This is a genomic window from Saccharopolyspora sp. NPDC045941 (assembly GCF_056431445.1).
In genome coordinates this window covers 1-115,343 of the sequence record NZ_JBWKKU010000006.1, presented here as the reverse complement: position 1 = coordinate 115,343, position 115,343 = coordinate 1, and the positions used below count along the sequence as shown (strand labels likewise).

The window sequence follows — 115,343 nt, the reverse complement described above, 5'->3', positions numbered from 1 at the left end:
GCGCCGGGAGCGGCCGCCCAGGCAGCGCCCGGCCTGCAGTTCGGCGCGTGCCCGCAGGACATCAGCAAGCCCCACCCGCAGCTGCAGTGCGCCAACCTCGACGTGCCGCTGGATTACGCCGCGCCGAACGGCGAGAAGCTGCAGCTGCTGATCGCGAAGTCGCCGGCGCGCAAGCCCGAAGCCCGGCGCGGCTCACTGCTGATCAACCCCGGCGGCCCGGGCGGGCCGGGGGTGGCCTTCGCCGGCACGCTGGCCGGCCGGCTGCCCGCCGAGGTGCTCGACGCCTACGACCTGATCGGGTTCGACACCCGCAACTCCGCGCACAGCACCCCGATCAGCTGCGTCGACCCGGCCACCTACTGGCGGCAGCCGCTGCCCGACCCGGACTCGCCGCAGACCCGCGAGCAGAACTGGCAGCGCGCCCAGGAGTACGCCGACGGGTGCGCGCAGCGGGCCGGCAAGTACCTGCCGCACCTGAACACGCCGACCAACGCCCGGGACATGGACCGCATCCGGGACGCGCTCGGCGAGCAGAAGATCAGCTACCTCGGCTACTCCTACGGCACCTACCTCGGCGCGGTGTACGGACAATTGTTCCCGGAGCGCGTGGAACGGATGGTCCTGGACAGCACGGTCAACCCGGACACCTCCGAGGTCTGGTACCGCAACAACCTCAACCAGGACATCGCCGCGCAGCGGCGGCTGGGCATCTACTTCGACTGGATCGCCCAGCACGACCAGGTGTTCCACCTCGGCACCGACCGCGGCCAGGTGCAGGCCGCCTGGGACGGCATCCGGGCCGAGCTCCGCAAGGGGGCGCGGGGCGCGCTCGGCCCGTCGGAGCTCACCGACATCACCTTCAGCGCCCTCTACAGCGAGAGCAACTGGCAAGACCTCGCCGAGGCGGTCGCCGACTTCCGCCTCCGCAGCGACGACCGCAAGCTCGTCGCGCAGGTGTCGGCGAAGGACGCGGCGGCGGAGAACAGCAACGCCATCTACAACGCCGTGGAGTGCGCGGACGCCCCGTGGCCGACCCGCCGCAGCGAGTGGGAGCGCGACTCCGAAGAGCTGGCCGCCGAGTACCCGCTGGCCGCCTGGTACAACAGCTGGACCGTCGCGCCCTGCCGGGTGTGGCAGGCTCCCCGGCAGCAGCCGCTCAAGATCACCGGTGCGGGGCTGCCGCCGATGCTGGTGATCAACTCGGAGCACGACGTCGCGACCCCGTACGCGGGCGCGGTGGAGATGCACCGGTCGCTGCCGTCGTCGGTGCTGGTCACCGAGAAGGACGCGGGCAAGCACGGCGTGTGGGCGATGGCCGGCAACGCCGAGGTGGACCGGATCGGCACCGACTACCTCGTCCGGGGCGTGCTGCCGAGCGGGAACGTCACGGTCGCGGGCCACGCGAACCCGGACCCGGCGGCCCCGGAGAAAGCCCGCACCTTCGACCTGCGCTGAGAAGAGGCCGGCCCCGGGATCACCGGGGCCGGCCTCTTCTCGTTCACATCAGTTCACGCCGTGCATGTAGCGCTTGATGCTCTTGGAGCCGAGCAGGAGGAGCACCGCGCAGCCGATCGTGGCCGCTCCGACGATGCCGAAGTAGACCGGCTGGTTGTCCACCGAGTACAGCTTCACCACCTGGGCGCCGAGGCCCTGCCCCATCGCCGGGGCCAGGAAGTACAGGCCCATGGTCTGGGAGGCGAAGACCTTCGGCGCCAGCTTGGTGCTCGCCGACAGGCCGACCGGCGAGAGCATCAGCTCACCGAAGGTCATGATCACGAACACCAGCGCGAGCATGATCGGCAGGTGCTTGCCGTCGCCGGCGACGAACTTCGACACCACGACCCACAGGAACGAGACACCGACGAAGAACAGGCCGCCGACGAACTTCTGCGGGGTCGACGGCTGCCGCTCCCCCAGCTTCGTCCACAGCAACGCCATCAGCGGCGCCAGCACGATGATCGCCAGCGAGTTGATGGACTGGAACCACGACGCCGGGATCACGAACCCGAAGATGTTCAGGTCGGTGTCCGCCTCGGCGATGTTGGCCAGCGTGTTCGGCTGCTGCTCGAAGAGCAGGAAGAACAGCGCGGTCGCCAGGAACAGCGGGATGTAGGCGATCAACCGGTCGCGCTCGATCTTGGTGATCTGCTTGCTGGAGAGCATCACCGCGAAGTAGATGACCGGCAGCACCGCGGAGATCAGGCTGATCACGTTGACCAGGCCGTCGAGGCCCATCACGCCGCTCACCGACAGGCCGACCAGGACCGCGATGAACACCAGGCCGAAGCCGATCGCGCGCCCCAGCACGCGGACCTTGTGCCCGGCGGGCAGCGGGTTGACCGGAACCAGCCCGGCCGAGCCCAGGTTCTTGCGCCCGAACTGGTACTGGATCAGACCGATCGCCATGCCGACGGCCGCCGCGCCGAACCCGACGTGCCAGCTGACCTTCTCGCCGAGGGTGCCGACGACGAACGGCGCCAGGAACCCGCCGAGGTTGATGCCCATGTAGTAGATCGAGAACCCGGCGTCACGGCGCGTGTCGTGTTCGCCGTAGAGCCCGCCGACGAGGCCGGAGATGTTCGGCTTCAGCAGCCCGGTGCCGATCACCAGCAGCACGAGCCCGAGCACCACCGTGGCGATGCCGCCGGGCAGGGCCAGGCTGATGTGGCCGAGCATGATCACGCAGCCGCCGTAGAACACCGCACGTTGCGCGCCGACGACCCGGTCGGCGAGCCAGCCGCCGAGAATGCCGGTCATGTAGACGGAGGCGCCGTAGACGCCGACCACCGACAGCGCTGTCGACTCGGGGATCCCCAGGCCGCCCTCGGCGACCGCGAAGTACAGGTAGTACCCGAGGATCGCTCGCATGCCGTAGTAGGAGAACCGCTCCCACATTTCGGTGAAGAACAGCGTCGACAAGCCGCGGGGGTGGCCGAAGAAGCCCCTCTGCGGTGCGTCCGCAACCGTGGGTGTGCTCACGATCACGTCCTCTCGTGTGTGACCTGGCGGCGGTAGCCGCTCGACGAAACCTGCGGCAGGTTACGTCTCGCCCCAGTGGCCCAGACCACCGGGGCGTAAACCCGCCTCGCCGCGAATGCCACGAGCGCCCCCGACCAGCCACACTGGACGCGTGGCCAGGGATTCCGCCGCCGCCTCCGGGTGACCCGTGACCGATTTCACAACGCTCATCGGGAGAAATCATGCAGCTGCTGGACGCCCACCGCAGGGCCATGGCCGAGTTCGACACCAGGGTGGGGCACATCGGCGACGACCAGTGGGACGCGCCGACGCCGTGCACGCGGTGGAGCGTCCGGGACCTGCTCGGCCACCTGGTGTCCGAGCAGCTGTGGGTGCCGTGGCTGCTCGACGGCGCCACCTTGGACGAGGTCGGCGACCGCTTCGACGGTGACGTCCTGGGCGCCGACCCGGTCGGCGCGTGGCGGGAGGCCGCCGCAGCGGCCCGGCGGGCGTGGGACGAGCCGGGCGCGACCGATGGCGAGGTCAACGTGACCGGCGGCGTGATCCCGGCGCAGGACTACGGCTGGCAGATGACGCTGGACCTGGCGGTGCACGCCTGGGACCTGGCCCGCGGCATCGGCGCCGACGACCGGCTGGACCCGGCGCTGGTGACCGCGGTACACACCGTGTTCGCGCCGCAGATCCCGGCCTGGGCGGACATGGGCATCTTCGCCCCGCCGCGCCCGGTGGCCGCCGACGCCGATGAGCAGGCCAAGCTCCTGGCCCTGCTCGGACGATCGTGATGATGTTGGCGCGGCCGGACCGGTCCGGACCCCGTATACTGGCGTCGTATTTTTCCGAATTTCTGTCTAGGAGTGACGTCTTCAGTGCCTGCGGCACAATCCCCTGAGGGCAGTACCGAGCCGGGACATAGTCCCGGCTTTCCGAATCTGATGGCCGGTTTCCCCGCCCGGGGTGATCGGTGATGGAGATCCTGCTGGCCGTTCTCGGCCTCGTTTTCGTCGGCATCCTCACGCTGGGCACCGGATTGGCGGTCGCCGCGGAGTTCTCGCTGACCTCCCTGGAACGCAGCACGGTGGACGCGCACGTCCGCCAGGTCGGCGACCGGCGCGCGCGGGCCGTGCAGAAGGCGCACCGGACGCTGTCGTTCCAGCTCTCCGGCGCTCAGGTCGCGATCACGCTGACGACCCTGATCACCGGTTACGTCGCCGAGCCCTTGATCGGTGACCTGATCCGGCCGGCGCTGACCGCGCTGGGGCTGCCCGGCGAGGCCGCCGGGGCGGTGTCGCTGACGCTGGCGATCCTGCTGGCCACCACGCTGTCGATGGTCTTCGGCGAGATGGTGCCCAAGAACCTCGCGATCGCCCGGCCGTTGCCGACCGCGCGCGCGGTTTCCGGCTACCACGCGGGGTTCTCGCAGGTCTTCCGCTGGCTGATCGACGCCATGAACAACAGCGCCAACTGGGTCGTGCGCCGCTTCGGCATCGAGCCCCAGGAGGAACTCCGGTCGGCGCGTTCGCCCGACGAGCTCGGCTCGATCGTGCGCTCCAGCGCCGAGCACGGAACGCTGGACTCCGCGACCGCCCAGCTGATGGACCGGTCGCTGCGCTTCGGCGATCGGACCGCCGAGGAGCTGATGACCCCGCGCGTGCGCGTCGAGTCGCTGACGGCCGGCGAAAGCGTGCTGGACCTGCTCGACATCGCCCGCCGCACCGGGTTCTCCCGCTTCCCGGTGCACGGCGCCGATCTGGACGAGGTGCACGGAGTCGTGCACGTCAAGCAGGCGTTCGGCGTGCCCGCGTCCCGCCGTGCGACGACTCCGGTGGGGTCGCTGGCCCGGCCGGTGCCGACGGTGCCGGAGACGCTGGACGGCGACGCGCTGCTGAACCGGCTGCGCGGGTCCGGGCTCCAGCTGGCCGTGGTGGTCGACGAGTACGGCGGCACCGCGGGCATCGTGACGCTGGAAGACGTCGTCGAGGAGATCATCGGCGACGTCCGCGACGAGCACGACCGCCGCGAGATCGCCGCCGTGCGCCGCGTCGGCGATGGCACCTGGATCATCTCCGGGCGGCTGCGCCCGGACGAGCTCGCCGAGGCCACCGAGTTCGCCGTGCCCGACGGGGACTACGAGACCGTCGCCGGTTTCGTGCTGGCCCGGCTGGGCCGCATCCCCGAGGTCGGCGATCGCCTCGACCCCGAGGGATGGGAGCTGACCGTCACGCGGATGGACCGCCACCGCATCGCCGAGCTGCGGCTCATCCAGCAGCCGGCGTCCGTCGAGGTCGTGGAGGAAGTCCGATGAGCGACGGTTTCGCGATCGTCCTCGGTGTCGTTCTGCTGCTGCTCAACGCGTTCTTCGTGGGCGCGGAGTTCTCGCTGCTGTCGTCCCGCCGGGACCGGCTGGAGGCGCTGCTGGCCCAGGGCAAGAGCCGGGCCAGGATCGTGATCAAGGCGAGCCAGGAGGGCTCGCTGATGCTCACCAGCGCCCAGCTGGGCATCACGCTGTGCTCGCTGGGCCTGGGCCGACTGGGCGAACCCGCCGTCGCCCACCAGCTGGAGGTGCCCTTCGCCGCCCTCGGCGTCCCCGAACCGGTCATGCACGCCGTGGCGTTCGCGATCGCGCTGGCGATCGTGGTCGTCCTGCACGTGCTCGTCGGCGAGATGGTGCCGAAGAACCTGGCGATCGCCGAGCCCGAGCGCCTCGCGCTGTGGCTGGTGCCGCCGCTGGTCGGGTTCGTCACCCTGGCCCGGCCGCTGATCGCCGTGTTCAACATGCTGGCCAACGCCGTGCTGCGGCTGCTGCGGGTGGAGCCCAAGGAGGAACTCGACACCGCCTACACCTCGGCGGAACTCGCCGAGCTCCTGGTGGAATCCCGCCGCGAAGGCCTGCTGGAGCAGTCCGAGCACCGCAGGCTGGCGCAGACGCTGTCGTCGGTGGAGCACACCGTCTCCGACGTCCTCGTGCCGCTGCCGGACCTGACGACGCTGCCGCAGCGCCCGACGCTGGGCGATGTGGAGCGGGTGGTGACCGAGACCGGGTTCTCCCGGTTCCCGGTGCGGGGTGATGACGGTGCGCTGCGCGGCTACCTGCACGTCAAGGACGTGCTCGACCAAGCCGGGCACGACCCCTCCACCCCCATCGCGCCCGGCCGCATCCGGCGGCTGCCGACGGTGCCGGTGGGCGCCCTGCTCGACGAGGCGCTGACGTCGCTGCGCCGGGCCGGGAGCCACCTCGCCATGGCCGTCGACACCACGGGCGAACCCGTCGGCGTCGTCGCCATGGAGGACCTCGTCGAGGAGTACGTGGGCACCGTCCGCGACGCCACCCACGTGCACTGACGGCCGCGCGTCTTCCGGGCCGCCGCCGCGGCCCGGAAGACGCGGTGCGGCAACCGTGACCATTGGCCGATTTGTCACCCATTAGGGTCACGGTGTGCGAGATGATCGGGTCGTGGCTCACCATCAACAGGTCAGCACCGCCCCCCGTGTCATCGGCGGCCGGTACCGGCTGGAGGGCACCATCGGCCGCGGCGCGATGGGTTACGTCTGGTCCGGCACCGACGAGCTGCTGCAGCGGCCGGTGGCGGTCAAAGAGCTCCGGTTGTCCCCCGGCATCCCCGAAGAGGAGGCCGCCGAGCTGCGCGAACGAGCCCTGCGCGAGGCGCGCTCGATGGCGGTGCTCAGCCATCCCAACGCCGTCATGCTCTACGACGTCGCACGCGACGGCGAGCAGCCGTTCGTCGTGATGGAACTGGTGCGGGCGCAGAGCCTGTCGAGCGTGCTCAACAAGCACGGGGCGCTGAACCCGCACCAACTCGCCGTGCTGGTCGACAGCGTCGCCGCGGCCCTGCAGGCGGCGCACCAGGTGGGCATCGTGCACCGCGACGTCAAGCCCGGCAACGTGCTGCTGGGGCGGCACGGCCAGGTCAAGCTCGCCGACTTCGGCATCTCCCGCAACGCCGCGGAATCGACCCTCACCCGCACCGGCGTCCTGGTCGGCACGCCCGCCTACCTGGCGCCGGAGATCGCGATGGGCCGCTCCCTGGGGCCGTCCGCCGACCTGTGGAGCCTCGGCGCGACGCTGTTCGCGGCGGCCGAAGGCCGGCTGCCGTACGACGCCTCCGGCGACCCGCTGATCACCGTCAGCTCCATCGTGCACGGGCCGGTGCCGCAGCACCGCCAGAGCGGCCCGATCGGCGAGGTCATCAGCGGCCTGATGATCAAGGATCCCGAGCGGCGGATGCCACTGCTCGAGGTGCGCCGCCGCCTCCAGGACCTGGCGCGCGACGCCGGGGAGGCCCCGTTCGACGCCCTGCTCGACGCCACCGAGCCCGCGCCGTTCCCACGCACCCACCCGAGCAGCTCGTCGCAAACCCTGCCCACCGCGCCGGTGAGCGCGCCGAAAAGCGGGAACGGGCGCCGGGCGGCGGTCGCGGCGGGCGGGCTCGCGGTGCTGCTCGCGGGCGCCGCCGGGGTTGCCGGCTTCTACGCCGGAGTCGCCGAACGCCCGAGCGGAACCCCGGGCGTGGCGCCGCTGGAACCGACGCCCGGACAGGGTCCCGGCACGTCCGCTTACCGCATGATCGAGGCTGAGTCCTTCGGGACGGAGTCCGGTGGCGTCGCGACCGACAAGGAGGGGCAGGTCGGGTTCATCGGGCCGATCGACAACGGCGACGGGGTGCTGTTCCGGGGCATCGACTTCGGCCCCGAGCCTGCGACCCAGGTTTCCGCGCGGCTGCGGACGTGGGTCGACGACGGGGTGAAGGCGAAGATCGAGGTCCGGCTGGGCGGCCCGAAGGGCAAGGTCGTCGGCAAGATCAACGTATCGTCCACCACCGCGGACGGCCAGAAGTGGAAGGAAGTGCCGGTCGACCTGCAGGAGCCCGTGACCGGCAAGCGGGACGTGTACCTGTCCTTCGCCTCGGACGGAGGCGGGGACTTCCTGGACCTCGACTGGTTCAGGTACTTCCGCCGCTGACCGCCCCGACACCCGCCTCGACTACCCTGACCGGCGATGATTGTGCTGTCTGAGCAGGACTGGCGCGCCCGGCAGGCCGCCCACCGGGAGCGGGTCGCGCGCTGGACGCAGCCGCACCGCCGGCGCCAGCACGAGCACCGGAAGCACCCGGTGCTCGACTTCCTCTTCACCTACTACTCGTTCCGCCCGGCCCGGCTGGAGCGCTGGCAGCCCGGCGTCGGCGTCGCGCTGGCGGGCGGCGAGGAGTTCCTGGCCCGCCGGGGCTTCGCCGAGACGCCGGAGGGCGTCGCGCTCGATCCCGCCGCGCTGACCGAGAAACGCCGCGCCAGCACCGAATTCGTGCTCGGGCTGCTGACCGCCACGGCCTCCCGGAAGGCCCGGCTCGGCTGCTTCGGCCTGCACGAGTGGGCCATGGTCTACCGGACACGACCGGAAGAGATCCGGCACACCGGGTGGCCGCTGCGCCTCGGGCACGACGGCACCGACGAGGTCGTCGAATCGATGCCGATCAGCTGCACGCACCACGACGCTTTCCGGTTCTTCACCCCGCAGGCCCGCCCGCTCAACGTGCTGCAGCCCGAGCGCGCCGACCAGGTCCGCCTGGAACAGCCGGGCTGCCTCCACGCGAACATGGACATGTTCAAGTGGAGCTACAAGCTCGAACCGTTCGTGCCCGCCGAACTGGTCGCCGACTGCTTCGAACTGGCGGTGCGGGTGCGCGAGCTGGACATGCGCGCCAGCCCGTACGACCTGCGCGAACTCGGCTACGAGCCGGTTGCGATCGAAACCCCCGACGGCCGCGCCGACTACGTCCGGCGGCAGCGCGACTTCGCCGCCGAGGCCGCGGTCCTGCGGCAACGGCTGATCGACACCTGCCGCGAGGTCCTCGACTGGGCGGCGCAGCCGGTGTGATCACCCCTGGTCGGCGGCGGCCCGGGCGGCGAGGATGCGGTTGACGTTGCGCTCGGACCAGTCGGCGATCGCCTCCACCGGCCCGCGCAGCGAATGCCCGAGTTCGGTCAGCTCGTAGGTCACCCTCGGCGGCACCTCCGGATACACGGTCCGGATCACCAGCCCGTCGCGCTCCATCGCGCGCAACGTCTGCGTCAGCACCTTCGCGGCGACACCGCCGATGCCGGTGCGCAGCCGCGTGAAGCGCATCGGGCCGTCGGACAGCAGCGTCACCACCAGCACCGTCCACTTGTCCCCGATGCGGTCCAGCACCAGCCGGGTCGGGCAGTTCGGATCGGTCAGATCCCCGCGCTTGAGGATGCTGTCCTCACTGGTGACCACCAGGTACCTATAGCACGCCCGAGCAGTCGGTTACAACTGGTTACCTACGTGCCGGAACGCGCGGCTCCGCAGGCAGCTCCCGCAGGAAGCGCAGCGGCGAGCAGAAGACGACGAGCCAGCTCACCGCGAAGACGCCCGCCGAGACCCACAGCACCGCGCGGACGCCCACGAGTTCGCCGAGCACCCCGGCCAGCACGGATGCGACGGCCAGCGCGCCGGTCAGCAGGAACCGGAACGTGGCGTTCATCCGGCCCATGAGGCGATCCGGCGTGGCGGCCTGCCGCACGCTCACCGCGAGCACGTTCCCGATGCCGGCCTTCGCGGTGATCAGCGCCCACGCCACGGCCGCCGGCCACAACCACGAGCCGCTGCCGAGCAGCGGCACGAAGCACCCGGCGCAGCTGGCGACCGCCCCGGTGATCCACAACACCCGGCCGTGCCCGAACCGCTCGCCGAGCGCACGCGCGCCGATCGCCCCGGCCAGCGCACCGCAGCCGCCGATGGCGAGGAACAAGCCCAGGCCCCACTCGCTGATCCCGAGTTCACGGACGAACAGGACCGGCAGGATCGTGAGGGTCAGCGTCGTGGCGAAGTTCGTCAATGCGCCTTCGATCGCCATGGGCCGCAACAGCCGGTTGCCGAGCACATGGCGCACCCCCGCCACGACGTCCGGCCACACCCGAGACGCTCGCGGCACCGGTGCGGCCACTCGCGCGCCCCGGATCCGCCCGATGGCGACGGCCGCGCACGCGTAGCTGATCGCGTCGAACGCGATCGTCACCGGCGCAGTGAGCACCGAGACCAGCAATCCGCCGACGCTCCGGCCGACGATCTGGTTCACCCCGCGCATCCCCATCAACCGGGCGTTGGCCCGCACCAGCTGCGCCCGCCCCACGACTTCGGGCAGGAAGCTCTGGGCGGCCACCTCGGAGAACACGGTCGCGATCCCGCCGAGCAACGCGACCGCGTACAGCTGCGGCATCGTCAGCGCGCCCAGCAGCCATGCGGCGGGGATCGAGGCGTACACCACGGCGCGCACCACATCCGTGGTGATCATCACCGCGCGGTGGGGCAACCGGTCCACCCAGGCCCCGGCGGGCAGCCCGACCAGCAGGAACGCGATGGTGCTGAGGGCGCCGACCGCCCCGACCTGCGCCGGGCCCGCGCCGAGCGCGAGGACGGCGGTCAGCGGCAGCGCGACGAAGCTGATCTGGGTGCCGAGGTCGCTGCCGCCGACGGCGGCGAACAGCAGCCGGAACTCCCCGGGCAACCGGTCGGGACCGGTGGTTCGTTCGTTGATCACCCGGCAACCATGGTTCTCCCCCTGCCGGGCGACCACGAATTTAGACTGGGCCGAATCCACCACTGGGAGGCATCGGGTGCTCAGGATGACGATGTCCGCCGCTGACCTCGCCCGCGTCCGGTTCGCCTTCTCCCCGTTGTGGGAGGTCGCGGCCAGCGTGCGAGTCCTGAAGGAGCCCGGCCGGCACCCGCTGCACCGCTCGTGGCGGGCCGAGGCCGAGCGGCGGCTGCAGCGCAGCACCGCCGACCTGTCGCTGCTGTTCGACCTGGTGCCGACCCCGACCAAGTACCTGCCCGGATTCCTCGCGCCGACCCCGACCTCCTCGCGGCCGACCCTTGCCGAGGAGCTCGAAGCGCTGCGGGCGGTGCCACCACATTCGGTCCGGACGATGATCGAGAACGCCGGTCGCCCCGCGTCGGCTCCGGTCCGCTGGCTGCACGCCGACCCGGCCCGCGAACTGCACCGGCTGGCCGGGGTGATCGAGAGCTACTGGGACCGGGCGATCCGGCCGTGGTGGCCGGAGATGCTCGACCTGCTGGACCAGGACGTCCGGCACCGCGGGGCCCTGCTGGTGGAGGGCGGCACCACGCGGCTGCTCAACGAGCTCAGCCCCCGGGTCCGCTGGCACGACGACGGCCTGCAGGTGACGCACCGGTACTTCGTCGGCACGCACGCCCTGGACGGCCGCGGCCTCGTGCTGGTGCCGTCGACGTTCGTCTGGCCCACGGTCTTCTCGAAGCTGGAGCCGCTGTGGCCGGCGGCGCTGCGCTACCCGTCGCGCGGCATCGCCGAGCTCTGGACCCCGAAGCCGCGCACCGCGCCCGACGCGCTGGCCGCGGTCATCGGCAGGTCCAGGGCCCTGCTGCTGGCCGAGTTGTCCGCCCCGAGGTCGACCACGGAGCTCTCCCGCCGGACCCGGATGTCCGCCGGGAACGCCTCCCAGCACCTGACCGCACTCCGCGACGCCGGGCTCGTCTCGGTGCGGCGGGAGGGGCGCTACGTGCTCTACAGCCGGACGGACCTGGCCGAGGCCCTGCTCGCCCGGTCCAGCTGATCAGCGCTGGGTGGTCCGCTCCTCCGCACGGTCGCCCGACAGCGCCTCGGCGCGGGCGCGGCGGGTCAGCACGAGGTAGACCACGACCGCGGACAGCGACAGGGCCCCCATCACCACGCCCATCGGCAGTGCCGTGCCGGTGCCCGCCGACCCCACCAGCGGCGCCGCGAGGCCACCGGCCAGGAACTGCATGACGCCCAGCAGCGCCGATGCGCTCCCGGCCGTCTCGGGGTGCCCGGACAGCGCCAGGGTCGTGGCGTTGGGGAACACCACGCCCATGCTCGACGCCACCAGGAAGAGCGCAGGCAGCAGCCCCGGCAAGCCCAGACCGAACACGGCGGACAACGCCACCGCGACGCCGCCGACCGCGTTGACGCCGAGCCCGATGGCCAGCAGCCGGCTCGGGTCGACCCGGGCCACCAGTCGGCCGTTGAGCTGCCCGAACAGCACGATGCCCAGCGAGTTCACGCCGAACACCAGGCTGAACAGCTGGGGCGACATGCCGTAGACGTCCTGCAGCACGAACGACGAACCGGCGATGTAGGCGAACATCGCCGCGAACGCCAGCGCCGCGGACAGCGAATACCCGACGAACGCCCGGTCGCCGAGCAGGCTTCCGAAGGTCCGCAGCGTGCTGCCCAGGCTGCCGGGCCGCCGCGACTCGCCGGGCAGCGTCTCCCGCACCCCGAACGCGGTCGCCACCAGCAGCACCACGCCGATCGCGCCGAGCACCAGGAACACGCCGCGCCACGACGTCACCCGCAGCATCTGCCCGCCGATCAACGGCGCGAGGATCGGTGCCAGCCCGTTGACCAGCATGAGCAGCGAGAAGAACCGCGCCATCGCCACGCCCGAGTACAGGTCCCGCACCACGGCGCGGGCGATGACGATGCCGGCGGCACCGCCGAGGCCCTGCACCAACCGCAGCCCGGCCAGCGCGTACGCGGACGGCGCGACCGCGCACAGCAGCGACGCCAAGGTGAACACCACCAGCCCGATCAGCAGCGGCCGGCGGCGACCGAAGGTGTCCGACAGCGGCCCGGCGACGAGCTGCCCCAGGGCCAGGCCGACCGTGCACGCCGTCAGCGACAGCTGCACCTGCGACGGCCCGGCTTGCAGATCGCCGGCGATAGCCGGAAAGGCGGGCAGGTACATGTCGATCGACAGCGGGCCGAACGCGGACAGCGCGCCCAGGATCAGCACGTACTTCACCCTGCGCGGTCGGTCCCCCATGCGTTCGCTCCCGTGGTGCTCTATACCGACCGGTACCGTAACTCCGCGGCGCACCACGGGCAGCGGGCGGGCCCACCGATGAGAATCGGCCGCCGGAGCGGTCTACCCCACCAGAACGGACTGCGAAGGAGCCGCGAAATGACCGACCTGCCCGACCTCCGGCCGGCCGCCGAGCACCTGGCGACCCTGCTGGGGAACGTTTCCGACGACCAGCTCGGCGCGCCCACGCCGTGCACCGAGTACGCCCTCGGCGACTTGATCGACCACGTCAGCGGCCTGTCGCTGGCGTTCGCCGCGGCGGCCGCGAAGGACTTCTCGCAGACCGGCGGAGGGCCGTCCGGGGACGCCGCCCGGCTTCCCGGCGACTGGCGCGCCCGCATCCCCGCCCAGCTGACCGCGATGGCCGAAGCGTGGCGCGACCCGGCGGCATGGGACGGCATGACGCAGGCCGGTGGCATCCAGTTGCCCGGTACGGTGGCGGGCGCCGTCGCGATGAACGAGCTGGTGGTGCACGGCTGGGACATCGCGAAGGCCACCGGGCAGCAGTTCCGGTGCGACGCCACGTCGCTGGCGTCGGCCCTGGAGTTCGTATCCGCGTGGGCGACGGAGGAGCCCAGCCCCGACAGCCCGTTCGGCCCGGCCGTCGAGGTCCCGGCCGACGCGACGCCGCTGGACAAGCTCGTCGGCCTCACCGGCCGCAACCCGGCCTGGCAGCCATGAGAACCCGTGTGCACGGGTCCTGGAGGCTCAGCGGCCCCAGACCGGGGGGCCCCACTCGGTCTGCTCGCGGAGTTGGCGTTTGAGCAGCTTCCCTCCCGGATTGCGGGGCAGCGGTTCCGCGCGCACCACGAAGTACTGCGGCACCTTGAAGTCGGCGAGGCGATCCGCCAGGTAGGCCAGCGCGGCCCGCGGGTCGAACTCGCCGCCCGGCGGCGGCACCACCACCGCGCCGACCTTCTCCCCCATCACGTCGTCCGGCACGCCGACGACCGCCACGTCGGCGACGCCGGGCGCCCCGGCCAGCGCGTTCTCCACCTCCACCGAGTACACGTTCTCGCCGCCCCGGTTGATCATGTCCTTGGCGCGGTCGACGACGCGGACCAGGCCGTGCTCGTCGATGCTCGCCAGGTCGCCGGTGTGCAGCCAGCCGTCGGCGAAGGCGTTCGCGGTCGCCTCCGGCTTGTTCCAGTACCCGGCCACGATGTTCGGGCCGCGGATGAGCAGCTCGCCGACGCCGCTTTCCGGGTCCGGCGCGTCCAGCGCCAGATCCACCACGGGCGCGGCGAACCCGACCGAGTCGGCGTGCTCGGCGGCCCACTCGTGCGGCAGGAACGTCGCGATCGACGACGTCTCGGTCAGGCCGAACCCGTTGCCCACCCGGGCCCGCGGGAAGCCCGCCTTGATCCGCTCGACCAGCGCCGGGGCGATCGGGGCGCCGCCGTAGTAGACCTGGGTGACCGCGCTGACGTCGAGGTCTGCGAACTCGGGCTGCGCCAGCGCCAGCGCGTAGATCGCGGGGACCGTGATGAGGGTGTTGATCCGCTCCTCGACGAGGGTGCGCAGGAACCGCTTCGCCTGGAAGTCCGGCAGCACGACGGTGGTGCCGCCGAGGGCGAGCTGCACGAGCAGCTGGGTGTTGCAGCCGGTCACGTGGAACAGCGGCACCGACACCAGATTGCGCTGCGCCGGGCCCTCGGCGCGGTCCGTGCCCATCACCCGCAGCGCGGTCTCCACATTGGACAGGAAGTTCTCGTGGGTCGTCATCGCACCCTTCGGGAAGCCCGTGGTGCCGCTGGTGTAGAAGATCGCCGCGAGGTCGTCCGGCGCCAGGTCGTCGACCGCGCGGGCCGGACCGTCGGGCAGCGGATCGCCTGGTCGCAGCACGTGCTTCGCGCCGGAGTCCGTCAGCACGTAATCGATCTCGGGTGCGGCGAACCGGATGTTCACCGGCACCGCGACCGCCCCCGCCAGCTGCGTGCCCAGGAATCCCAGCACCCAACCCACCCCGGCGGGCAGCAGGCTCGCCACCCGGTCGCCCCGGCCGATCCCGGCCGCGCGCAACCCGCCTGCGACGCGTGCCGCCCGGTCCCACAACTGGCGGTAGGTGAGCCGCTCGCCGTCGACCTCGACGAGCGCCTCGTTGTCCGGGAAGCGTTCCGCGGTGGACCGGAACATGGTCACCAACGACGCGGGAAGGCCGGTGTAGTGCGCGATTCCGCGGCTGTCGCGCCGGATCCCGGAGGTGTCGAACGGGGCGGCACCGCGCGGGTGCGGTTCGACCGGCATCCCGCTCACCCCTCCCCGCACACCGGGCTCCTGCCCAGGTCGCCGCGATCTACCGGTCCGCGAACGGTTTCCACCGAAGCCATCGGTGCCTCCTCGCCACGCTGCGACAGACCCGCTTACCCTCACCTCGCGAACAGGTGGGGTCAAGACGTCCGAAGGCGGGGATGGGCTCAGGGAACCCGGAATCCGTAGGGAAGTTCGAGGCGGTGCGCGGCCAGCAGCTCCGCGTCGGACAGCAGTTCCGCGGTGGGGCCGTCGGCGACCACCGCTCCGTCGTCGATCAGCACGCTGCGCGGGCACAGCTGCAGCGCGTACGGCAGGTCGTGGGTGACCATGAGCATCGTGCCGCCCCAGTCCAGCAGCACCTCGGCGAGTTCGCGCCGGGCCACCGGTTCGAGGTTCGACGACGGTTCATCCAGCACCAGCAGCTCGGGACGGCAGGCGAGCACCGCGGCCAGCGCGACCCGCTTGCGCTGGCCGCCGGAGAGATGCAGCGGCGAGCGGTCTGCGTGCTCGGCCATGCCCACCGCGTCGAGCGCCAACCGCACGCGCTCGGCCAGCTCCTCGCCGCGCACGCCGAAGTTCGCCGGGCCGAACGCGACGTCCTCGCGCACCGTCGGCATGAACAGCTGGTCGTCGGGATCCTGGAACACCAGCCCGACGCGACGGCGGATCTCCTTGAGGTTCCGCGAATCCACGGGCAGCCCGCCGACGTGGATGCTCCCCGACTCGGCCGTGTGCACCCCGTTGAGGTGCAGCGTCATGGTGGTCTTGCCCGCCCCGTTGGGGCCGAGCACCGCGACCCGCTCCCCGCGCTCGACGCGCAGGTCGACGCCGCTGAGCGCGCGGTGCCCGTCCGGGTAGCGGAACGCCAGCCCGGCCACCTCCAGCGCCGGCACGGCCGCCGGCTCGGTGGTGCGCTCCGGCAGGGGTTCGGTCAGGCGGTCCACAAGGCCACTCCCAGCACGACGGCGGCGACGGCCGGTGGCGCCATGCCCAGCCACCACGTCGCCGGTGATGTCCGGCGCGATTCCCCCAGCTCGGGCATCGCGCCGCTCCAGCCCCGCGACACCATCGCCAGGTGCACGCGTTCGCCCCGCTCGTAGGAGCGGATGAACAGGCTCCCGATCCCGCGCGCGGTCGCGCCGAGCTGCCACAGGAACCGCGGATCGTGCCCGCGGCAGATGCGCGCGACCCGCATCCGCTTGGCCTCGGCGACGATCACCTCGGCGTAGCGCAGCATCAGCGTGATGATGGTGATCAGCAGCCGGGGCGCCCGCAGCCGCTGCAACCCGACCACCAGCTCGCGCGGCGCGGTCGTGGCGGCCAGCAGCACCGACGTGGCCAGCCCGAGCGTGCCCTTGACCAGGATGTTCCAGCCCGCCAGCAGGCCACCGGTGGACAGCGCCAGGCCCGCCACCTCGGTGGTCGCGCCGCCCGCGGTGAACGGCAGCACCAGCGCGAGCACCACGAACGGCACCTCGATCAGCAGGCGGCCGGCCAGCCAGCGCAGCGGAACCCGAGCCACCAGCACGAGCCCGAACAGCAGCAGCGCGTACCCGCCGAACGCCCAGAACACCTCGCGCGGCGTCGCCACCACGCACAGCACCACCAGGAAGGCCGCCACGATCTTGACCTCGGGCGCCGACCGGTGCAGGACCGAGTCGCCGGGCAGGTGCAGCGCGCCGGCGTGACCGGCTCCCACCGCTATTCGCCCCCGGTCCGGCGCCGCAGGCCCCAGAACAACCCGCCGGCGGCGCCGAGCGTGACCACCGCGCCGATCACCCCGGCCACCCCGGTCCAGCGGTCATCCCCGCCGACGGTGTAGTCCGCCAGCGGGCCGCCGGAGAACGCGTGGTCCTGGGCGTGCTGGGCGATGCACTGCCCTTCCAGCTGCTCGCCCTGCTCGGTCTCGACCACGGTGCAGCCGCGCTGCGTGACCGCGTCCAGCCCGTCGGGGTCGGAGTCCGCGAAGTAGGCCACGCCACCCGCGATGACGAGGATGAACAGGCCGAAGACCAGCAGGAAACGCCGACGTGGGGCGCTCATCGCACGTTCTCCTCCGTCTGCTTCGCGGTCCGCAGCAGGTGGACCAGGTCCGGTCGGGCAGCCGCGACGGCACCCACCGTGGCCGCCGTGATCACGCCCTCGCCGATGCCGATCAGGCAGTGCACCCCGACCATCGCGACCGCGGCCGTGCCGAGGCCGAAACCGGCCGCGCCGCCGACCGCGTATTCGAGGATGAAGCCGCCGGAGGCGGCGACGGTGTTCACCCAGGCCGCGACGAAGGCGGTCATCAGCAGACCGGCCCGGCTCCGCCGCGCGAAGCGGCGCAATGCGAGGGCGACGAGGTAGCCGGCGGCGGTGCCGATCAGCGCCATGTTGGTGATGTTGGCGCCCAGCATGGTCAGCCCGCCATCGGCGAACAGCAGCGCCTGCACCACCAGCACGATCGCCACGCACAGCGCGCCGACCCACGGCCCGGCCAGGATCGCCGCCAGCGCCCCGCCGAGCAGGTGCCCGCTGACGCCGGGCAGCACCGGGAAGTTGATCATCTGCGCGGCGAAGACGAACGCGGCGACCAACCCCGCCATCGGCGCCGTCCGGTCGTCCAGGTCGGCCCGCGCCTTGGTCAGCGCGACCGCCAGCCCGGCTATCGCCACGGCCGCGAACAGCACCGCCGTCTGCGCGTTGAGCAACCCGTCGCTCATGTGCATGGCGAGCGTGGTGGTCGGCACGACGCGCTCCCTCCTGACCGGAACAGCTGCGCATCGAGAGTAGTTGCCGCAATACCGCAATCACCAGTAGCTGGCAGGAGTCCTAGATCGCAGTCCGGCGAGAAAAGCCGTCGTCCCGGGCATAACGCCCAGGACGACGGTTCGAGTCCGTTCGGTCAGTCTCGGACTGCCAGCGCCAGTTCGCCGTTGGAGTCCCGCTCGGCGTCCAGCACCTTGTCGCCGAGCAGCGCGGCGACCTGCGGTTCGAGGAACACCCGCACACCGGATACCTCGACCACCTCGTCGCCCGACTGCGGTTCGGCGGCGATCGACGCCTGCAGTCCTTCGCCCGCCGGCGCAATGCGCAGGCCGGAACCTTCCGGAGAGTCGCCGCCGACGAGGACGAGCTTGATGACCTCTGCAGCGCTCTCGCTGATGGTGAGCATTGTGCTCAACCCCTTCTCCGAGCCGGTCGGTTTGAAGGGGCCACCGTGTCATCAGCCGCCGCCCCGACGCAAACCGAACCGCCCCCGGCGTGTCACCGGCCCCGGACACCACGACGCCCCCGGCCGCAACAGCGGTCCGGGGGCGTCGCTGCACCTCTTTCGCAAAAGGCGTATCGACAGCTGTTACGCCTGGTAGGCATCCAGGGGCGGGCAGGAGCAGACGAGGTTGCGGTCGCCTCGCGCGCCGTCGATGCGGCGCACCGGGGGCCAGACCTTCGTCACGTCGGTGCCCAGCGGGTAGGCCGCCTCCTCGCGGGAGTAGGCGTGGTTCCAGTCCTTGGCCAGCGACGCCGCCGTGTGCGGGGCACCCACCAACGGGTTGTCGTCGGCCGGCCACTGCCCGGCGACGACCTTGTCGATCTCCGCCCGGATCGCGATCATCGCCTCGCAGAACCGGTCCAGCTCCGCCAGGTTCTCGCTCTCCGTCGGCTCGACCATCAGCGTCCCGGCCACCGGGAACGACATGGTCGGCGCGTGGATGCCGTAGTCCGCCAGCCGCTTGGCGACGTCGTCGACGGTGATGCCGCTGGTCTTGCTGATCTGCCGCAGGTCGAGGATGCACTCGTGCGCGACGAAGCCGCCCTTGCCGGTGTAGAGCACCGGGAAGTAGTTGTTGAGGCGGCGGGCGACGTAGTTGGCGGCTGCGACCGCGGTCAGCGTCGCCCGGCGCAGGCCGTCGGCGCCCATCATCCGCACGTACGCCCAGGAGATCGGCAGGATCGAGGCGCTGCCCCACGGGGCGGCGCTGATCGGGCCGACGCCGGTCGCCGGTCCGGCGGCGGGCTGCAGCGGGTGGTTGGGCAGGAACGGCGCGAGGTGCTCACGCACGCCGATCGGGCCGACGCCCGGACCGCCACCGCCGTGCGGGATGCAGAACGTCTTGTGCAGGTTCAGGTGCGAGACGTCGGAGCCGAACTTGCCCATCCGCGCGAGGCCGATCAGGGCGTTGAGGTTCGCGCCGTCGACGTAGACCTGGCCGCCCGCGTCGTGCACCAGCCCGCACACCTCGCGCACGGTGTCCTCGTACACGCCGTGCGTGGACGGGTAGGTGATCATGATCGCGGCGAGGTCGTCGGCGTGCTCGGTGACCAGCTCGCGCAGGTGGTCGAGCTCGATGTTGCCGGCGTCGTCGCAGCGGACCACGATCACCCGCATCCCGGCCATCACGGCGCTGGCGGCGTTGGTGCCGTGCGCGCTCGCCGGGATCAGGCACAGGTCCCGGTCCTCGTCACCACGGCTGCGGTGGTAGGCGCGGATCGCCAGCAGGCCGGCGAACTCGCCCTGGCTGCCGGCGTTGGGCTGCAGGCTCACCGCGTCGTAGCCGGTGACCTCGGCCAGCCAGGTCTCCAGGTCCTTGACGATCGACAGCAGCCCCTCGGCGTCCTGCGCGGGCGCGAACGGGTGCAGCGAACCGAACTCGGGCCAGGTGATCGGCTCCATCTCGGCCGTCGCGTTGAGCTTCATCGTGCACGAGCCCAGCGGGATCATGCTGCGGTCCAGCGCGATGTCCTTGTCCGACAGCCGCCGCAGGTAGCGCAGCAGCGAGGTCTCGGAGCGGTGGGTGTGGAACACCGGGTGGGTCAGGTACTCCGAGGTGCGCTCCAGCGCCGCGGGCAGCGCGTCCGGCGTCTCGATGTCGAGCTCGTCGACGTCACCGCCGGTGACGCCGAAGGCCTGCCACACCGTCGCCAGGTGCGCCCGCGTGGTGGTCTCGTCGCAGCTGATGCCGACGTGGTCGGCGTCCACGCGGCGGAGGTTGATGCCGCCCCGGCGGGCCCTGGCGACGACGTCGTCGGCCTTGCCCGGCACCTTCACGAAGATCGTGTCGAAGAACTCCTGGTGCAGCACCTCGACGCCGCCGCGGCGCAGCTGCTCGGCGAGCACCGCCGCCATCCGGTGCGCGCGGGTCGCGATCGACCGCAGCCCGGCCGGGCCGTGGTAGACCGCGTACATCGAGGCCACGACGGCCAGCAGCACCTGCGCGGTGCAGATGTTGCTGGTGGCCTTCTCGCGGCGGATGTGCTGTTCGCGGGTCTGCAGCGCCAGCCGGTAGGCCTGGTTGCCGTCGGCGTCGACGCTCACGCCGACCAACCGCCCCGGCAGCTGCCGTTCGAAGCCCTTGGCCACGGCCATGAACCCGGCGTGCGGGCCGCCGAAGCCCATCGGCACGCCGAACCGCTGGGTGCTGCCGACCACCACGTCCGCGCCGATCTCGCCGGGCGAGCGCAGCAGCGTCAGCGCCAGCAGATCGGCCGCGACGACGACCTTCGCGCCGCGCCGGTGGACCTCCGCGATGATCTCCTCGTGGTCCCGCACCGCGCCGGAAGCGCCCGGGTAGGACAGCAGCACGCCGAAGAACTCGCCGTCCGGCAACGCCTGCGCGCCCGCGGCGAGGTCGGCGACGACGACCTCGATGCCCAGCGGCTCCGCGCGGGTCCCGATCACCGCGATGGTCTGCGGCAGCGTGTCGGCGTCCACCACGAACCGCGGCGACTTCGACCGGCCCGCGCGGCGCACCAGCGTCATGCCCTCGGCCGCGGCGGTGGACTCGTCGAGCATCGACGCGTTGGCCACCGGCACCCCGGCCAGGTCAGCCACCATCGTCTGGAAGTTCAGCAGCGCTTCGAGCCGGCCCTGCGAGATCTCCGGCTGGTACGGCGTGTAGGCCGTGTACCAAGCGGGGCTCTCCAGCACGTTGCGCAGGATCACCGGCGGCGTGACCGTGCCGTAGTAGCCGAGCCCGATCATCTCGGTGTGCGGGCGACAGCGGCGCGCCAGCTCGCGCAGCTCGGCCAGCGCCTCGGACTCGGTGGCCGGCTCCGGCAGCGCCAGCTGCAGGTCGCCTTCCCGGATCGTGTCCGGCACGGCGTTCTGCCCCAGCTCCTCCAGCGAGCCGACGCCGATCACGTCGAGCATGCGCGCGAGTTCGGCCGGCATCGGGCCGACGTGCCGGTCGGCGAACGGCGTGCCGTGCTCCAGGGCGGCCAGGGGAATGCGGTCGTGGGTCACGTCGGTCATCGCCAAACCTCAATCGTCGCGGCGGCAAAGGGCGGCAGGCAGCCGGAACTGCCCTGCTCTCCCCCTCTGTCACTGTCCGCGAAGCGAACGCCTGAGAGCTTCACCCGGGAACCGGGCTTGCACCGTCGGCGGGGTGCACCACGGCCGTGGTGCACCCTCTTTCCAGAGGTATCTCGCCCGTGCGGTCCAGGTGGCCTGAGAGGTTGGCGGGGAGGGTTGCTCCTTCGGCGCCGACCGCGGCCTAGGCCGGGCCGGACTCTCCCGCACGGGGTCGGCGATGTGCCGCAGCTTACCCGATCAGGGGGTCCGAGCGGACCAGCGATGTCACCGGCCGCACACCACCCGGTCGGGGGCCGGTCGGCTCAGCCGGTCTCGGCCTGCCGGTCGCGCCGCCGACGGGACAGCTCGTCGTCCATCGGGACCAGCTCCGCGCCGTCGGCCCGTTCCGCCGGGAAGTCGTGGATCGTGCCGCTGATCTCGCGCATCGCACCGCTGACGGCGATGCCGAACACTCCTTGGCCACCCTGCAACAGGTCGACCACCTCCTCGGCAGAGGTGCACTCGTAGACCGTCGTCCCGTCGCTGAACAGCGTCAGCCTGGCCAGGTCCTGCACGCCCCGGTTGCGCAGGTGTTCCACCGCGACCCGGATGTTGTGCAGCGACACCCCGGTGTCCAGCAGTCGCTTGACCACCTTGAGCACCAGGATGTCCTTGAACGAGTACAGCCGCTGCGAGCCGGAGCCGGCTGCGCCGCGGATGGACGGGCCGACCAGCTTGGTGCGCGCCCAGTAGTCCAACTGGCGGTAGGTGATGCCGGCGATCTGGCAGGCGGCCGGACCCCGGTAGCCGACCAGTTCGTCCGGCAGCGAGGCGTCGGGGAACAGCTCGCCCTGCTCCACGGCAGCATCCCGGTTGGACGCTTCCTCGACCACGCCTGCCTCCCCTCGTCCGGCACGAAGCCGACGACGACGATCACCAGCTCCCGGACCATCGCGGTCCGAGGCCGCGAACACCGCCCAGCGGCCGAATCACACCGGGGCAATTCGCGTAAGTTCGACGGTATGCCTGCCCCGCGAGGAGGTCAACGCGACGCGCGGGGCACCCGGACGACCCGGCCCCCGCCTGCTCGCGCAGACAGGGGCCGGGCTGTGTCGTCGGTCGATCGGCGGGCTCAGGTGTCGGCGCCGCGGAAGTCCTCCGGGGAGACGGAGTCCAGGAACTCGCGGAACTTCTCCACCTCGTCCTCCTGCTCGTCCGGGATGATCAGCCCCGCCTCGTCCAGCACCGATTCGTCGGCGTGGATGGGCACCCCGATGCGCAGCGCCAGCGCCACCGAGTCGCTCGGCCGCGCGGAGACCCGCACATCCCCGTCGAACACCAGCTCGGCGAAGAAGGTGCCGTCCTGCAGGTCGGTGATCCGCACCTGTTCCAGGTCGCGCCCGAGGGCGCCGATGACGTCCTTCAACAGGTCGTGGGTAAGGGGTCTCTGCGGCCGCACACCCTGCTGCTCCAGCGCGATGGCGGTCGCCTCGACCGAGCCGATCCAGATCGGCAGGTAACGCTCGCCGTGCGCCTCGCGCAACAGCAGAATCGGCTGGTTTGCTGGTAGTTCAACTCGCACGCCGACGACGCGCATCTCGCTGCTCATCGTCACATCGCCTCCTCCAGCGCGCCGAAGCGTGACATCCCCGTCGAGGATCGCGCACCGACGCCTCCGACGCTACCCGCGTTGCGGCGGACACGCCCATCCCTTTAGCGGTCTGGTCGACCACCGAATCCGCGGCCTTCCTGCCGGTGCATCTGGTCCGAACCGCTGGCTGAGCTCTTCATCGAGCATTACCAGCACGATACACCGCCGACCCGTCCGCCGGACCGGTCGAAAGGCGGCCGCTACAACGTGGAAACCGGTTGCGACGGCGGGAAATTCCCCGCGCGGGAAGTCAGTCGATCTCGGCTGCGCACTACCTTCACGCGCCAGCGGGGCGACGCCGCTTCGGCGCCGCCCCGCTGGCGGATGGACTAGTCGGTCCAAGGGCCCCTCAGCGGGCGCCCGGGCCCCCATCGATCGGGCCGGTCAGGAACACCAGCCGGAACTTCCCGATCTGCACCTCATCGCCGTTGGCCAGCACCGAGGTGTCGACCGGCTCCCGGTTGACGTAGGTGCCGTTGAGGCTGCCGACGTCGACGACCACGAAGTCGTTGCCCTCGCGCCGGAACTCGGCGTGCCGGCGGGAAACCGTGACGTCATCGAGGAAGATGTCGCTGTCCGGGTGCCGTCCCGCGCTGGTGGTCTCCCGGTCCAGCAGGAATCGCGATCCCGCGTTGGGGCCGCGCTTGACCACCAGCAGGGCGGACCCTGCGGGCAGCGCATCGACCCCGGATGCGGCGGCGGGCTCCGGGGACGCACTCTCGGTGCTCTCCGGCTCCGAGAGGAAGGGCCTGAAGACCGAGGTGGTCTCCGGTGACTGCTCCGGCGGAACGTCGCCGTGGCCGGGGAATTGGCTCACCTGAGCTCTCCTCTACGCGGATAGATCGTGCCAAGTATGTGCCCAACGTACCGTGCAGGTACAGACACGGGACGCGGGACTCCCGACATCTTCCTCTCGGCCCCTGACAGACCGACGATCTTGCCTGGTCGGATCAGGATTCGGTCAGCTTCTGGTACGCCGCGGCGTCGAGCAGACCGTCCAGCTGCGCCGGGTCGGCGAGCTTGAGCTCGACCATCCAGCCGTCGTCCAGCGGAGCCGAATTGACCAACTCCGGCTCGTCCTCCAGCTGCTCGTTGCGGGCCACCACCTCGCCGGTGACCGGCGCGTAGATCTCCGAGACGCTCTTGGTCGACTCCACCTCGCCCATCGAATCGCCGGCGGTGACCTGCTGGCCGAGGTCCGGCAGCTGCACGAACACCACGTCGCCGAGCTGCTGCTGGGCGTAGTCGGTGATACCGATGCGCACCTTGTCGTCAGCCGTGCGCTGAATCCACTCGTGCTCTTCGGTGTACTTGATCTCGTCCGGGGCCGCCACGTGGTCCCGCCTCCCTGCTCCGCTGGTGCTGTGGATCACCGGTCACGGAGGTTCGCGTGATCGGCTCGGCGAGCGTATTCACCACGCGGCGCAGGCCGCAAGGCGACCCTCCAGCGCGCGACGCGAAAAGGCGCCGCCCGCCGATTCGGCTCGGCGAGCGGCGCCCTTCGCGCGGGACGTCCGGACGGCGCTCAGGCCGGTCTGGCGCGGGCCTGGCGGACCGCCGCCATCACCTGGCCGAGGTAGAGGATGCCGGCCCACAGGTAGAGCGCGCCGCCCCAGCAGGTGAAGGCGTAGGCGATCGGTCGGACCACTTCGGACAGCGGGAAGTCCTCCTGCACCAGCAGCAACAGCGGGAACGCGTACATCAGGCAGAACGTCGCGGCCTTGCCGAGGTAGTGCACCTCCGGCGGTTCGTAGCCGTGCCAGCGCAGCACCGGCAGGCAGAGCGTCAGCACCACGTCGCGGATGACCAGCGCGGCGGCGACCCACCAGGGCACCACGTCGCGCAGCACGAAGGCCACCAGGGTCGCGACTATGTAGAGGCGGTCGGCGGCCGGGTCGAGGAGCTCGCCGATGCGGCTGTACTGGTTGAGCCAGCGGGCGAGCTTGCCGTCGAGCCAGTCCGTGATGCCGCTGATCACCAGCACCAGCAGGGCGAGCAGGTCGGCCTTCGGGCCCAGCAGCAGCCAGAGGAACACCGCAACGCCGGCCAGCCGGATCACGCTGAGCAGGTTCGGAAGTGTCCACCATGGATCGGCCCACACGCCGGCGGCGGCCTCCCGTATCCGGGCCATGCCCGGATCGGGGCGCTCCGCCGCGGGGCCCTGCCCCGCCGGATCGGGATTCATCCCGCGATCCCCGCTCGTGGTGTCTTCCGTGGTGCGCTCAGCATCCTGCACCACGAGCCTCCCCTGAATGGTTGTGCGTCCTGCCCTCGCTTCGGACGCAACTTGTGCATCCCGACCAGATCAGGGTCTCACATTCCTCGCACAACACACTTGGCGGCCGGGCTCCCGCGAAGCCGGTCGATCGGGCTGCTCCACGGCGGGAGCCGTCGGCCACCGGGCGCGGTTACGCCCTGGTGCGGCTCCAGCCGCGGCGGCGGAGGTCCGCATCGGTGAGAAACCGGGCCCTGCCGCGGTCGTCGACGCCCGCCCAGCGGGCCCCGGTGGAGCCTTCGAGGACGTAGGAGTGGCCACCGCTCCACACCACGCTGCACGGCGCGGTGGGCAGTTCGGTGGCCGCGGGGCCGCAGCCGGGTTCGACCCGGGTGGCAGCGGCGGTCTGGGCGGCGGATGCCTGTGCGGACAAGGCCGGTTCCGTGCTCATCGTTGTAGCACCTCCGATTCGGTTGTCGGCGCGATGCGCCGTGGTGTTAGCCCGATCATCGACTTCGGCTTGATTGTGTTCGGACGAGCACGCTCTGTCGCGCCGATCTACCCGCCCAGCGCCAAACGGACACGTTGTGTCGCCGAGTTGCACCCGGGATTCCCGGCGGCGCTCAGCGCGGCCGAAGTCCGCGCGGCCGTTCGTCCGATCGGCCGTGTTTCGGCTGTGACAAAAGCGTTTCGCGCATCGCTACCGGCGACCCTGGCGTTACGCCGAGTTGTGCGGTAGGACGACAGGCGACATCGGGGCGGATGCAGGAGGAACGTGGTCATGGGTGCCTATGCCGAGGCCTACCGGCGGAGTTCGGCCGATCCGGAGGGCTTCTGGCTCGACGCGGCGGCGGCGATCGAGTGGGAGCGGGCACCGTCGCGGGCCCTGGACGCCACCGCGGACCCGTTCTTCCGGTGGTTCCCCGACGGCGAGCTCAACACCTGCTTCAACGCGCTGGACCGGCACGTCCGCGACGGGCGCGGCGACCAGCCGGCGCTGATCTGGGATTCGGCGATGACCGGCGAGGTGCGCCGCTGGACGTACCGGGAGCTGCTGGACCGGGTGGCGCTGTTCGCCGGGGCGTTGCGGGCGCAGGGCGCCGAGCCGGGCGACCGGGTCGTGATCTACATGCCGATGATCTCCGAGGCCGTCGTCGCGATGCTGGCCTGTGCGCGCATCGGCGCGGTGCATTCGGTGGTCTTCGGCGGCTTCGCGCCGAAGGAGCTGGCGGCGCGCATCGACGACGCCCGGCCGACGGTGATCGTCGCCGCGTCGTGCGGCCTGGAGCCGAACCGGATCGTCGAGTACAAGCCGATCGTCGACGAGGCGCTGCGGGCGACCGAGCACCAGCCGAAGCGGGTGATCGTGTTCCAGCGCGAGCAGGCCCGCGCGGAGCTCGGGCCGCGCGACGTGGACTGGCACGATGCGCTGGCGCAGGCCGAACCGGCCGACTGCGTGCCGGTGAAGGCCACCGATCCGCTGTACGTCCTCTACACCTCGGGCACCACCGGGCGGCCGAAGGGCGTGGTGCGCGACAACGGCGGGCACGCGGTCGCGCTGCGCTGGTCGATGGCCAACATCTACGACATCGGGCCGGGCGACGTCTTCTGGACCGCCTCGGACGTCGGCTGGGTGGTCGGCCACTCCTACATCGTCTACGCGCCGCTGCTGACCGGGGCGACCACCGTGGTCTACGAGGGCAAGCCGGTGGGCACGCCGGATGCGGGCGCGTTCTGGCGAGTCATCGCCGAGCACCGGGCCAAGGCGCTGTTCACCGCGCCGACCGCGTTCCGGGCGATCAAGCGGGTGGACCCGAACGCCGAGCTGCTGGCCGGCCACGACATCTCGAGCCTGCGGGCGCTGTTCCTGGCCGGCGAGCGGCTGGACCCGGAGACCTACCACTGGGCGTCGGAGAAGCTCGGGGTGCCGGTGATCGACCACTGGTGGCAGACCGAGACGGGCTGGCCGATCTGCGCGAACCTGCGCGGGCTGGAGCCGATGCCGGTCAAGCCGGGTTCGCCGACCGTGCCGGTGCCCGGCTACGACGTGGCGGTGCTGGACCAGGCCGGGAACCCGCTGCCGCCGGAGACCGACGGCGCGATCTGCCTGAAGCTGCCGCTGCCGCCGGGCACGCTGCCGACGCTGTGGGGCGACGACGAGCGGTTCCGCGAGTCGTACCTGTCGCGCTACCCCGGCTACTACCTCACCGGCGACAACGGCTACGTCGACGCCGACGGCTACGTGTTCGTGATGGGGCGCACCGACGATGTGATCAACGTCGCCGGGCACCGGCTGTCGACCGGCTCGATGGAGGCGGTGCTCGCGGCGCACCCGGCGGTCGCCGAGTGCGCGGTGATCGGCGTGCGCGATTCGCTGAAGGGCCAGGTGCCGCGCGGGTTCGTGGTGCTGAAGTCCGGTGTGGACATCTCCGAGGAGGCGCTGCGGGACGAGCTGGTCGCGGCGGTGCGGGCGCAGATCGGGCCGGTGGCGGCGTTCCGCGACGTGGCGGTGGTGGACGGCCTGCCCAAGACGCGTTCGGGGAAGATCCTGCGGAAGTCGATGCGCGAGATCGCCGACACCGGCGACACCAGGGTGCCCTCCACCATCGAGGACCCGGCGGTGCTGGACAAGCTGCGGCCCGCGCTGCGCGGCGAGGGGTAGGCGCGACGCCTCACCCGCTCTGCCGGTTCCGCGCGACCTCCTCCAGTGCTTGGAGGACGGCGGCGATCGCGGGTTGCGCGCGGCTGCCCCGGCGCACGCAGGTGAGGACGCTGCGCGACGGCACCGGCTTGTCCCGCAACGGGATTCGCACCACGTGGTGGTCCGGCGAGACGGTGGCGAGCCTGGGCAGCAGGCAGATGCCGAGCCCGTGCGACACCAGGGTCAGCACCGAGTTCCACTCCGCCGCCTCGTGCGCCACCCGCGGGGCGAAGCCGGCCGCCCCGCACGCGACCTCGATCAGCTGGAACTGGTCGTGGTGCGGCGCGATCCAGGTCTCGTGCGCGGTCTCGGCCAACCGCACGGAGTCTCGCTCGGCGAACCCGTGCGCCGCGGGCACGACCAGGTCCTGCGGGTCGTCGAGCAGCAGCCGCTGGTCGAACCGCGGATCGTCCAGCGGCGGGGTGCCCGGGACGGGCAGGATCGCGATGTCGGCCTGCTCGGCCAGCAGCAGCCGCAGGCTGTCGTCGATGTCGGTCTCCCGCAGCCGCACCTCCAGTCGCGGGTGGGAGTCGCGGAGCCGGGCGGCGGCGGGCGCCAGCAGCGAGCCGAAGCTGGTCGCGAAGCCGCCCACCCGGACCTGTCCGACCGCGCCGCCGGAATGCGCGGCCAGGTCGGCGCGGGCCTGCTCCCATTCGGCCGCGATCGCGTCGGCGTGCTCCAGGACGATGTGCGCGGCGGGCGTGAGCCGGACCCGTCTGCCTTCGGGCTGCAGCAGCTCGGCACCGATCTCGTGGGACAGCAGCCGGAGTTGTTGCGAGACGGCCGAGGGCGTCAGGTAGAGCGCCCGCGCGGTCGCGGTCACCGTGCCCTCCTCCCGGAGCACCCGGAGGACTTGGAGCCGGCGCAGGTCGATCATGTAGGTGATTCTTCACAATGCACGGTAGAAATGCGAGATGGACCTGAACGGGCGGTGAGCCCCAGGCTTCAGCCGTGAAGACTTCGACCCCGCCGCAGCGCTCCGCTACCGGCGCATCTCCGTTCCTGTTCGTGCTGGGGGCTGTGGTCAGCGTTCAGTTCGGGCAGGCCTTCGGGAAGCAGCTGTTCTCCGCCGCAGGGCCGCTCGGCGTCGCGGCGTTGCGGCTGTCGCTGGCGGCCGTGGTGCTGCTGGTCCTGTGGCGCCCGCGGATCCCGCCGGGTTGGCGTTCGCGGGGGCTGATCATCGCGTTCGGCGCGGCGATCGCGGCGATGAACGTCGTCTACCTCGCGCTGGCACATCTCCCGGTGGGAGTTGCCAGCACGCTTCAGCTGCTCGGTCCGCTCTCGGTAGCGCTCCTGGGCTCCCGGCGGCCGCGCGACGTGCTGTGGGCCGCGCTGGCGGCGGTGGGTGTTTTCCTGTTCTGCGGCCCGATCGGCGCTCCGCTACCGGCCATCGGCGTCGCTCTCGCCCTGGTGTCGGCGGCCGGCATGGGTTGCTACCTCCTGCTGAGCCATCGCGCCGGCGGGCTCAGCAGCGACGGCTCGCCGCTGGCGCTGGCCGTCGCGTGGGCCGCCGTCATCGCGCTGCCGTTCGGCATCGCCGAGTCCGGGACGGCCTTGCTCTCCCCTGCCGTTCTGCTGGCCGGGCTGGGGATCGCCGTGCTGTCGGCGGTCGTGCCCTATTCGCTGGAAATGGCCGCGCTGCGCCGGATTCCGCCCAGGGTCGTCGGCGTGCTGCAGAGCCTGGAGCCAGCGGCCGGCGCCGCGGCGGGCCTGCTGCTGCTGGCCGAGCTGCTGACTCCGTCCCAGGTAGTCGCGCTCGGTTGCGTCACCGCGGCGTCCATCGGTGCGGTGCTCACCCGGGCTCGTTGAGGCGGGCGACCGTTCGACATGCCCGATACGCCCAGTTGGAGGCTGCCGCTTCCAAATATGGTCTATACCTTTATGGGGCCGTCCCCGATCATGGAGCGAGGCACATGACCAGACCGCCCCTACCGACGGTGCGCAACGCAGCGCTCGCCGTCGTGGCGGGTGCGCTGCTCACCGGTGGGCTCGTAGCGCCCGCCGGCGGCGCACCGGCCGAGGAGAACACCGCGATGGAGAACATCATCCCCGCACCCGAGTCGGTGCGGCCCGCCCCCGGCACCACCTACGAACTCACCGAGCAGACCTCGATCGAGGCCGCCGGCGACGCCACCGAGGTCGGCGAGTACCTGGCCGGGATCCTGCGCCCCGCCACCGGATTCCCGGTCCCGGTCAACGAGGGCTCCGGCGGGATCTCGCTGGCGCTGGACGGATCCCCCGAGCTCGGCCCGGCCGGGTACCGCCTGCAGGTGGCCGACGACGGCATCGGCCTCCACGCGAGCAGCCCCGAAGGCCTGTTCAACGGCGTGCAGACGCTCCGGCAGCTGCTGCCCGCCGCGATCGAGAGCCCGACCGAGCAGTCCGGGCCGTGGACCGTGCCCGGCGGCGAGATCGTCGACAAGCCGAGGTTCGACCACCGGGCCACGATGCTCGACGTCGCCCGGCACTTCTTCACCGTGGAGCAGGTCAAGCTCTACATCGACCAGGTCGCCCGCTACAAGATCAACTGGCTGCACCTGCACCTGACCGACGACCAGGGCTGGCGGATCCAGATCAACAGCTGGCCGCGGCTGACCGAGCACGGCGGCAGCACCGAGGTCGGCGGCGGCCCGGGCGGCTACTACACGCAGGAGGACTACGCGGAGATCGTCGAGTACGCGGCGTCCCGGCACATCACCGTCGTGCCCGAGATCGACATGCCCGGGCACACCAATGCCGCGCTGGCCTCCTACGCCGAGCTCAACTGCGACGGCGTCGCGCCGCCGCTGTACACCGGCATCGAGGTGGGCTTCAGCTCGCTCTGCGTGGACAAGGACATCACCTACCGGTTCGTCGAGGACGTCATCCGCGAGCTCGCGGCGATCACCCCCGGCCCGTACCTGCACATCGGCGGCGACGAGGCGCACTCGACCACCGACGAGGACTACAAGCAGTTCTTCGAGCGGGTGATCCCGCTGCCCGCCAAGTACGGCAAGACCGCGCTGGGCTGGCACGAGTACGGCAAGGGCGCGCCCGAGGGCGACGCGGTGCTGCAGTACTGGGGCACCACCGACACCGATCCCCTGCTCGACGAGGCGGTCGCCCGCGGCAACAAGATCCTGGCGTCGCCGGCGAACCTGTCCTACCTGGACCACAAGTACGACGAGAACACCGAGCTGGGCCTGCACTGGGCCGGCTACATCGAGGTCGCAGACGCCTACGGCTGGGATCCGGGCAGCTACCTCAAGGGCGTGCCCGAGGAGTCCATCCTCGGCGTGGAGGCCCCGCTGTGGTCGGAGACCCTGGAGAACTCCGATCACATCGAGTTCATGGCCTTCCCACGACTGCCGGCCATCGCCGAACTCGGCTGGTCGCCCGCGTCCACCCATGACTGGGAGTCCTTCCGCCAGCGCCTGGCCACCCACGGCCCGCGCATGACGGCGTCCGGCATCGACTACTACCGCTCCCCCCAGGTCCCCTGGCAGGACTGAAAGGCGGCGACGTCCACCCGGGGATGGGCGCGATTTCGCACCCGTCCCCGGGATGCGTCACTCGCCTGCCGGGAGCTTGGGTTCCAGGACCGCCCACCACTCCGCCAGGGTCGGTCGTTCGGCGAGGTCGGCGAAGGTGATCTGGACGCCGAGGCGGCGCCAGTTCTCCACCAGCGTCATGATCCGCACCGAGTCCAGGCCCCAGTCGATGAGGTTCTCCTCGTCGGTGAGCTCCGCCGGGTCCTCGTACAGCAGCTCGGCGACCTGCGCCCGCACGTCTGCCAGCGTCAACTTCTGCGACATTCCCACGTTCTCCCCGAAAACTCGTCAGGCCACTTCGGACTCGTGCAGCACCAGCGATCGCGCCAGCTCTCGCGAAGTGTCCACCACCGCGCAGCGCTTGGCGGCGTAGTCCAGCGCCATCCGGTGCTCCGCCAGCGAGAAGTCCGCGACCGCGTCGGCGGCCAGGAACGCCTGGACGTCCTGCTGGAAGGCCTCGGCCGCCGTCATCAGGCAGCCGATGTGCGCGTAGATGCCGGTGATGATCAGCTGGTCGCGGTTCCAGTCCCGCAGCAGCTCGCGGAGCTCGGTGCGCTGGAACGCGCTGTAGCGCCACTTGGTCAGCTGCACGTCGCCGGCGCCGGGCGCCAGCTCGTCGATGATCGCCTCCTGCGTCGGATCGGCGACACCCGGGCCCCACCACTCCAGCTGCAGCCCGCGCTGTTCCGGCGTCTGGCCGCCGGGCTGCGCGCAGTACACCACCGGCACGCCGGCCGCGCGGGCTCGCTCGCGCAGCATGCGGATGTTCGGCACCACCTGGTTCAGCGGTTCGCTGTTTCGCGGATAGGCGTTGACGAAGTGCCGTTCCATGTCGTGGATCAGCAGCACCGCGCGATCCGGTTCGGGACGCCAGGCCACCCGGTTCTCGGGCAGCTCGTCCTGCTGCGGCACGCGGTACGGTGCGATGGCCGGAAGTGCCACCGGTCCTCCCTGTCTGTCGTGGTTTGCGGGCGCTCGGCTCACGTCCGGTTCCGCAGCTCCGGGACCAGCTCGCGGGAGATCGTCTCCCGCAGGTCGCGCTTGCTGACCTTGCCGACCCCGGTCTGCGGGAACTGCTCGACGAACTCGACCCGGTCCGGCACCTTGTACGCGGCCAGGCCGCGTTCGCGCACGAACTTGATCAGCTCCCGCGCCTTCGGCGGGGTGCCGCGCGGCACGACGAACGCGCAGCTGCGCTCGCCGAGGTAGTCGTCGGGCATCGACACCACCGCGGCGTCGTGCACCGCCGGGTGCGCCAGCAGGTGGTTCTCCACCTCCTCGGCGGCGATCTTCTCGCCGCCGCGGTTGATCTGGTCCTTCGCGCGGCCTTCGACGACGACGTTGCCCGCCGGCGTGAGCCGGACGACGTCGCCGGTGCGGTAGAAGCCGTCCGCGGTGAACGCCCGGGCGTTGTGCTCCTCGGCCCGGTAGTAGCCGCGGATGGTGTAAGGCCCCCGGGTGAGCAGGTGCCCGGTTTCGCCCGGTGCCACCGGGTTGTCCTCGTCGTCGACGACGAGCACCTCGTCGTCCGGCGAGATCGGGCGGCCCTGCGTGCCGAGGACGACGTCTTCGGGGTCGTCGAGGCGGGTGTAGTTGACCAGGCCCTCGGCCATGCCGAACACCTGCTGCAGGGTGGCGCCGAGCACCGGCCGCACCCGCCGCGCGACTTCTTCGCTGCACTTGGCGCCGCCCACCTGCAGCACTTCCAGGCTGGACAGGTCGTGCTCGGTGTTCGCGGCGGCGTCCAGCCACACCAGCGCCAGCGGCGGCACGGCCGCGAGGAGCGTGACGCGCTCGCGCTCGATCAGCGGGAACACCTCGTCCGGGCTTGGCCGCCGGGCCAGCACGACGGTGCCGCCGGCGTGCAGCACCCCGAAGGTGCCGGGCGAGCTCATCGGGAAGTTGTGCGCGATCGGCAGCGCCCCGAGGTAGACCGTGCCGGCGGTGACGCCGCAGATCTCGTTGCTGGCGCGGAAGGAGTAGATGTAGTCGTCGTGGGTGCGCGGGATCAGCTTCGGCACGCCGGTGCTGCCGCCGGAGAGCTGCAGGAAGGCGATGTCGCCGGGTTCCGGGCCCGCGAGCTCCGCGGGTTCGTCGTCCACATCGGACAGCGCGCGAAAGCCGTTGCGGGGACACTCCGCACCCCGAGCTCCGGGCTCACCCGCGATCAGCACCTGCAGGCCGGGGACCTTCGCGACGACCTCGGCCGCCAGCTCCCGGTGGTCGAACCCGGCCTCGACGTCGACGGTGATGTAGGCGGTGGCCTCGCTGAACTCGCAGAAGTAGGAGATCTCGGTCAGCCGGTGCGAGGGCAGCGCGAACACCGGGATCGCGCCGAGCCGGAACAGCGCGAAGCACACGTCGAAGAACTCGGCGATGTTCGGCAGCTGCACCACGACCCGGTCACCCGCGCCGACGCCGAGCTCGCGGAGCCCGGCCGCGAGCCGGTCGGCGCGGACGTCGAGGTCCCGGTAGGAGACGCGGCGGTCGCCGTCGACGACGGCGGTGCGGTCGGGGTGTTCGGCGGCGCGTTCGCGCAGCAGCTGCCCGAAGGTGTAGCCGCGCCAGTAGCCCGCGGCCCGGTAGCGCTGCGCGAACTCCGCCGGCCAGGTGGGGCAGCCGGGTAGCGATGCGGTCATGTTCTCCCCCTCAGACGGCCTGGTCCAGGCCCATCGCGGACAGTGCGGTGCGGAACTTCGCGGACGTCTCGGCGAGTTCGTCGGCCGGGTCGGAACCCGCGACGATGCCCGCGCCCGCGTACAACCGCATCGAATCGTCCTCGATGTCGGCGCAGCGGATGGCGACCACCCATTCGCCGTCGCCGGCTGCGTCGCACCAGCCGACCATGCCCGCGTAGTAGCCGCGCTCGAACGGTTCGGTCTCGGCGATGACGTCGCGGGCGCGCTGCAACGGGGTGCCGCAGACCGCGGGCGTGGGGTGCAGCGCGTCGGCCAGTTCCAGCGAGGAGGTGGCCGGGTCGCGGAGCTCGCCGGTGATCTCGGTGGCCAGGTGCCACATGGCGGCGGTGCTGATCACCGACGGCGCGGAGACCTGCAGGTCGCGGCAGAACGGGCGCAGCGCTTGCACGACCGCGTCGACGACGGCGGCATGCTCGCGGTGATCCTTGTCCGAAGTGGACAGTTCGGCGGCACGGCGCCGGTCCTCGACCGGGTCAGTGCTGCGCGGCCGCGAACCGGCCATCGGGTTCGACCGGACCCGCATGCCGCGGCGGGAGACAAGCAGTTCCGGGCTGGCGCCGAGGAAGGTGCGCCGCAGCGGCGGCGGCGCGCCGAAGCTGTCGCGGGTGCCGTCCTCGCCCTGCCGCGGCAGATCCACCGCGAAGGTGTAGCTGGCCGGGTCCGCGAGCGCGAGGTTGCGCAGCACGCCGCGGACGTCGATCGGCTCGGCGGCGGCCAGCTCCAGGGAGCGCGCGAGGACGACCTTGCTCAGCTCGCCGTCTTCCAGCCGCCGCAGCACCCGGCTGACGCCGCGCTCGTACTCGGCGGGCGCGGGCACCGGGCGGACGGAGCAGTCCGGCGCGCCGTTGCGCGACGGCTGCGGCACCACGACGTTCAACGGCGCGGCCCGGACCACGTCGTCGGGCAGCACCAGGTGCGCGGGCAGGCTCTCGCCGAACGGCACCGCACCCACCACCATCGGGTTGCGGCGGCCGAATTCCGTTGCGCTGTTGAGGAAGTCGGTCACCCGCCGGGGCAGTTCCTCGCGCGCGCACTGGGTCTTGGGGACGATCGCGGACACGCCGCGGGCTAAGAGCACGCCGTGCGGCGCGGAGAAGAGGAACGACGAGCCTGCCTCGTACGCCGCCAGCAATCGGGTCGCCTCGTCGTCCGCGACGAGGCCGATGCTGTCGGTTTCGCTGTCCATCGTGGTCATGGCAACCTTTCCGGGTGTGCGGCAGGCGTGGTCAGGCGCGCAGTGTCGCGCCGCCGTCGACGTACAGGTCGTGCATCGTGATGTGCCCGGCCTGGTCGGAGGCCAGGAAGACGACTGCGTCGGCGATGTCTTGCGGGGTGGCGAGCTTGCGCAGCGGGATGCCCGCCTTGAACGTCTCCGGGGAGCCGGCGATGACGCGCTCGGCGCCGCGCTCGTCGGCCCACATCCCGCGCTGCATCTCGGTGTCGGTGGAGCCGGGCGCGACGACGTTGCACCGGATGCCGTGCTCGGCGAGTTCCAGCCCGAGCGACTTGGTGAACAGCGTCGCCGCGGCCTTGGAGGCGGCGTAGGCGGACATCCCGTGCCGGGGCACGCCTGCGGCGTTCGAGCTGACCGTGACGATGGCGCCGCGCCGCCGGCCGACCATGTGCCTGGACACCGCGCGGGACAGGTTGAACACCCCAGTGGTGTTGACCGCGAAGGTGCGGTGCCAGTCCTCGTCGGTGAGCTCTTGCACGGTGCCGACCTGCAGGACGCCCGCGACGTTGGCGAGGACGTCGACGGGGCCGTGCGTGCGTTCGACCCGGTCCACGACATCGTTGACGGCGGCGGCGTCCGCGACGTCGGCGCGGTAGGCGTGGACCGCGTGGCCTCGTCCGGTCAGCTCGGCGGCCACGGCTTCGGCCTGCTCGCCGTTTCGGTCCACCGCCGCGACCGTGGCGCCGAGCTCGGCGAGCGCGGTGGTCACCGCCGCCCCGATGCCCTGGCCCGCGCCTGTCACGATGGCGACCTTGCCGCCGATCCCCGTCCGGTTCATCGCGCCCTTCTGCAAACTCAGGCAAGCCTAACCTTTGTCAGGCGAGCCTGAGTTTAGAACACGGACGTGTCCGGATCTTCCCTCCATCGAGGTGGCATTGATCACCGAGCGCGATCCGCCGCGCCACGATTGCCGCGCCCCCCTAACCCGGCCGAACTAGCGGCCGAGACCCGCAGTGAGCTCGCGCATGCAGCGGACGGCGAGCTCCGCCGCCGACCCCGCGCCGTCCGCCGGGGCATCACTCACCGCCCACGCCTCGACGGCCACCCGGATCGCGGCCGTGGCCGCCGCGGCCAGCAGGCGGATCTGCAGATCATCGGAGGCGCGCTCGGCGAGCAGCGGCACGAGCTGCTGCTCCGACTCCTGGTTGACCCTCGCCCACACCGCCAGCAGCGCGGGATCGCCGGCGGCCGCGCGCAGCAGACCCCGCGTCCACCCGAAGGACTCGACGTCCTCCTCGTCGCGGACGGCCAAGGCGCGTTCGGCGGCCTGTTCCAGCGCATCCGGCAGCGGAATGTCGCGCGGCGTGGCCGCCAGCAGGTCCTGCCAGCGCCGGGCGCCGAACGCCAGCAACGGCGCGACGGAGTCCTGCTTGGTGCGGAAGTAGCGGTAGAAGGTGCGAAGGCTCACCCCGGCGCGCTCCGCGATGACCTCAGCTGTCGTGCCGTCGGAGCCGCGCTCCGCGAACAGCGCGGCGGCGATGCGGGCGATTTCCAGCTGGGTGGCGGCCTTGCGGCGTTCGGTGAGGTTCACTCCCCCAGTTTAGGAATAAGGCGGCAATGTGGCATGTTGTGCCACATAGACACGATGTGTCGAGTCCGTGCAAGAGAGAGGGAACTCCCATGGAGCGCTTCGAAGGACGTCGCATCCTGATCACCGGGGCCGGTTCGGGCATCGGGCAGGCCACGGTGCACCGGATCCTCGCCGAGGGCGGCCGGGTCGTCGGGTTCGACCGCAGCGAGCAGGGACTGGCGGCCACCACCGCCACCGCCGCCGAGAAGGGCACCGCCGAGCGGCTGACCACCGCCGTGGTGGACGTCGCCGACGAGAGCTCCGTGCGCGCGGGCGTGGCCGACGCCGTGGCAACGCTGGGCGGGCTCGACGTGCTGGTGAACGCGGCGGGCATCCTGCGGTCGGCGCACACGCACGAGACCACGCTGGAGTTCTGGAACACGATCCTGGCGGTCAACCTGACCGGCACGTTCCTGATGACCCGCGAGGCGCTGCCCGCGCTGCTGGAATCCGGACGCGGTGTCGTGGTCAACTTCAGCTCGACCTCGGCGAGCTTCACGCACCCCTACATGGCGGCCTACGCGGCCTCCAAGGGCGGCATCCAGTCGTTCACCCACGCGCTGGCCGGCGAGTACGCCAAGCAGGGCCTGCGCGCGGTCGCCGTGGCACCCGGCTCGATCAGCAGCGGCATGACCACCGGCCGTGGCCCGGGCCTGCCGGAGGACGCCGACATGAGCCTGTTCGCGAAGCTGATGCCCGCCATCGGGCAGGGCATGGCGGGGCCGGAGACGGTCGCGGGCGTGGTGGCGATGCTGGCCTCCGACGACGGCGCGTTCGTCACCGGCACCGAGCTGCGCATCGACGGCGGCACCCACATGTAGGGGCTGTTTCGCGCGGCGGTGCGGGTAGCGGCCCCTGCGGGAAGTACGGCCGCCGCCTGCACCGTGGAAGCCCTGTAGCCACCGGAGTCGAGCTGATGTCCACCGCGAGTTCGCGGTGGACATCAGCGGGCGATGCCCTGGACGAAGCCCAGGTCCAGCAGGTCCTGGGGGCGCAGCCGCAGGTGGTCGGCCAGGTCCGGCGCCTCCGCCGGATCGCGCTTGAGGATGGCCGCGCTGGATTCGGGCGCGATGACCGCGAAGTAGGCGTCCGAAGTGATCCAGGTCCGCTCCGGCGCGGCCAGCGCCAGCGCGCCGCCCGAACCGCCCTCCCCGATGACCAGCGTGGTCACCGGCACCCGGGCGTCGGCGACCGCGGCGAACACCTCCGCGATGGCCGGCCCGATGCCGCCGTGCTCGGCCGCCGCGTCGTTTGCCGCGCCCGGGGTGTCCACCAAGGTCAGCACCGGGACGCCGAGCTGGTCGGCGAGCCGGATCAGCCGGGCCGCGGTGCGGAACCCGGCCGGGGTGTTCGCGGTGCCCGTCTGGGCGGCGAACGCGACCGTGCGCCCGTCGTGGTCGCCGAAGCCGCAGATCATCCCGCCGTCCCGGCCGCCGGCGCGGTCGCCGCTGATCTCGAAGCGCCGGGTGAAGTAGGCGTCCAGGTACGCCCCGGCGCGCGGCCGGTCCGCCGAGCGCGCCCGCTGCACGGCTTCCCAGCCCGTGACGGGAGGCTCGCCGCCGGCCAGCGACGCCGGGACCGGGGCCGGTTCCGGCGGCCGCACCAGGCGCTGCGGATGCAGCAGCGACACCAGGTCCGCCAGCGCAGCAGGCAGTTCCGCGTCGTCGACGACCTGGTCCACCTGTCCATCGGCCAGCTTGCCCTCGGCGTGGAACGCCTCGCCGGTTTCGGACGCGTCGCGCACCCGGCTGCCGCCGAAGGCGACCGCCGCGCCGGGCGAGGCCAGCACGACGTCGGCCGCGGCCGCCAGCGCCACCCACATGCCGCCGGTGGTCGGATCGCGCAGCACCGCGATGTGCGGGATCCGGTCCTGGCGGGTCAGCAGGCAGGCCCGCGCGATCTCCTGCAGCTGGCGCAGGGCGCAGATCCCCTCCTGCATCCGGCTGCCGCCGGAGGCCACCAGCGAGATCACCGGCAGCCGCAGCTCCCGGGCCTGCTCGAACGCCGCGACGATGCGCGCCCCGGCCGCCTCCCCGACCGAGCCGCCGAGGAAGGCGAAGTCGAAGGCGATGAGCACCGCCTGCCGCTGCCCTACCCAGCCGCGACCGCACAGGACCGACTCCTCCGAGCCGGTCCGCGCGGTCGCGCGGGCGCGCTGCTCGTCGTAGCCGGGCCAGCCCAGCGGGCCGTCCCCGGCCGGTGGCCCGGCCGGGGGCTCGAACTCCTCGAACCCCCGGCTGACCGACTCGACGATCGCGCGAGCAGCGGTGTGCTCAGCCATGCTGCAGCGCCTTCTTCTGCACCTTGCCCATCTCGTTGCGCGGCAACGCGTCCAGGAACCGCACCTCGCGCGGCCGCTTGTGCGGGGTGAGCAGGCGGGCCACGTGGTCGACCAGCTCCTGCTCGGCGGGCTCCTGACCGGGCGCGCGCACGATCCAGGCGATGATCCGCTCGCCCAGGTCGGCGTCGGGCTCGCCGGTGACCGCGACCTCGGCGACCGCCGGGTGCTCCAGCAGGCAGTTCTCGATCTCGCCCGCGCCGATCTTGTAGCCGCCGCTCTTGATGATGTCGGTGGCCTTGCGGCCGACGATCCGGACGTAGCCGTCCGGCGCGCGGGTGGCCACGTCGCCGGTGCGGAACCAGCCGTCGGCGAACGCCGCCTCGGTGGCGTCCGGCCGGTTCAGGTAGCCGCTGAACAGGTTCGAGCCGCGCACCAGGATCTCGCCGACGGTCTCGTCGTCGCTGGCGGTGATCTCGCCGCCCTGCTCGTCGACGAGCTTCAGCTCGACCCCGGCGAACGGGCGCCCCACGTAGCCGGGCCGCCGGTCGCCGTCCGCCCGCACGCCGCAGTTCATGATCGTCTCGCTCATGCCGTAGCGCTCCACGACCCGCTGGCCGGTCAGCCGCTCGATGCGCTCGTGCTCCACCGCCGGCAGCGCCGCGGAACCGGAGACCAGCAGCCGGGCCTTGCCGACCGACTTCCCGATCTGCGGGTCGAGCTCGGCGTCCTCGGCCAGCCGGTGGTACATGGTCGGCACGCCGAACATCATCGTCGCGGGCCCGGCGAGCTCCTCCGCCACGGCGGCGGATGAGAACTTGCCCAGGTGGTGGACGGTGCCGCCCAGCCGGACCGGGCCGAGCGTGCCGAGGATCAGGCCGTGCACGTGGAACAGCGGCAGGGCGTGCACCAGCACGTCGCGCTCGGTCCACTCCCACGCCTCCGCCAGCGCGTCGAGGTTGGCGCGGATCGCGCGGCGCGGCAGCACGACGCCCTTCGGCGGCCCGGTGGTGCCCGAGGTGTAGACGATCAGCGCGGGGTCGTCCTCGTCCGCTTCCGGCGGCAGTTCTCCGCCGCGCACGGCCAGGTCGACCTCGTGCACCGGCACGTCGCCGAGGCCTTCCGGCCGCTGGAAGCCGGGCGGTGCGAACAGCAGTTCCGGCCGGCTGTCGCCGAGGATGTGCGCGAGCTCGCGCTCCCCCACCTTCGGGTTGATCGGCACCACCGCGACGCCCGCGCTCAGCCCGCCGATGACCGCCGCGCAGGTCTCCGGCGACGCCGTCGCCCAGACCGCGATCCGCTTCGCCGTCCCGACGCGCTCCGCGATCCCGGCGGCCACCGCCGCCAGCTCCCGGTAGGTCAGCGCCTTCTCGCCGAAGCGCAACGCTTCCTTCTCATCGGGCTTCCGCAACTTGGGGAACAGCACCTGCGCCGCGCCGGCCATGACCACCTCCACGATCCTGAATGTCCCGCCCGCGGACCCGCGATGCCCGGCGAGCCGGCATTGGTCCACTGGCTCGACCACTTTTGCGCCGTTTCGGACATCGCGTCAAGCGGATGTGGCAAAATTGGCTCATCCACTCGACCAAAAGGTCGGTGTTAGCCTGATCACCATCCGTCCGGCCTGGAGGAACCCGGTGTCCGAAGCCCTGCGACCGCTCGCCCGACCGCGCCTGTACGAGCAGGTGGTGCAGCGGCTGCGGGAGCACGTGACGGATTCCGGCCTGCGCGTCGGCGACCGGCTCCCGCCGGAGCGGGAGCTCGCGGAGCGCCTCGGCGTCAGCCGCGCGTCGGTCAAGCAAGCGATCGTGGTGCTGGAGGTGCAGGGCCTCGTCGAGGTGCGCCACGGCGGAGGCACCTACCTGCGCCGCGAGTCGCTGGACGCGGAACCCGTCGCCGAGCTAGTGGCGCGCAAGCGCCGCCTGCCGGACGTCCTGGAAGCGCGCGAAGCGCTGGAGACCAAGCTCGCGGAGCTGGCCGCGCAGCGGCGCACGGACGCCGACCTCGCGGAGATCGAGGCGGCGCTGGCGGACATGCGCCGCGAGATCGCCGAAGGCGGGCTCGGCAACGAGGGCGACCGCCGGTTCCACGCCGCGATCACCGCCGCCGCGCACAGCTCGCTGCTGGCCGACTTCATGCGCACCATCGCGACCGAGATCGCGGAGAGCCGCCAGGAGTCGCTGCGCCAGCCCAACCGGCCGGGCAAGTCGCTGGCCCAGCACGAACGCATCGCCGAAGCGATCCGGGAGGGCAACCCGCGCGCAGCGGTCACGGCCATGCGCCGCCACCTCCAGACGGTGAGCCGGGTCCGCCTCCTCTCCTGGGACCCCGACGCCGACCCCACCCGCACCGACGAGGCGTGAACGGGGCACCCCTGCCGAACGCGGAGCCCGCGCCGATCAGATGATCCGGCGTTTTCGCGGGAAAACAGCGCCGCCAGGCGTGGAAAACGCCGCTTTCGCGCGAAAACGCCGCCCCGCCACCCGGGCAACGGCGCCGGACCGCGAATCCCGGAGATCGGCAAAAGCGCGCCTCCTCCGGCCGAACCTCCCGGTTGGGGCGTGACCCGTTCGGGCCGGTAGGCTCGGGCGGGCCTGTTTCCGCAGCTACGGAGCATTCGACTTGATCCACCACCCGGTTTCGCAGCACGGTCCTGCCGTCGGCCGGGTGATCAGATGATCGGGTGGCTGCTGGCCACCGCGGGCACCGCCGCGCTCGGCAGCGTGTTCCCGCTGGTCAACATCGAGCTCTACCTGCTCGGCGTGGTCTCCACCGTGGACAGCGTCAGCTGGTGGGCGTTCGGGCTGGCCGCGGCCGTCGGCCAAGTCGCCGGGAAGACGCTGTTCTACCTGGCGGGCAAGGGCGGCTTCGCGCTCGGCGAGCGGTTGCGCAAGCGCGTCGAGGCCAAGCGGAAGGGCCGATGGGCCGGCTGGTTCGAGAAGTTCCACCAGCGGACCGAGGAGCGCCCGTGGTGGGGCCTGGGCGTGCTGTGCCTCAGCGCCGTGCCCGGCATCCCGCCGTACAGCCTGATGTGCTTCCTCTCCGGCGCGGCCGGCATCCCGCTGCTGGGTTTCCTGCTCGCGAGCCTCGTCGGCCGGTCGGCGCACTTCCTGATCGTCGCCGGCGCGCCGGAGCTGCTGCACTGGCTGCCCGCCGCGCTGGGCTCGTAGCCGGCGAATACCGGTCCGGGCGGCCGGGAACCCCTGGGCGGTTAGCCGACATCGAGGGGAGCCAGCCGCAATGGGCACGGATGGGCACGATGCCAAGCAACGACAGCTCGACCAGGTCCGCCAGGATCTGACCGAGACCGAACTGACCACCCAGCAGGGCGTGCGCGTCGACCACACCGACGATGCGCTGAGCGCCGGTGAACGCGGCCCGACGCTGCTGGAGGACTTCCAGGCCCGCGAGAAGATCACCCACTTCGACCACGAGCGGATCCCGGAGCGCGTGGTGCACGCGCGCGGAGCGGGCGCCTACGGGCACTTCCAGCCCTACGACGACAACGGCCTCGCCGACCTCACCACCGCGCAGTTCCTGACCGATCCGGGCCGGCGCACCCCGGTCTTCGTGCGGTTCTCCACCGTCGCGGGCTCGCGCGGCTCCGCCGACACGGTGCGGGACGTGCGCGGATTCGCCACGAAGTTCTACACCGACGAGGGCAACTACGACCTCGTCGGCAACAACATGCCGGTGTTCTTCATCCAGGACGGCATCAAGTTCCCCGATTTCGTGCACGCGGTGAAACCCGAGCCGGACAACGAGATGCCGCAGGCGGCCTCGGCGCACGACACGTTCTGGGACTTCGTCGGGCTGCAGCCGGAAACCCTGCACATGGTCATGTGGCTGATGTCCGATCGGGCGCTGCCGCGCAGCTACCGGATGATGCAGGGCTTCGGGGTGCACACCTTCCGGCTGGTCGACGCGCAGGGCCGCGGGACGTTCGTGAAGTTCCACTGGAAGCCGCTGCTGGGCAGCCATTCGCTGGTGTGGGACGAGTGCCAGAAGATCGCCGGCAAGGACCCCGACTACAACCGCCGCGATCTGTGGGAGTCGATCGAGGCCGGGCAGTTCCCGGAGTACGAGCTGGGCGTGCAGCTGGTCGAGGAGTCCCGGGAGTTCGACTTCGACTTCGACCTGCTCGACGCCACCAAGATCATCCCGGAGGAGGTCGTGCCGGTGCGGCCGGTGGGCCGGATGGTGCTGGACCGCAACCCGGACAACTTCTTCGCCGAGACCGAGCAGGTCGCCTTCCACACCGCCAACGTCGTGCCGGGCATCGACTTCACCAACGACCCGCTGCTGCAGGCCCGCAACTTCTCGTACCTGGACACCCAGCTGATCCGGCTGGGCGGCCCGAACTTCGCGCAGCTGCCGGTGAACCGCCCGGTGGCCGAGGTCGCCAACAACCAGCGGGACGGCTACGGCCAGCAGCGCATCCACAGAGGACGGACCAGCTACTTCAAGAACAGCCTCGGCGGCGGCTGCCCGGCGCTGGCCGACGAGGGCGCCTTCACGCACTACCAGGAGAAGGTCGAGGGGCACAAGATCCGCAAGCGCAGCGAGAGCTTCAAAGACTTCTACGGCCAGGCCACGCTGTTCTGGAACAGCATGGCGCCCTGGGAGAAGGAGCACATCGTCGCGGCGTTCCGCTTCGAGCTCGGCAAGGTCGACCACCAGCACGTCCGCGAGACCGTGGTGCAGCAGATCGAGCAGATCGACCACGAGCTGGCCGTGGCGGTGGCCGAAGGCGTCGGGGTGGCGGCCCCGAGCGGCGGCACGCCCAACCACGGCCGCAGCTCCCCCGCGCTGAGCCTGGTGAACCAGGGTGCCGACACGATCGCGACCCGCCGCGTCGCGGTGCTGGTCGCCGACGGCGTGGACGGTACCGAGGTCTCGCAGATCCGGCGCGAGCTGTCCGAGCGCGGAGCGATGGCGGAGGTCCTCGGCCTGCGCGACGGCGACGTCCGCAGCGCCGACGGCGACGAGGTCCCTGTCGACCGCGCCATGAACACGATGGGCTCGGTGCTCTACGACGGCGTGATCGTGCCGGGCGGCGCGGAAAGCGTCCGGGCGCTTTCCGGCGACGGGTTCGCCGTGCACTTCGTGGCCGAGGCGTACAAGCACAACAAGCCGGTGGCGGCCAGCGACGAGGGCATGGAACTGCTGCAACGGGCCGGGGTCGCGGAGGCCCGCAAGCCCACCGGCACCGACGGCGTGGTGACGGAGCTCGGCGTGGTCACCGCCGCGCACACCGGGGGCGCGCTGCCGGAGGGGTTCATCGCGGAGTTCGCCGCGGCTCTCGGCAAGCACCGCGCGTGGGATCGGGACACCTCGGCGGTGCCCGCCTGATCGGCACCGCGTCGGGTGCCGTTTTCGCGCGAAAACGACATTCGGCACGCGTGAGGGATGGCGATTTCGCGCGAAATCGCTGTCCGGTTCCTCCCGGTTCGTGCCGTTTTCACACCGGGTGTTGATAACTTTTCGTGCCCTCATCGACACTCATAGCGATTGTTCACTGGGCGTTGGCGCGGGAGTCATCTACCGTGCCTGCCTGTGAGCGTCTTTCGAACAATGCCCGTCGAGGACGTCCTGACCCGCGGCGAGCGCAGCGGCCTGATCCGCCGGCTCACCGGGCGCGACCTGGTCGGATTCGGCATCGGCATCATCATCGGCACCGGCGTCTTCACCTTGGCCGGGATCGAGGCAAAGGAGCACGCCGGACCCTCGGTGGTGCTGTCGTTCGTGGTCGGCGGCATCGTCGCGGCGCTCGCCGCGCTCGCGTACGCCGAGCTCGCGTCGGCGGTGCCGACCGCCGGCAGCGCCTACACCTACGGGTACGCCACGCTGGGCGAGCTGTTCGCCTGGATCATCGGCTGGGACCTGCTGCTGGAGTTCGCGCTCGGCGCGGCGGTGGTCTCGCGCAGCTGGTCGGGCTACGTCTCGAACCTGCTCGGCCTGCCGCCGCAGTGGTTCGGCGAGGACGCCACGGTCAACGTCGGCGCGATCCTGATCATCGCGATCCTCACCGTCATCGCGGTGATCGGCATACGCGAATCGTCGTGGGTCACCAACGCGCTGGTCGTGGTCAAGGTCGCGGTGTGCGTGCTGGTGATCGTCGCGGGGCTGTTCTTCATCAACGGCGCCAACCTCACCCCGTTCATCCCGCCGGCCCAGCCGGCGCCGGAAACCGCGAGCGGGTTGGAGCAGCCGCTGCTGCAGGCGGCGCTGGGCATGGAGCAGTCGATGTACGGCATCGGCGGCATGTTCACCGCGGCGGCGATCGTGTTCTTCGCCTACACCGGCTTCGAGGCGCTGGCCAACCTCGGCGAGGAGACCAAGCACCCCAAGCGCGACCTGCCCGTCGGGCTGCTGGGCAGCCTGATCGTGTGCACCGTGCTGTACGTGGCGGTCGCGATCGTGCTCACCGCGATGGTCGACTACCGGCAGATCGACGAGGCCGCCCCGCTGGCGGCGGCGTTCCAGTCCGTCGGCCAGCCGTGGGTGGCGGCACTGATCGCGCTGGGCGCGGTGACCGGGCTGACGTCGGTGATGATGGTCGAGCTGGTCACCATCGGCCGCATCGGCTTCGCGATGAGCCGCGACGGCCTGCTGCCGCCGAAGCTCTCGCAGGTGCACCCGAAGTGGGGCACGCCGCACCGGATGACCATCGGCGGAGCGGTGGTGATCATGCTGCTGGCGGGGTTCATCCCGATCTCGGAGCTGGCCGACATGGTGAGCATCGGCGCGCTGTCGGGCTTCGTCATCGTCTCGATCGCGGTGCCGGTGCTGCGCAGCCGCAAGCCGGACCTGCACCGCCCGTTCAAGATGCCGCTGTCGCCGGTGCTGCCGATCATCTCGGCCCTGGCGTGCCTGTACCTGATGTCCAACCTGGACGTCATCACCTGGATCCGCTTCGGGGCCTGGCTGGTCCTGGGCCTGGTGATCTACTTCGGCTACGGCCACCGCCACGCCCGCCTCGCCGACCGGTCCCGTTCGAAGTGAAGGGCGCCTTCGGCCTGGACAGCCGATCAAGATGCCCTTCACCACTTCGAACGGCGTGCTTCAGGCCGCGGTGAGCTCTTCGATCGCCTTCGCGCCGAGCAAGATCAGCGCGGCGAGGTTTTCCCGGCCGATGCTGAGGACGTACTCGCCGTTCCGTCCACAGTAGAGGATCACGAGATCGTTGTGCCGATCGATCTCGTACCGCATCGGCACCTCGTCCTCCATCTCCACGAACGAGTCGATGGATATCCCGGAGTAGTGCAGCAGGGCCATGTTCCCGACCTTCCTCAGTGGACGACTAGGGTGACTGCTTGCAACCAGACCGTCGCCAAGCGCGACCGTCGCGTTTAAGCTTAGGGCGACTGTCGCGTTAAGGTCAGGTCCCTGATCGGGTGTTTCGAGATCGTGGAGGTCGTCGATGGCGCGAGCCCGCCAAACCTTGGAGCGACGGCAACTCGGCCTCGCCCTGCGTCGAATCCGCGAAGGCTCCGGCAAGACCCAGCAGGCGGCGGCCGAAGCGATCGGCCGTGTCCGCTCGCGCATCGTCGAACTAGAAGACGGCAAGGGCACGCTGAGCCAAGAAGATCTTGTCAATCTTCTGGACTTCTACGGCATATCCGGCGACGAGCGCGACACGGTGCTCGCACTCGGCGCGCACGCACGGAGACGCCAGCGCGGCCGTACCTACACGGACCTGCTACCCGGAGCCTTCCAACGCTTCGCCGACCTCGAAGCCAGCGCCACGGAGATCAGCAGCTACGAATCCGGCGTCATCCCAGGTTTGTTGCAGTCGCCGGGCTACGTGCGTGCAGTCATCGAAGAATGCGACGGGGTGTGGTGGGACGCGACCACCGACGCGGAGCTGGAGCAGCGCATCGCGTTCCGACTCGAACGGCAGGAGCGGAGTTTGAGCCCAGCCGAGCCGCGATCCTTTCGATTCGTGCTCACCGAGGATTCACTACGAGCAGTTGTCGGCAGCCCGGAAGTGATGCGCGAGCAGCTTCAACACCTAGCAGCTGCCATCGACACCTGCGACGACCTCGTTGTGCAGATCTTGAAGCAGGACGCGAGCCGGAATCCCGCCCGAGGTGGTGGTTTCACCGTCTTCGGATTCGGCGACAAGGGATCCCCTGTCGGCTTCTCCAGCACGGTGTTCAGCCCCTCGACCTACCACAGCGACGAGGCCGACACGACGATCATGCTCCACGCGTTCCGTGAGATTCAAAGCCTTGCGCTCGATCGCGACAGGTCACGACGATTGGTAGAGCAGATCTCGAAAGGTGGCTGATCATGTCGCGAACTCCTGTCGACACCGGCTGGTTCAAGAGCTCCCGAAGCATTGGCAGCAGCGACAACTGCGTCGAGGTCCGGCTACTCAGCCGCTCCGTCCGGGTCCGGGACTCGAAGGCTCCCGAGGACGGCGTGCTGAGCTTCGGCCCCGCCGCTTGGCGTACTTTCCTGACCTCCTTAAAGGCGTAGCGTTTCAGCTGGTCACGGGCCGTGTGTACTTTTGGTCGCTATACCAACACAAAGTACACGCGGGTCTCCAGCAGCCGAAATGGCGATCATGTCCTGAACTGTTGGGCCCAGCTGTCCGGTTGGGTTCCGTCGGTGTCGGTGAAGCCGTACTCGCCGGCGAGTTCGGCGGAGGTCACCGAGCTTTGGTTCCACCTCGCTCGGTTCGGGTCTGCGGCCAGTGCCGCGACCGCGCGGCCGACGTAGCGCGGTGATTCCGACGCGGCGAATCCACCCGGAGCAGTCGGGCGTCCGTCGGCCCGGTCGGGTTCCAATGCGGCGCGCCAGTCCGCTTCGGTGACCCCGTAGTTGTCGAGCATCATCTCCGAGCGCAGCCAGCCCGGTGTGATCGCGACGGCCGTTGCGCCGTGCGGCGCGAGTTCGTGCCCCTGGGAGAACGCCAGGCGGTTCACCGCGACCTTGGCCAGGTCGTAGAACACCGAAATGCGGTACCTCGAAGCGTTGTGGGCGGTGGTGCCGTCGGTGACTTCGACGAGCAGGCCGCCGGGCTTGGTGATCAGCAGCGGCAACAAGTGGTGCGAGGTGATCAGGTGCGTCTCGACGCCGAGCCGGAGGATTCGCAGGCCGGCCGCCAGATCGTGCTCCCAGATCGGGGTGTTCCAGTCGGCGGGCCCGCCTTTGAGCCGCTCGGCGCCCCAGATGTCGTTGACCAGCACGTCGAGGTGGCCGTGCTCGGCCCGGACGCGCCCGGCCAAGCCGCGCACCTGCTCCGCGACGAGATGATCGACCTGCATCGCGATCCCGGTCCCGCCGAGACGGGTTACGACCTCGGCGGTCTCCTCGATCGTCTCAGCGCGGTCGTAGTCCGACCCACCACGGCCGGTCGAGCTGCTGCGTCCCGTGCAGATGACGGTCGCGCCGGCCTCCCCCAGCGCAGCCGCGATACCCCGCCCGGCACCCCGGGTCGCTCCCGCGACCAGAGCGACGCGCCCGCGCAGCGCTTCTCGATCCGGCGCCCACCGCATCCCGCGATTCTGGCACGCTCGCCCCGTGATCGGCCGCTCTCGGCGTCAGCGCCCGCCCGACGGATCAGCGAGGCGGCGTGACAGGAAAACCTCAGCCAGGGCCACGACCAGGGCGGCCGTGACGAAGCCGACCGAGACGATCAGGCCGTCCGAGATCGCCGCGTCGAAGCCGCTCGTCATCAGGGTGCCGAAGAACAGGCCAGAGGCCGCCGCCGTGCCTACTGCCGAGCCGATGCGCTGGCCCGTCTGCTGGACGCCCGCCGCGGTTCCGCCGTGGGCCGCGTCGATCTCGCTGAGCGTCACCGTCTGGTTCGGCGAGATCACCAGGCCGCTGCCCGTTCCGGCGACCAGCAGCGGCAGCGCCGTCACCAGCCCCGCCGCCTCACCCGGGTGCATGGCCAGCAGCAGATCCGTCGCCAGCAGGCCGAGCAGCGCCGCCGCCAGGCCGATGATCACCAGGCGGCGGCCCATCCGGTACACGATCCGGCCGCCGAGCGCCGACGCCACCGCCGACCCCACTGCGAACGGCGTCAGCGCGAGTCCCGCTTGCAGCGCCGAGTAGCCCAGCCCGCGCTGGAAGTACACCGCCAGCACGAAGAAGATGCTGGTGAACCCTGCGAAGTACAGCAGCCCCAGTGTGGCGCCGAACGAGTAGCTGCGGATCTTCAGCAGCCGCAGGTTCACCAGCGGCGAGTGACCCCGCACCCGGTACCAGTGCTCCCACGCCACGAACAGCACCAGCAGCACGACGGCGACGATCAGCAGGAACCACAGCGCGCCGCCCCCCTGCTCGACCAGCGGCAGCAGCAGGCACAGCAGGCCACCGCCGAGCAGCAGCACGCCGACGAGGTCGAGGCTGCGGGACTGCTCGCGCGCGCCGTCGCGAGGCAGCACCTTCAGCCCGTACAGCACCGCCGCGACACCGATCGGCAGGTTCACGAAGAACACCCAGCGCCAGCCGTGCTCCTGCCCGGCGAGCTGGATGATCAGGCCGCCCAGCAGCGGGCCGATCGCCGTCGAAATGCCCACCACCGCGCCGAAGAGGCCGAACGCCTTGCCGCGCTCGCGGCCGTGGAACAGCTGCTGCATCAGGCCGAGCACCTGCGGGTTGAGCAGCCCGCCCGCAACGCCCTGCAGCAACCGGGCGATGACGAGCCACAGCGGCGTCAGGGCGAACCCGGCCAGCGCGCTGGCCAGCGTGAACGCCCCCAGCGCCAGCAAGAACATCCGGCTGCGGCCCCGGTCGTCGCCGAGCCTCCCGGCGGGCACCAGGACCAGCCCGAAGGTCAGGGCGTAGCCGGAGACCACCCACGACAGCGCCGCCGCCGGTGCGTCCAGGCCCTGCTGGATCGACGGCAAGGCGACGTTGACGATGCTGACGTCGAGCAAGGTCATGAACCCGGCGACCAGGCAGATGGCTAGCACCCGCCAGCGCCGCGCGCTCTCCCCCCGCTCCGTCGTCTTCGCCGCCGGCTCGATGTGGTTCACGGGTCCAGCTCAGCACGTTCGTACTACCCTCGCACCATCCGGTTCGGGCCGACATTGCGACCGACTGACGTATCAATCACAGTCCGACCCCCGCCGATCGTCGCCGGGATACCGATTCAGGCGACTGGCTAGGCACGTTGACCCGATCAGCGGCAGCCCGACCGGATCGCAACACCACCGACTAATTGCGATTCTCGCAATGGACTGTTAGCGTTCCGTCCCGTGCAGGACACGACGGCGGCGTTGCGCCAGCGAGTGCGCGACGCGTTGCGCAAGTACCCGGGGAGCCAGCGTGCCTTCGCCGAGCAGATCGGGCTCGACCCGACCAAGCTGTCCAAGTCGCTGACCGGCACCCGCCGGTTCACGCCGATCGAGCTCACCCGCATCGCCGAGCTCACCGGCGTCACGGTGAACTGGCTGATCTACGGCGGCGCCGACGTCGAGACGGTGGCCGCCGCGCCGCAGCGCACCGCGCGGCGCGAGCGCGAGCCCGGCGACCTCCGCGAGGCGGGCCGGTACCAGCAGATCCTCGACGCCGCCTGGACGCTGGTCGCCGAGCGCGGCTACCACTCGGTGCGGATCGCGGATGTCGCCAAGGCCTGCGGCACCAGCGCCGCGACGATCCACTACTACTTCCCCGGCCGCAACGACCTGCTCACCGAGACCCTGCGGTACTCGGTGCGGCTGGCCTTCGACCGGCAGGTCGCCGAGCTGCACAGCATCGAGGACGCGCACGAACGCCTGCTGCAGCTGGTCGAGCTCCAGCTGCCCACCCCGGGCCTGCTGCGCGCGGAGTGGTCGATCTGGCTCCAGGTGTGGACCGAGAGCGCCCTGAACCCGGACCTCCAGGTGCTGCACAACGATTCCTACACCCGCTGGCACGACACGATCGCCCGCACCATCCGGCAGGGCCAGCAGCAGGGCGTGTTCACCGACACCGACGCCGAAGAGCTCACCGTGACGCTCACCGCCCTCATCGACGGGCTGGGCATCCAGGTCCTCGCCGGGCGGCCCGGCCGGTCGGTGGAGCGGATGCGCCGCGTGCTCCGCGAGTTCGTCGAGCGCGAGATCGTCCGCCACTGACACCCGAAGAACCCACCCGGGCGCGGATCACGGCGCGCCGGGCGATCAGCCGCACCCACTGAAGGGAGAGCCCCATGGGCAACGAAGTGATCATCACCGCAGCGCTCACCGGCGCCGGTGACACCACCGGCAAGAGCGAGTTCGTCCCGGTCACCCCGGAGCAGATCGCGAAGTCCGCGGTCGAGGCCGCCGAGGCCGGCGCGGCCGTGGTGCACATCCACGTCCGCAACATCGAGACCTGGCAGGGCTCCCGCGAGGTCTCGCTCTACCGCGAGGTGGTGGAGCGGATCAGGGAAACCGGCATCGACGTGGTCATCAACCTGACCGCCGGGATGGGCGGCGACCTGGTCATCGACGCCGACGACCCGCTCAAGCCGGTGGACGGCACCGACCTCGTCAACGGCCTGGACCGGCTGCCGCACGTCGAGGAGCTGCTGCCGGACATCTGCACGCTGGACTGCGGTTCGCTGAACTTCGGCGAGGGCAGCCAGCTCTACATCTCCACCCCGGACATGCTGCGCGCCGGCGCCAAGCGGATCCAGGAGCTGGGCGTCAAGCCGGAGCTGGAGATCTTCGACACCGGCAACCTGTGGTTCGCCACCAAGCTGATCGAGGAGGGGCTGATCGACGCCCCGCCGCTGTTCCAGCTGTGCGCGGGCATCCCGTGGGGCGCCCCGCCGGAACCGGGCCTGCTGCAGGCGATGGTGAACATGCTGCCCGCCGGCGCGAACTGGGCGAGCTTCGCCATCGGCCGCGACCAGCTGCGCTGGGTCGGCCTGACCGCCGCGCTGGGCGGCAACGTCCGCGTCGGCCTGGAGGACAACCTCTACCTGAGCCGCGGGGTCAAGGCCACCAACGGACAGCTGGTCGAGCGCGCGGTGACGATCGTCGAGGGAATGGGCATGAAGGTCGCCACCCCCGATCAGGCCCGCGAGCAACTCGGCCTCCAGAAGCGTTGACGCCGGACGTTCCGCAGACGCGAGCGGCTGCGGCCGCGCATCGAAGACGACCTCGAAAAGGAATCCTCAGTTGGACGAGAACACCCCCTCCCCCGCGGCGGTGCGGCGGGTCGCGTGCATCGGTGCCGGTGTCATCGGCGGCGGTTGGGTCGCGCACTTCCTGGCGCGCGGCTACCAGGTGACCGCGTGGGACCCCGCGCCCGGCTTCGAGGCCAAGCTGCGCCGCCTGGTCGACGCCGCGTGGCCCGCCCTCATGGAGCTCGGGCTCGCCGACCGCGCCTCCCGCGACAACCTCGTCATCGCCCCGACGCTGGAAGAGGCCGTCGCCGAGGCCGAGTTCGTGCAGGAGAGCGCGCCGGAAGACCTTGCCCTCAAGCGAGATCTGCTGGCCCGCATCGATGCCGCGACCCCGGCGGGCGTCGTGATCTCGTCGTCCACGTCCGGCTACGGCATGACCGAGATGCAGGTGGACTGCCCGACGCCGCAGCGGCTCGTGGTCGGGCACCCGTTCAACCCGCCTTACCTCATCCCGCTGGTCGAGGTCGTCGGCGGCGAGCGGACCGAGCCGTGGGCGGTGCAGTGGGCCTCGGAGTTCTTCGAGGTCGCCGGCAAGTCCGTGATCACCATGGACCGCGAGGTGCCGGGCTTCATCGCCAACCGGCTGCAGGAGGCGATCTGGCGCGAGGCGCTGCACATGGTCGCCAACGGCGAGGCCACGCCCGCGCAGATCGACGCGTCGATCACCGAGGGGCCCGGCCTGCGCTGGCCGCTGCTCGGTCCGTGCCTGACCTTCCACCTCGCCGGCGGCGAAGGCGGCATGGCGCACATGCTCGACCACTTCGGCCCGTCGCTGAAGTCGCCGTGGACCCGGCTGGAGGCGCCGGAGCTCACCGACGAGCTGCGCGACGCCATGGTCCAGGGCTGCGAAGAAGCCGCCGACGGCCGCAGCATCGCCGAGCTCGTCGCCGACCGCGACCGGGCGGTGATCGCGGTGATGCGCGCGATCGACGGCGTGCGGAACGGCAAGCCGTGACCGGGCTTCGGGAGCACCGGGAGCGCGTCCGTCCAGAGTGGATCGACTACAACGGTCACCTCAGCGAGGCGTACTACGTGCTGGTGTTCGGCTTCGCCACCGACGCGGTCATGGACCAGGTCGGGCTCGACGCGGCGTACCGCGCCGACACCGGATGCTCGCTGTACACGGTCGAGGCGCACGTGCGCTACCTGCGCGAAGTCGGGCCCGATTCGGAGCTCGTGGTCACCAGCCGCATCGTGGGCACCGGCGCGAAGAAGGTTCGCATCTGCCACGAGATGACGGTCGGCGGCACGGTGGTGGCGACCGAGGAGATCATGGCGCTGCACGTCGACGGCGCGCAGGGCGGCACCACGCCGTTCCCGGCGGCGATCGCCGAGCGGTTCGCCGCGCTGGCCGAGCAGCCTCCGGAGTACGCGGGGCGGTCCATCGGTTGAGCGTGAGCGGGACTCCCCGGAGTCCCGCTCACCTGGCGCCGACGACCCGGTCCAGCGCCGCGCACACCGCGATGGCCACGACGAAGAACGCGCCGGCGGCGGCGAGCAGCCGGGCCTCGGGATAACCGCCCGTGGCGAGGAATCCGGCGCCCGCCGCCGCCGCGCCCACCGCCGCCGCCAAGACCAGCTCGACGGCCCGGACCCGCCACGACATCGCCGAGCCGCGGGCCGCTTCGTGCACGCCGCAGACCACCGCGGCGGCGATGATGATCAAGCCGACCGCCGCCGACAGCATCGGAGTGCCGAAGGAGATCCCGTAGCGGATCGGCAGCGCGGGCGCGAAGAAGAACACCAGGAACCAACCGAGCGACGCGCTGACCGCCGTGATGCCCGGCCCTGCCTGTGCGGTCGGCAACCGGCGCGCGACCAACCGCGCCACGACGAGCACACCGGCCGCCGCCGCCATCACCGGCGCTGCGGCCGCGAGGTGCCCGAGGTTGTAGAGCAACACGGTGTCGTAAACGGTCAGCACCAGGACGCCCAGCGCCGCAGCCGAAACCACGAACGCCACCAGCTCCGCCACCGAGCCGACCCGCTCCCGGCGGCCCGCGGTCAACCGCGCCAGGAACCACGGCGCCACCAGCCCGGACACGACGCGGAGCGCGATGTCCTCGGCCGTGTAGGGGTTGGCCAGCGACCACTCGATCAAGCAGAACGTCGCGGTGTAGGACGCCGCCACCGGCCACACCAGAACCCGCCGGAACACCTCGGCCCCGAACCACCGGCAGATCGTCAGGTACGCCAGCAGCACGAACGGCAGTTCCAGCAGCGCCGGCACCCGCAACAGGCTCCACGACAGCAGTTCCGGGCGCGGCCACACCTCGGCCAGCCAGGCGATCACCGGGTCGTCGTCGGCCAGCGCGAACCAGCCGGTCGGCAGGTAGCGCGCGATGAACGCCGGGTCGCCGTGCCACACGCGCATCAGGTAGATCGTGCACAACACCTGGTTCAGGTAGATCGCGCCGGTGACCACCAGCAGCCAGAAACCGGGGTGCCGCAACAGGGTTGGGTGCGAGCCGCGTTGCCGCCGCGGCCACCGCCAGCCGACGAGGGCGACCGCCGCGGACAAGACGATCAAGGCGCCGAGGACGACCGCCACCATGAACTCCCGGGTTGAAAAGCGCTTTCGCGGCAGAGACTATCCGGCGGCGGCCGGTCGGCGGGCGAAGTTGACCACGTTCGCCGGCCCGCGCCGGGCGTACCGTTGACACCAACCGCCTGTGTCCTCGGGAGGCCCGGGTGAACTGGACCGGTCCCCCGCCGGCGCACGACCGCGCCCGCGGGCTGTTCACGGGAGTCGGGCTCGGCGACGCGATGGGCGCCGCGTTCGAAGGCCAACCGTCGGTCACCGAGCTGGCGCTGCTGGAGTTCGAACGCGCCCACCACCAGCTGCGCTACACCGACGACACCGTCCTGACCATCGCCGTGGCCGAACACCTGCTGGAACGGGCCCGGCGCGGCGGGCACCTGCTCGACGAGGGCGAGCTGGCCGCCGCACTGACCTGCGCCTGGACCCGAGAACCGTGGCGCGGGTTCACCAGCTCGGCGGCGGAGATGTTCGAGCGGCACAATTCCGGCATGCCATGGCGGGACGCGGCCGTGTCGCTGTTCCACGGGCAGGGTTCGTTCGGCAACGGCGGAGCGATGCGCTGCGCGCCGGTGGCGCTGGCCGCGCAAAGCGTCCACCACGCCGCGGAGCTGGGCCGGCGCACGGCGTCGGTGACCCACACCCATCCCGACGGTCAGGAAGGCGCCGCGGTGCAGGCGTGCGGCGCATACCTGGCCCTGCACCACGCCGGGCAGCTCGACCCGGAATCGTTCCTGGACAAGCTGGCCCACGAGATCCACGAACCGGAATGGGTGCGGCGGCTGCACGCGGTCGCCGCGCAACTCGGGCACCGGGACCCGCACCGCGCCGCCGAGCAGCTCGGCAACGACGTGCGGGCCACGCATTCGGTGCCGCTGGCGCTGTGGGCGTTCCTGGCCCACGCCGAAGCCCCGGTCGACGTCGTGCGGCAGTGCATCCGGGCCGGCGGCGACACCGGCACCATCGCCAGCATGGCGGCGGCGCTCGCCGGGGCGCTGCGCGGCGCCGCCGGTTGGCCGCAGTCGTGGCTGCGCCGGATCGAGGGGCTCACCCGGCTGCACGACCTGGGCGACCGGCTGGCCCGGCTGTCGGCGTGAGCCGCGCGCCGCGCGGCCGGGCTCGTTACCGTGGCGGTTGATCCGACCAGCTATCGACGGGAGGACTCGATGAACGCGGAAACCCCGGAAGCCGACGCCGCCGAGCAGGCCCGGCAAGCCGAGGAGATCCCCGAAGAGGAGGAGCCGGAGCCGTTGGAGGTTCCGCTCGACGCCGACCCGGCCGACCTCGCCGACCAGCACCGCCCGGTCCCGGTCGACGACTCGTACGACCACGACTGACCTCCGTCCGGCCGAGACGTGAGCGACGCCTCCCAGCAGGAGGCGCGTGCTTCACGTCAGGCCCGGAGATGCGCCGGTTTCGCGCGAAATCGTCGCAGCCACGGCTGCCGAGAGGCGATTTCGCGCGAAACCGGCGGTCACCCCGCGTCGGGGAGGACCCGGCCGGGGTTGAGGATGTTGCGCGGGTCCAGGGCGTTCTTGATCGCCTGCTGGGTCCACAGGCCCGCCTCGTCAAGTTCCTCGCCCAGCCAGCGCCGCTTCAGGTGGCCGACGCCGTGCTCGCCGGTGATGGTGCCGCCGAGCTCCAGGCCCAGGGCCATGATCGCGTCGAACGCCTGCTGGGCGCGGGCCGACTCCTCCGGGTCGCTGGAGTCGAAGGCCACCACCGGGTGCATGTTGCCGTCCCCGGCGTGCCCGGCGCACAGCACCTGCACCCGGTACCGCTCGGCAATCGGGGTCAGCCCCTCGACCAGGTCCACCAGGCGCCGCCGGGGCACGCACACGTCGTCGACCAGCGTCGCCAGGCCGAGCTTCTCGTGCGCGTCCCCGACCAGCCGCCGGGCCTGCATCAGCAGTTCGCCCTCGGCCGGGTCGTCGGCGACGACCACCTCGGTGGCGGCGAAGGACCGGGCCACCCGCTCGAAGGCCGCCAGGTCGCCCGGCGCGGCGTCGCCGCGATCGGACTGCACGAGCAGCATGCCCGCCACGCCGTCGGGGAAACCGAGGTCGGCGATGCGCTGCACCGCGTGCACCGTCGGGGCGTCCATGAACTCCAGCACCGACGGCCGGTAGCCCTCCCCGAGGTACCCGGCCACGGTGCGGGCCGCGTCGGCGATGGTCGGGAAGAACGCGACCGCGGTCAGCGGTTGCGCGGTGGCGGGCCGCAGCGCGACGGTGACCTCGGTGACCACGCCGAGGGTTCCCTCGGAGCCGACGAGCAGCCGCGTCAGGTCGTAGCCGGCGACGCCCTTGGCGGTGCGGCGGCCGGTGCGCATCACCCGGCCGTCGGCGAGCACCACCTCCAGGCCGCGCACGAAGTCGCCGGTCACGCCGTACTTCACGCAGCACATGCCGCCGGCGTTGGTGGCCACGTTGCCGCCGATGGTCGAGATGCTGCGGGAGCCGGGGTCGGGTGGGTAGAACAGCCCGTGCTCGGCCGCCTTCGCCGCGAACACGCCGTTGACCACGCCGGGCTGCACGACCGCGATCTGCTCCTCGGTGTCGATCTCGAGGATGGCGTCCATCTTCTCCAGCGACAGCAGGATGCAGCCGTCGATGGCGTTGGCCGCGCCGGAGAGCCCGGATCGGGCGCCCTGCGGCACCACCGGGACCCGGTTCTCGTGCGCCCACCTCAAAGTCGTCGCAACGTCCTCAGTGGACCGGGCGCGGACCAGCACCGACGGCGTCCCGGCCGGGCAGAAGGTGGCCCGGTCCCTGCAGTGGGCCTCCAGCACGTCGGCGTCGTCGAAAACGCTGCCGTCGGGCAGCAGTTCTCGCAGCGGGTGCACGTCAGTGGCGGTCATCGGTTGCTCTCGTCTCCGACCTCGGGGGGCATGGTCTTACCTCTGAACCTAACCCGTGCCACCCCGGATCTCCCAGCCCCGCGACGCACATGAGTCGGGGATCCCAGTCTCAGGCCGCCCAGAGGCCGAACAACGAGGCGAAGCCCTCCCGCCAGCTCGGCCACGCCGGCCGCCAGCCCAGCGTCTCGCGCAACCGGAAGTTGGTGGCGCCGCGCTGCTCGGTCAGCTGGTGCACGGTCAGCCAGTCCAGCTGGGTCCGGGCCTGGTCCATGGTCAGCGACACCGGGGCCGGGCCGCCCGCCATCCGCGCGTAGGCCGGGAGCCATTCCGCCGATTCGGCCGGCTCGTTGTCCACCACGTTGTAGGTGCCGGGCTCGCCGTTGGTGAGCAGTTCGAGCACCGCCCCGGCCGCGTCGTCGACGTGGGTGAACGACGTCAGGCCCACGCCGTCGTCCACCAGCGGCAGTTCGCTGCCGCACACCCGCGCGTGGATCGCGCCGCCCGGCGCGTACTGGGTGTCCGGGCCGTAGAGCGCGCCGTAGCGCAGCGCGATGCCCTCGATGTCCGGGCGGGTCAGCACCGCTTCTTCCATCGCCGCCAGAGCGCGCACCGCGTCACCCCAGCATCCTGGAGCTTCTGTCCACAGTGGAGATTCTTCGTCCAGCACGTCGTGCCCGTGCGGGCGGTAGGCGGCGGTCATGCTCTGCCCGATGATGCGCCGCGCGCCGACCGCCACGGCGGCGTCGACCAGGTTCCTGGCCCCGTTCTCGCGCAGCAGCGCGGTCCGGCGCAGGCCCTCGTCCGGGTCCGCACCACCGAAACCGGACGTCTGGTCGATGACCACTTCCGGCTCCACGCGGGCCAGCTCCCGGCGCAACCGCGGCGGATCCAGCACATCGGCGACGGCGACGTCGTCGACCGCAACCGCACCATCGAGTCGGTCCGCGTGCCGGACGAGCGCGGTCACGTGATGACCGCGATCCCGCAACAACGGCAGCAGGGTTCTCCCGACAACGCCGGTCGCACCGGCGACAACCACACGCAGGGGCACATCGACCTCGCACCGGGTTAAACGTCAGCGGGCTGGAAGCCTACCCCGACGACGTACCCCTCAACGGGTGAAAAAGCTGTCCTCCTCGGCGGCAGACCGGCACCGCAGGCGGCCCGGTACTGCCGCCCCATCGGAGGCGGCATCAGAGCTATCTCCGATGCGTCGTCATGCCCGTAGGGCACGATCCGGTTCAGACCGCGCGGATGTCCGCGGCCTGCGGCCCCTTCGGCCCCTGAGCGATCTCGAACTCCACCCGCTGCTGTTCCTCCAGCGTGCGGAAACCGGTGGACTGGATCGCGGAGTAGTGGGCGAAGACGTCAGCGCCACCGCCGTCGGGGGTGATGAACCCGTAGCCCTTCTCCGCGTTGAACCACTTCACCGTACCGGTAGCCATTCCCTGTTTCTCCTGATTCTGCTGGCCAGGGTCAACACTTCGCAGACCCCCGGTCGCCGAGCTGATCACCCGGTGCCCGGCGCGGCCGGAACACCACGGCACAAAAAAAAGCGCCTGCGTTCTGGCAGGCACTTTTCCAGTACTGCTAGGACCAAAACTGCAACCATCGCAAACGCTAGCACTCGGACTGCGGGTTGTCACACATCGATCGCAGTGCGTGAACGGCGTGTGCAACCCGCAGCCGCTGCGGGCCGAAAACCGCAGGTGTGTCAGGGGATGCTGAGCAGCCCCTGCCCGCTCTCCTCGGCCGCGCGGTTCTGCTCGCTGCGGAACTCCGCGAGCCGCAACGCCGCGGCGCGCGGCGTGAGGCCTTCGGTCTCCCAAGCCGCCAGCAGCGGCGGGATCTTGGCCAGCATTTCCTCCCGCAACACCTGGAAGGACAGCACCGGGTCGGCGTCGACCCGGCCGAGCAGCAGCCACCACGCCCAGGCCACGGCGCCGGCGTTGGCCACGAAGTCCGGGATCACCGGAATCCCGCGCGTAGCGAGCATTTCCTCGGCGTCCTCGGTGACCGGGGTGTTCGCCGCCTCGATGATCACCTTCGCGTTGACCTCCGGCACCTGCGGCGCCTTGATGGTGAACGAGACCGCCGCCGGGATCAGCACGTCGACCTCGGCGGAGAGGACGGCTTCGCGCGGCAGCTGCTCGACGTCCGGGGGCACCTGGGCGCGGTCGATCTCGCCGAACCGGTCGCGGGTTTCCAGCAATGCCGGGACATCGAGCCCGTCGGGATGCCGCAGCGTGCCCGCCGCGTCGGCCAGCGCGACGACCTTCAGCCCCGCCTCGTGCAGGTAGTAGGCCGCGCCGCCGCCCATCGTGCCGACGCCCTGCACGGCCACAGTGGTCTCCGCCTCCGCCCAGCCGCGGGCGTGCACGACACCCAGACAGCTCTGCGCGACGCCGTAGCCGCCGACCACGTCGCCGAGCAGAAGGCCGCCCGGCACCGGCGCGTTGAGCCCGGCGCGGACGCGGCGCAGCGTGCGCTCCGCGTCGGGCGCCCGGCGGATCGCCGCGTGGTACGACTGGTGCAGCCCGAGCTCGGCGAACACATCGTCGATCAGGTGCTGCGGCACCCCGAGGTCCTCGGCCGTCACCCAGTGCGCGTCCACCCACGGCCGCATCGCCTGCAGGAAGCGGCTCAGCACGCCGCGGGCGGCGGGATCCTTCGGATCGCAGTCGATCCCGCCCTTGGCGCCGCCGACCGGCAGGTCGAACACGGCAGTCTTGCGCGCCATGCCACGGGCCAGCGCCTCCACCTCGGACAACGTGCAACCGGCACGCATCCGAGTCCCGCCGGTGGCGAGACCGGACACTAGGCTGTGCACGACCAGGTAACCGTTGCAGCCGGTTACCGAGTCCGTCCAGATCACCCTCATCAGCGGGTCGCGGTCGACGAATACCACGGGCCGAACCTCCTCTCAGAGCGCATACCTGACGCGGGCGCGCACGCCCGGATTTCATCGGGAAACGATGTTCAGGCGACCCGCGGGGCACCCGCGACGGTCACCGGCCACTGCCGAAGGAGTCGGTCAGTGATGTCGCAGCCAGAGCGAGGAAGAAGACAACCATCGGGCCGGGCGGGGGTTGCGGAAGGACTCGGTTCGCATAGCCCACCTCCCACATACGGCCGGAATGGCTCGAAATTAAACGCCACGTCGTCGGATTGTCAACAATCTGCGGTCACGTCGCCGGAACGGGTGCGTATCCCCCGGTTACCTGCGGGTTCGGGACGCCGCCGGGAGGTGCGAAAACGTGATCAACTCGGCCGCGACCGCCCACCCGGTGGGGTTCTAAGCTTCCGGGCACGACGTACGACTGCGTCGCGCGAACCGGTGTGCGATCTTGGCCGAAACGACTCCCACGGTTCCCGCGCGACTGGGAGGATGCAGGCATGAGCCAACCGGGACCCCATGACCGACCGGGATCGCTGGACGAGGTCGCACAGCAGCAGCTGATCCAGGAGATCGGCCGGGTTGTCGTGCGCGCCCTGCCTCCGGGCTGGCAGGAAGCCACCGTCGAATACCGCGAACTCGGCGACCACCGCGAACTCGTCGCGCAGCTGCTCGCCCCCAACGGCACGGCCGTCCCGCTCGCCGTCCCCATCGACGTCACCGAGCTGTTCCTGCGGCTGCGCAGCGGCATGTACCAGCCCGACCGCGGCACCTGGGTCAGCGCGCTCTACCGGCTGCAGCGGCCCGGCAGCTACACCGTCGACTTCAACGGCGACTACCAGCCCAGCTGGCGCACCGCTCCTCCGCCGGGGGCCTTCGCCGAGGAACTGCGCCGCTACCCGCGGCCCGCCGCCGCCACGCCGGACTGGCTGGCCCCGCCGAGCACCGGGCCGGCCGGCCTGCGCACCGCCGAGGTCTTCGACGACGGCGGGCGGCCGATCACCGAGCGGCCGGAGCTGGACCCGGCGGAGCGCGACCAGGTGGCCGAATACCTGGAGGGGGCGCCGATCGTGCTGGCCGCGCGCAGCTACGACACCGACCGGCTGGACCCGCACCGCAGCCCGGCGGTGCCGATGACCTTCCACACCGACGGCAGCTGGATCTGGCCCGGCGCGGTCGGCTACTACCTCCGGCAGCACGGCGTCGCCCCCGAGGCGGAGCTGGTGGCGCACATCCGCAGCCGCCGCTTCCAGGTCCCGGACGTCGGCGAGCCCACCCGCGAGCAGGCGGTCGCGGTCATCACCGGCGAACAGCGCATCTGACAACGGGTCGTGAGTGGCAACGGTCGCCAGGACGACCAAAACCACTCACGATCCTCCGCTCGCTTCGACCGCGCCGGGGCGCGGCCCTGCGACAATCCGGGCATGCGCGAAGTCGTCTTCGCGGACGGGCCGGTGGCCACAATGGACGCCGCCCGCTCGTTCACCGATGCCGTCGCCGTGCGCGACGGCCGGATCGCGGCCATTGGCGACGCCGCCGTGCGAGCCCGGCTGACCCCGGCGACCGAGGTGATCGACCTCGACGGCCGGTTGCTGCTGCCCGGCTTCCACGACGCGCACGTGCACCCGGTGTACGGCGGCATCGAGCGGCTTCGCTGCGACCTCTCCGACTGCCTCGACGCGGCCGAATGCCTGCGGCGCATCGCCGAGTTCCGGCCGGACGCGGGCTGGGTGCTCGGCGGCGGCTGGGACATGGGCCAGTTCCCGGGCGGCACACCCGACCGCGCCGCCCTGGACTCGGTGACCGGCAGCCGGCCGGCGTACCTGCTCAACCGCGATCACCACGGGGCGTGGGTGAACTCGGCGGCGCTGCGGCTGGCGGGCGTCGACCGCGACACTCAGGACCCGCCGGACGGCCGGATCGAGCGCGACGCCGACGGCGAACCGGCCGGGACCTTGCACGAGGGCGCCACCCGCCTGGTCGAGCGGGTGCTGCCGCCGACCAACGCGCAGGAGTACCTCGCGGGCTTGCTGGAGGGTCAGCGCCACCTGCACTCGTGCGGCGTGACGTCCTGGCACGACGCGATCATCGGCCCGTACCTCGGCTACGACGACACGCTGGAGACCTACCTGGCCGCCGACCGGCAGGGCTTGCTGACCGGCAAGGCCCGCGGCGCTCTGTGGTGGGACCGCGGGCGCGGCCGGGAGCAGATCGAGGAGCTGCGGCAGCGGCGCGAGCGGGCGCGGGGGCGGCGGTTCCGCGCCGACGCGGTGAAGATCATGCAGGACGGCGTGTGCGAGAACTTCACCGCCGCGCTGCAACTCCCGTACCTGGGCGGCCACGGCCGCGGAATGTCCTTCGTGGATCGCGACGTCCTCGCCGAGGTGGTTCCCGAGCTCGCCGCCGACGGGTTCCAGCTGCACTTCCACGCGATCGGCGACCGCGCGGTGCGCGACGTGCTGGACGCGCTCGCCGCCACCACCGGGCGGCACCTGCGGCACCAGATCGCCCACGTGCAGGTGGTGCACCCCAGCGACATCCCGCGGTTCCACGAACTCGGGGTCGTCGCGACGATCCAGCCCCGGTGGGCGGTCAACGACGCCGCGATGACCGAGTTGACCGTGCCGCACCTGGGACATCGGCGCGCCGGCTGGCAGTACCCGTTCCGGTCGCTGCGCGCCGCGGGCGCGGTGCTGGCCGCGGGCAGCGACTGGCCGGTGTCCGACGCCGATCCGGTGCAGGCGGTGCACGTGGCGGTCAACCGGCGCGAACCGGACACCGACGACGCGCCGTTCCTGCCGGAACAAGCGCTCGATCTCGTGGATGCGCTCGCCGCCTACACCGCGGGCAGCGCCTGGGTGAACCACGTGGACGGCGAAACCGGCACCGTGGAAGTCGGCAAGGCCGCGGACCTCGTCGTGCTCGACCGCGACCCGTTCTCCTTGCCACCGGGAGAGATCGGGCAGTGCCGGGTAGACCTCACGATGGTCGACGGCGTGGTCGTGCACGAGCGGAAGACGTGACCCAACGCAGCGTCGGGCTGGGCTGGTCGGGCGACACTGATTCTCGATCGTGTGTAACCCCACCGAAGGCATTGGCGGCCACCGCCAACGCTGGTTTCGTGCGCAGGGTCGACGACCATCGCAGAGAGGTCAGGTGCGCGAAACCATGCAGCCCTTCCGACTGCCGGACTTCTACCTGTCCTACCCGGCTCGGCTGAACCCGAACCTGGAGCGGGCACGAGAGCACAGCAAGGCGTGGGCTTACCGGATGGACATGATCGACGTGCCGCAGGACGGCGTGCCGATCTGGGACGAGGCGGACCTCGACCGGCACGACTACGCGCTGCTGTGCGCCTACACGCACCCGGATGCGGACGGACCGGAGCTGGACCTGATCACCGACTGGTACGTGTGGGTGTTCTACTTCGACGACCACTTCGTCGAGCTGTACAAGCGGAATCCGGACCTCGCCGGGGCCCGCGAGTACCTCGACGGGCTGGCCGCGTTCATGCCGGTGGAGGGCCCGATCACGGCGGAGCCGGCGAACCCGGTGGAACGCGGCCTGGCCGACCTGTGGACCCGCACGGTGCCTGCCATGAGCTCGGACTGGCGGCAGCGGTTCGCCGAGAACACCAAGCACCTGCTGGACGAATCGCTGTGGGAACTGGCCAACATCTCCGAGAACCGGCTGTCCAATCCCATCGAGTACGTGGAGATGCGCCGCAAGGTGGGCGGCGCGCCGTGGTCGGCGAACCTGGTGGAGCACGCCGTCGGCGCGGAGGTGCCGGCCGAGATCGCGGCGACCCGCCCGATGGAGGTGCTGCGCGACACGTTCTCCGACGCCGTGCACCTGCGCAACGACCTGTTCTCCTACGAGCGCGAGGTGCAGGACGAGGGCGAGTTGAGCAATGGCGTGCTGGTCTTCGAGAAGTTCCTCGGCTGCACGACGCAGGAGGCCGCGAACGCGGTCAACGACCTGCTCACCTCCCGGCTGCACCAGTTCGAGCACACCGCGCTGACGGAGGTGCCACGCCTGCTCGACGAGCACGGCATCGACCCGGTCGGTCGGCTGGCCGTCCTCGGCTACGTGAAGGGCCTGCAGGACTGGCAGTCCGGCGGCCACGAGTGGCACATGCAGTCCGGGCGTTACCCGGACGGGTCGAGCACGCCGACCGTGCTGGCCGGGCCGAACGGGTTCGGGACCGCGGCGGCGCACATCGTCTCGTCGCTGCTTTCGACCGCGCCGCAACGGATGCGCAGCTTCACCCGGGTCCCCTTCCAGCCCGTCGGCGAGATCTCACGCCGGGAGATCTACATGCCCTACGAGGTGTCGATGTCCCCGCACCTCGACACCTCGCGGGAGCACAACGTCGAATGGGCCCGCGCCATGGGCATGTTCGACGACGTGCCGCTGGTGTGGACCGAGCAGATGCTGCGGAACAACGACCTCCCGCACTGCTCCGCCGGGCTCGACCCCGATGCGACCGTCGAGGAGCTGGACCTGTCGGCGGCGTGGCTGACGTGGGGCACCTACGGCGACGACTACTACCCGTCGGTCTTCGGCCACGGGCGGAACATGGCGGGCGCGAAGGCGCAGAACGCCCGCCTGAAGGAACTGCTCCCCCTCGAAGGCGCGAGTCCGGTCGTCCCGGTGAACATGCTGGAACGCGGTCTGGCCGACCTGTGGGAGCGCACGATCGGCCCGATGCCGCCCGAAGCCCGCCGGGCGTTCCGGAAGTCCGTGGAGGTCATGATCGACAGCTGGCTGTGGGAACTGGACAACCAGCACCAGAACCACATCCCGGACCCGATCGACTACGTCGAGATGCGGCGCCGGACGTTCGGTTCGGACCTCACGTTGAGCCTGTCCCGCTTCTCGCACGGGCAGTCGGTGCCACCGGAGATCTACCGGACGCGCACGATCCGCAACATGGAGAACTCGGCGATCGACTACGCGACGATGGTCAACGACGTCTTCTCGTATCGCAAGGAGATCGAGTACGAGGGCGAGGTGCACAACGCGGTGCTGGTCGTGCAGAACTTCTTGGACTGCGGGCAGGACCGGGCCTTCGACATCGTGCACGACCTGATGACCGCACGGATGAAGCAGTTCGAGCACACCGTGGAGGTCGAGCTGCCTGCGCTGTTCGAGGAGCGGGAACTGGACGCCGAGGCGCGGGCGATGCTCAACCGCTACGCCTCGGAACTGCAGGACTGGATGGCGGGAATCCTGAACTGGCACCGGGAATGCCGCCGGTACTTCGACTCGGAGCTGCGCCACAACATCCCGGTCGGCCTGACCAGGAGCGTGCTTCCCGGCCCCACCGGCCTCGGCACGTCCCTGGCCCGGCTGTCCTCCGGCTGGGACCCGGTGCTCGGCTGAGCCGGGGGTGAACGGACCGCTCACCCCAATAGGCGGGGCGAACGGTCCGTTCACCTCACCGCCGAGCCGGAGCGAACGGACCGTTCACCCCAATAGACGAGGTGAACGGTCCGTTCGCTTCACGCCACGGCGCCGTGCTGGACGACGTGGCGGATGTGATCGGGGTTCGCGAGGTTCGCGATGTCCTCCAGCGGGTCGCCGTCGAGGACCACCAGGTCCGCCAGGGCACCCACCCGCAGCGTGCCGATCTCGCCGGTCATGCCGAGCAGGTCCGCCGCCGTGGTCGTCGCCGAGCGGATGACCTCCAGCGGCGGGAGGACCTCGCCGCGGATCCGGAACTCCTCGTTCTGGTGGCGGTGCATGCCGCCGAGCAGGTCGCTGCCGTAGACGATCTTGACGCCGCCGCGGTGCGCCATCTCCAGCGCCGCCAGCCCGGCGCCCAGCACGTCGTCGACCTTCCGCCAGCTGTCCTCCGGCAGCCCGAACTCGCGGCCCTCTGTCTTCAGCGCCCAGTACGTCACCAGCGTCGGCACCAGGAACGCGTCGTGTTCGAGGAATTCGGCCACGTTGGACTCGTCGATGAGGTTGCCGTGCTCGATCGACCGGATGCCCGCCTTCAGCGCCCGGCTGACCGAGCGAGCCGTGTAAGCGTGCGCGGCGACGTAGCGGTTGGCGGCGTCCGCCTCCTCGACGATGGCCCGCAGCTCCTCCATCGAGTACTGGGTGGAGTCGATGCGGTCGGTCGGCGAGGCCACGCCGCCGCCGGCCATCACCTTGATGTGGTGCGCGCCCTTGCGGAGCTCGTCGCGCGCCGCGGCGCGCACCGCGTCCACGCCGTCGGCGATCCGGCCGAGCCCGGCGCAGCACTGGTGCCCGTCGTGCACCCGGGTGCCGCGCGGACGGCTGTCCCCGTGCCCGCCGGTCTGGCTGAGCGCCTTGCCGCAGAACGCCAGCCGCGGCCCGCGGATGAGGCCCTCGGCCTGCGCGTCGGCCAGCCCGAAGTCGGCGCCGGAGGCGTCGCGGACCGTGGTGAAGCCGCGGTCGAGCATCTTCCCCATGATCTGCGCGGCGTGCGCGGTGGCGTAGGACGGCGACCACGCGGGCAGCGCACCGAGATCGGCGGTGGCGGCGGTGACGTGCACGTGCGCGTCGATCAGCCCGGGCAGGACGGTGGCGCCGGCCAGGTCCACGTTCTGCGCGCCGTCCGGGGCGGTGAGGCCGGGGCCGGTCTCGGCGATCCGGCCGTCGACGCACAGCAGGTCGCCTTCGGCGTACTTGCCGGTCTCTACGTCGAGCAGCTTGCCGGAACGCAGCAGCAGGGCGGTCACGAGTTCGACTCCTCCGTGGTGTTGTCGAGGCGCTGGACGAGTTCGGCCAGCGCGGGAACGGCCAGCGCCGCCAGCTCGGCGGCCCGGTCCACCTGGGCCTGGCCGTAGGCGTGCTCGGCGTCGAGCAGGGCGAGGGTGCCCAGGGTGGTGCCGTCGGCGCCGATGACCGGCACGTTGATCACCGAGCCGCAGCCGAGTTCCGCGATCAGCGCGTGGTCGGCGAAGACCTGGCGGACCGAGTCCGCGTCGGGCCCGAAGAACGGCTTCTGCTGCCGGATGCAGCGGTCCAGCCAGTCGGCGGCGACCTCGACGGACTTCTCGCCGCCCACCGGGTACTGCTCGGGGTGGCTGGTGTGCGCCCGGTGCAGCACGCGGCGGCCGGGCAGCCACGCCAGCACGGTGAACAGCCGGACGCCGATCTCCCGCCGGATCCGGTCTTCCACTGTGGACAGGTTCATCGGGTGGCCGCCTTCGGTGCGTCGGTTTCGGTCAGGTCCTCCAGCGACCGGCCTGCGGTGGACAAGCCGAACAGCAGCGTGCACACCACGCCGACCGCGAGCACTGCGGTGGTCATGCCGAACACGCCCGCGAAGCCCAGCGACGCGGCGGACATGCCGATCACCGACGGCGCGATGATGCTGCCGACGCGGCCGAACGCGCTGGACAGCCCGGTGCCCGACGCGCGGATCCAGGTCGGGAACACCTCCGGGGTGTAGGAGTACACCGCCGCGTAGGTGCCGTTGAGGAAGAACGACAGCACCGCCGCCGAGGTCGTGATCATCACCGGGTCGGTCATCTGCGACATCCAGAACGCGCTGGCCGCCGCGCCCGCCAGGTACAGCGCGATGGTGTTCTTGCGGTCCAGGAACTCGCCCAGCCACGCCGCCGAGAAGTAGCCCGGCACCTGCGCCAGGTAGATGATGATCGAGAACTCGAAGCTCTTGGTGACCGTGATGCCCTGCTGCACCAGCAGCGTCGGGATCCAGGTGAAGAAGCCGTAGTAGGAGAAGGTGATCACGAACCAGATCAGCCAGGTGATCGCGGTGCGCCGCGCCATCCGGCCGCTCCACAGGTACTTCAGCGCGGAGGCCAAGCCGATCTTGCGGGCCTCGGCGGGCTTGTCCACCGCGGTCTCCGGCACCGGTGGCAGCGGCGCCTTCGTCACGGCCTGCACCTTGCGCTCCAGGTCCAGCACGACCTTCTCGGCTTCGGCGGTCCGGCCGTTGGCCAGCAGGTAGCGCGGCGATTCCGGCAGCGAACGCCGCCACCACAGCAGCATCACGATCGGCACCGCGGTGATCACCTGGGCCCAGCGCCAGCCCTCGGGCAGCGGCTGCACCACGAACCGGCCCAGCAGCGCGGCCGCGACGAAGCCGAACGAGAAGAAGCCGGCCAGGGCGCCGACGAACCAGCCGCGCCGGGCGGCGGGGACGAACTCGGACAGGAACGGCGCGATGATCGCGCTCTCGGCGCCGGCGCCGAAACCGGCCAGCACCCGGGCGCCGAGGAAGATCTCGTAGTTCGGGGACATCGCGCCGACGATCGAGAACAGCGCGTAGACGGCCAGCGCCCACATCATCACCTTGCGGCGCCCGATGCGGTCGCCGAGGATGCCGGCGCAGGTGGCGCCGAACAGGAAGCCGAACGGGGTGGCCGAGCCGATCAGGCCGAGCTGGGCGTTGGTCAGCCCCCATTCGTCTTGCACGCTGGGCAGCAGGAAGGCCACCACGGCGGAGTCCATCCCGTCGAAGGTGTAGCCGAGCCCGCCGAGCAGCAGAAGCAGGTAGTGCGGCCGGCTCAGCGGGAGCCGGTCCAACCGGGCCAACAGGGACACGAGGTGCCTCCAGGAGAGTTGCAGCACCGAACGAAGTGACCGGCAACATATAGTGCAGATGAACAGAAACGCAATACCTGTTGCGTTTTAGGCTCGTTACAGTGTGTGTCGGCGCATCGACGTGCACCGATGCGCAGCGATCGGCCCGACGAGAGGAACGCGATGACCGACAGCGCCACCACCAGCGCGGCCGGGGAATCCGACGGATTCGAGACCTGGCTGCGCGGGCGCGTGCCCGATCGCGGGCTGCGCAGCAAGGGCGCGTCGGTGCTGGAGGTGCTGCTCACGCAGCCCCGGCGGGTGTCCTACAGCTCCGCCGCCGAGGCCGCCGAGCTGGCCGGCGTCAACGTCGCGACGGTCAGCCGCACGGCGCAGGCGCTCGGCTTCAGCGGCTGGTCAGACCTGCAACAGGAGTTGCGCGCGCGGTTCCTGTCCTCGCTGAGCGCGCCTGAGGTCGCCGCGGCGCAGCACACCGAGGGCGAGCTCGGCGCCGCATCGCTGCGCCGAGACCTGGAGTCGCTGGCCATGCTCAACCGGCGGCTCGACGAGCAGCAGATCCGCACCATCGCCGAGGCGATCGCGCAGGCGCGGCGAGTGCTGATCGTCGCCCACGGCAGCTACGCCTCGATCGGCGCGGCGCTGAGCCACAACGTGCGGCTGGCCGGGTACGACGCGACCCTGACGTACGACGCCGACCTGGCCAACGCGGTGTCCCGGATCGAACCCGGCGACGTGCTGGTGGCGATCAGCTTCTGGCGGCTGTACCAGCACACCGTGACCGCGGCCGAGGAAGCGCACAGCCGCGGCGCCCGGGTCTTCGTGCTCTCCGATGCGGCCAGCCCGGACCTGGTCGCCGCGGCGGAAGAGGTGCTGCTGATCCCCGCCGAAGGCGTGGCGTTCTTCCCGTCCCTCGCGCCAGGACTGGCGGTCGCGCAGGCCATCGTCGCCCAGCTATCCACAGTGGACCCCGAGCGGACCCGCAAGTCCATCGAAGCGGCCGAGTCCCAGTGGTCCCGCTTCGGACTGATGCACCGCCAGCCCCGGCGCGGCTGATTCACCGCGCCGAAACGGCGAACCGGTGCGAAGCCGGGGCATAACCCGGGAAATCCGGGTCATGCCCCGACGAGCGAGCGGTCGACGCTAGATACCGCCCACCCGCGGGAGCGGGATCTCCGGCACCAGCCTCGGCCGGAACCCCACGTCGCTCGACGCGGTCGACGACGCCGGCGCTCCCACCACCGCGGTCCAGTGCGCGAGGTACTTGGCCGCCTCGGCCGCCAGCAACGCGTCCAGCTCCACCCGGTTGGCGTTCTTGCGCAGCCGCAACGGTTTTCCGCGACGCACGTCGAGCACCATCGGCGTCGCGCCCGGCCGCAGGGCCGGCATCGCGTGCTCCAGGAGCCGCAGCGCCAGGCTCGCGGAATCCGTGCCCAGCTCGGGTTCCTTCAGGTACGGCACCACGACCTCGGTGCGGCCGTCCTGGCGCCGCAGCGCCAGCGAACTCCGGTCCGAGATGGTGACTGCGAGGCCGCCGATGTTCCACCGCGCGGAGGTCATCGGCACGCCGACCGCCTTCGCCCTGCCCCACCAGCGCTGGAATCCCGCGTGCAGCTCCTGGAAGTGGGGCTGCTGCACCGGACGCGCCTGCCGCACCGCCGCCGCGACGATCTCCACCGCGTCCGGCGAGCTCACCGCCTGCCGCAGCGCCAGCCGGAACGGCCCGTAGAACGCCCAGGCCATGCTCGTCTCATCGAGGTAGATCTCCCGCTGGTCCCGCACGATGCCCGCGCAACCGCGCGGCGTGCTGCGCATGTAGTCGAGGAACGAACCGAGACTGATCTGCACACCGTCCACGAGTGCCCCTTCCCGCGGTCGAGGGCAGCATTCAGCGCCACTGCGATCCGCCCCCGAAGGCGACGGTCCACAGTGGTCCAAATGTGCCCGAACCCCCTGCCCGACAACATCATTCTAGCACTTCGACACTGGTTTTAGAACATTTGTTCGTCATCTTTTCGGGGGTTCGCGACGCCCGACCAGGCGCCTCGCGGCGGCACCACCCGGTGGTGCCGCCGGCATCGTCAACCGGCTCGCCGATGCTCGGGATGCGATGGCTCCACCGATCGTCTCCGCCGCACCAGCAGCGCCAGCGGCAGCACGGCCAGCACTGCGCCCACCACCCCCAGCGCCGCGAATCCACCTGCCGCGAGGATCGCCGTGGAGGCGAGGCTCGCGACCGCGGCCGCGCCCCACACCGCCGCGTCCACGGCGCCCTCGATCTGCATCCGGTCCGCTGCCGGCAACTGCCGGGTGATCTGTCCGCTGCCGCCGACGAAGCACAGGTTCCACCCGTAGCCCAGCAGGAACAGCGCCACCATGCGCAGCGGATCGCCCTCGCCGAACGCGGCGACCGCACTGGACAGGACGAGCACGGCCAGGCCGGACGCCATCACCGGCCGGGCGCCGAACCGGTCCACCAATCGCCCGGTGACCGGGGAGAGCACGAACATGCCGAGCGTGTGCGCCGACAACACCGCACCGACCATGCCCAACCCCGCACCGTGGTGGTGCATGTCAAGCGGCGCCGCCGTCATGATCCCGACCATCACCACCTGGGCGCTCGCCATCACCAGCAACGCACTGCGGGCAGCTGGTACCCGCAGCAGACGCCCGGGTCGCACTCCCGGCGCCCCGTCCCGCACGCCCGCTCCGGCAGGCGCGCCGAACCCAGCGACCACACCCAACGCACAACAAGTCGCAGCGGCGAGGAAGGCGCAGACCGGCCCGGGCCAGCCGAGCGGCCCGCCGAGCGCCGCCGTGGGCGCGATCAGCAGCGGCCCGCCCACGGCGCCGAGGGTGGCCGCCCAGACGACCACGCCGATCGCCTGCCCTCGCCGGTGCGACGGGTACATCTCCGCAGCCGCGTACCGGGACAACTGCGCGCCGGCGTTGCCGATCCCGAGCAGCAGCAATCCCGCGCACAGTCCGACCGCGTCCCGATGGATCGAGGCCAGGGCGGCGGCCAAACCACCTGCGGCGGCGAGGCCGTAGCCGAGCAGCAACCCGGCTCGCCGGCCCCACCGGTTCATCCCGCGGCTGAGCAGCAACGCGCCCAGGCCGGTGCCGATGACACCGGCGGTGTTGGGCACCGCGGCCCACGTCGTGCCCAGCTGAGCTCCTGCGACGATCGTGCTCACCGCGCTCGCAATGCCCATCGCCGCGTTCATCACCACGGTGCCCGCGCACAGAGCCCGGGTCGCGCGTCCCCGCCGATCGATCGTCCCAGCTCGAAGCATGGTCATCACAGTAGAAAACCGGTTCGGCGACTTGAATGCTCGAACAGCGGCGATCGATGTCGTTCGGTTGTTGATCGCAAAGCGACGATGCCCTGATACTTTCCGAATGGAGAAGCCGCTCGATCAGACCGACTGGCGCATCCTCGCCGAACTCCAGGAGAACGGCCGGCTGTCGTACAACCAGCTGGGCCGCCGGGTCAACCTGTCATCGCCCGCAGTGGCCGAACGGGTGCGCAGACTGGAGGAAACCGGGGTGATCACCGGCTACCAGGCCCGGGTGGACCCGGCGAAGGCGGGCCTGCCGCTGACTGCGTTCGTGCAGATGCGCTGCCAGCTCGGCCGCTGCCTGTTGAAGACCACCACCGCGGCCGAACTTCCCGAAGTCGCCGAGGTGCACAAGCTCAGCGGCAGCTCGTGCAGCATGCTCAAGGTCCGGGTGACATCGATGCGGCACTTGGAGGGCCTGTTCGAGCGGCTCGGCGAGCACGGCGAGATGCACTCGTACGTCGTGCTGTCCACCCAGTACGAGGGTCGACCGGTCGAGCCCCCGCCAACCGACGCCCGCCCGGTCACCGACCCGGCCGGCTGGAGTCGCTGACGAGCGGCGTCTGCGGCGATCCCGTCGCAGGACCAGCCGTTTCGCCGCTCTGGGTGGGCCGTGCTCAGCCGAGAGCGCGGTGCACGGCCCGCCCGAGGGTCGCGATCGCATCGCAGGCCGGTCCGCCGCGGTAGCCCGCGACGGAACACTCGTCGGTGAGCTCGTCGACCAGCACCGCCACCACCGCTCGCGGCCGGTCGTCGCCGATCAGCCCCACGTCGTGGCGCAGGCCGAGCAGCTCTCCGGTCTTGTTCCAGCACTTCGCGCCGTCCGGCAGCAACGAGGGCAGCCGGTCGCGGACCTGCTGCCGCGACAGGACGTCGAGCGCGCGCTCGGTCAGTTCCGGCGGCAGCGCCGATCCCCCGGCCAGCGCGGCGAGCACGCGCGCCTGGTCCAGCGCCGTGGTCTCGTTGCGACCCGGGGCGTTGACGTCCATCAGCCGCCGCTGGACCCGGGTCGCCGTGCAGCCCAGGTCGGCGGCGCAGGCCCGGATCGCCTCGAACCCGACCGCGTCGATCACCGCGTTCGTGGCTGCGTTGTCGCTGATCACGATCATCAGCGTGATCAGGTCGCGCAGCGAGATCGCCGTCACGCTGGGAAGCTCCCGCAGCACCCCGAACCCGCCGGCCCGCTCCGCGGGCAACTCGACCTCGGCGTCCAGCCGGAGCCGCCCCTCGTGCACGGCGCGCAGCGCGGTGATCATGATCAGGACCTTGATCGTGCTGGCGGCGTGCACGACCCGTTCGGCGTCGACCAGCACCGGTTCCCGTTCGTCGAGATCCCAGGCGGCGAACCCGATCCGCCCGGGCAGACCCCCGAACGCCGCCTCGGCCCGCAACCGCTCCGCAAACCCCACCTCGCGCCTCCCCAACTGATTCCTCGGGCGGCCTGCCCGGGTCAGACCAGGACGAGGAACAGGACCGCGAACAAGGCCAGGTTGGCGACCATGATCGCCCAGCCGTTGAACATCATCATCCGCAGGTTCCGGGAAAGCGCGAGGCCCATCTGCCCGATCATGTCCGGCCCCGGGAACGGCCCGAACCAGTCGATCTGCGAGGAGCCCAGCAGCACCGCGGCCCACGCGCCGGGCGGAATGCCCAGCCCGGCCAGCGCCGGGCCGAACAGCTTCTGCAGCAGCACCACCTGCGCGACCGCCGCGCCGGAGACCCCGAGCCAGCCGACGACCAGCACGATCATGCAGAACAGCCACGGCCCGACATCGCCCAGCGTCGGCGCCACCAGCCGCTGCATCGCGTCGTAGGCGCCCGAGCGCTCCAGCAGCTCCAGCATCGGGTTGAGCAGCCAGAACAGCAGGAACAACCACAGCAGCGGCTGCGCACCCCGGTACATCGCGTGCAGCGCCGCCGTCGGCGACATGCGGCCGCACAGGGCGGTGACCACGGCGCTGACGGGCATCACGATCAGCACGTAGGTGTAGCTCGCGTGGAACGCGATGCCCAGCGCCACCAGGACCACCATGCTGCCGAGGAAGCCGATGGTCGCCCGCCTGGCGGTCGCCGGGTCGTGCTCGGCCTCCTCGGCGACGTCGTCCGGATAGGAGTCGATGCCCTCGGTGCGCCGCTGGATCCAGTGCGACATGCCCAGCCCGGTGAGCCAGACGGTGGCGGCCATCGGGATCCCGGCGCTGAGCAGGTACTCGCCGTAGCCGATCTGCGCGGTGCCCATGATCGTGACCACCGGCGGCGTGAACGGGCCGGTGACCAGGCCCGCGGCGGTGCCCGCGTGGAACATCGCGGCCATCGACGGCGGGGTCAGCCGCATCGCGGCGGCGATCGGCAGCACGATCGGCACCAGCAGGGCGCTCGCGCCCGACAGCGTGCCCAGCGCCGCGCCCAGCAGCGTCGCCGACAGCATCACGCCGATCCGGAACCGCAGCCGGGTGCTGATCCCGATGCCGTGCAACACCATCCGCACCATCGTCGCGGCCGCGCCCGTCTCGGTGACGACCCGGCCGAGGCCGCCGCCGAGCAGAATGATCATGCCGACCACGGCGATGAAGGAGCCCAGGGACTTGCCCATCAGCGTGCCCAGCTCCAGCGGCGCGGTGCCGGTCTCCAGCGCCGCGACGACCAGCGCGGCGAGGGTGGCGAGCACGACGTCCACGTCGAGCAGGACGAGGATCGCGTACACCACGATCGGCGTCAGGCCCCACAGGGTGCCCGCGCCGCCGGTGGCGAGGATCGCCGCGCCGGTGGCGATCGCGGCGCCGAAAACGCCTGCGGCGGCGCGTGGTTTCCAGATCGAGATCGCTGCGGTGGTCACTGCTTCTCCTCGTCCAGCGCGCTCAGGTCGACCGAACCGCCCGGCATCACCCGCCGCGTGTTCCGGTAGCTGTACAGGCCGTAGACGAGCAGGCCGACCACCAGCCAACCGGCGAAGCGCAGCCAGGTCTCGCCGGCCAGGAACGACATCAGCCAGGCGGAGAACAGCACGCCGAGGACCGGCACCACCGGCATGCCCGGGCAGCGGAAGCTGCGGGGCAGGTCGGGCCTGCGGTAGCGCAGCACCACGACCGCGGCGCAGACCAGGACGAACGCGAACAGCACGCCGATGTTGGTCAGCTCCGCGGCCTCCTGCACCGGCAGCAGGCCGGCCAGCACCGCGGAGACGATGCCGAGGATCCACGTCGCGCGGTGCGGCACCCGGCGGACCGGGTGCAGTTCGCCGAACCACTTCGGCATCAGCCCGTCGCGGCTGAGCGCGTACCACAGCCGGGAGGCGCCCATCATGAACGAGAAGCTCACCGTGACGATGCCGAGGATCGCGCCGACCGCGATCACGGTCGCCACGCCCGGCATGCCGACGCTGGCGAACGCGCTGGAGAAACCGCTGTCCGGGTTGACCTCGTGGTACGGCACCATGCCGGTGAGCACGATGCAGGCGCCGACGTAGAGCACCATCGAGATGGCCAGCGACCAGACCATCGCTTTCGGCATCAGCTTGCGGGCCTCCACGGATTCCTCGGCGGCGGTGGACAGCGCGTCGTAGCCGAAGACCGCGAAGAACACCGTGGCCGCCCCGGTGACCGCCCCGCCCCAGCCGAAGGGCGCGAACGGCGTCAGGTTCGCGAAGTCCACTTGGGACAGTCCGACGACCACGACGAGCAGCACCACGGCGATCTTCACGACGGTGAGCGCCACATCGACCTTCGCCGAGGTCTTCGTGCCGCGGTTGAGCAGCCAGGCCACGCCGAGGCAGATCAGCATCGCGATCAGGTCCACCCGGTGCCCCTCGCCGGTACCGGGCGCGCCGAGCATCCACGCGGGCAGGTCGACGCCGATGGCGTCCAGCAGGAACCCGGCGTAGCCGGACATGCCGATGGAGACGGTCGCGACGATCGCGGTGTACTCCAGCAGCAGGTCCCAGCCGATGATCCAGCCGACGACCTCGCCGAGCACGGCGGCGGCGTAGGTGTAGGACGACCCGGCGCGCGGCACCATCCCGGCGAACTCGGCGTAGGCGAAGGCGGCGCACAGCGAAGCGGCGCCGGCGATGAGGAACGACATCAGCACGGCGGGACCGGCGACGTCGCGGGCGACGGCCCCGGCGAGGCTGAAGATCCCGGCGCCGATGATGGCGCCGACGCCGATCATGGTCAGCTGCGGCAACCCGAGCACGCGGAGCATCCGCCGGTCGCCCTGCGCCTCGGGCTTCGGCACGGTGCGGCGGAAGATCCCGTTCGGCCCGGTCCCGAACAGCGACCCACCGGTCGCGGCTGTCTCGTCTCGCACCGAGTACCTCCCCGCTGGCAACGCCGGTTGGCGATCACGCGATGCGGGGATGTTCGTCGATGGGGATCATCCGGGAAAGACGGCGAAGCACGCGGATGCCTTCCCCTGACCCCAAGCAGCCCTTCGCCTTTCCCGCGACGACCCGGGATCCGCTTCAGAAGACATTTCAGAATGGGCTTGCGTGGCGGTGCGGGTAGCGGAACCTCACACGACGCCTGGACTGTGGGAGCCCCGACTTACGTATGACCAGACCAATACGCGGCATCGGGGCTGTCCTCGCCAGACGCCGCCTGAGAACCCGCGGCGGTGCAAGCTGAGTCCCACACCGCATGCGGCTGAAGCCGCATCCTCAAAGACCCCTTAGATGGTGCCGAGCACGGCGTGGGCCGCGGCGGCGTCCTGCACGCCCAGGCCGACGCTGTTGTAGAACACCACCTCCCCCGCGCTGGCGCGCCCCGGGGCTTCGCCCAGCAGCACCGCGCCGAGCGCTCGCAGCTGCGCGCGCTCGATGTCGCCGCGCTCCAAGGCGCGCACGATCGGTCCCGCGTGCGTCGCGGCCGTGCCGACTTCGTCGACCACGACCGCTCCGGCGCGCCGGATCAGCTCCGCGTCCACCTCGCACCGGTGGTGCTCGAAGCTGCCGACGCTGATCACCGTCGCTCCCGCCGCGACCGCGGCGGTCGGGACGACGGGTTCCGCGCTGAGGGTGCAGGCCGCGATCAGCGGCGCTTCGCGGACCGCTTCCCCGGCGCTCGCCACGGCTCGCACCGCGATGCCCAGCTCGGCCGCCAGTTCCGCGGCCGCGGCCTCGCGGCGCGCCGCGTCGCGGCTGTAGATCCGGATTTCGCGCAGTTCGCGCACGCGCGCGATCGCGCGGGCGTGCGCCCTCGCCTGCACTCCGGAGCCGAGGATCGCGAGTTCGTCGGCGTCGGGCACCGCGAGCGCGTCGGCGGCGACGGCGCTGCCCGCGGCCGTGCGGATCTCGGTGAGCGCGGTGGCCTGCATGGTCGCCACCGGCCGGCCGGTGGCCGCGTCCAGGACCAGCACCGTCGCCGAGATCGCGGGCAGGCCCCGGTCGGCATTGCCGGGGTGGACCGCGACCAGCTTGCTGACGGCTCCGTGCTTCGGCGACAGGCGGCTGAGGTAGCACAGCGTCGTGTCGTCGCCCGTTCGGATGGCGACCTTCTCGGCGAGCTGCGCCTCGCCCCGGCCGAGCGATTCGAACGCCAGCCGCTGCGAGGCGATGGCGGTGTCCAGGTCCAGCGCCGCGGCCACGTCGGCGTCGCTCCACACGTCCATGCGCGGCACGCTGCCACACCTCCGGCCGCAGCGGTAGAGATCGACATCTCGGCTCGTGGAGATCATCGCGAGCAGAAGCCGTGCTATCGCTCAGGGGGAGAAGAAATCACTCTTCTGATTCTCCGCGAAGACGCCTCCGGGGATTTACGGTGATCCCGACGGCGGAGGTGTCACGCGGCACACCTGCGCGCGAGTACCCAACGAGCTGGAAGAGGTGCATGTCGGTGCAGTCGACGTTGAGCTCCGTGATCGGTCCGGACGCCCCCGCCCGGGTCGACGGCGGAGGCGAGTACCTCTCGCGCAACCCGGCGAACCTGGATGACGTCGTCGCCGAGGTCTCCCTCGGCGGACCCGAGACGCTGCTGGCCGCGACCGAGCAGGCGCAGCGGGCGCAGCGCGAGTGGGCGAAGGTGCCCGCGCCGGTGCGCGGGCGGGTGGTGGCCGGACTGGGCCGGCTGGTCGAGGCGAACAAGGAGTCGCTGGCGCGGCTGGTGACCCGGGAGATCGGCAAGCCCTACGCAGAGGCGCTCGGCGAGGTGCAGGAGATCATCGACACCTGCGACTTCTTCCTCGGCGAGGGCCGCAGGCTCTACGGGCAGACCGTGCCCTCGGAGATGCCGGACAAGCAGCTGTTCACCTTCCGCGTGCCGGTGGGCGTCGCGGTGGTGATCACCGCGGGCAACTTCCCGGTCGCAGTGCCGTCCTGGTACATGGTTCCCGCGCTGCTGTGCGGCAACGCCGTGGTGTGGAAGCCCGCCGAGTACGCCGCGGGCGCGGCGCGAGCGCTGGCCGAGCTGGCCTGGCGCGCCGGGGTGCCCAAGGGCGTGCTCAACCTCGTCTACACCGACGGCGAGGCGACCTTCAAGGGCCTGGAGTCCGCGCTGGCTGCGGGCACCGTCAACAAGGTCGGCTTCACCGGCTCCAGCGCGGTCGGCGCGCGGGTCGGCGAGCTGTGCGGCCGCTACCTGCAGAGCCCGTGCCTGGAGCTGGGCGGCAAGAACCCGATGATCGTGGCCCCGGACGCGGAGCTCGACCTGGCCGTGGAGGGCGCGCTGTTCTCCGGGTGGGGCACCGCCGGGCAGCGCTGCACCTCGCTGGGCAACCTGATCGTGCACCGCGACGTGCACGACGAGTTCGTCCAGCGGCTGGACGCGTCGCTGCGCGCGGCCACCATCGGCGACCCGGCCGGTGACGTGCTCTACGGCCCGATGCTGGACCAGAAGTTCGCCGACAACTTCGAATCCATCCTGGGCAACATCGCCGAGCACCACACCGTGCTCGGTTCGGAGTCGGTCGGCCGGATCACCGATTCGGCGCCGCGCAAGGGGTTCCAGGGCGATCCGTCGACCGGGCTGTACTACCACCCGGTGCTGCTGGACGGGCTGCGGCCGGACGACCACGTGTTCCGCAACGAGACCTTCGGCCCGATCGTCGGCGTCACCACCTACGACACGCTTGACGAGGCCATCGAGCTGGGCAACGCTCCGGGCTACGGGCTGTCCGCGGCGATCTACACCACCGACCCGGCCACCGCGTTCCGGTTCCGGGAGGGCATCGGCGCGGGCATGGTCAGCGTGAACAACTCGACCTCGGGCGCGGAGGCGCACCTGCCCTTCGGCGGCAACGGCAAGTCCGGCAACGGCAGCCGCCAGTCCGGCGTCTGGGTGCTCGACCAGTTCACCCGCTGGCAGTCGTTGAACTGGGACTTCTCCGGCAAGCTGCAGAAGGCGCAGATGGACGTCGACACCGTCGAGCCGGAGCTGGACTTCCGGCTGCCACCGGAACTCGGCGGTTCGCGGTGATGCTGCCGCACCGGGCCGATGTCGTCGTGATCGGCGGCGGGGTGGTGGGCGTCAGCACCGCCTTCCACCTCGCCGAGGCCGGCGTGGACGTGCTGCTGCTGGAGCGCGACGAGCTCGGCGCGGGTAGCACCAGCAAGGCCGCCGGCGGCGTGCGGGCGCAGTTCTCCGACCCGGTCAACATCGAGCTCGGGCAGCGCAGCCTGCGGGCGTTCGAGGACTTCGCGCGGCGGCCCGGCGGCGAGATCGACCTCAAGCAGCACGGCTACCTGTTCCTGCTGTCCGATCACGCGGACGTCGCGGCCTTCGAGCGCGGCGTGCGGCTGCAGAACGAGTTCGGCGTGCCCAGCCGGATGCTGACCGTCCGGGAGGCCTGCGAGCTCTCCCCGTACGTCGTGCCGGACGGGCTGCGCGCGGCGGCCTTCTCCCCCACCGACGGGCACTGCACGCCCGAGGCGGTGGTGCAGGGATACGCGCAGGGCGCCCGGCACCACGGCGCGCTGCTGCGGCGGAACTGCCCGGTCACCGGCATCGAGGTCAGCCGCGGCGAGATAACCGCGGTGCACACCGACTTCGGCTCCGTCGAAACGTCCACAGTGGTCTGCGCGGCGGGCGCCTGGTCGGCGGCCGTCGGCGAGTTCGCCGGCGTCGAGCTGCCCGTTCGCCCGCTGCGCCGGCAGATCCTGGTCACCGAGCCGGTGCCCGATCTGCCGCCGCGGCTGCCGTTCACCATCGACTTCGGCACCAGCTTCTACTTCCACGACGAGGGCCCAGGCCTGCTCATCGGCATGTCCGACCCCGACGAGGAGTTCGGCTTCCGGCTCAACACCGACGACCGCTGGCTCGGGCGGCTCGCCGACGCGGTGGCGCGGCGCGCGCCGCGGCTGGCAGACATCGGCGTGGCGCACGGCTGGGCCGGGCTCTACGAGATGACGCCCGACCACAACGCGCTGATCGGCGAGGCGGCGGGAGCGAGCCGGTTCCTGTACGCCACCGGCTTCTCCGGCCACGGCTTCCTGCAGGGGCCGGCGATCGGCGAGGTGATGCGCGACCTCGTGCTCGGCCGCCGACCGGTCGTCGACGTCTCCGGCCTCGACGCCCGCCGCTTCGCCGGGGCCGAGGTCCGCCCCGAGCACAACTGCGTCTGAAAGGCTGTTTTGGACTCTTTCTGCGTAGCGGTGCGGGTAGCGGAACCTCAGGCGCCGTCTCGCTCCGGGACCCCCGACTCATGTATGTCCCGGCGGTGCAAGTTGCGAGGGTGGGCTGAGCGGCTTCGCCGCTTCAAAAACGAGAACTGAATCCCCGATCCGGGCTGCGCGCGGCGCAGCCGACGAAGGAGCGCGAACCGTGCGTGATCTGTTGCAGGAGATCGACGAGTGGGGCCCGGAGAAGGTCGTGTGCGTCTCCGACGCGCGCACCGGCATGCGGGGCGTGCTGGTCATCGACAACACCGCCCGCGGCACCGGCAAGGGCGGCACCCGGATGAGCCCGACCGTCACCGTCGGCGAGGTCGCCCGGCTGGCCCGCGTGATGACCTGGAAGTGGGCCGCGGTCGACCTGTTCCACGGCGGCGCGAAGGCCGGCATCTTCGCCGACCCGGACTCGCCGGACAAGGAGCGGATCGTGCGGGCCTTCGCGCGGCGGCTGGCCGACCAGATCCCGGCCAGCTACGTCGCCGGGCTGGACATGGGCATGACCGAGCACGACGCGGCGATCATCCAGGACGAGCTCGGCGATCGCGGCGCGGCCGTCGGGGTGCCCGAATCGCTGGGCGGCGTGCCCTACGACCAGCTGGGCGTGACAGGCCATGGCGTCGCCGAGGCCGTGGACGCGGCGCTGGCCCGGCAGGGCCGCAGCGTGGCCGGCGCGCGGGTGGCGGTGCAGGGCTTCGGCGCCGTCGGGGCGGCTGCGGCGAAGCGGCTGCACGAGCTCGGCGCGCAGCTGGTGGCGTTGTCCACGATCGACGGGTCGGTGCACGACCCGGACGGGCTCGACGTGCCGCGGTGGCTGGACGGCCGCGCCGAGTTCGGCGACGCGTGCGTGGCCAAGGCCTCGGCGCAGCAACGGATTCCGCGCGGCGAGGAACTGCTGGTGGACTGCGACGTGCTGATCCCGGCCGCCGGGCAGGACGTCATCGACGACGCCGTCGCCGCCGGCATCCGGGCCGGGCTGGTCGTGGAGGGGGCGAACCTGCCGACGACGCCGGAGGCCCGCCGGCTGCTGGCCACCCGCGAGATCACCGTGGTGCCGGACTTCATCGCCAACGCCGGCGGCGCCATCGCGGCCGGTTTCGCGATGGATGCGCGGTATTCCGCGTTCCGGCCGGAGCCGACCGCGATCCTGCGGGCGGTCGCGGAGCGGACCCGCAGCAACACCGTGCTGGTGCTGGACACCTCGCAGGCCGACGGCGTGCTGCCGCACCAGGCGGCGTTGGACCTGGCGAAGCAGCGGGTGCGGACGGCGATGCAGCTGCGCGGCCGGTTGCCCAGCACCGCAACCGCGTGAGGGCCGCTTTGAACCTGAACCCACATCGCGTGGCTCCGCAATTTCCATTGAAATCGAACCTTCGATTTCAATGGAAATTGCGGTCGACATCCGGGGCGAGCCGGCACCGGGTGCGCGGTCTGGAAGACGAGAGTTGAGGGGGCAGGCGTGCTCAACCCGATCCACCTGAGAACCCTGCAGGAATGCGTCCGCACCGGCTCGTTCGCCGAGGCCGGCAGGGTGCTCGGCTACACCGCATCGGCGGTGTCGCAGCAGATGGTGCTGCTGGAACGCGCGGTCGGCGCACCGCTGTTCGAACGCTCCGCCCGCTCCGCCCGCAGCACCGCGCTGGCGGTCCGGCTCGCCGACCGCAGCCGCGACGCGCTCGGCGCGCTCGACTCGCTGGAGCGCGAGGTGCGGGCGATGGTCGCCGGCGAGGAAGGCAGCCTGCGGCTGGCCAGCTTCGCCACCGCCAACGCGCGGGTGCTGCCCGACGTGCTGGCCGCCGTGGTCGCCGAGCGGCCCAGCGCCGAGGTGCAGCTCGACGAGGGCGAACCGGACGAAGTGCTCGGCGACGTGCTCGAAGGCGTCCTGGACGCGGCGGTGGTCTTCGAGTACGACCTCGATCCCAGGCAGTGGCCGATCGAGCTGTGCGTGGAGGAGCTGATGGCCGAGCCGCTGCGGCTGGCGCTGCCCGAGACGCACCGGCTGGCCGGCGCCCCGGAGGTGGAGCTGCGCGAGCTCGCCGACGACGCCTGGATCTGCACCCGGCAGGACACCGCGGGCGCGCGGGCGCTGGTGCGGCTGGCCGCCGCGGCCGGGTTCGTGCCGCGGATCACCTTCCGCAGCAACGACTACTCGGTGATCCGGGACCTGGTGGCCCGCGACCTCGGGGTCGCGGTGCTGCCCGGGCTGGCGATCCCCGACGACCACGTGCGCATCTCCCGGATCTCCGGCTGGCAGCCGCACCGCCGGGTGAAGGCCCTGTACCGGAAGCAGAACACCAACCCGCTGCTGCCGATCGCGCTGGAGTGCCTGGCCAAGTCGTGCGCCCAGGTGGCCAACGGCTGGCACGCCGAACCGCGCGAGCCGTGACCCAGCGCCCGACCCGCTCACTTGCAACACGGAGGATCGATGAGCGACAAGACCGAGCCCGTTGACGAGTTCTTCCGGGCCGCCGTGGCCGGTTGGTCCGCACGGCCGTCGACCGGGTCGGGGCCGGGCGACGAGTTGCTTGAGCTGTTCGACTCGCAGGCCGGCAGCCGGCACCTGGACTTCCAGGCGCGGCAGCTGGGCTCGCAGGGCAAGGGCTTCTACAGCATCGGCTCGTCCGGGCACGAGTCCAACGCCGCGGTAGCCGCCGCGCTGCGGCCGACCGATCCGGCGCTGCTGCACTACCGCTCCGGTGGCTTCTACGTCCACCGCGGCCGGCAGGTGCCGGGGCAGCACCCGCTGCGCGACGTGCTGCTGGGCATCGTCGCCTCGTCCGACGAACCGATCTCCGCCGGGCGGCACAAGGTGTTCGGCAACGCCGAGCTGTCCGTCATCCCGCAGACCTCGACCATCGCCTCGCACCTGCCCCGCGCGGTCGGCCTGGCGTTCTCCCTGGGACGGGCCGCGAAGCTGGGCGTCCCGACCACGTGGCCGGCGGATTCGGTGGTGGTGTGCAGCTTCGGCGATGCCTCGGCGAACCACTCGACCGCTACCGGCGCGATCAACTCGGCGCTGCACTGCGCCTTCCAGGGCCTGCCGATGCCGCTGCTGCTGGTGTGCGAGGACAACGGCATCGGGATCAGCGTGCGCACCCCGCAGGGCTGGATCGAATCCACCTACGGCAACCGCGCCGGCCTGCGGTACTTCACGGTCGACGGCGCCGATCCGGTGCGGTGCCTGGCGGTCGCGCGGGAGGCCGCCGACTGGGTTCGCGAGCACCGCGCCCCGGCATTCCTGCACCTGCGGACGGTGCGGTTGATGGGGCACGCCGGGTCCGACGTGGAATCCGGCTACCGGTCGCGCACCGAGATCACCACCGACTACCAGCGCGACCCGCTGCTCGGCACGGCGAAAGCACTGGTGGACAACGGGATCCTGGAACCAGGCGAGGTGCTCGCGCGCTACGAGGACAAGCGGGCCGAGGTCGCGCGCATCGCGGAGGACGCGCTCGGCCGCCGCAAACTGGGCAGCGCCGCCGAGGTGATGGCGTCGATCTACCAGGACCGGCCCGACGTCGTCGCGCGCCGGGCGGGTGAGGTCCCGCCGCGGCGCGCGGAGGTCTTCGCCGATCAGCTGCCCGAAGCCGAGGGGCCGCTGACCCTGGCGCAGGCGATCAACCGGTCGCTGACCGAGGAGCTGGGCCGCGACCCGGGCGTCGTGGTCTTCGGCGAGGACGTCTCGCGCAAGGGCGGCGTGTACGGGGTGACGCGCGGGCTGCGCAAGAAGTTCGGCGGCACCAAGGTGTTCGACACGCTGCTTGACGAGCAGAGCATCCTGGGCACCGCGCTCGGTGCGGGACTCGCCGGGCTGCTGCCGATCCCCGAGATCCAGTACCTCGCATACGTGCACAACGCGGCCGACCAGTTGCGCGGTGAGGGAAGCACGCTGAGCTTCTTCTCCAACGGCCAGTACCGGAACCCGATGGTCGTGCGCATCGCCGGTTACGGCTACCAGAAGGGTTTCGGCGGCCACTTCCACAACGACGACAGCGTCGCCGCGCTGCGCGACCTGCCGGGCGTCGTGGTCGCCTCGCCGTCGCGGCCCGACGACGCCGCCGCGATGCTGCGCACCTGCGTCGCCGCCGCGCACGAGGACGGCCGGGTGTGCATGTTCCTGGAGCCCATCGCGCTGTACCACACGCGCGACCTGCACGAACCCGGCGACGGCGAGTGGCTGGCGCGGTATCCCGCGCCCGGTGAACACCACGTGCCGATCGGGCGGGCCCGCGAGTACGGCGACGGCGACGAACTGACGCTGGTCAGCTTCGGCAACGGCGTGCCGATGAGCCTGCGGGTCGCGAAGCGGCTGCGGGAGCGCGGCATCGGGGCGCGGGTGCTGGACCTGCGCTGGCTGGCGCCGCTGCCGGTCGAGGACCTGCTGGCCGCGGCGCGCGCGACCGGCAGGGTGCTGGTGGTGGACGAAACCCGCCGCAGCGGCGGCGTTTCCGAGCCGGTGGTGACGGCGCTCGTCGACGGCGGCTTCGCCGGGCCGATCGCCCGGGTCACCAGCGAGGACAGCTTCATCCCGCTCGGCGCGGCGGCCTACCACGTCCTGCTCGACGAGGACACCATCGAAACGGCGGCCCTGGAACTCGCGAAGCGCTGACCGGCCATGGGTGCATCGACGGCGACGAGGCGGCTCGGGAACTTGCTCTGCGCGGCGGTTTCTCGTGAAAACGGCCCGGACTACGGCTGTTCGAGGTCTGCGCGGAGGACGTGCTTGAGGGCCTTCCCCGTGGGGTTCCGGGGAATCGCCTCCCGGATGACCAGCTCGCGCGGGAGCTTGTAGGAGCTCAGCCGCTCGGCGCCGAAGGCCCGCAGGGCTTGCAGGGTCGGCGGCCGTCCCGGCGCCGGCTTCACCACCGCCACCACCGCCTCGCCCAGGTCCTCGTGCTTGCGGGAGACCACCGCGATCTCGGCGACCGCAGGGTGCGCGGCGAGCGCGTTCTCCACCTCGACGGAGTAGACGTTGCGGCCGCCGGAGATGATCACGTCCTTGAGCCGGTCTACCAGCGTGATGTAGCCGTCCGCGTCGACCCGGGCGACGTCGCCGGTGTGCAGCCAGCCGTCGCGCAGGGCCTCCGCGGTCGCGCCGGGATTGCGCCAGTAGCCCTTCATGACCGTCTCGCCGCGGATGATCAGTTCTCCGGTGCCGCCGGGCTCGACCTCGTCCCCGGCCGGGTCGACGACGCGGGCCTCGGTGTTGGGTGCGGCGCGGCGACCGCTGGCGTCCGGGCGGGACCGGACCTCCTCCGCCGTGCAGTAGATGCCGCCCGGCCCCGCCTCGGTCTGGCCGCAGGCCTGGATCAGCTCGACGTCCGGCAGCGCCTCGAACACGGCCTCGACCGCCGAGGCCGGCATGGGTGCCGCGCCGAAAAGGCCCACGCGCCAGGCGGACAGGTCGCGCCTCGCGAGGTCCGGGCTGCTCAGCAGGCGCTGGTACATCGTGGGCACGCCGTTGAAGACGCTGATCCGGTGCTGCTCCACCGCATCGAGCACCGCGGCGGGTTCGAATCGCGGCAGCACGACGTGCGTGGCACCGACCATGGTGCCGCCGTTGAGCATCAGCGCCAGCTCCACGCCGTGGTACATGGGCGCGACGTGCAGGATCCGGTCCCCCTCGCGCAAGCCCAGCATGAGACCGGTGGTGACGCCCACCCACATCGTGCGGTGGTGGTCGAACAGCGCGCCCTTGGGGCGACCGGTGGTCCCCGAGGTGTAGAGGATCAGCGCATCGTCGGATTCGCCGACCTCCACCGCCGGCGGGGTGTCGGGGTGGGATTCCGCCATCTCGAACAGGTCCGGGTGGCCCGCGACGGGGCCCAGCGCGATCGGCGCGCCGACCAGCGACGGCCGTTCGCCCAGCTTCGCGGCGACCTCCTCCGCTGCCGAGCCGAACAACAGCAGCGCGGCCCCGGAATCCGCCAGCACGTGCTCGACCTCCGGCGCCGCCGAAGCCGGTTTGACCGGCACCACCAGCGCCCCGAGCCGCAGCGCGGCGTAGCAGGCGATGACGAATCCGTCGCTGTTGCCGGACATCAGCGCGACGCGATCACCCTTGCCGAGCCCGGCGCCCGCGAGCGCGTGCGCGGCCCGGTTCACGGCGCGGTCGAGCTCACCGTAGGTGAAGCAGCGCTCGCCGAAGATCAACGCGACGCGATCCGGGCAGCGTCGAGCGCTCGTCGCGAGCGCCCCAGCGATGGTTGCCATCGACCCTCCCGCAGGCTGATTCGCCGAGAAGGCTAGCCATCTCGCGCCGCCGCCATCGGGAACGAGCGCACGCGAACCCGTTCGGAGTAGCAATCCGCGATGGGAGCGGTTGGCGTTTCCGCGCGAAACCAGTGCTTCCTGGTGCCGAGACACCGATCCGCGCAGCCGTCAAGCGCGGCGGGCCCCGCTGTTCCCGCAGCAATGGGGAAACGGGCCTAGCGCGGGTGTTCTCCGGCGTGCTCGCGCGCGGGCTCTCAGCTGTCCGGGTCGCCGAAGACCTTGCCTGGGTTGAAGATCCCGGCCGGATCGAGGGCGTTCTTGACCGCGTGGTGCATGCCGATCACCGCCGGGCTGAGCTCCGCGTGCAGGCCCTTGCGCTTGAGCAGGCCCACGCCGTGCTCGCCGGTCACCGTGCCGCCCATCGCGATGGCGTCGGCGACGATGTCGTCGAAGGCCCGCTGCGCGCGCAGCCGCGACGCGTCGTCACCGGGCGGCGTGATGATCAGCGGGTGCAGGTTGCCGTCGCCGGCGTGCGCGATGTTGGCGATCTGCGTGTCGTGCCGCTGCGCCGCCGCCTCGATGCGGCCCAGCATCTCCGGCACCTTCGCCCGCGGCACGCAGACGTCCTCGGTCAGCACCGGACCGAGGCGCTCCAGCGCCGGATACGCCAGCCGGCGCGCGGCGAACAACGCGTCCGCCTCGTGCTCGTCGGTGGAGCGGGCGCTCCAGGTCGCGCCGGCCTCGTCGAAGCAGCGCAGCAGCCCGTCGACCTCCTGCTCCCCCGCCGCGCCCGGAGTATCGGAACGGCCGAGCAGCAGCACGTTCGCCTCGGCGCTGAGGCCCATGTTCTTCCACTCGTCGACGGCCTTCAGGCAGTGCTGGTCGAGCAGTTCCAGCGCCGACGGCACGATCCCGGCCGCGGCGACCGCGGCCACCGCTTCGCCCGCCGCCACGAGGGAATCGAAGTACCCGACCACGGTGCGCTCGGGCGCTCGCAAGCCGGGCAGCAGCTTGACGGTGATCTCGGTGATCACGCCGAGCGTGCCTTCCGAGCCGACGAACAGCCCGCACAGGTCGTAGCCGGCGACGCCCTTGGCGGTGCGCCGCCCCAGCCGCACCACCTCGCCGTTGCCGACGACGGCTTCCAGGCCCAGCACGTAATCGCGGGTCACGCCGTACTTCACGCAGCACACGCCGCCCGCGTTGGTGGCGACGTTGCCGCCGATGGTCGACCACGGCGAGCTGGCCGGGTCCGGCGGGTACCAGGCGCCCTGCTCGCGGCAGGCTGCGCGCAGATCGTCGTTGACCACGCCGGGCTGCACCACGGCGAGCTGCTCCCGCGGGTTGATCTCCAGGATCTCGTTCATGCCCTCGAAGGAGATCAGCACGCATCCGTCGATGGCGTTCGCACCGCCCGACAGGCCGGTCCCGGCGCCTCGCGGCACCACCGGAACCCCCAGCTCAGCGCAGATCCGCACCGCGGCGACGACATCATCGGTGCTGGTCGCGCGCACCACCACCAGCGGTTCGCCGTGCGGGGCCCACTCGGCCTCGTCGTGGGCGAAGCGGGCGACGGAATCGGGGTCGGTCAGCAGCACCGGCTCGGGCAGTTCCGCGCGCAGCGCCGCGAGCGCCTTCTCCGCCGTGCCTGACATGCCGTCCTCCGTCCGCCGCGATACTTACTCACGTTAACCAACGCGGCCGCCGACGCTCGCGGCGAGGTCGTCAGCGTGCCAGGGCGTCCCGGGTGAACTTCTCGGGGAAGGGCGAGCGCTCCACCGCCTGCGCCGCGGTGAGCTCCCCCGCCGCCACCGCCCGGCACAGCTCGGCCACGGTCGCCAGCTCGGCGCGCTGGCGCCGCACGAACTCCCGGTCCACCGGCTCGCCGTGCCCGGGCAGCACCACCGGCGCGTCCAGCGCGAGGATGCCGTCCAGCGCGGCGGGCCACCCCTGCGGATACGCGTCACCGAACTGCGGCGGCGCGCCCTGCTCGACCAGATCGCCCGCGAACACGACACCCGCATCCGGCACGTGCACGACCACGTCGTGGTCGGAGTGCGCCGGCCCGAAGTGGAGCAGCGCCACATCGCGCCCGCCGAGGTCGAGCACCTGCCGGTCGCCGACCAGGTTGTCGGGCAACGCGATCCGCACCGCCTCGATGCGATCGGCGACCTCGTTCTCGCCCCGCTCGCGGTAGTTCCGAGCCCACTTCTCGCGCTGATCCGCCCCCGTGGCCACGAGCTCGGCGCGGCACCGGTCGTGCGCCCAGACCTGGCACGGCAGGAACGCCTCGGTGCCGAAGCTGTGGTCGAAGTGCGCGTGCGTCAGGACCACCGACCAGGGCAGCGGCGTGATCTCGCGGACCGCCGCGGCGAGCTCGGCCCCCTGCCCGGCGTCGCCGCCGGTGTCGATGACGAGGCAGCGCTCGCCGCCCACGACGAGGCCGACCGAGAGGTCCAGCTCCTCGTACCGACGAACCAGCACGCCATCGGCGACGTCGATCCAGCGTCCCAACTTCCCACTCACCTCGTACTCACCACGGTTCCCACGAACAGGGGCCGGAAGCGCCTCCGCTGCCCCGAGAAGACCATCCGCCGCGATTCTCCCCCGCAGGCCGACCGGTGTCCCCCAAGGCCGGTGAACCCGGGCGTGCCCCGGTTTCGCCTGAAACCGGAAACCCCAGAACCGCACCTCACCGAGGAGCTTCAGCGCCGGGACGTGGTTCGCCGGCGGTTCCCGGTTTCCCCTGGACTCCGGGCGGGCCCGTCCGGTCAGCGGTTGGCCGCGATGATGGCGTTCACCAGGTCCGCTCCCGGGAAGTCCATCATGATCACCCCGGTCCTCGGCAGGTCGTTGCCGTTGAGGTGCTCCAGAGCGTAGTCGTTGACGCCGCGGAAGCCGGCCGCGCCGCAGGCCACCGCGTCCGGGAACGCCGCCGGGCTGGACCCGCTGGAGAAGTTCAGGAACATCCGGCCGGCGTCGGCGGCCGCCGTCTTGTCCAGGTGGTCGCGGACCTTGAACCACTTGTCGTCGATGTCGAACAGCGTCGGCACGTCGTAGGCGTCCTGGACGTACTCGCCCCAGGTGTCGTTGTTGAACTGGCCGAGCCCGCGCCCCTCGTAGAGCCCGCCACCCGCGCCCTGCAGGGTGGCCAGCACGATCTTGCCGCGCGCCCGCCCCAGCGTCGGCATGTCACCGCCCGCCGGGTCGAGCAGGTACTCGCCGTTGGGATCGTTCTCCCGGTACCAGTCGAGGATCTGCGCGGTGTCGAGCCGGCTGTTCTCGTCGGTGCACGAGGTCATCTCGCCGGTGCACTCGGCCTTCAGCCGCATGAGCACCGCTTCGCCGGGGTGCGCGGCCAGGAACTCGCCCGCCTCGCGCAGCACGTCGGAGAAGTTGGCGTTCTGGTAGAACGGCCCGTGGTGCAGGGTGAACCGGTCGTCGTAGCGCCGCACCCTGATGTCGATGGCCCGGATTCCAGACTGCAGCTGCACGCCCAGCGTTTCCGCGCTGTCGCCGTGGTTCTCCTGCGTCTGCGTCAAGGAACCGCCGTGCAGCGACAGGGTTTGGTGGGTGCCCGGGATCGACAGCTTCGCGAGGCTGGCGTCGTCCGGTAGGCCCGCCATCCAGTCCGGGTTCGAGGTCTCCGTGATGCTCTGGCAGTACGGCGCCGCGGCCGCGGTCCCCGGTAGGACCGCGACGGCCAGCGCCATCGTGAGAACCGCTGCCGCACGAGCCGGTCTTCCGGGCATGCGCAAGAGAATCCCGTGCCTCCCGCGGCAACGGCCGGAATGGCGGGAAATCGCCATCCCGGCCATCAGCGATCACGCCGGGAAGCGGTGCCGCCAGATCTCGCGGGACGGCTTGGCCGGGTCGGCCACCACCGTCGGCGGCACGTTCCAGATCCGGGCCGAGCGGTCGGCGGCGGTGTAGGCGGGCCAGCCGGGGTCGCCGGTGGTGGCGAAGGAGACCCACGCCCCGCGCAGCTCGCCGGAGAGCTCCTCGAAGTCCGGCGGCACCGTGCCCTCGAACCACGCCGCGGTGAGCTCGCTTTCCGAGACGCCGAAGGTGAACGGCACGTCCAGCCCGTGGCAGGCGCCGAGCGCACCGCCGAGCCCCGGGACGGGCCAGGAGAACTCGTACAGGTAGCTCCGCCCGCCGCCGGCGGCGTGGCCCTCGGCGAGCCACGTCGACGGCATGCGGAACAGCTGGTCGCTGAGCATCACGCTGAACAGTTCCGCGTCGTCGACGCCCGGATACCCCGCGCGGTACTCGTCGACCACCGACGGCGCCAGCCGCAGGCCCTGCGCCATCGCGGCCGGGTCCTTCGCCTCCGCCGGGAGCCCGACCGTGAACATCCTGGCCTCGTCGGTGTTGTAGCCGCTGATCAGGTCCACACCGCGGGGCGCACCGGAGCCCAGCGCCGCCCACGGCAGCTCCGACAGCACCTCCCCGTCCAGGACCACCGCGTACGCCGTCGAGTTCGTCCAGGCCGCGCGGTCGGCGTTCATCTCCTGCATCACCGGGGACTGGGCCGCGTGGATCGCCTCGGACGGCACCGAGCCCAGCGCCTCGGCGGTGGCGGGAACGTCCAGCCGGCCGGCGATCAGCTCGCCGATCTTGCGGGCCTCGTCCTCGTCGGAGTAGAGGTTGCCCAGGCTCTGCGCGATGGCGCGGTGGAAGAGGCCCTGCCCGGCCGAACCGGCGATCAGCGCCGCCACCGAGGTCGCCCCGGCCGACTCGCCGAAGATCGTCACGTTGCCGGGATCGCCGCCGAACGCCGCGATGTTCTCCCGCACCCAGCGCAACGCCGCGAGCTGATCCAGGATGCCGCGGTTGGCCGGAGCATCGGCGACCCAGCCGAAACCCTCGTAGCCCACCCGGTAGTTCACCGTCACCACGACCACGCCACCGCTCGCCAGCCGCGCCGCGTCGTACGCCGGGCTGTCGGTCGTGCCGCCCAGGAACGCGCCGCCGTGGATCCAGACCATCACCGGTAGCCCGCCGCCGAGGTCCGAGGTCCAAACGTTCAAGCTGAGGGAATCGGTGCCGTCGCCGGGATTCCACAGCGACGGCACGCCCGGCATGATCATGGGCTGCGGCACCGATGCGCTGAACGCCGAGGCGTCGCGCACGCCGTCCCAGCGCTCGGGCGCGACCGGAGCCTGGAACCGGCGCGGGCCGTCCAGCGGCGCAGCGTACGGGATCCCCTTGAACGCGCTGATCTCCCCATCGACGGTGCCGCGCACCGCTCCGTGCTCGGTCCGCACCACAAGATCCATACCCTCATATAACCAGGAAAACCGTGGCGGCGCGGGCGAATCGGTCACGACAGGTCGCCGAGTTCGGCAACAGCGAGCGGCAGCGCACCGCTGAACTTCTCCAGGTCCGGCAGCGCGGCGCGGTTGGCGTGCACGCCGACGTGCACGGTGTCGCGGTACTGCGAAACCGCGATGGCCAGCGCCTGCCCTGCCGCCAGCGGGGCCACCGGGTACAGCTCCGCCAACGCCGCCCCACCCAGGGCCGCCGGGAAGTCCGGCAGCGGCACGTTGGTGATCACGGTGTCGAACAGCAGCGCGGCGCTCTGCCCGGCCAGCGGGGCGGCCACCTGGTGCACGATCTGCGGCACCCGCCCGGCCAGCACCGGGAACGCGCCCGGCCCGCGCAGCGGACCCGCGCTCTTGTTGCGCCTCATCGCGGCCCGGATCGCCTGCAGCCTCGCCACCGGATCCGGCTCGTCCACCGGCAGATCGCACAGGTAGCCGGAGAGCCGGTTGTTGCCGCTCACGTCGTTGCCACGCCGGCGGCAGACCGGGATCAGCGCCCGCACCGGCAGCTCGCCGACCGGATGCCCGCGCGTGGCCAGCCACCGGCGGAACGCCCCGGCGAGCACCGCGAGCACCACGTCGTTGGTGGTGCCGCCGTGCTTCGCGCGGATGCGCCGCAGGTCGGCGAGGTCGATCGGGACCAGCGCCACCCGCCGCGCCGTCGAGGACGAGGCGCGCAACGGCGAATCCGGGACCGGCACCCGCATGTTGCGCACCACCGACGAGGCGATGCCCAGCGTCTCGCCGGATTTCGACAGGGTTCCGCGCACCGCCCCGATCAGCTTCCGCGGGCGCCGGAGGAGCTGCAGCGGACCGCCGACGGGGCAGGCCGGTTCCTGCTCGGCGGGCGCGAAGCCGTCCAGCAGCGCCAATCCCGTTTCGACGGCCTCGCGGCCATCGGCCAGGGCGTGGTGGAACTTCACCAGCACCGCGAACCGGTCCCCGTCCAGGCCGGTGATCAGGTGCAGTTCCCACAGCGGACGGCGCCGGTCCAGCGGATCCGCGAGGAGCTCCGCGACCAGCCCGGCCAGCTCCGCCCGCCCGCCGGGGGTGGGCAGCTGGTGGCTGTGCACGTGTTCGGACGCGTCGAATTCCGGGGCTTCCGCCCAGTGGGCCTGGCCGGGCAGCCAGGACTGGCCGATCCGCAGCCGCAGCCGCGCGATCCGCTGCGCCCGCTCCGCGAGCAGCGCCAGCAAGCGCAACCGGTCCGCCGGTTCCGGCGGCCGGAACACCGCGACCGCGCCGAGGTGCATCGGCGCGGTTTCCTGCTCCAGGCAGAGGAACGCCCAGTCCAGCGCGCTGACCTCGCTCGTCGTCATCATCGCCGCACCTCACCGCGCAATTCGAGAAGTCGTTTCCGCGAACCATTCGAACTCGGCAAATCGACCGGCCGGGTTACCGAACCGTTTCCGTTCCTGAAACAGCGGGCGGCGAATCCACTGGGCGAGCCGATCCGCAACAATTGATCTTTCGGAATTCGCGGAGAAGATTCGCCCTCAAACGGCTCGGGACCGCGACCCGAACACACCGGCGACAACGGCACTGACCTGCTTCTCCCCCGTCCCGCGGACAGCACTGGACGAACCCCCATCCCGGCGTTCGCGACCCCCGCCCCGGGACACCGCTTACAGCGCACCATTGCACTTCTGTCCGAATTGGACTGATCGATTTCCGGTCCCGGCCGAATCCGGCCGAGCGGACCGCGAATGCGTCAACTCAAGCGAAGCGCGGGACCGGATCAAAAAGGAAGCCACCGGGTCCGGCGCCCCCGGCACCGCCGTTGATCGCTCCGCTGCGTGCCGAGTGCCCGCCGCCGGTCACCCGAATGCGGGCACGAAGACCGCGCGCGACGGCCCGCCGATGGGCTTCGATGACACCGCGCACCGGTCGGCCCGGATGCGCGTCCCGGGGCCGTGACCGACCTCACCCGGAATCCCACCCCGACGAGCAGAAGCCCGCCGCCCCGGAGGGACGGCGGGCTTCGACGGCTCGGGCGTCAGGCGGCTTTCAGCACGCCGTCGGCCAGTCCGAGGTTGGCCACCACCTCGCGAGTGGCCTTGGCCCGGTTGAGGCTGTAGAAGTGCAGCGCCGGCACGCCTTCGGCGATCAGCTTCTCGCACAGCCGGGTGGTGATCTCCAGCCCGGCCGCCCGGAAGCCGGCCGCATCGTCGCGCAGCGGGTCCAGCACCGCCGACACCTCGTCCGGGATCGTCATGTTGCTCAGCTGCGTGGTCATGCCCAGCACCCGCGGCGTGGTGATCGGCATGACCCCCGGCAGCAGCGGCTGGTCGCAGCCGTGCTGCGCCAGCCGGTCCCGCAGCCGCAGGAAGTACTCCGGCTCCAGGAACATCTGCGCCACCGAGAAGTCCGCCCCGGCCCGCAGCTTGTTGACCATGTGCCGGGTGTCGGACTCCAGGTCCACCGAGCGCGGGTGCAGGTGCGGGAACGCCGCGACACCCACGCTGAAGTCACCGCACTCGCGCACCAGCCGCACGAGCTCGTCGGCGTAGGTGATGCCCTCCGGGTGCGGGGTCCACTCGCCCATCGGGTCGCCCGGCGGGTCGCCGCGGATCGCCAGCACGTTGGTGATGCCCTCGGCCGCGTACGAGCCGATGACGTGCCGCAGTTCGGCGATCGAGTGGTTCACGCCGGTCAGGTGCGCCACCGGCACCAGGGTGGTGTCGCTGGCGATCCGGCCGGTGGTGCGCACGGTGCGGTCCCGGCTGGATCCGCCGGCACCGTAGGTCACCGACACGTACGCGGGGTCCAGCGGCTCCAGCTCCCGGATGGCCCGCCACAGCTGGCGTTCCTCCTCGTCGGTCTTCGCGGGGAAGAACTCCACCGAGAACACCGTCTTGCCGGGGCGCAGCCGGTCTATGACCCGAGTCATGGCCTGGTCTCCTCCTCAGCCGAGAAATCGATCAGTAGCGGTAGTGGTCCGGCTTGTACGGGCCGTTGACGTCGACGCCGATGTAGGCGGCCTGCTCCTTGGTCAGCTTGGTCAGCTTCACGCCCAGCGCGTCCAGGTGCAGGCGCGCGACCTTCTCGTCCAGGTGCTTCGGCAGGACGTAGACCTGCTTCTCGTACTCGCCCGGCTTGGTGAACAGCTCGATCTGCGCGATCGTCTGGTTGGTGAACGAGTTCGACATCACGAAGCTCGGGTGACCGGTGGCGTTGCCCAGGTTCAGCAGACGACCCTCGGACAGCACGATGATCGAGTGCCCGTCCCCGAAGACGTACTCGTGGACCTGGGGCTTGATCTCCTGCTTGCGGATCCCCGGCACCTTCTCCAGGCCCGCCATGTCGATCTCGTTGTCGAAGTGACCGATGTTGCCCACGATCGCCTGGTGCTTCATCCGCGTCATGTGCTCGGCGGTGATGATGTTGAAGTTGCCGGTGGTGGTGACGAAGATGTCCGCGGTCTCCACGACGTCTTCCAGGGTGGTGACCTGGTAGCCGTCCATCACCGCCTGCAGCGCGCAGATCGGGTCGACCTCGGTGACGATCACCCGGGCGCCCTGGCCGCGCAGCGATTCCGCCGAGCCCTTGCCGACGTCGCCGTAGCCGCAGACGACCGCGACCTTGCCGCCGATGAGCACGTCCGTGGCCCGGTTGATGCCGTCGACCAGGGAGTGGCGGCAGCCGTACTTGTTGTCGAACTTCGACTTGGTGACCGAGTCGTTGACGTTGATCGCGGGGAACAGCAGGTCCCCGGTCTTCGCCAGCTCGTACAGGCGGTGCACGCCGGTGGTGGTCTCCTCGGTGACGCCCTTGATCTCACCGGCGATCTTGGTGAACCGCTGGCCGTCCCGGGCGATGCTGGCGCGCAGGGTCTCCAGGATGACCTTGTACTCCTCCGGGTCGTCCTCGGTCGGCTGCGGCACCGCGCCCGCGGCCTCGAACTCGACACCCTTGTGGACCAGCAACGTGGCGTCGCCACCGTCGTCGAGGATCATGTTCGGACCCTGGCCGTCACCGAACTGGAACAGCTGGTCGGTGCACCACCAGTACTCCTCCAGCGACTCGCCCTTCCACGCGAACACCGGCACACCCTCGGGCTTTTCCACGGTGCCGTTCGGGCCGACGACGACCGCCGCCGCAGCCTCGTCCTGCGTCGAGAAGATGTTGCACGACACCCACCGGACCTCGGCACCCAACGCGACCAAGGTCTCGATCAGCACCGCCGTCTGCACCGTCATGTGCAACGAACCCGCAACCCGCGCACCCTTCAACGGCTGCGAATCCGCGTACTCCTCGCGAGTCGCCATCAGGCCCGGCATCTCGTGCTCGGCCAACCGGATCTGATGCCGACCAGCCTCGGCCAACGACAAATCCCGGACAGCGAACTCCAGGCCGCCGACCTTCTGCAACTTGACGCTCATGGTTTCCTTTCTCGATTTCCCATGCGGTTGCGGGGTGGATCAGGTGTTGAAGTACTTCGCCTCGGGGTGGTGGGCGATGATCGCGTCGGTGGACTGCTCGGGGTGCAGCTGGAACTCCTCCGAGAGCACCACGCCGATGCGCTCGGCCTCCAGCAGGTCGACGATCTTGGCCCGGTCCTCGATGTCCGGGCAGGCGCCGTAGCCGAAGGAGTAGCGCGCGCCGCGGTAGCCGAGCTTGAAGAACTCCTGCACGTCGGCCGGGTCCTCCTCGGCCACCGAACCGCCGGCGGCCCACAGGAGCTCCCGCCGGACGCGGCGGTGCCAGTACTCGGCCAGCGCCTCGGTGAGCTGCACGCCCATGCCGTGCACCTCCAGGTAGTCCCGGTAGGCGTTCTTGGCGAACAGCTCGTTGGCGTAGTCGGCGATCGGCTGGCCCATGGTGACCAGCTGCACCGGCAGCACGTCCACCTGGCCGGTCCGCTCGGCCTGCTCGCGCGTCCGGAAGAAGTCCGCCAGGCACAGCCGCCGGTCGCGCTTCTGCCGCGGGAAGAAGAACCGGTGCCGCTCCTGGGCGTCCGGCTCATCCTTGTCCAGCACCACGAGGTGGTTTCCCTCGGTCACGCAAGGGAAGTAGCCGTAGACGACGGCGGCGTGCTGCAGGATGCCCGCGGTCGACAGCTCGTCGATCCAGTGGCGCAGCCGCGGCCGGCCCTCGGACTCGACGAGTTCCTCGTAGGACGGCCCCTCGCCCTTCTTCGCGCCGCGCAGGCCCCACTGGCCGAAGAACGTGGCCCGCTCGTCCAGCAGCGCCAGGTAGTCGGCGACCGCGACGCCCTTGACCACCTTCGAGCCCCAGAACGGCGGCGTCGGCACCGGCGCTTCGGCGTCCACATCGGACCGCGTGGTGTCGGTGTACTCCGGCTCGGGTCCCTGCTCCGCTTTGCGCTTCTCGGCGATGCGCATCGACCGCTCGCGGCGGGCCTTGCGCTCGGCCTTCTTCTCCTGCTCGGCCGCGTCTTCGGCAGGCGCGTCACCGCGCTTGACGGACATGATGCGGTCCATCAGGTGCAGGCCCTCGAAGGCGTCCTTCGCATAGCGCACATCGCCCTGGTAGACGTCGTCCAGGTCGTTCTCCACATAGGACCTGGTGAGCGCCGCGCCACCCAGCATCACCGGGTACTTCCCGGACATTCCCCTGGAGTTGAGCTCCTCCAGGTTCTCCTTCATGATCACGGTCGACTTCACCAGCAGCCCGGACATGCCGATGGCGTCGACCTCGTGCTCCTCGGCGGCGTCCAGGATGGCGTTGATCGGCTGCTTGATGCCGATGTTGACCACGTCGTAGCCGTTGTTGGACACGATGATGTCGACGAGGTTCTTGCCGATGTCGTGCACATCGCCCTTGACGGTGGCCAGCAGCAGCTTGCCCTTGCCGCCGGAGTCGTCCTTCTCCATGTGCGGTTCGAGGCAGGCGACGGCGGCCTTCATGACCTCGGCGGACTGCAGCACGAACGGCAGCTGCATCTGCCCGGAGCCGAACAGCTCGCCGACGACCTTCATGCCGGCCAGCAGGTTCTCGTTGACGATGTCGAGCGGCTTCTTCTCCTTCATCGCCTCGTCGAGGTCCGCCTCCAGGCCGTTGCGCTCGCCATCGATGATCCGCCGCTCCAGCCGCTCGAACAGCGGCAGCTTGGCCAGCTCCTCGGCCCGCGAAGCGCTGCTGGACTTCGCGGTCTTGCCTTCGAAGAGCTCCATCAGCTTCTGCAGCGGGTCGTAGCCCTCGCGGCGCCGGTCGTAGACCAGGTCGAGCGCGACCTCCCGCTGCTCGTCCTGGATCTTGTTCATCGGCAGGATCTTCGAAGCGTTCAGGATCGCGGTGTCCAGGCCGGCTTCCCGGCATTCGTTGAGGAACACCGAGTTCAGCACCTGACGTGCCGCCGGGTTGAGCCCGAACGAGACGTTGGACAGGCCGAGCGTGGTCTGGACGTCCGGATGGCGCTTCTTGAGCTCCCGGATCGCGTTGATCGTCTCGATGGCGTCCTTGCGGACCTCTTCCTGACCGGTGGTGATCGGGAAGACCAGGCAGTCGATGATGATCGCGGACTTCTCCAGACCCCAGTTGGTGGTCATGTCCTCGATCAGCCGTTCGGCGACCCGCAGCTTCCACTCGGCAGTGCGCGCCTGGCCTTCCTCGTCGATGCAGGTCACCACCACGGTGGCACCGTGCTCGACGACGAGCTTCATCACGCGCTCGTACCGCGAGCCCGGCTCGTGACCGTCCTCGTAGTTCACCGAGTTGACCGCGCACCGGCCGCCCAGGTGATCCAGCCCGGCCTCGATCACGTCCGGCTCCGTGGAGTCCACCATGATCGGCAGGGTCGAGGAGGTGGCCAGGCGCGACGCCAGCTCCCGCATGTCGACCGTGCCATCGCGGCCGACGTAGTCCACGCACAGGTCCAGCATGTGGGCGCCTTCGCGCGTCTGGGACTTGGCGATCTCCACGCAGTCGTCGTAACGGCCTTCCAGCATCGCCTCGCGGAACGCCTTGGAACCGTTGGTGTTCGTGCGCTCGCCGATGTTGAGGATCGACGCGTCCTGTTCGAACGGCACCGCCTGGTACATCGACGAGATCGACGGGATGTACTCCGGCTCGCGCACCTTCGGCGCCAGCGAGCCGACCGCCTCGGCCACGGCGCGCACGTGGTCGGTGGTGGTGCCGCAGCAGCCGCCGACCAGCCGGGCGCCGAAGTCGTTGACGAACCCGACCAGCGCCTCGGCCAGCTCGTCGGGCTGCAGCGGGTACACCGCGCCGTTGGGGCCGAGCTGGGGCAGGCCGGCGTTGGGCATCACCGAGATCGGGATCCGGGAGTTCTGCGCCAGCACCCGCAGGTGCTCGCTCATCTCCGCCGGGCCGGTCGCGCAGTTCATCCCGATCAGGTCGATGCCCAGCGGCTCCAGCGCGGTCAGCGCCGCACCGATCTCCGAGCCGACCAGCATCGTGCCGGTGGTCTCCACCGTGACCTGCGCGATGATCGGCAGCCACCGGCCGGTCTGGGCCATCGCCCGCTTCGCCGCCACGATCGCGGCCTTGGTCTGCAACAGGTCCTGGGAGGTCTCCACCAGCACCACGTCGATGCCGCCGTCGAGCATGCCCAGCACCTGCTCGACGTAGGCGTCGCGCAGCACGGGGTAAGGCGCGTGGCCCAGCGTCGGCAGCTTCGTGCCCGGGCCGACCGAACCGAGCACGAACCGCGGCCGCTCCGGCGTCGAGTACTCGTCGGCGGCCTCGCGGGCCAGCGCCGAGCCCGTCTCCGCCAGCTCCCGGATCCGCTCGGGGATGTCGTACTCGCCGAGGTTCGCCAGGTTCGCGCCGAAGGTGTTGGTCTCGATCGCGTCCGAGCCCGCCTCCAGGTAGCCCCGGTAGATCGAGGACACCACGTCGGGCCGCGTGACGTTCAGGATCTCGTTGCAGCCCTCCAGGTTGGCGAAGTCGTCCAACGTCAGGTCGAACGCCTGCAGCGCGGTACCCATGCCGCCATCGGCGACGAGGACCCGCTCGCCGAGGGCGCTCAGGAACCCGCTCGGATCGTTCTGCCGGTCTGCCATCCCCTGCTACTCCCCGTTCTCAGCCGAGCTTCGACTGGACCTCGGCCGCGGCGGCGTCACCGTACGCCTCGGCGATGCGCGCGACGAACGAGTCGCGCTCCACCTGGTACTCCTGCGGACCGTCGGTCTCCAGCGAGACGGTCGCCAGCGTGCAGCCCAGCTGCAGCGAACGCTCCAGGTCGAGGTCGTGGTACAGCCCCGCGAGGAACCCGCTGCGCAGCGCATCGCCGACGCCGGTCGGGTCGCCCTTCTGCTTCTCCTTCGGCGGCGCGACCTCGACGGTCGGCTCCGACTTGGACTCCACCTGCACGCCCTTCGGGCCCAGCGAGGTCACCCACAGGCCGACTCGTTCCAGCACGTCGGCGTGCGTCCAGCCGGTGCTCTGCAGCAGCAGGCCGTGCTCGTACTCGTTGGTGAAGAGGTAATCCGCGCCCTCGACGAGCCGGCGGATCTCCTCGCCCTCCATCCGGGCCAGCTGCTGACCCGGGTCGGCGACGAACCGGTAGCCGCGGTCCCGGCACTCCTCGGTGTGCCGCACCATCGCCGCCGGGTCGTTGGGCGAGATCACCACCACGTCGAGGCCGCCCAGCCGGTCGGCGACCGGCTTGAGCTCGATCTCGCGGGCCTCGGCCATCGCCCCGGCGTAGAACGAGGCGAACTGGTTGTGGTCGAGGTCGGTGGTGCAGATGAACCGCGCGGTGTGCTTGGTATCGGAGACGTACACCGACGCGGTGTCCACCCCGTGCCGCTCCAGCCACCCGCGGTACTCGTCGAAGTCCTGGCCGACGGCGCCGACGAGGGCCGAGCCGACGCCCAGCTGGCCGAGACCGAAGGTGATGTTGGCCGCGATGCCGCCGCGCCGCACCTCCAGGTCGTCGACCAGGAACGACAGCGACACCTGGTGGAGCCGATCCGCGACGAGCTGATCGGTGAACCTACCGGGATAGGACATCAGGTGGTCGGTGGCGATCGAACCGGTCACCGCAATCCGCACTGCTCTACTCCTTCACCAGGGCCGGCCGCCGCTGCGGCGCCGACCTTTGAAGCTCCATTGGACCCCGTCGCCGCTCACGCCGGACCGCGGGGCGCGATCGGCGCGCCCCGCAGCCTGCCGCCACGGCTCCCGAAGGTCGACGTCAGATACCGGCGGCGCTCTTCAGCGCCTCAGCCCGGTCGGTGCGCTCCCAGGGCAGGTCGACGTCACTGCGCCCGAAGTGACCGTACGCTGCCGTCTGCGCGTAGATCGGCCGCAAGAGGTCCAGGTCACGCACGATGGCGGCGGGCCGCAGGTCGAAGACCTCGTTGATCGCGGCCTGGATCTTCACCGGGTCGACGTTCTCGGTGCCGAAGGTCTCGACGAACAGGCCCACCGGGGCGGCCTTGCCGATCGCGTAGGCGACCTGCACCTCGATGCGGCCGGCCAGGCCCGCGGCGATGGCGTTCTTGGCGACCCAGCGCATCGCGTAGGCGGCCGAGCGGTCCACCTTCGACGGGTCCTTGCCCGAGAAGGCGCCGCCGCCGTGGCGGGCCATGCCGCCGTAGGTGTCGACGATGATCTTCCGGCCGGTCAGGCCCGCGTCGCCCATCGGGCCGCCCACCACGAACCGGCCGGTCGGGTTCACCAGCAGCCGGGTGTCGGCGGAGTCCAGGCCGACCCGCTCGATCTCCGGGTCGATGACCTTCGCCTTGATGTCGCCCGCCAGCATGCCCTCGAGGTCGATGTCGGCGGCGTGCTGCGTGGACAGCACCACGGTGTCCAGGCGAACCGGCTGGTCACCGGCGTACTCGATGGTCACCTGCGTCTTGCCGTCCGGCCGCAGGTACGGCAGCACCCCGTCCTTGCGGACCCGGGTCAGCCGCCGCGACAGCCGGTGCGCCAGCGCGATCGGCAGCGGCATCAGCTCGTCGGTTTCGGTGCAGGCGTAGCCGAACATCAGGCCCTGGTCGCCGGCGCCCTGCTTGGCGATCTCGTCGATGACGCCCTCGACGCGGGACTCGTGCGCGTCGTCGACGCCCTGCGCGATGTCCGGCGACTGGGAGCCGATGGCGACGTTCACACCGCAGGAGGCACCGTCGAAGCCCTTGGCGGAGGAGTCGTAGCCGATCTCCAGGATCTTCTCCCGCACGATCGTCGGGATGTCCGCGTAAGCGTCGGTGGTCACCTCACCGGCCACGTGCACCTGACCGGTGGTCACCAGCGTCTCCACCGCGACCCGCGACCGCGGGTCCTGGGCCAACAACGCGTCCAGCACGGCGTCGCTGATCGCATCGCAGATCTTGTCCGGGTGCCCCTCGGTCACCGATTCACTGGTGAACAACCTGCGGTTGATCTCACTCACGACTGCTCCTCACCTCACAGCTGATGCAGCAATGATCCTTGCGTACGGTAGTGACGAAAAACAGGGGGTCTCAGCTGTCTGTTTCCAGACTCGCCTTGCGCGGCGGCGCCGGTGGCGTGCGTGGGCCAAGCGGCTGCGCCGCTTCAAGGACAACGACCAATCCCGCTCTCCGACATCGTTCTCAGGCGCGGGCGTGGATGATGCCCCAGGAGAGGTTGCCCGCCTTGCCACCTGCGACCCAGTTCTTCAGACCCGTCTTCATCTTGGTGCGGTATTCGTCGCTGATCCGGTCCGCCAGCTCCGCTTCCCGGCTCTCGAGTACTTCCAGAACGCGCCCGTAGTGCACCGCTAGGAACTCGGTCAGGTCCTCGAAGTCGAAGTTCTGCAGGCCGAGGCGGGCCAGCTCGCGGCGGTAGAAGCCGGGCGAGCCCATCGTCTCCAGGTTCAGCCGGTCCAGGATCGGCCCGAGGTCCTTCTGCTTGGCGCCGTCGACGGCCATCGGGTCGGTGAAGATGAAGGAGCCGCCGCCCTTGAGCACGCGGGACACCTCCTCCAGGACCCGCTCCCGGTCGCCGCTGTGCAGGATCGCGTCCTGCGACCAGACGATGTCGAAGGCGTTGTCCTGGAACGGGATGTCCTCGAAGGAACCGTCCTTGACCTCGATCAGCTCGTCCAGCCCCGCGGCCCGGTTGAACTCGAGGTTCCGGGCGTTCTCGACCTCGCTGAGGTTCAGGCAGGACACCTTGCAGCCGTAGGTCGCGGCGAGGTGGCGGGCCGCGCCGCCGTAGCCGGAACCGATGTCCAGGATACGGGTGTCCGGGGTGATCTCGACCTTGGCGGCCATCCGCTCCACGGTGCGCCGCGAGGCGCTGTCGATGTCCTCGTCCGGGGTCTGGTAGAGACCGATGTGAATGTCGTTGCCGCCCCAGACGTGGTAGTAGAAGTTGTCCGCGTCCTCGGAATTGTAGTAATCCCGCGCGGTGTGCACCGCGGTCGAGTACACGTCGGAGAGCTCTTCGTCCGGCCGGTACTTCTTCTCCGCCACGTGGATGAAGAAGTCGGGCTCGGCGTCGTGGTAGGTCTCCTGGAAATCGCCGTAGGTGTCGATCCGCTGGAAGCCGACTTCGCGCATGAGCCGCCGCGTGTAGTTCTTCCGCAGCGGGTACATGTTCAAGAAGAATTCAGATTTGTCCGGGAACGTGTACTTGAAGCGCGCCAGGCCCTCGTCGACGTAATCGGGCTCCGCGGAGACGTCCTCGCCGGCGTAGTAGTAGGTGTGCTTCGACGAGAATCCGTTGTCCAGAATCGAGTCGTAATTGCGCTGATCGATGATCAACACACCGTCGTGCTTTAGCATCGCGTAGAACTCGGCGAGGGCTTTGCGCCGATCCCGTTCGGAGAACAGGTGCGTGAAGGAGTTGCCGAGGCAGATGATCGCGTCGTACTCGCCGTGGACGTCACGATTCAGCCAGCGCCAGTCGGCGTGCACCACGCGGAGGATGTGGCCGCCGTAGGTCAGTCCGTTGCTGAACGCCTTGGCGAGCATCTGCGGGCTGCCGTCGGCGCTGACCGCGTCGAAGCCCTCCTCCAGCAGCCGCACGGAGTGGAATCCGGTGCCGGTGGCGACGTCGAGCACCGAGCGGACGCCACGGGCCTTGAGCTGGTCGATGAAGAACGAGCCCTCGCTCTGGTAGCGCTTCTTCCAGTCGATCAGCTCGTCCCACTTCTCGACGAAACCGCCGACGTACTCGTACGTGTAGTGGTCAGATTCGCGCACTTCCAACGGGTTCTCGCCGAACACCTGCTCCTCGCGCGCCACCAGATCAGCGGTGTCCTGAGATCCGGGCTGCTCACTCGAAGCAAGATCGTCCACGCTCTTCGCCATTCTTCACTCCCACCACTCACGTTGGTCATGCGCCACCGCAGAACTCGAGGCCGCGCAAATCCGTGCCCCGAGCTCGTCTCGTGGCCGTGTCGGGTCGCCACTGCGAAAAAAGGCAACGCCCGCACCGGCGTGGGCAGCCGAGAAACGCTCAAGGCCGCAACACCTACGCCGATCACTTCCGGTCGGCACCCTTGCCGACCGGCCCTGACGCGGTATTCCTGCGTCGGTTAACTAACCTAGGCGAAGGAGATCGCAAAGCAAGCGTACGAACGTGTGACGCTAATCACCGGAATACGATGAATGCGTGATTTCCACTGTCACCCTGGGTGAATAAATGCGCTGCCACCTGCGCCGATTCGGCGCATTTTCGAGAGACACAACGATCACGTGAGTGCAGAATGTCAGCGATCTGTGTATACTGGCGCCCGCTTTGCCTTACCACAACAACTGCAAATTACACAACCGCGATTCCCGTCAAAATTATGAAGACTGGGCAGCGTGGCGGTTGACTTTTTCTCTTTTCATTGAGTTCATCGCGGCGCGGAGCACAGATGTTACGGTGCCCACCTCACGCATGCGAGCCATTTTCCGCGCCGGATCCGGCCCATCGGCCGCCGGCCACCGCCCTCCCCCGTCAAGCCTCACGCTCCCCCCGCAGGGACGATCGGCGGAAGGGTTCCTCGCCGCATCGGCCCTGGGGAAGTGTGGCACGCACCCCTGGCGCGTGCCACCGCAGCAGCGCCCGGCTCAGCCCTTCAGTTCGGGGAAGTCCTCTTCGCGGAACTCGCGGTTTTCACCGCCGGGTCCGTCACCAGATCCACCGCCGGGCCGGTGCAGTTCATCCTCCCGGCCGCGCAGTTCGACGCGGCGGATCTTGCCGGAGATCGTCTTCGGCAGCTCGTAGAACTCCAGCCGCCGCACCCGCTTGTAGGGGGCCAGGTGCTCGCGCGCGAAGCGCAGGATCGACAGCGCCGTCTCCCGCGTCGGCTCGTGCTGCCCGGCCAGCACGACGTACGCCTTCGGCACCGCGAGCCGGATCGGGTCCGGCGACGGCACCACGGCCGCCTCGGCCACCGCCGCGTGCTCCAGCAGGACGCTCTCCAGTTCGAACGGCGAGATCCGGTAGTCGGAGGCCTTGAACACGTCGTCGGTGCGCCCGACGTAGGTGATGTAGCCGTCGGCGTCCCGCGATCCGACGTCGCCGGTGTGGTAGTGCCCGCCGCGGGTCACCTCGGCGGTGCGTTCGGTGTCGTCGGCGTAGCCGGTCATCAGCCCGACCGGGCGCGGCTGCAGCGCCAGGCAGATCTCGCCCTCCTCGGCCGGTTCCCCGGTGACCGGGTCGAGCAGCGTCACCTCGAAGCCGGGCAGCGGGCGGCCCATCGAGCCCGGCCGGACCGGCTGCCCGGGCGTGTTTGCGACCTGCACGCTGGTCTCGGTCTGGCCGAAGCCGTCCCGGATGGTCACCGACCAGGCGCGCCGCACCTGCTCGATGATCTCCGGGTTCAGCGGCTCGCCCGCACCGACCACTTTGGACGGTGGCGTGGTCAGGGTCGCGAGGTCGGCCTGGATCAGCATCCGCCAGACCGTCGGCGGCGCGCAGAAGCTGGTGATGCCGCAGCGCTGCATCTGCGCCATGAGCCCGGCCGCGTCGAACCGGGTGTAGTTGTAGATGAACACCGTCGCCTCGGCGTTCCACGGCGCGAAGACGTTGCTCCACGCGTGCTTCGCCCACCCCGGCGAGGAGATGTTCAGGTGCACGTCGCCCGGCTCCAGCCCGATCCAGTACATGGTCGAGAGGTGGCCGATCGGGTAGGACACGTGGGTGTGCTCGACCAGCTTCGGCTTCGCCGTGGTGCCGGAGGTGAAGTAGAGCAGCATCGGGTCCTCGGCGCGGGTGGGCCCGTCCGGGGCGAATTCCGCGTCGGCCGCCGAACTGTCCGCATAGGACTCCCAGCCCGGCACCGGGTCGCCGACCGCGATGCGGGTGTAGTCGCCGGGCACGTCGGCGAACTTCGCCGCGTCGGCCGCGGTGGTGACCACGTGCCGGGCCCGGCCGCGGTCGATCCGGTCGCGCAGGTCGGCCGGGCCGAGCAGCGGGGTCGCCGGGATGATCACCGCGCCCAGCTTCATCGCGGCCAGGATCGTCTCCCACAGCTCGACCTGGTTGCCGAGCATCAGCACCAGCCGGTCGCCGCGGGACACGCCGAGCCCGCGCAGCCAGTTGGCGACCTGGTTCGAACGGCGCGTCATGGCGCGGAAGGTCACCTGGTGCTCGCTGCCGTCGGCGTCGACGATCCACAGCGCGATGCCGTCGCGGCGCTCGCCGATCGTGTCGAACCAGTCCAGCGCCCAGTTGAACTCGGCCGGCTTCGGCCACTCGAAATCGCGGCGAGCGGTGTCGTAGTCCTCGCGGTGCCGCAGCAAGAAGTCCCGGGCGGTGCGGAACACCTCCGTCGCGGCGCCTTGCTGGGCTGAGGAATAACCGGTCACGTGCACACCCTCCTGGACTCGGCTGATTCACCCGATCACTTGAGCGGGCCAACAACGTAACCTCATGAGCCCTACCGATCCACGGCGCTTGCTCCGATTTGCGGGCGCTCTTTCGGCCGCGTTGACTGTGCGTGCGTTCATGGTCATTGTTGTCGGTTGATGGTGATTGCTTTTCGCCTTCTTCGGCAAGTCGGTCTGGAGGCAATCGTGCTGCTGCGCGCCCTGCTGCTCACCACGCTGTTGGCCACCGCCTCCGGGATTCCCGCGACCGCCGCCGTGGCCGCCGATCCCTGGCGCCCGAAACCGCCGCCGCTGACCACACCGTGGACCGAGGAAGTCGGCCCGGACAACGCCCTCCCCGAGTACCCGCGCCCGCAGCTGACCCGCGAACGCTGGCTGAACCTCAACGGATTGTGGTCCTACGGCGGCGGATCGACCCCGCCGGCCGCCGCGACCGAGCAGATCCTGGTTCCCTTCCCACCGGAATCCGGGCTCTCCGGCATCCAGCGCCACGACGACCACATGCTGTACCGGCGGACCTTCGAGGTGCCGCCGGACTGGTCGGGGCAGCGGCTGCTGCTGCACTTCGGCGCGGTGGACCAGAAGGCCGAGGTGTCGGTCAACGGCCGGACCGTCGCGGTGCACGAGGGCGGCTACACCGGGTTCAGCGCCGACATCACCGACGCGCTGCGCCCCGGCGCGAAGCAGGAACTCGCGGTGGCCGTCGAGGACCGCAACGACGCCAACCCGTACCCGGTGGGCAAGCAGCGCAACAAGGCGGGCGGGATCCTCTACACCGGCGCGTCCGGGATCTGGCAGACCGTCTGGCTCGAACCGGTGCCCGAGGCGCACATCGCCAAGCTCGACATCACCTCGGATCTGCGCGGTTTCGACCTGACTGCGCGCACCTCCGCGCGCGCCGGGCAACGGATCGAGGCGGTCGCCTTCGACGCCGAGGGCCGCGAGGTGGGGCGCGCCGACGGCCCGGCCGACACGGCGCTGCGGCTGGCACCGGCCGATCCGCACCTGTGGACGCCCGACGACCCCTACCTCTACGACCTCGTGGTCCGGCTGGTCGGCGCCGACGGACGCACCGTCGACACGGTCGGCAGCTACGCCGGGTTGCGCACCATCGAGCTGGTCGACGACTCGCAGGGGCGGCCGCGGATGGCGCTCAACGGCCGGATCCTGTTCCAGCACGGTCCGCTGGACCAGGGCTACTGGCCGGACGGGATCTACACCGCGCCCACCGACGAGGCGCTGCGGTTCGACCTCGCCGAGACCAAGCGGCTCGGGTTCAACATGGTGCGCAAGCACGTGAAGGTCGAGCCGGCCCGCTGGTACCACTGGACGGACCGGCTGGGCCTGCTGGTGTGGCAGGACATGCCGTCGCTGCCGATCGACCTCGCCGACCCGCCCGGCAGCAACCCGCCGCCCGGCGAGGAGGCCCGCGCGCACTACCGCGACGAGCTCACCGCCATGATCGACCAGCTGCGCAGCGTCCCGTCCATCGTGGCCTGGGTGCCGTTCAACGAGGGCTGGGGCGAGTTCGACACGGCCGAGATCGCCGAGCTGGTCCACCGCACCGACCCGACCCGGCTGGTCAACGCCAACAGCGGGGTGAACTGCTGCTACTCGCTGCCGGACAGCGGCGCGGGCGACATCTACGACGACCACACCTACGTCGGCCCGGGCAGCCCGGAGGTGCGCGGCGAGCGGGCGTCGGTGGATGGCGAGTACGGCGGGCTGGGGCTGGTCGAGGAGGGCCACCTGTGGCCCGGGGAGCCCGGCGCGTACGAGATGACCAACAGCCGCGCCGAGCTGACCGACCGCTACGCCGAGGTCAGCGGCGACCTGGCCCGCATCGTCTCGGCCAACGGCCTGTCCGCGGCGATCTACACCCAGACCACGGACGTGGAGAACGAGGTGAACGGCTTCTTCACCTACGACCGCCGGATCCTCAAGCCCAACCCGGACGTGGTCCGCGCCCGCAACCAGGCGGTGATCGACGCCGGCACGCCCTGACGACTGGCGACCCGGCCATCCACCGGCCACAGTGGATGGCGATCACCCGGGCCGGCGCGATTTCGCGAGAAATCGGCCGTCACCCGGGTGAACGTCGATTCTCGCGGAATCGCGCACTCCCCAGGAGGTCCAGGATGCGACGTTTCAGCCGGCGGGCCGCGCTCGCCACCGCTGCCGGTGCGACCACCGCCGCCGCGCTCAGCGGCAGCGCCACCGCGCAGCCGGCCGATCCGGGCGGAGGCCGGTGGACGGCGAACGGGCGGCTGTACGAGATCCGCTCCGGGCGGCAGCGGGCCGTGATCGCCGGGGTGTCGGCGACGCTGCTGTCGTGGCAGGTCGACGGCGTCGAAATGCTGCTGACGCACCCGGCCGACGACGTCGGCGAGGGCTACCAGGGCAAGACGATCCTGCCCTGGCCCAACCGGATCGACCACGGCCGCTACACCTTCGGCGGCGAGGAGCTGCAGGTCCCGATCAACGAGCCGGATCGGGACACGGCGCTGCACGGGCTGATGAGCTTCGTGGAGTGGCAGCCCGTGCGGCACCGCGCCGACGGAGTCGTCCTGGAGCACGTGCTGCCGCCGGACTACGGCTACCCGTTCCGGCTGGCGTTCCGGATCGAGTACGAAGTGGACGCCACCGGGGTGCGAAGCACGTTGAGCGCCAAGAACATCGGCGACACCGCCGCCCCGTTCGGCACCGCCAACCACACCTACCTCGGCGCCGGCGGGGCCCGCATCGACGACATCGTCTTCGAGCTGCCCGCCGACACCTACTACGTCGTCGACGACCGGCTGATCCCCACCGGCACCGCCCCGGTCGAGGGCACCGACTACGACTTCCGGTCGCCGCGCCCGATCGGAACGACCGAAATGGACACCGCGTTCACCGGGCTGAGCCGCGGCGCCGACGGCGGCGCGGTGGTGCGGTTCGCCCGCCCGGACGGCGTGACCGCCGAGCTCTGGGTCGACCGCACGCACGGCTACCTGCAGGTCTACACCGACGACAGCCCGGCGACCGACCGCCCGGGGCGGGCCGGGATCACCGTGGAGCCGATGACGTGCGCGCCGAACGCGTTCGTCACCGGCGACGGCCTGATCACCCTGCGGCCGGGCGCCACCCACCGCGGCACCTGGGGCTACCGCATCGCGGGCTGATCGGGTCGCTCACGAGGCGTCCACGCCGTAGGCCTTGGCCAGGTCGTCGAGGACCAGGTTGGCGGCCTGCACGCCGATGCCCGACATCCAGGTCTCGTCGGGAACCGTGAACACCCGGTCGTTGCGGACCGCGTTCATCCGGGTCCACAGCGCGCTGGATTCCACGGCCTTCTGCTGGGTCTTCTCCGGCGACACCGCGGTGGTGACGAAAACGGTGTCCGCGTCGGCCATGTCGATGAGCTCGGGGCTGATCTCGTTGTCGAACTCGTCGGCGTTCTGCGACGGCGGCCGGGCCATCCCGGCGTCGGCGAGGACCACGCCCGAGAAGTTCGACTTCTGGTAGAGCCGGATCTTGCCCGCCATGAACCGGGTCACCGACACCGTCGGGGCGGTGCCTCCGTTCTTGGCGATGATGGCGTCGCCGATCCGCTTCGCCCGGGCCTCGTAGGCCTGCAGCGCGGCCTGCGCCTCGGCCTCCTTGCCGAGCGCCGCGGCGTGCACGGCGAGGTTCTGCTTCCAGGGGAAGCCGGTCGTCTCGGTCATCACCGTCGGCGCGATCCGGGACAGCTGGTCGTAGAGGGCGTCGTGGCGGACCCTGCTGGTGAGGATCAGGTCCGGCTTGAGCGAGGCGATCAGCTCCAGCTTCGGCGAGTCCGAAGGGCCGACCAGGGCGGTGCCGCCGAGCTTGTCCCGCAGGTAGGCCGGGAACGCCTCGCCGGTGGACAGGTGCGGCGGGATCGCCGCGACCGGCGTGATCCCCAGCAGCGTCACCGAATCCAGTTCGGCGGTGTCGAGCACGACCACGCGCTCCGGCTTCTTCGGGATGGTCACCTCGCCCTTCGCGGTGGCGATGGTCCGCGGGAAGCCCGCTCCCGGTTCGGCGGCCGGGGCGGCACCGTTCGGCGCGGCGCCGCCGCAGGCCGCGGTCAGCGCGACCAGCCCGGCGGCGACCAATGCGCCCGCGGTGCGCATGAATCGTCGTTGGCGCATCTGGGTTTCCTCTCGATCGGGGTTGAACGTCGACACCGCCGACGCGCCCCCGCGACCGGCGAAACCGCACGAACTTTAATTAGGCAAGCCTTCCCTGATCAAGAGGATGTGTTTCCGGTCCCACTGCTCTATGATCCGCCGTTCGGCGCACCAGTAGAGTGACCGGGTGGCCGAGTACATCCAGATCCCGACTCCTGCCGGGAAGTTCGACGCCCTGACCGCCGGTCCCGAGGACGGCCGCCCGGTGCTGCTGCTGCACGGCTTCCCGGAGGCCGCGGTGCAGTGGAGCGAACAGCTGTCGGTGCTCGGCGGCGCGGAGTGCTTCGCGGTCGCGCCGGACCAGCGCGGCTACTCCCCCGGCGTGCGGCCCGAGAAGGTCGCCGACTACCGGCTGGAGGAGCTCGTCGGCGACGTGCTGGCCATCGCCGAGCACTTCGGCTGGGAGCGCTTCGACCTGGTCGGCCACGACTGGGGCGCGATCGTCGCCTGGGCGACGGCGGCGGAGCACCCGGACCGCGTCCGCACCCTGACGGCCGTGTCGGTGCCGCACCTGGACCCGTTCGGCGAGGCGATGCGCACCGACGAGGACCAGCACCAGCGGTCGGCCTACATGCAGCTGTACCGGTCCTCCACCGCCGAGAAGACCCTGCTCGCCGACAACGCCAAGAAGCTGCGGCAGATCTACTACCCGGGCGTGCCCCAGCACCACGTCGACGACTACGCGCAGCGGTTCACCGAACCGGGCGCGTTGACGGCGGCGCTGAACTGGTATCGCGCGCACCGCTTCGAAAAGCACAAGATCGGCCCGATCACCGTGCCGACGCTGTACGTCTGGAGCACCGAGGACACCGCGATCGGTTCGACGGCGGCGCTGGCCACGGGCGACCACGTCACCGGGCCCTACCGGTTCGAGATGCTGGAGGACGTCTCGCACTGGATCCCGGAGGAGGCCCCGGACACCCTCACCCGCCTGCTCCTCCAGCACCTGGTGGCCCACCAGGCGTGACGGGCCCGCGGACGCTCAGTCCGCGGCGGGCAGGGCGTCGGCGAGGAACTGGACGAACTCGGTGCCGACCGCCTCGAACACCGCGCCCTCGTGGCCGCCGGGCAGGAAGGTGACCACCGGGGTGTTCGGGTACCGCTCGATCAGCTGGTCGATGCCGTCCAGGAACGGGTCCGAGTCGCCGGTCCACACGCCGACCGGCACGCCGCCGAGGTCGTCGAGGCGGCGCAACGGGTCCGCTGCCAGCCACTCCTGCTCGGTGGCGAAGGCCTCCTTCTCCCGCATGCCCTCCCAGCTCACCTGCAGCGCGGGTGCGACCTCCCCGACCGCGGCCACCGGGTGACCCGCCAGGTTGCGGTCCGCCGCGTAGTTCAGCGCGCCGAAGCCGCCGGTGGAGATGCCCGCCACGGCGAACGGCCGGCCGTCGGCGTCGCCCAGGCCGCGCTCGCTCAGCCAGCGCGGCAGCTCCTCCTGGAGCATGGCGGCGAGGTCGCCGTTGGCCGATCCGTCGTTCCAGTACGGGTTGTAGCCGCCGTCGAGGACGGCGAAGCCGAACGCCGGGATCGTGCCTTCGCGGTGCAGCCGTTCGAGCGATGCCAGCGTGTCGTACGGGATCGGGGTGGGCCGGATGCCGTCGCGGCCGTGCAGGTACAGCACGATCGGCAGGTCCTCAGTGGATTCGAGGCCGCGCGGGTAGGCGAGGTAGAGCTCCACCGGGACGCCGCGGTGCGCGGAGTGCACGGACTCCGTGCGGATGACAGGCATGTCCTGTTCGGACAGTGCGGGCTCGACGACCGGCGCCGGTGGCGGCGCGTCCGCGACCGGCGGCGCTGCACAACCGGACAGACCCGCGACCAGCAGCACCGACATCAGCAAGCGCCGGGAGATCCGTTCGCGAGCCACGCCACCTCCACCGTCCGGTTGGTCCGGTTCACCAGCCTAGCCGCGTTCGTCGCTTGCCCCGGCCGCGGGTGACGGAGAGCATGGCAGCCGAGATCCGTCCACGCGGACGGCAGCGAGATCCTTAGGAGTGGCACGTGAAGGGTTCCGAGAGCCTGCTGGCCACGGCGACCGCGGCCGGCGTCCAGGTCTGCTTCGCCAACCCCGGCACCACAGAGATCCCACTCGTCGAGGCGTTCGACCAGGTCCCCGGCGTGCGCGCGGTGCTCGCGCTGTCCGAGGGCGTGGTGACCGGCGCCGCCGACGGCTACGCGCGCATGACGGGCGTTCCCGCGATGACCCTGCTGCACCTCGGACCGGGGTTCGCCAACGGGATCGCGAACCTGCACAACGCGCGCCGCGCCCGCACGCCCCTGATCAACATCATCGGCGAGCACGCCTCCTGGCACCAGCCCGCCGACGCCCCGCTGTCCAGCGACATCGAGTCGCTGGCCCGGCCGGTGTCGGGCTGGGTCGGCCGCACCACCTCACCGGCCTCGGCCGCCGCCGAGTTCGCCGAGGCCTACCGGGCGACGCTCGGGCAGCGCCTGCCCGCCACGCTCATCGCCGCCGCCGACCACATGTGGAGCCAGGGGGGCGAGCCCGCCGCCGTCCCGGCCGCACCGGCGAGGCCCGCGGTCGACGACCAGCAGATCGCCGCGATCGCGAAGCTGCTCGCCGGCGGGAGCCGCCGGACCGCGCTGCTGCTGGGCGGGCACGCGCTGAGCGCCGAAGGCATCCGCACCGCCGCGCGGATCGTGGCGACCACGGGCGGCGAAGTCCTGGTCGAGCGCTCGCCCGCGCGCATCGAGCGCGGCCCGGACATCCCGGCCGTGCGGTCGCTGCCGTACTTCCCGGAAGACGTTCTCCGTTCCCTCGAAGGGTTTTCGCACCTGGTGCTGGTCGGCGCGCGGACCCCCATGGCGTTCTTCGGCTACCGGGGCATGCCGAGCTTCCCGCTGCCCAACGACCTCAAGGTGCGCACCCTGGCCGACACCGACCAGGACGCCGTCGAGGCGCTGCGCGCGCTGGCCGACGCGACCGGCAGCGCGGCGGCCGAAGTGCCGAGCGCCGAGCGTCCGCAGGTGCAGGCCCCGGAGGGGCCGTTGACGGCGGCGAGCATCGCGGCGGCGATCGTGCTCACCCAGCCCGAGCACGCGATCGTGGTGAACGAGGGCATTTCCTCCGGGGCGGCGTACCCGGCGATCGCCGCCGCCGCGCCGCCGCACACCGAGCTGACCAACACCGGCGGTGCGATCGGCATGGGCATGCCGGTGGCCACCGGCGCCGCGGTGGCCTGCCCGGACCGGGCGGTGATCAACTTCCAGGCGGACGGCAGCGCCGCCTACACCGTCCAGGCACTGTGGACGCAAGCCCGCGAGGGCCTCGACGTCACCACGGTGATCTGCGCGAATTCCCGCTACGGGATCCTGGAAGCCGAGCTGCGGCGCGCGGGCGTCGCCGAGCCCGGTGCGGCGGCGGCGAGCATGACCAGCCTCGCGGAGCCCGCGATGGACTGGACGGCGGTGGCGAGCGGTTTCGGCGTGCCCAGCAGCCGGGCGACCACGGGCGAAGAACTGCTCGCGGCGCTCCGCAAGGCGCACGCCGAGCCGGGCCCCCACCTGATCGAAGCCGTGCTTTGAAGCGGCGATCCCATCGGGCTTCTTGCGCTCGCGACGGTGTGCGCGGCTCGTGAGTGCTCGTGGTCGCTGGGACGACCTATAAAACTGACGGAGATGGTTGACACCCGGGCCTGATGATCATAGGGAGATCCGGGTGAGTGAACCCCAGTTGGACCGCGAGGTGCGTCGAC

Annotated in this window: 96 protein-coding genes and 1 riboswitch (1 of these 97 running past the window's edge); of the genes, 38 read left to right on the top strand and 58 right to left on the bottom strand. The window is 71.0% G+C overall.

What is annotated here, in order from left to right:
• Window positions 1–1,455: the 3' portion of an alpha/beta hydrolase gene (locus AC07FN_RS06845; protein ID WP_478394739.1), read on the top strand. It extends 57 nt beyond the left edge of the window; only the last 1,455 of its 1,512 coding nucleotides appear in the window; its start codon lies beyond the left edge, outside the window; the stop codon is at window positions 1,453–1,455.
• Between the two features lie 48 nt (window positions 1,456–1,503).
• Here the strand turns inward: AC07FN_RS06845 and AC07FN_RS06840 are convergent, their stop codons facing one another.
• Window positions 1,504–2,979, bottom strand: coding sequence for a peptide MFS transporter (locus tag AC07FN_RS06840; protein WP_478394738.1), 1,476 nt, complete (start codon window positions 2,977–2,979; stop codon window positions 1,504–1,506).
• Between the two features lie 221 nt (window positions 2,980–3,200).
• Between AC07FN_RS06840 and AC07FN_RS06835 the strand changes: the two genes are divergently transcribed.
• The 5 genes from AC07FN_RS06835 to AC07FN_RS06815 all read left to right on the top strand — a co-directional run bounded on the left by AC07FN_RS06835 (window position 3,201) and on the right by AC07FN_RS06815 (window position 8,869).
• Window positions 3,201–3,761, top strand: a complete 561-nt coding sequence (locus tag AC07FN_RS06835) for a TIGR03086 family metal-binding protein (RefSeq protein ID WP_478394737.1) — start codon at window positions 3,201–3,203, stop codon at window positions 3,759–3,761.
• A 182-nt stretch (window positions 3,762–3,943) separates the two neighbouring features.
• Entirely contained in the window at window positions 3,944–5,281 is a 1,338-nt protein-coding gene (locus tag AC07FN_RS06830) for a hemolysin family protein (RefSeq protein ID WP_478394736.1), read from the top strand.
• Complete coding sequence (locus AC07FN_RS06825) at window positions 5,278–6,318, top strand: hemolysin family protein (RefSeq protein WP_452614061.1); 1,041 nt, start codon at window positions 5,278–5,280, stop codon at window positions 6,316–6,318. Before AC07FN_RS06830 ends, AC07FN_RS06825 begins: the two co-directional genes overlap by 4 nt.
• A gap of 112 nt (window positions 6,319–6,430) precedes the next feature.
• Window positions 6,431–7,957, top strand: coding sequence for a protein kinase domain-containing protein (locus AC07FN_RS06820; RefSeq protein ID WP_478394735.1), 1,527 nt, complete (start codon window positions 6,431–6,433; stop codon window positions 7,955–7,957).
• Between the two features lie 36 nt (window positions 7,958–7,993).
• Complete coding sequence (locus AC07FN_RS06815; protein WP_452614059.1) at window positions 7,994–8,869, top strand: 3-methyladenine DNA glycosylase; 876 nt, start codon at window positions 7,994–7,996, stop codon at window positions 8,867–8,869.
• Here AC07FN_RS06815 and AC07FN_RS06810 read toward each other — a convergent pair whose 3' ends face one another.
• On the bottom strand, window positions 8,870–9,250 hold the full coding sequence (locus AC07FN_RS06810) for a winged helix-turn-helix transcriptional regulator (RefSeq protein ID WP_478394734.1): 381 nt from the start codon (window positions 9,248–9,250) through the stop codon (window positions 8,870–8,872).
• Between the two features lie 40 nt (window positions 9,251–9,290).
• Window positions 9,291–10,553: an MFS transporter gene (locus tag AC07FN_RS06805; RefSeq protein WP_478394733.1), complete on the bottom strand. Its 1,263-nt coding sequence runs from the start codon at window positions 10,551–10,553 to the stop codon at window positions 9,291–9,293.
• Window positions 10,554–10,644: 91 nt separating this feature from the next.
• Here AC07FN_RS06805 and AC07FN_RS06800 point away from each other — a divergent pair, with 91 nt between their 5' ends.
• On the top strand, window positions 10,645–11,607 hold the full coding sequence (locus AC07FN_RS06800) for an ArsR/SmtB family transcription factor (protein WP_478394732.1): 963 nt from the start codon (window positions 10,645–10,647) through the stop codon (window positions 11,605–11,607).
• Here AC07FN_RS06800 and AC07FN_RS06795 read toward each other — a convergent pair whose 3' ends face one another.
• A complete protein-coding gene (locus AC07FN_RS06795; RefSeq protein WP_478394731.1) occupies window positions 11,608–12,840 on the bottom strand; it encodes a Bcr/CflA family multidrug efflux MFS transporter in 1,233 nt (410 codons plus the stop codon).
• Between the two features lie 138 nt (window positions 12,841–12,978).
• Here AC07FN_RS06795 and AC07FN_RS06790 point away from each other — a divergent pair, with 138 nt between their 5' ends.
• Entirely contained in the window at window positions 12,979–13,560 is a 582-nt protein-coding gene (locus tag AC07FN_RS06790; RefSeq protein WP_478394730.1) for a TIGR03086 family metal-binding protein, read from the top strand.
• 27 nt (window positions 13,561–13,587) lie between these two features.
• Here the strand turns inward: AC07FN_RS06790 and AC07FN_RS06785 are convergent, their stop codons facing one another.
• From AC07FN_RS06785 to AC07FN_RS06725, 13 genes are all read right to left on the bottom strand, one after another.
• Window positions 13,588–15,126, bottom strand: a complete 1,539-nt coding sequence (locus AC07FN_RS06785) for a class I adenylate-forming enzyme family protein (RefSeq protein WP_478394729.1) — start codon at window positions 15,124–15,126, stop codon at window positions 13,588–13,590.
• Between the two features lie 170 nt (window positions 15,127–15,296).
• Window positions 15,297–16,076 (bottom strand): energy-coupling factor ABC transporter ATP-binding protein, encoded by a 780-nt coding sequence (locus tag AC07FN_RS06780; RefSeq protein ID WP_478394728.1) that lies wholly within the window; start codon window positions 16,074–16,076, stop codon window positions 15,297–15,299.
• Complete coding sequence (cbiQ, locus tag AC07FN_RS06775) at window positions 16,064–16,831, bottom strand: cobalt ECF transporter T component CbiQ (protein WP_478394727.1); 768 nt, start codon at window positions 16,829–16,831, stop codon at window positions 16,064–16,066. The genes AC07FN_RS06780 and cbiQ overlap by 13 nt, the downstream gene beginning before the upstream one ends.
• A 2-nt stretch (window positions 16,832–16,833) precedes the next feature.
• On the bottom strand, window positions 16,834–17,175 hold the full coding sequence (locus AC07FN_RS06770) for a PDGLE domain-containing protein (protein ID WP_452614051.1): 342 nt from the start codon (window positions 17,173–17,175) through the stop codon (window positions 16,834–16,836).
• The gene (locus tag AC07FN_RS06765; RefSeq protein WP_478394823.1) at window positions 17,172–17,843 is read right to left on the bottom strand and encodes an energy-coupling factor ABC transporter permease; all 672 of its coding nucleotides are present in this window, start codon (window positions 17,841–17,843) and stop codon (window positions 17,172–17,174) included. Before AC07FN_RS06765 ends, AC07FN_RS06770 begins: the two co-directional genes overlap by 4 nt.
• A gap of 176 nt (window positions 17,844–18,019) precedes the next feature.
• Window positions 18,020–18,289 (bottom strand): HesB/YadR/YfhF-family protein, encoded by a 270-nt coding sequence (locus tag AC07FN_RS06760; RefSeq protein WP_358568854.1) that lies wholly within the window; start codon window positions 18,287–18,289, stop codon window positions 18,020–18,022.
• Between the two features lie 183 nt (window positions 18,290–18,472).
• Complete coding sequence (gcvP, locus tag AC07FN_RS06755) at window positions 18,473–21,367, bottom strand: aminomethyl-transferring glycine dehydrogenase (protein ID WP_478394726.1); 2,895 nt, start codon at window positions 21,365–21,367, stop codon at window positions 18,473–18,475.
• A 172-nt stretch (window positions 21,368–21,539) separates the two neighbouring features.
• Window positions 21,540–21,641: riboswitch (glycine riboswitch) on the bottom strand.
• Between the two features lie 88 nt (window positions 21,642–21,729).
• A complete protein-coding gene (locus AC07FN_RS06750) occupies window positions 21,730–22,299 on the bottom strand; it encodes a MerR family transcriptional regulator (protein WP_132484337.1) in 570 nt (189 codons plus the stop codon).
• A gap of 239 nt (window positions 22,300–22,538) precedes the next feature.
• Window positions 22,539–23,015 carry a bifunctional nuclease family protein gene (locus AC07FN_RS06745; protein ID WP_029534961.1) on the bottom strand — a complete coding sequence of 159 codons (477 nt, stop codon included), beginning with the start codon at window positions 23,013–23,015 and terminating at the stop codon, window positions 22,539–22,541.
• A gap of 391 nt (window positions 23,016–23,406) precedes the next feature.
• Complete coding sequence (garA, locus tag AC07FN_RS06740) at window positions 23,407–23,874, bottom strand: glycogen accumulation regulator GarA (protein WP_101376763.1); 468 nt, start codon at window positions 23,872–23,874, stop codon at window positions 23,407–23,409.
• 133 nt (window positions 23,875–24,007) lie between these two features.
• Window positions 24,008–24,391 carry a glycine cleavage system protein GcvH gene (gcvH, locus tag AC07FN_RS06735; RefSeq protein ID WP_478394725.1) on the bottom strand — a complete coding sequence of 128 codons (384 nt, stop codon included), beginning with the start codon at window positions 24,389–24,391 and terminating at the stop codon, window positions 24,008–24,010.
• Window positions 24,392–24,582: 191 nt separating this feature from the next.
• Complete coding sequence (gene clsA / locus AC07FN_RS06730; RefSeq protein ID WP_478394724.1) at window positions 24,583–25,296, bottom strand: cardiolipin synthase ClsA; 714 nt, start codon at window positions 25,294–25,296, stop codon at window positions 24,583–24,585.
• 169 nt (window positions 25,297–25,465) lie between these two features.
• Window positions 25,466–25,723 carry a hypothetical protein gene (locus tag AC07FN_RS06725; protein ID WP_452614047.1) on the bottom strand — a complete coding sequence of 86 codons (258 nt, stop codon included), beginning with the start codon at window positions 25,721–25,723 and terminating at the stop codon, window positions 25,466–25,468.
• 330 nt (window positions 25,724–26,053) lie between these two features.
• Between AC07FN_RS06725 and AC07FN_RS06720 the strand changes: the two genes are divergently transcribed.
• The gene (locus AC07FN_RS06720; protein ID WP_478394723.1) at window positions 26,054–27,934 is read left to right on the top strand and encodes a propionyl-CoA synthetase; all 1,881 of its coding nucleotides are present in this window, start codon (window positions 26,054–26,056) and stop codon (window positions 27,932–27,934) included.
• A 10-nt stretch (window positions 27,935–27,944) separates the two neighbouring features.
• Here the strand turns inward: AC07FN_RS06720 and AC07FN_RS06715 are convergent, their stop codons facing one another.
• Window positions 27,945–28,850 (bottom strand): LysR family transcriptional regulator, encoded by a 906-nt coding sequence (locus tag AC07FN_RS06715; RefSeq protein ID WP_478394722.1) that lies wholly within the window; start codon window positions 28,848–28,850, stop codon window positions 27,945–27,947.
• Window positions 28,851–28,924: 74 nt separating this feature from the next.
• Here AC07FN_RS06715 and AC07FN_RS06710 point away from each other — a divergent pair, with 74 nt between their 5' ends.
• Both AC07FN_RS06710 and AC07FN_RS06705 read left to right on the top strand, forming a co-directional pair.
• The gene (locus tag AC07FN_RS06710) at window positions 28,925–29,782 is read left to right on the top strand and encodes an EamA family transporter (RefSeq protein ID WP_478394721.1); all 858 of its coding nucleotides are present in this window, start codon (window positions 28,925–28,927) and stop codon (window positions 29,780–29,782) included.
• A gap of 104 nt (window positions 29,783–29,886) precedes the next feature.
• A complete protein-coding gene (locus AC07FN_RS06705; protein WP_478394720.1) occupies window positions 29,887–31,464 on the top strand; it encodes a beta-N-acetylhexosaminidase in 1,578 nt (525 codons plus the stop codon).
• Between the two features lie 57 nt (window positions 31,465–31,521).
• Here AC07FN_RS06705 and AC07FN_RS06700 read toward each other — a convergent pair whose 3' ends face one another.
• The 6 genes from AC07FN_RS06700 to AC07FN_RS06675 all read right to left on the bottom strand — a co-directional run bounded on the left by AC07FN_RS06700 (window position 31,522) and on the right by AC07FN_RS06675 (window position 36,967).
• Window positions 31,522–31,767 carry a phosphopantetheine-binding protein gene (locus AC07FN_RS06700; RefSeq protein ID WP_235883503.1) on the bottom strand — a complete coding sequence of 82 codons (246 nt, stop codon included), beginning with the start codon at window positions 31,765–31,767 and terminating at the stop codon, window positions 31,522–31,524.
• A 24-nt stretch (window positions 31,768–31,791) separates the two neighbouring features.
• Window positions 31,792–32,445, bottom strand: a complete 654-nt coding sequence (locus AC07FN_RS06695; protein ID WP_478394719.1) for an isochorismatase family protein — start codon at window positions 32,443–32,445, stop codon at window positions 31,792–31,794.
• A 38-nt stretch (window positions 32,446–32,483) separates the two neighbouring features.
• Window positions 32,484–34,142 carry a (2,3-dihydroxybenzoyl)adenylate synthase gene (locus AC07FN_RS06690; RefSeq protein WP_478394718.1) on the bottom strand — a complete coding sequence of 553 codons (1,659 nt, stop codon included), beginning with the start codon at window positions 34,140–34,142 and terminating at the stop codon, window positions 32,484–32,486.
• A gap of 10 nt (window positions 34,143–34,152) precedes the next feature.
• Window positions 34,153–35,397, bottom strand: coding sequence for an isochorismate synthase DhbC (gene dhbC / locus AC07FN_RS06685; protein WP_478394717.1), 1,245 nt, complete (start codon window positions 35,395–35,397; stop codon window positions 34,153–34,155).
• A 31-nt stretch (window positions 35,398–35,428) separates the two neighbouring features.
• A complete protein-coding gene (locus AC07FN_RS06680; protein WP_478394716.1) occupies window positions 35,429–36,214 on the bottom strand; it encodes a 2,3-dihydro-2,3-dihydroxybenzoate dehydrogenase in 786 nt (261 codons plus the stop codon).
• Window positions 36,215–36,370: 156 nt separating this feature from the next.
• Entirely contained in the window at window positions 36,371–36,967 is a 597-nt protein-coding gene (locus AC07FN_RS06675; protein ID WP_478394715.1) for a TetR family transcriptional regulator, read from the bottom strand.
• Between the two features lie 89 nt (window positions 36,968–37,056).
• On the opposite strand from AC07FN_RS06675, the gene AC07FN_RS06670 reads away from it, so the two are divergent.
• On the top strand, window positions 37,057–37,827 hold the full coding sequence (locus AC07FN_RS06670; RefSeq protein WP_478394714.1) for an SDR family NAD(P)-dependent oxidoreductase: 771 nt from the start codon (window positions 37,057–37,059) through the stop codon (window positions 37,825–37,827).
• A 122-nt stretch (window positions 37,828–37,949) separates the two neighbouring features.
• Here the strand turns inward: AC07FN_RS06670 and AC07FN_RS06665 are convergent, their stop codons facing one another.
• Together AC07FN_RS06665 and AC07FN_RS06660 are read right to left on the bottom strand one after the other, a co-directional pair.
• On the bottom strand, window positions 37,950–39,287 hold the full coding sequence (locus tag AC07FN_RS06665) for a carboxyl transferase domain-containing protein (RefSeq protein ID WP_478394713.1): 1,338 nt from the start codon (window positions 39,285–39,287) through the stop codon (window positions 37,950–37,952).
• Window positions 39,280–40,728, bottom strand: a complete 1,449-nt coding sequence (locus tag AC07FN_RS06660) for an acyl-CoA synthetase (protein WP_478394822.1) — start codon at window positions 40,726–40,728, stop codon at window positions 39,280–39,282. The genes AC07FN_RS06665 and AC07FN_RS06660 overlap by 8 nt, the downstream gene beginning before the upstream one ends.
• Window positions 40,729–40,921: 193 nt before the next feature.
• On the opposite strand from AC07FN_RS06660, the gene AC07FN_RS06655 reads away from it, so the two are divergent.
• The 4 genes from AC07FN_RS06655 to AC07FN_RS06640 all read left to right on the top strand — a co-directional run bounded on the left by AC07FN_RS06655 (window position 40,922) and on the right by AC07FN_RS06640 (window position 46,289).
• A complete protein-coding gene (locus tag AC07FN_RS06655) occupies window positions 40,922–41,647 on the top strand; it encodes a FadR/GntR family transcriptional regulator (RefSeq protein ID WP_478394712.1) in 726 nt (241 codons plus the stop codon).
• Between the two features lie 312 nt (window positions 41,648–41,959).
• Window positions 41,960–42,454, top strand: a complete 495-nt coding sequence (locus tag AC07FN_RS06650; RefSeq protein ID WP_452614034.1) for a VTT domain-containing protein — start codon at window positions 41,960–41,962, stop codon at window positions 42,452–42,454.
• A gap of 70 nt (window positions 42,455–42,524) precedes the next feature.
• Window positions 42,525–44,636 (top strand): catalase, encoded by a 2,112-nt coding sequence (locus AC07FN_RS06645; protein WP_478394711.1) that lies wholly within the window; start codon window positions 42,525–42,527, stop codon window positions 44,634–44,636.
• Window positions 44,637–44,858: 222 nt separating this feature from the next.
• A complete protein-coding gene (locus tag AC07FN_RS06640) occupies window positions 44,859–46,289 on the top strand; it encodes an amino acid permease (protein WP_478394821.1) in 1,431 nt (476 codons plus the stop codon).
• A gap of 60 nt (window positions 46,290–46,349) precedes the next feature.
• On the opposite strand, the gene AC07FN_RS06635 is transcribed toward AC07FN_RS06640, so the two are convergent.
• Window positions 46,350–46,562, bottom strand: a complete 213-nt coding sequence (locus AC07FN_RS06635) for a hypothetical protein (RefSeq protein WP_478394710.1) — start codon at window positions 46,560–46,562, stop codon at window positions 46,350–46,352.
• Window positions 46,563–46,707: 145 nt separating this feature from the next.
• Here AC07FN_RS06635 and AC07FN_RS06630 point away from each other — a divergent pair, with 145 nt between their 5' ends.
• On the top strand, window positions 46,708–47,577 hold the full coding sequence (locus AC07FN_RS06630) for a helix-turn-helix domain-containing protein (protein WP_478394709.1): 870 nt from the start codon (window positions 46,708–46,710) through the stop codon (window positions 47,575–47,577).
• Between the two features lie 2 nt (window positions 47,578–47,579).
• Entirely contained in the window at window positions 47,580–47,768 is a 189-nt protein-coding gene (locus AC07FN_RS06625) for a DUF397 domain-containing protein (protein WP_363823334.1), read from the top strand.
• An 86-nt stretch (window positions 47,769–47,854) separates the two neighbouring features.
• Here AC07FN_RS06625 and AC07FN_RS06620 read toward each other — a convergent pair whose 3' ends face one another.
• Window positions 47,855–48,790, bottom strand: a complete 936-nt coding sequence (locus AC07FN_RS06620; RefSeq protein WP_478394708.1) for an SDR family oxidoreductase — start codon at window positions 48,788–48,790, stop codon at window positions 47,855–47,857.
• A 45-nt stretch (window positions 48,791–48,835) separates the two neighbouring features.
• Entirely contained in the window at window positions 48,836–50,278 is a 1,443-nt protein-coding gene (locus tag AC07FN_RS06615) for an MFS transporter (protein ID WP_478394707.1), read from the bottom strand.
• Window positions 50,279–50,500: 222 nt separating this feature from the next.
• Between AC07FN_RS06615 and AC07FN_RS06610 the strand changes: the two genes are divergently transcribed.
• From AC07FN_RS06610 to AC07FN_RS06595, 4 genes are all read left to right on the top strand, one after another.
• Complete coding sequence (locus AC07FN_RS06610; RefSeq protein ID WP_478394706.1) at window positions 50,501–51,361, top strand: TetR/AcrR family transcriptional regulator; 861 nt, start codon at window positions 50,501–50,503, stop codon at window positions 51,359–51,361.
• Between the two features lie 74 nt (window positions 51,362–51,435).
• Window positions 51,436–52,320 carry a beta-keto acid cleavage family enzyme gene (locus AC07FN_RS06605; RefSeq protein ID WP_478394705.1) on the top strand — a complete coding sequence of 295 codons (885 nt, stop codon included), beginning with the start codon at window positions 51,436–51,438 and terminating at the stop codon, window positions 52,318–52,320.
• Window positions 52,321–52,390: 70 nt separating this feature from the next.
• On the top strand, window positions 52,391–53,353 hold the full coding sequence (locus AC07FN_RS06600; protein ID WP_478394704.1) for a 3-hydroxyacyl-CoA dehydrogenase NAD-binding domain-containing protein: 963 nt from the start codon (window positions 52,391–52,393) through the stop codon (window positions 53,351–53,353).
• Window positions 53,350–53,790 carry a thioesterase family protein gene (locus tag AC07FN_RS06595; RefSeq protein WP_478394703.1) on the top strand — a complete coding sequence of 147 codons (441 nt, stop codon included), beginning with the start codon at window positions 53,350–53,352 and terminating at the stop codon, window positions 53,788–53,790. Before AC07FN_RS06600 ends, AC07FN_RS06595 begins: the two co-directional genes overlap by 4 nt.
• Window positions 53,791–53,818: 28 nt before the next feature.
• Here the strand turns inward: AC07FN_RS06595 and AC07FN_RS06590 are convergent, their stop codons facing one another.
• Window positions 53,819–54,952: a hypothetical protein gene (locus AC07FN_RS06590; RefSeq protein WP_478394702.1), complete on the bottom strand. Its 1,134-nt coding sequence runs from the start codon at window positions 54,950–54,952 to the stop codon at window positions 53,819–53,821.
• A 137-nt stretch (window positions 54,953–55,089) separates the two neighbouring features.
• Here AC07FN_RS06590 and AC07FN_RS06585 point away from each other — a divergent pair, with 137 nt between their 5' ends.
• Together AC07FN_RS06585 and AC07FN_RS06580 are read left to right on the top strand one after the other, a co-directional pair.
• On the top strand, window positions 55,090–56,034 hold the full coding sequence (locus AC07FN_RS06585; RefSeq protein WP_478394701.1) for an ADP-ribosylglycohydrolase family protein: 945 nt from the start codon (window positions 55,090–55,092) through the stop codon (window positions 56,032–56,034).
• 69 nt (window positions 56,035–56,103) lie between these two features.
• Entirely contained in the window at window positions 56,104–56,274 is a 171-nt protein-coding gene (locus AC07FN_RS06580) for a hypothetical protein (protein WP_452614022.1), read from the top strand.
• Window positions 56,275–56,411: 137 nt separating this feature from the next.
• Here AC07FN_RS06580 and AC07FN_RS06575 read toward each other — a convergent pair whose 3' ends face one another.
• The 4 genes from AC07FN_RS06575 to AC07FN_RS06560 form a co-directional block, all read right to left on the bottom strand.
• Window positions 56,412–57,797: an FAD-binding oxidoreductase gene (locus tag AC07FN_RS06575; protein ID WP_452614021.1), complete on the bottom strand. Its 1,386-nt coding sequence runs from the start codon at window positions 57,795–57,797 to the stop codon at window positions 56,412–56,414.
• Between the two features lie 109 nt (window positions 57,798–57,906).
• The gene (locus tag AC07FN_RS06570) at window positions 57,907–58,836 is read right to left on the bottom strand and encodes an NAD-dependent epimerase/dehydratase family protein (RefSeq protein ID WP_478394820.1); all 930 of its coding nucleotides are present in this window, start codon (window positions 58,834–58,836) and stop codon (window positions 57,907–57,909) included.
• Between the two features lie 202 nt (window positions 58,837–59,038).
• Window positions 59,039–59,242 carry a cold-shock protein gene (locus AC07FN_RS06565; RefSeq protein ID WP_093271248.1) on the bottom strand — a complete coding sequence of 68 codons (204 nt, stop codon included), beginning with the start codon at window positions 59,240–59,242 and terminating at the stop codon, window positions 59,039–59,041.
• A gap of 269 nt (window positions 59,243–59,511) precedes the next feature.
• Window positions 59,512–60,678 carry a Glu/Leu/Phe/Val family dehydrogenase gene (locus AC07FN_RS06560; RefSeq protein ID WP_478394819.1) on the bottom strand — a complete coding sequence of 389 codons (1,167 nt, stop codon included), beginning with the start codon at window positions 60,676–60,678 and terminating at the stop codon, window positions 59,512–59,514.
• Between the two features lie 515 nt (window positions 60,679–61,193).
• On the opposite strand from AC07FN_RS06560, the gene AC07FN_RS06555 reads away from it, so the two are divergent.
• The 3 genes from AC07FN_RS06555 (at window position 61,194) to AC07FN_RS06545 (ending at window position 66,078) form a co-directional block, all read left to right on the top strand.
• The gene (locus AC07FN_RS06555; RefSeq protein WP_478394700.1) at window positions 61,194–62,015 is read left to right on the top strand and encodes a hypothetical protein; all 822 of its coding nucleotides are present in this window, start codon (window positions 61,194–61,196) and stop codon (window positions 62,013–62,015) included.
• Window positions 62,016–62,117: 102 nt separating this feature from the next.
• Entirely contained in the window at window positions 62,118–63,716 is a 1,599-nt protein-coding gene (locus AC07FN_RS06550; protein ID WP_478394699.1) for an amidohydrolase, read from the top strand.
• Window positions 63,717–63,861: 145 nt separating this feature from the next.
• Complete coding sequence (locus AC07FN_RS06545) at window positions 63,862–66,078, top strand: terpene synthase family protein (protein WP_478394698.1); 2,217 nt, start codon at window positions 63,862–63,864, stop codon at window positions 66,076–66,078.
• A gap of 119 nt (window positions 66,079–66,197) precedes the next feature.
• On the opposite strand, the gene AC07FN_RS06540 is transcribed toward AC07FN_RS06545, so the two are convergent.
• The 3 genes from AC07FN_RS06540 to AC07FN_RS06530 are packed head-to-tail and all read right to left on the bottom strand — an operon-like array spanning window position 66,198 to window position 69,240.
• The gene (locus AC07FN_RS06540; RefSeq protein ID WP_478394697.1) at window positions 66,198–67,406 is read right to left on the bottom strand and encodes a metal-dependent hydrolase family protein; all 1,209 of its coding nucleotides are present in this window, start codon (window positions 67,404–67,406) and stop codon (window positions 66,198–66,200) included.
• Window positions 67,403–67,864, bottom strand: a complete 462-nt coding sequence (locus tag AC07FN_RS06535; protein ID WP_452614016.1) for a GAF domain-containing protein — start codon at window positions 67,862–67,864, stop codon at window positions 67,403–67,405. Before AC07FN_RS06535 ends, AC07FN_RS06540 begins: the two co-directional genes overlap by 4 nt.
• Window positions 67,861–69,240: an MFS transporter gene (locus AC07FN_RS06530; protein WP_478394696.1), complete on the bottom strand. Its 1,380-nt coding sequence runs from the start codon at window positions 69,238–69,240 to the stop codon at window positions 67,861–67,863. Before AC07FN_RS06530 ends, AC07FN_RS06535 begins: the two co-directional genes overlap by 4 nt.
• 162 nt (window positions 69,241–69,402) lie before the next feature.
• Here AC07FN_RS06530 and AC07FN_RS06525 point away from each other — a divergent pair, with 162 nt between their 5' ends.
• The gene (locus AC07FN_RS06525; protein ID WP_452614014.1) at window positions 69,403–70,293 is read left to right on the top strand and encodes a MurR/RpiR family transcriptional regulator; all 891 of its coding nucleotides are present in this window, start codon (window positions 69,403–69,405) and stop codon (window positions 70,291–70,293) included.
• A gap of 87 nt (window positions 70,294–70,380) precedes the next feature.
• On the opposite strand, the gene AC07FN_RS06520 is transcribed toward AC07FN_RS06525, so the two are convergent.
• Window positions 70,381–71,094, bottom strand: a complete 714-nt coding sequence (locus AC07FN_RS06520; RefSeq protein WP_478394695.1) for a hypothetical protein — start codon at window positions 71,092–71,094, stop codon at window positions 70,381–70,383.
• 224 nt (window positions 71,095–71,318) lie between these two features.
• Window positions 71,319–72,533 carry an MFS transporter gene (locus AC07FN_RS06515; protein WP_478394694.1) on the bottom strand — a complete coding sequence of 405 codons (1,215 nt, stop codon included), beginning with the start codon at window positions 72,531–72,533 and terminating at the stop codon, window positions 71,319–71,321.
• A 106-nt stretch (window positions 72,534–72,639) separates the two neighbouring features.
• On the opposite strand from AC07FN_RS06515, the gene AC07FN_RS06510 reads away from it, so the two are divergent.
• A complete protein-coding gene (locus AC07FN_RS06510; protein WP_478394693.1) occupies window positions 72,640–73,131 on the top strand; it encodes an Lrp/AsnC family transcriptional regulator in 492 nt (163 codons plus the stop codon).
• Between the two features lie 64 nt (window positions 73,132–73,195).
• Here AC07FN_RS06510 and AC07FN_RS06505 read toward each other — a convergent pair whose 3' ends face one another.
• From AC07FN_RS06505 to AC07FN_RS06490, 4 genes are all read right to left on the bottom strand, one after another.
• Complete coding sequence (locus AC07FN_RS06505) at window positions 73,196–73,987, bottom strand: serine hydrolase (protein ID WP_478394692.1); 792 nt, start codon at window positions 73,985–73,987, stop codon at window positions 73,196–73,198.
• Window positions 73,988–74,028: 41 nt separating this feature from the next.
• Complete coding sequence (locus AC07FN_RS06500; protein ID WP_478394691.1) at window positions 74,029–75,414, bottom strand: GntT/GntP/DsdX family permease; 1,386 nt, start codon at window positions 75,412–75,414, stop codon at window positions 74,029–74,031.
• On the bottom strand, window positions 75,411–76,883 hold the full coding sequence (locus AC07FN_RS06495; protein WP_478394690.1) for an amino acid permease: 1,473 nt from the start codon (window positions 76,881–76,883) through the stop codon (window positions 75,411–75,413). The genes AC07FN_RS06500 and AC07FN_RS06495 overlap by 4 nt, the downstream gene beginning before the upstream one ends.
• A gap of 360 nt (window positions 76,884–77,243) precedes the next feature.
• Window positions 77,244–78,182 carry an ornithine cyclodeaminase family protein gene (locus AC07FN_RS06490; protein ID WP_478394818.1) on the bottom strand — a complete coding sequence of 313 codons (939 nt, stop codon included), beginning with the start codon at window positions 78,180–78,182 and terminating at the stop codon, window positions 77,244–77,246.
• A 218-nt stretch (window positions 78,183–78,400) separates the two neighbouring features.
• On the opposite strand from AC07FN_RS06490, the gene AC07FN_RS06485 reads away from it, so the two are divergent.
• The 5 genes from AC07FN_RS06485 (at window position 78,401) to AC07FN_RS06465 (ending at window position 85,783) form a co-directional block, all read left to right on the top strand.
• A complete protein-coding gene (locus tag AC07FN_RS06485; RefSeq protein ID WP_478394689.1) occupies window positions 78,401–79,984 on the top strand; it encodes an aldehyde dehydrogenase family protein in 1,584 nt (527 codons plus the stop codon).
• Entirely contained in the window at window positions 79,984–81,129 is a 1,146-nt protein-coding gene (locus AC07FN_RS06480) for an NAD(P)/FAD-dependent oxidoreductase (protein ID WP_452614007.1), read from the top strand. Before AC07FN_RS06485 ends, AC07FN_RS06480 begins: the two co-directional genes overlap by 1 nt.
• Window positions 81,130–81,328: 199 nt before the next feature.
• Window positions 81,329–82,486 (top strand): Glu/Leu/Phe/Val family dehydrogenase, encoded by a 1,158-nt coding sequence (locus AC07FN_RS06475; protein WP_478394688.1) that lies wholly within the window; start codon window positions 81,329–81,331, stop codon window positions 82,484–82,486.
• 147 nt (window positions 82,487–82,633) lie between these two features.
• The gene (locus AC07FN_RS06470) at window positions 82,634–83,560 is read left to right on the top strand and encodes a LysR family transcriptional regulator (RefSeq protein ID WP_132486752.1); all 927 of its coding nucleotides are present in this window, start codon (window positions 82,634–82,636) and stop codon (window positions 83,558–83,560) included.
• Between the two features lie 39 nt (window positions 83,561–83,599).
• Window positions 83,600–85,783, top strand: a complete 2,184-nt coding sequence (locus AC07FN_RS06465) for a thiamine pyrophosphate-dependent enzyme (RefSeq protein ID WP_478394687.1) — start codon at window positions 83,600–83,602, stop codon at window positions 85,781–85,783.
• 80 nt (window positions 85,784–85,863) lie between these two features.
• Here AC07FN_RS06465 and AC07FN_RS06460 read toward each other — a convergent pair whose 3' ends face one another.
• From AC07FN_RS06460 to AC07FN_RS06400, 13 genes are all read right to left on the bottom strand, one after another.
• Entirely contained in the window at window positions 85,864–87,387 is a 1,524-nt protein-coding gene (locus tag AC07FN_RS06460) for a class I adenylate-forming enzyme family protein (RefSeq protein WP_478394686.1), read from the bottom strand.
• 254 nt (window positions 87,388–87,641) lie between these two features.
• Window positions 87,642–89,042: an FAD-binding oxidoreductase gene (locus AC07FN_RS06455; RefSeq protein ID WP_478394685.1), complete on the bottom strand. Its 1,401-nt coding sequence runs from the start codon at window positions 89,040–89,042 to the stop codon at window positions 87,642–87,644.
• Between the two features lie 70 nt (window positions 89,043–89,112).
• The gene (locus tag AC07FN_RS06450; RefSeq protein WP_478394684.1) at window positions 89,113–89,913 is read right to left on the bottom strand and encodes an MBL fold metallo-hydrolase; all 801 of its coding nucleotides are present in this window, start codon (window positions 89,911–89,913) and stop codon (window positions 89,113–89,115) included.
• 245 nt (window positions 89,914–90,158) lie between these two features.
• Window positions 90,159–91,139 carry a phosphatidylinositol-specific phospholipase C gene (locus tag AC07FN_RS06445; RefSeq protein ID WP_478394683.1) on the bottom strand — a complete coding sequence of 327 codons (981 nt, stop codon included), beginning with the start codon at window positions 91,137–91,139 and terminating at the stop codon, window positions 90,159–90,161.
• A 72-nt stretch (window positions 91,140–91,211) separates the two neighbouring features.
• Window positions 91,212–92,669, bottom strand: a complete 1,458-nt coding sequence (locus tag AC07FN_RS06440) for a carboxylesterase/lipase family protein (protein WP_478394682.1) — start codon at window positions 92,667–92,669, stop codon at window positions 91,212–91,214.
• A 44-nt stretch (window positions 92,670–92,713) separates the two neighbouring features.
• Window positions 92,714–94,036, bottom strand: a complete 1,323-nt coding sequence (locus AC07FN_RS06435) for a wax ester/triacylglycerol synthase family O-acyltransferase (protein WP_478394681.1) — start codon at window positions 94,034–94,036, stop codon at window positions 92,714–92,716.
• A gap of 674 nt (window positions 94,037–94,710) precedes the next feature.
• A complete protein-coding gene (locus AC07FN_RS06430) occupies window positions 94,711–95,604 on the bottom strand; it encodes a methylenetetrahydrofolate reductase (RefSeq protein WP_452613998.1) in 894 nt (297 codons plus the stop codon).
• 31 nt (window positions 95,605–95,635) lie between these two features.
• Window positions 95,636–97,096: an adenosylhomocysteinase gene (gene ahcY / locus AC07FN_RS06425; protein ID WP_478394680.1), complete on the bottom strand. Its 1,461-nt coding sequence runs from the start codon at window positions 97,094–97,096 to the stop codon at window positions 95,636–95,638.
• A 39-nt stretch (window positions 97,097–97,135) separates the two neighbouring features.
• Complete coding sequence (metH, locus tag AC07FN_RS06420) at window positions 97,136–100,702, bottom strand: methionine synthase (RefSeq protein WP_478394679.1); 3,567 nt, start codon at window positions 100,700–100,702, stop codon at window positions 97,136–97,138.
• Between the two features lie 19 nt (window positions 100,703–100,721).
• Window positions 100,722–101,696, bottom strand: coding sequence for a carbohydrate kinase family protein (locus AC07FN_RS06415; protein ID WP_478394678.1), 975 nt, complete (start codon window positions 101,694–101,696; stop codon window positions 100,722–100,724).
• Window positions 101,697–101,838: 142 nt separating this feature from the next.
• Window positions 101,839–103,041: a methionine adenosyltransferase gene (metK, locus tag AC07FN_RS06410; RefSeq protein ID WP_478394677.1), complete on the bottom strand. Its 1,203-nt coding sequence runs from the start codon at window positions 103,039–103,041 to the stop codon at window positions 101,839–101,841.
• Window positions 103,042–103,222: 181 nt separating this feature from the next.
• Window positions 103,223–104,926: a glycine/sarcosine N-methyltransferase gene (locus AC07FN_RS06405; protein ID WP_478394676.1), complete on the bottom strand. Its 1,704-nt coding sequence runs from the start codon at window positions 104,924–104,926 to the stop codon at window positions 103,223–103,225.
• 747 nt (window positions 104,927–105,673) lie between these two features.
• The gene (locus AC07FN_RS06400; protein WP_478394675.1) at window positions 105,674–107,422 is read right to left on the bottom strand and encodes an AMP-binding protein; all 1,749 of its coding nucleotides are present in this window, start codon (window positions 107,420–107,422) and stop codon (window positions 105,674–105,676) included.
• A gap of 252 nt (window positions 107,423–107,674) precedes the next feature.
• Between AC07FN_RS06400 and AC07FN_RS06395 the strand changes: the two genes are divergently transcribed.
• Both AC07FN_RS06395 and AC07FN_RS06390 read left to right on the top strand, forming a co-directional pair.
• Window positions 107,675–109,441 carry a glycoside hydrolase family 2 protein gene (locus tag AC07FN_RS06395; RefSeq protein ID WP_478394817.1) on the top strand — a complete coding sequence of 589 codons (1,767 nt, stop codon included), beginning with the start codon at window positions 107,675–107,677 and terminating at the stop codon, window positions 109,439–109,441.
• A 134-nt stretch (window positions 109,442–109,575) separates the two neighbouring features.
• On the top strand, window positions 109,576–110,598 hold the full coding sequence (locus tag AC07FN_RS06390; RefSeq protein ID WP_478394674.1) for an aldose 1-epimerase family protein: 1,023 nt from the start codon (window positions 109,576–109,578) through the stop codon (window positions 110,596–110,598).
• 9 nt (window positions 110,599–110,607) lie between these two features.
• Here the strand turns inward: AC07FN_RS06390 and AC07FN_RS06385 are convergent, their stop codons facing one another.
• A complete protein-coding gene (locus tag AC07FN_RS06385; RefSeq protein ID WP_478394673.1) occupies window positions 110,608–111,588 on the bottom strand; it encodes an ABC transporter substrate-binding protein in 981 nt (326 codons plus the stop codon).
• 166 nt (window positions 111,589–111,754) lie between these two features.
• Here AC07FN_RS06385 and AC07FN_RS06380 point away from each other — a divergent pair, with 166 nt between their 5' ends.
• The gene (locus AC07FN_RS06380) at window positions 111,755–112,594 is read left to right on the top strand and encodes an alpha/beta fold hydrolase (RefSeq protein ID WP_478394672.1); all 840 of its coding nucleotides are present in this window, start codon (window positions 111,755–111,757) and stop codon (window positions 112,592–112,594) included.
• Window positions 112,595–112,609: 15 nt separating this feature from the next.
• Here AC07FN_RS06380 and AC07FN_RS06375 read toward each other — a convergent pair whose 3' ends face one another.
• Entirely contained in the window at window positions 112,610–113,494 is an 885-nt protein-coding gene (locus AC07FN_RS06375) for an alpha/beta hydrolase-fold protein (RefSeq protein WP_478394671.1), read from the bottom strand.
• A gap of 134 nt (window positions 113,495–113,628) precedes the next feature.
• On the opposite strand from AC07FN_RS06375, the gene AC07FN_RS06370 reads away from it, so the two are divergent.
• Window positions 113,629–115,173, top strand: coding sequence for an acetolactate synthase large subunit (locus AC07FN_RS06370; protein WP_478394670.1), 1,545 nt, complete (start codon window positions 113,629–113,631; stop codon window positions 115,171–115,173).
• Window positions 115,174–115,343 lie beyond the last annotated feature (170 nt).

Excerpts from the sequence above, each read along its gene's own strand:
- AC07FN_RS06760 (WP_358568854.1), bottom strand. The coding sequence starts at position 18,289 with ATGCTCACCATCAGCGAGAGCGCTGCAGAGGTCATCAAGCTCGTCCTC.
- AC07FN_RS06745 (WP_029534961.1), bottom strand. The coding sequence starts at position 23,015 with ATGAGCAGCGAGATGCGCGTCGTCGGCGTGCGAGTTGAACTACCAGCA.
- AC07FN_RS06560 (WP_478394819.1), bottom strand. The coding sequence starts at position 60,678 with ATGAGGGTGATCTGGACGGACTCGGTAACCGGCTGCAACGGTTACCTG.
- AC07FN_RS06815 (WP_452614059.1), top strand. The coding sequence starts at position 7,994 with ATGATTGTGCTGTCTGAGCAGGACTGGCGCGCCCGGCAGGCCGCCCAC.
- AC07FN_RS06490 (WP_478394818.1), bottom strand. The coding sequence starts at position 78,182 with ATGGACGTGTGGAGCGACGCCGACGTGGCCGCGGCGCTGGACCTGGAC.
- AC07FN_RS06435 (WP_478394681.1), bottom strand. The coding sequence starts at position 94,036 with ATGATGACGACGAGCGAGGTCAGCGCGCTGGACTGGGCGTTCCTCTGC.
- AC07FN_RS06485 (WP_478394689.1), top strand. The coding sequence starts at position 78,401 with ATGTCGGTGCAGTCGACGTTGAGCTCCGTGATCGGTCCGGACGCCCCC.
- AC07FN_RS06715 (WP_478394722.1), bottom strand. The coding sequence starts at position 28,850 with ATGATCGACCTGCGCCGGCTCCAAGTCCTCCGGGTGCTCCGGGAGGAG.
- AC07FN_RS06565 (WP_093271248.1), bottom strand. The coding sequence starts at position 59,242 with ATGGCTACCGGTACGGTGAAGTGGTTCAACGCGGAGAAGGGCTACGGG.
- AC07FN_RS06515 (WP_478394694.1), bottom strand. The coding sequence starts at position 72,533 with ATGCTTCGAGCTGGGACGATCGATCGGCGGGGACGCGCGACCCGGGCT.
- AC07FN_RS06405 (WP_478394676.1), bottom strand. The coding sequence starts at position 104,926 with ATGGCGAAGAGCGTGGACGATCTTGCTTCGAGTGAGCAGCCCGGATCT.
- AC07FN_RS06455 (WP_478394685.1), bottom strand. The coding sequence starts at position 89,042 with ATGTCAGGCACGGCGGAGAAGGCGCTCGCGGCGCTGCGCGCGGAACTG.
- AC07FN_RS06465 (WP_478394687.1), top strand. The coding sequence starts at position 83,600 with ATGAGCGACAAGACCGAGCCCGTTGACGAGTTCTTCCGGGCCGCCGTG.
- AC07FN_RS06650 (WP_452614034.1), top strand. The coding sequence starts at position 41,960 with ATGATCGGGTGGCTGCTGGCCACCGCGGGCACCGCCGCGCTCGGCAGC.
- AC07FN_RS06800 (WP_478394732.1), top strand. The coding sequence starts at position 10,645 with ATGTCCGCCGCTGACCTCGCCCGCGTCCGGTTCGCCTTCTCCCCGTTG.
- AC07FN_RS06785 (WP_478394729.1), bottom strand. The coding sequence starts at position 15,126 with ATGCCGGTCGAACCGCACCCGCGCGGTGCCGCCCCGTTCGACACCTCC.
- AC07FN_RS06700 (WP_235883503.1), bottom strand. The coding sequence starts at position 31,767 with ATGTCGCAGAAGTTGACGCTGGCAGACGTGCGGGCGCAGGTCGCCGAG.
- AC07FN_RS06430 (WP_452613998.1), bottom strand. The coding sequence starts at position 95,604 with ATGACTCGGGTCATAGACCGGCTGCGCCCCGGCAAGACGGTGTTCTCG.
- AC07FN_RS06670 (WP_478394714.1), top strand. The coding sequence starts at position 37,057 with ATGGAGCGCTTCGAAGGACGTCGCATCCTGATCACCGGGGCCGGTTCG.
- AC07FN_RS06680 (WP_478394716.1), bottom strand. The coding sequence starts at position 36,214 with ATGAACCGGACGGGGATCGGCGGCAAGGTCGCCATCGTGACAGGCGCG.
- dhbC (WP_478394717.1), bottom strand. The coding sequence starts at position 35,397 with ATGACCACGATGGACAGCGAAACCGACAGCATCGGCCTCGTCGCGGAC.
- AC07FN_RS06620 (WP_478394708.1), bottom strand. The coding sequence starts at position 48,790 with ATGCGGTGGGCGCCGGATCGAGAAGCGCTGCGCGGGCGCGTCGCTCTG.
- AC07FN_RS06385 (WP_478394673.1), bottom strand. The coding sequence starts at position 111,588 with ATGCGCCAACGACGATTCATGCGCACCGCGGGCGCATTGGTCGCCGCC.
- AC07FN_RS06510 (WP_478394693.1), top strand. The coding sequence starts at position 72,640 with ATGGAGAAGCCGCTCGATCAGACCGACTGGCGCATCCTCGCCGAACTC.
- AC07FN_RS06720 (WP_478394723.1), top strand. The coding sequence starts at position 26,054 with ATGGGTGCCTATGCCGAGGCCTACCGGCGGAGTTCGGCCGATCCGGAG.
- AC07FN_RS06770 (WP_452614051.1), bottom strand. The coding sequence starts at position 17,175 with ATGAGCGCCCCACGTCGGCGTTTCCTGCTGGTCTTCGGCCTGTTCATC.
- AC07FN_RS06390 (WP_478394674.1), top strand. The coding sequence starts at position 109,576 with ATGCGACGTTTCAGCCGGCGGGCCGCGCTCGCCACCGCTGCCGGTGCG.
- AC07FN_RS06625 (WP_363823334.1), top strand. The coding sequence starts at position 47,580 with ATGTCGCGAACTCCTGTCGACACCGGCTGGTTCAAGAGCTCCCGAAGC.
- AC07FN_RS06790 (WP_478394730.1), top strand. The coding sequence starts at position 12,979 with ATGACCGACCTGCCCGACCTCCGGCCGGCCGCCGAGCACCTGGCGACC.
- AC07FN_RS06635 (WP_478394710.1), bottom strand. The coding sequence starts at position 46,562 with ATGGCCCTGCTGCACTACTCCGGGATATCCATCGACTCGTTCGTGGAG.
- gcvP (WP_478394726.1), bottom strand. The coding sequence starts at position 21,367 with ATGACCGACGTGACCCACGACCGCATTCCCCTGGCCGCCCTGGAGCAC.
- AC07FN_RS06705 (WP_478394720.1), top strand. The coding sequence starts at position 29,887 with ATGACCAGACCGCCCCTACCGACGGTGCGCAACGCAGCGCTCGCCGTC.
- AC07FN_RS06830 (WP_478394736.1), top strand. The coding sequence starts at position 3,944 with ATGGAGATCCTGCTGGCCGTTCTCGGCCTCGTTTTCGTCGGCATCCTC.
- AC07FN_RS06440 (WP_478394682.1), bottom strand. The coding sequence starts at position 92,669 with ATGGATCTTGTGGTGCGGACCGAGCACGGAGCGGTGCGCGGCACCGTC.
- AC07FN_RS06725 (WP_452614047.1), bottom strand. The coding sequence starts at position 25,723 with ATGAGCACGGAACCGGCCTTGTCCGCACAGGCATCCGCCGCCCAGACC.
- AC07FN_RS06665 (WP_478394713.1), bottom strand. The coding sequence starts at position 39,287 with ATGGCTGAGCACACCGCTGCTCGCGCGATCGTCGAGTCGGTCAGCCGG.
- AC07FN_RS06605 (WP_478394705.1), top strand. The coding sequence starts at position 51,436 with ATGGGCAACGAAGTGATCATCACCGCAGCGCTCACCGGCGCCGGTGAC.
- AC07FN_RS06825 (WP_452614061.1), top strand. The coding sequence starts at position 5,278 with ATGAGCGACGGTTTCGCGATCGTCCTCGGTGTCGTTCTGCTGCTGCTC.
- AC07FN_RS06535 (WP_452614016.1), bottom strand. The coding sequence starts at position 67,864 with ATGAACCTGTCCACAGTGGAAGACCGGATCCGGCGGGAGATCGGCGTC.
- metH (WP_478394679.1), bottom strand. The coding sequence starts at position 100,702 with ATGGCAGACCGGCAGAACGATCCGAGCGGGTTCCTGAGCGCCCTCGGC.
- AC07FN_RS06445 (WP_478394683.1), bottom strand. The coding sequence starts at position 91,139 with ATGCCCGGAAGACCGGCTCGTGCGGCAGCGGTTCTCACGATGGCGCTG.
- AC07FN_RS06525 (WP_452614014.1), top strand. The coding sequence starts at position 69,403 with ATGACCGACAGCGCCACCACCAGCGCGGCCGGGGAATCCGACGGATTC.
- AC07FN_RS06580 (WP_452614022.1), top strand. The coding sequence starts at position 56,104 with ATGAACGCGGAAACCCCGGAAGCCGACGCCGCCGAGCAGGCCCGGCAA.
- ahcY (WP_478394680.1), bottom strand. The coding sequence starts at position 97,096 with ATGAGCGTCAAGTTGCAGAAGGTCGGCGGCCTGGAGTTCGCTGTCCGG.
- AC07FN_RS06640 (WP_478394821.1), top strand. The coding sequence starts at position 44,859 with ATGCCCGTCGAGGACGTCCTGACCCGCGGCGAGCGCAGCGGCCTGATC.
- AC07FN_RS06835 (WP_478394737.1), top strand. The coding sequence starts at position 3,201 with ATGCAGCTGCTGGACGCCCACCGCAGGGCCATGGCCGAGTTCGACACC.
- AC07FN_RS06765 (WP_478394823.1), bottom strand. The coding sequence starts at position 17,843 with ATGCACATGAGCGACGGGTTGCTCAACGCGCAGACGGCGGTGCTGTTC.
- AC07FN_RS06590 (WP_478394702.1), bottom strand. The coding sequence starts at position 54,952 with ATGGTGGCGGTCGTCCTCGGCGCCTTGATCGTCTTGTCCGCGGCGGTC.
- AC07FN_RS06460 (WP_478394686.1), bottom strand. The coding sequence starts at position 87,387 with ATGGCAACCATCGCTGGGGCGCTCGCGACGAGCGCTCGACGCTGCCCG.
- AC07FN_RS06545 (WP_478394698.1), top strand. The coding sequence starts at position 63,862 with ATGCAGCCCTTCCGACTGCCGGACTTCTACCTGTCCTACCCGGCTCGG.
- AC07FN_RS06660 (WP_478394822.1), bottom strand. The coding sequence starts at position 40,728 with ATGGCCGGCGCGGCGCAGGTGCTGTTCCCCAAGTTGCGGAAGCCCGAT.
- AC07FN_RS06645 (WP_478394711.1), top strand. The coding sequence starts at position 42,525 with ATGGGCACGGATGGGCACGATGCCAAGCAACGACAGCTCGACCAGGTC.
- AC07FN_RS06690 (WP_478394718.1), bottom strand. The coding sequence starts at position 34,142 with ATGACCGCATCGCTACCCGGCTGCCCCACCTGGCCGGCGGAGTTCGCG.
- AC07FN_RS06795 (WP_478394731.1), bottom strand. The coding sequence starts at position 12,840 with ATGGGGGACCGACCGCGCAGGGTGAAGTACGTGCTGATCCTGGGCGCG.
- AC07FN_RS06575 (WP_452614021.1), bottom strand. The coding sequence starts at position 57,797 with ATGACCGCCACTGACGTGCACCCGCTGCGAGAACTGCTGCCCGACGGC.
- AC07FN_RS06550 (WP_478394699.1), top strand. The coding sequence starts at position 62,118 with ATGCGCGAAGTCGTCTTCGCGGACGGGCCGGTGGCCACAATGGACGCC.
- AC07FN_RS06480 (WP_452614007.1), top strand. The coding sequence starts at position 79,984 with ATGCTGCCGCACCGGGCCGATGTCGTCGTGATCGGCGGCGGGGTGGTG.
- AC07FN_RS06555 (WP_478394700.1), top strand. The coding sequence starts at position 61,194 with ATGAGCCAACCGGGACCCCATGACCGACCGGGATCGCTGGACGAGGTC.
- AC07FN_RS06630 (WP_478394709.1), top strand. The coding sequence starts at position 46,708 with ATGGCGCGAGCCCGCCAAACCTTGGAGCGACGGCAACTCGGCCTCGCC.